The following is a 111,180-nucleotide window of genomic DNA, read 5'->3' on the forward strand; positions in this document are numbered from 1 at the left end:
ACGAATCGGGACGCTGGTCGGAAGGACCATAGGCGGTCGGCTCTCTTTCCTTGCGGTCGCGCAAAAGCGCGGCTAGAGGCGCGCGCATCATATAACACACCAACACAGGAGCTTCCCCCATGGCGGTCACCCGCACCTTTTCGATCATCAAGCCCGACGCCACGCGCCGCAACCTGACCGGTGCGGTCACCAAGATGCTGGAAGACGCCGGCCTTCGCGTTATCGCGTCGAAGCGCATCCACATGACCCGCGAACAGGCTGAGGGCTTTTACGCGGTACACAAGGACCGCCCCTTCTTCGGCGAACTCGTCGAATTCATGACCAGCGGCCCCGTTGTCGTTCAGGTTCTCGAAGGCGAAAACGCCATGCAGCGCAACCGCGACATCATGGGCGCGACCAACCCCAAGGACGCCGCACCGGGCACGATCCGCAAGGAACTGGCCGAAAGCATCGAGGCGAACACCGTCCACGGTTCGGATAGCGACGAAAATGCCGCGATCGAAATCGCCTATTTCTTCAAGCCCGAGGAAATCGTCGGCTGATGATTAGCGTCGCCCCCGCGCAGGCGGGGGCCGCAAGCCGCCTCGCGCTACGCCGCCGGCGGCCCCCGCCTGCGCGAGGGCGACGATATAGAAAGGCCGCCGGAGCGATCCGGCGGTCTTTTTCGTCAGAAATCCTCCGCCACCGCCATCAGCCCCGCCAGCTTTTTCGGCGCGACTGACAGCCAGCTCTTGCGCAGCCATTCGGCGATCGCGTCCCAGTCGGTATCGCCCAGGTCGAGGCGGACGCCGATCCAGCCGTCGCCGAAATAGGGCGGCCGGTAATAGCGGTCGCCGTCCATCTCGATCAGCGCCGCCTGCTCGTCGCCGCCGCTGATCTTGACCAGCACCGCGATCTTGCCGTCGCCGTGATGATCTTCGGTAAAATAGGCGAATTTCTTGCCCTTCACGATCCCGAAGCAGGGCATCCCGTGCGACGTCACCTCGTCGCTTTCGGGCAGCGCCAGCGCCAGTTCGCGCACCCGGTCGCGCAGATAATCGGGCGAGCGTTCGCGCGTGACGAAGGCGGCGAGCGTCGTGGGATAGAGCTGATGCTCGGCAAAGCGCACGCGCGCCGCCAGCGTTTCAGGCGTGTCGCCGGGCACGATCGCGACGGAGGTTTGCGCGAGCACCGGGCCATCGTCGAGCGCGGGGGTCACGACATGGACGCTGCACCCGCCGAAGGCATCGCCCGCGTCGATGGCTTGCTGGTGCGTGTTCAGCCCTTTGTATTTCGGCAGCAGGCTGGGGTGGATGTTCAGCATCCGCCCCGTCCAGCGCGCGACGAAAGCGTCCGACAGGATGCGCATATAGCCGGCGAGCGCGACATAGTCGGCGCCCGCGGCCCGCAGCTGTTCGTCGACCAGCGCATCGAAGACATCGCGCGTCAGGCCCGTGTGCGAATGCGCCCAGGTCGCGACCCCCTCGGCCTCGGCGATCTTCAGCCCCGGCGCGCCGGGGTTGTTGCTCGCGACGAGCACCAGTTCATAGGGGCACGTGTCGGCTTTGGCCGCGTAAAGCAGCGCCGCCATATTGGTTCCAGCGCCGGAAATCAGGACGGCGACACGGGCTTTCGTCATGGCACCACTCTCTCAATCCGTTCGTGCTGAGCTTGTCGAAGCACTGTTCTTTTCTCTTCTGCGGTTGAAAGGAAGAACGACCCTTCGACAAGCTCAGGGCAAACGGTTTTGAGGAATTATCCGTGGTGCGTCGCACTCCACGCTGCGCGCGCGCTCCAGGTTTCGGCGCTGCCGCTCACCGTGCAGCCCTTTTTCCCCGCGGCGATATGGCCGATCCGAAACACTGTTTCGCCCGCTGCTTCGAGCGCCGCGGTCACGTCTACCATATCGGCTTCCGCCACGACTACGGCCATGCCGATCCCGCAGTTGAAGGTGCGGGCCATTTCCTCGGGCTCGATATTGCCCTGCGCCTGCAGGAACGCCATCAGTCGCGGTTGATCCCACGCATCGGCATCCACATGCGCGTGTAGCGTCTTGGGCAGCACGCGCGGAATATTTTCAAGCAAACCGCCGCCGGTGATATGCGCGAGCGCATGAATCTTGCCCGTCTTCACCAGCCGGAGCAGGCTCTTCACATAGATGCGCGTCGGCGCCATCAGCGCGTCGATCAGCAGGACCGTCTGGTCGAACAGCGCCGGGCGGTCGAGCTTCCAGCCCTTGTCGGCCGCGAGGCGCCGCACGAGTGAAAAGCCGTTGGAATGGACGCCCGACGAGGCGAGGCCAAGAATCACGTCGCCCGCCGCAACCTTGTCGGCGGTCAGCACCTCGTCGCGCTCGACCGCGCCCACGCAGAAGCCCGCGAGGTCATAGTCGCCGGCCGAATACATGCCCGGCATCTCGGCGGTCTCGCCGCCGATCAGCGCGCAACCCGCCTGCTTGCACCCTTCGGCGATGCTCGCGACCACGGCGGTGGCGACATCGTTGTCGAGCTTGCCCGTCGCATAATAATCGAGGAAAAACAGCGGTTCGGCACCTTGCACGATCAAATCGTTGGCGCACATCGCGACCAGATCGATGCCGACGCCATCATGGCGCCCCGATTCGATCGCAAGCTTGAGCTTCGTGCCCACGCCATCGTTCGCCGCCACGAGCAACGGATCGCTGAACCCCGCGGCCTTCAGGTCGAAGAAGCCGCCAAAGCCGCCAAGGTCGGCGTCGGCGCCCGGCCGCCGCGTCGCGCGGGCCAGCGGGGCGATGGCACGGACCAGCGCATTGCCGGTCTCGATCGACACTCCGGCGCCGGCATAGGTGTAGGCGGCGGGTTTGTTCTGCTTGGAATCCATGGCCCGCGCGACTAACGCTTCCGGCCGACAAATGCCATGATTTCCTTGTCGGGGCCCGCGCTTTTGGGCAGAGCATAGAGAAGATATGATTTCGGCCGCTTTCCCTCGCTTCGCACCGCGCCTTTCGCTCGGCACCCTGCAAGGCCGCGACTGGCGCTGGGCTGCGCTGCTCGGCCTGTTCGTCGCGATCCTGCTCGCCGGAATCGTCGACGGGCAGATCACGCGCGGCAATCGCGGTATCACGCCGATCAACTCGAGCGGGGATTTTCTCGCAGGCGGTATCCGCGTCGATGTGACCGGCGACAATGCCGACGACGCGCGGACGAAGGGCTGGCGCGAGGCGCAGCGGCAGGGCTGGGCCCAGCTCTATCGCCGCCTTAACGGCACCGACGGCCCGGCGCTCACCGATTCGGTGCTCGACGGCATTGTCACCGCGATCGTCGTCGAGGAGGAACAGATCGGTCCGCGCCGCTACGTCGCCCGGCTTGGCGTGCAGTTCGACCGCGTACGCGCGGGGCAGATTTTGGGCGTCAGCGGGCGCACCCTGCGGTCGGCGCCGCTGCTCGTCATCCCCGTCTATTCGGTTGACGGTATCCAGCAGGTGTTCGAACAGCGCAGCGCATGGCAGCGCGCCTGGGCCGAATATAATACGGGGCAAAGCGCGATCGACTATGTCCGCACCGCCGGCACCGGCGCCGACACGCTGCTGCTCAATACAGGGCAGATCGGCCGCCGCGGCCGGGTGTGGTGGCGGGTGATCCTCGATCAATATGGCGCCGCCGACGTACTGATCCCGATCGCGCGCGTCGAATATGCCTATCCGGGCGGGCCGATCCGCGGCCATTTTACCGCGCGCTTCGGCCCCGACAGCAAGCATATCGCCAGCTTTACCATGACCGGGCCGAGCCCCGCGGCGCTGCCCGACATGATGGAAAAGGCGGTCGCGCGCATGGACCGCATCTATACCGAGGCGCTGGAGGCCGGCGTGCTGCGGACCGACCCCTATCTCGTCCTCGAAAAACCGGTCGAGCGCGAGGATCTGCCCGAAGAAACGACCGCGGACGACGCCGACGCGCTGCCCATCGAAACCGACGGCAGCGTCCCCGTCGCAGGACCGGCGGGCGTCCAAAGCTTCACCGTCCAGTACAGCTCGCCCGACGTCGAATCGGTCACTGCGACCGAGCGCGCCGTTGCCGCCGCGATGGGGGTCCAGTCGGCTTCGACGACCAGTCTCGCACTCGGTGGCACGTCGGTGATGCGCGTGACCTTCCGCGGCGATCTTGCGGCGCTGCGCGCGGCGCTCACGGCGCGTGGCTTTGCCGTACAGGAAGGCGGCGGCCAGCTCCGGATCAGCCGCTGATGGCGGCGCGGGCACCTTCCGGACAGATTGCGCTGCCGCTCGACTGGAGCGCGGGCGGGGCGAACGACGGCCCGCTCGTTGTCGGCACCAGCAATGCCTATGCGGTGCGTTATCTGCGCCATGTCGCGACCTGGCCCGTCCGCACCGCCGTGCTCACCGGCCCGCGCGGATCGGGGCGCAGCCTGATGGGCCGACTTTTCGCGGCAGACACCGGCGGCCGCGTCATCGACACGCACGACAGCGTGAGCGAGGAAGAGTTGTTCCACGCCTGGAACGCGGCGCAGGCGAGCGGGTCGCCGCTGCTCATCATCGCCGACGCGCCGCCCGCCGAATGGAATGTCGCGCTTCCCGACCTCCGCTCGCGCCTCGCCGCGGTACCGGTGCTCGTCATCGGCGAGCCCGACGATTGCCTCGCGCGCGACCTGATCGAGGCGCTCTTCGCGCAGCGCGGCGTTGCGCTTGCGCCCGGCGTCGCCTCCTATATCGTGCCGCGCATGGAGCGCAGCTATGCCATGATCCACCGCGTCGTCGCGGCGCTCGACGCTGCGTCGCTCGAACAGGGGCGGCGCCTCGGGGTGCGTCTCGCTCGTGAAACATTGCTGTCACAAGGGCTGATCGATCCCGATCTCCCCGAAAGGCAGGAAAGATGACGACGGCCGGACAATCGCTGCGCGCAGACAACGATGCCGACACCGCATCCACGCCGCCGGCCTTCGGTCCCGAACGCTTCTTCAATCGCGAATTGTCGTGGCTCGCCTTCAACCGGCGGGTGATGGAGGAAGCGCGCAATCCCGCGCATCCGCTGCTCGAACGCCTGCGCTTCCTGTCGATTTCGGGCAGCAACCTCGACGAATTTTTCATGGTCCGCGTCGCGGGGCTGAAGGGGCAGCAGCTGCAGGGGATCGACGATCCGTCCGCCGACGGCCGCTCGCCGGGACAGCAGCTTGCCGAGATCGAGGCCGAAGTGAACCGCCTCGTCGATCAGCAGCAGAGCGAATGGCAACGGCTCAATCGCCAGCTCGCCGAACAGGGGATCGTCGTTCACGGCACCGGGTCGGACAAGGAGGCGCTGCGCACGAGCCTTCGCCAGTTTTTCATCGACCAGATTTTCCCGATCCTGACGCCGCAGGTGCTCGATCCGGCGCATCCCTTTCCCTTCATCCCCAACCGCGGTCTCGGCGTCATTTTCGACCTTCAGCGCCGGTCCAGCGGCGAAACGGTCCGCGAACTGGTGATGATCCCCGCTTCGCTGCCGCGCTTCGTGCCGGTGCCGGGGGAAAGCAGCGGTTTCGTGCCGATCGAATATCTGATCGAGCTGTTCGGCGACCTGTTGTTCCCCGGTTTCGTGATCCGTTCATTGGGCGTCTTTCGCATCATCCGCGACAGCGACATCGAACTGGAGGAAGAGGCCGAGGATCTCGTCCGCCTGTTCCGCACCGCGATCCGCCGCCGCCGCCGTGGCCGCGTGATCTTGATGGAGATCGAGGCGGACATGCCGGCTGAAATCGCCGCGGTGCTCAATGCCGATATTCAGGGGCACGAGGCGATCGTCGCCAAGATCGGCGGCTTCATCGGGCTTGCGGCGCTCTCCGCGCTCGTCGATGTCGATCGCCCCGACCTTAAATTCCCCGCCTATTCGCCGCGCTTTCCCGAACGCATCCGCGAACATGGCGGCGACTGTTTCGCGGCGATTCGGTCGAAGGACATCGTCGTTCACCACCCCTATGAAAGCTTCGACGTCGTCGTTTCCTTCCTGCGGCAGGCGGCGGCCGATCCCGATGTCGTCGCGATCAAGCAGACGCTCTACCGCGCGGGCAACCAGTCGCCGGTGATTCGCGCGCTGATCGAGGCGGCGGAGGCGGGCAAGTCGGTGACCGCGGTCGTCGAACTCAAGGCGCGTTTCGACGAGGAGCAGAATCTCCTCTGGGCGAACCAGCTCGAACGCGCTGGGGTGCAGGTCGTTTACGGCTTCATCGAATGGAAAACCCACGCCAAGATTTCGATGGTCGTGCGCCGCGAAGGGCAGGGGTATCGCACCTATTGCCACTTCGGCACCGGCAACTACCATCCGGTGACCGCGCGCATCTACACCGATTTGAGCTTCTTCACCGCCGATCCGCGCGCGGGGCGCGACGCGGCGCAGCTGTTCAACTACATCACCGGATATGTCGAACCCGAACGGCTCGAACTCATCACCATGTCGCCGCTCAACATGCGCCAGCATCTCAGCGAGCTGATTGACACCGAAATCGCGGCGGCAAGGGCAGGTCGTCCGTCGGGGGTGTGGGCCAAGATGAACAGCATCGTCGATCCCGACATCATCGACAAGCTGTATGAGGCGAGCGCCGCCGGCGTGCCGATCGAACTGATCGTGCGCGGCATCTGCTGCCTGCGTCCCGGCGTCCCCGGCCTGTCCGACACGATCCGCGTCAAATCGGTCGTCGGTCGCTTTTTGGAACACAGCCGCGTGTGGGCCTTTGCCAATGGCGCGCCGCTGCCCAGCCGCGCCGCGCGGCTTTACATAAGCAGCGCCGACTGGATGCCGCGCAATTTCGACCGCCGCGTCGAATATATGATCCCGATCGAAAATCCGACCGTTCACGACCAGATTCTCGACCAGGTGCTCGTCGCGAACCTGATCGACAATGAACAAAGCTGGATATTGCAGCCCGATGGCACATCGCGGCGGGTGACGCCGGGCGACAAGCCTTTTAACCTGCATCATTATTTCATGAACAACCCCTCGCTGTCGGGCCGCGGCACGGCGCTTCATCAGCGTCAGGATGTCCCGACGCTCGCCTATGGCCTTCGCGAAGATTGAGACCGGACCGCTTGGCTCTGCTGCGCACCTCGAAACCGGCGGTCCATCGCTCGGCAGTCATCGACATCGGTTCCAACTCGGTCCGCCTTGTCGTTTATGAAGGACCGGCGCGCGCGCCGGCGGTGATCTTCAACGAAAAGGTCGCGGCGGGGCTCGGCCGCGGGCTGGCCATCGACGGCCGCATCGCCGACGCCGACGCCGAACGGGGGCTCACCGCGCTCCGCCGTTACGCGTTGCTCGCGCGCCATATGGAAGTGAAGGAGCTGGTTTGCGTCGCCACCGCCGCGGTGCGCGATGCGGCGAACGGCCCCGACTTCATCGCCGCCGCGGCCGAAGCCGGGCTCAAAATACGCCTGCTTTCGGGTGAGGAAGAGGCGCAAGCGGCGGGCTATGGCGTGCTGTCCGCCATCCCCGACGCGCGCGGTATCGCCGTCGACCTGGGCGGTGGCAGTCTCGAACTCGCCGAGGTCGCAAATGGCGAGGTCGGCCGCCGCGCCTCCTTTCCGCTGGGCGTGTTGCGACTGCCGGCGCTGCGGCGGGCGGGGCAGCAACCGTTCGAGCGCGCGGTGCGCAAGATGCTGCGCGATGCGGGCTGGCCGGGGGGCATGGCCGGCCTGCCGCTCTATCTCGTCGGCGGTTCGTGGCGCGCGCTGGCGCGCCTCGACCTCGAACTGACCAACGATCCGCTCGCGGTGCTCGACCAGCATAGCTTCCCGCGCGCGGCGCTCCGCCGCCTCGTCCGCGCGACCAAGCGGCTGAGCTTCGAGGACCTGCGCGCGATTCCCGGCATGGCGTCGAACCGCGCCGCGACCTTGCCCGATGCCGCGGCGCTGCTCGCGGCGCTCGCCAGCATCATCGACGTTCCCGAAATGACCGTTTCGTCCTCGGGACTGCGCGAGGGGTTGCTCTATCAGGCGCTCGACGCATCGACGCGCGCGCAGGATCCGCTGATCGTCGCAGCGGAGTTCGAGGGGCGCCGCCTTGCGCGCTTCGCGCCGCACGGCCGCGCGATCACCGAATGGATCGCGCCGCTCTTTGCCGACGAAGCGCCCGCCGACAGCCGCGTGCGCCTTGCCGCCAGCCTGCTCAGCGATGTCGCCTGGTCTGCCAACCCCGATTTCCGCGCCGAACGCGGCACCGAAATCGGCCTGCACGGCAACTGGCGCGGCATCGACATTCCGGGGCGCATCCTGCTGGCGCGCGCGTTGCACGCCGGGTTTGGCGGCGCCGACGCCGATTTTCCCGCAATGGGCGCGCTGGTCAGCGCCGACCGGCTGGCGCGTGCGCGGCAATGGGGTCTGGCGATCCGGCTCGCGCAGCGGCTGACCGGCGGGATCGAGGCGCCGCTCAAAGCGAGCGGCATCGCGCTGGTCGATGGAAAATTGCAGCTCAGCCTCGATCGCGGCTGGCATCATCTGGCGGGCGAATCGGTCGAACGCCGCCTGCGCGCACTCGCACAGGCGCTGGGCGCGAAGCCCGAACTGATGCTGCTGTAGAAGAGCCCGTCGCCCCCGCGCAGGCGGGGGCCGCTGGCGGTTTATGCTTTCGGTGCTTGGTGAGGCTGCTGGCGGCCCCCGCCTGCGCGGGGGCGACGTTTATATCGTTACCGGCTTATTCTTCGACCGTCGCCGCGTCGATCTCGCTCATCACCAGCTTACCGTTCTTGACGGCAAAACCCATGCGTCCTTCGACCAGGTCGACCGCGGCGTGGCCGAACACTTCGTAACGCCAGCCTTCCATCATCGATATGCCGGTGCGCGCCCCGGCGGCAAGCGCCTCCAGCTCGTCGCTGCGTGCGATCAGCCGCGCCGCGACGTTGAGCTCGCGCGCGCGGATTTTCAGGAGCAGTTTGAGCAGGTCGGCGACCAGCGCGCCTTCCTTGCCCAGCCCCGGACCGCGCGGCGCCCGGTCGGGCATGTCGTCCTTGCCCAGCGGCTTGGCGTGCGTCAGCGCGTCCATCAGGCGGGCGCCGATGTCATTGCTTTTCCACGTCGCCGACAGCCCGCGGACGCGGCCCAGCCCCTCCTGATCCTTCGGCGGGTGCGCGGCAAGATCGGCCAGCGTTTCGTCCTTGACGATGCGGCCGCGCGGCAAATTCTTGTTGCGTGCCTCGCGTTCGCGCCACGCCGCGAGCGCGCGCAGGCGGCCAAGTACCTCGGGCTTGCGCGACGGAATTTTGATCCGCTGCCACGCATTTTCGGGATCGACGCTGTAATTGGCCGGATCGGCCAGCTTTTCCATTTCCTCGTCCAGCCAATGGCCGCGGCCGGTCTTGATCAGCTTGTCGAGCATCATCGGGAAAATCTTGGCCAGATGCGTGACGTCGCCGATCGCATAATCGATCTGCCGCGTGTCGAGCGGGCGGCGGCTCCAGTCGGTGAAGCGCGCGCCCTTGTCGAGTTGAAGCCCTAGCCACGCTTCGACGAGGTTCGAATAGCCGACCTGTTCGGCCTGGCCGAGCGCCATCTGACCAATCTGCGTGTCGAAAATCGGGTGCGGCGTCTTGCCGGTCAGGTTGAAGATGATTTCGACATCCTGCCCGCCGGCGTGAAAGACCTTAAGCATATCCTCATTGCCGACGAGCAGGTCGAGCAGGGGTTGAAGGTCGATCCCCTGCGCCATCGGATCGATCGCCGCCGCATGGTTACGGTCGGCAATCTGGATCAGACAAAGCTCCGGCCAAAAGGTGTTTTCGCGCATGAATTCGGTATCGACGGCGATGAAATCGCTGCCTTTGACAAGGTCGCAGAATTCGATGAGCGCGGCATTGGTATCGATCAACGGATGGACTTGCATAGCGCGCCTATACAGCTAGTTGAAAAGAACGGGCAGGAAAAATTGCGGGGCGCCCGGCCGCCGCTCTTCGGACCGCAAAGCCGAAGCGCCGGCGGGGGAAAGACGAGGGGGATTGGGGCATGATATGGCTCGGTTGGGCGCTGGCCGCGCTTGTTCTTCTGCTGCTTTTCGGACAATATCTCGCCGGTCAGGCGGATGTGTTCGTGTCGATCGCCAACCCCAGGCCGCTCGACGAAGAAATGGTGGTGGTGACGCTGAAAGGCTGGGGGTTCGCAGCGCAGGCCGCAGAGCCGTTCGTGACCCCCGAATCCGACCATGGCCTGTGTGATGTTCGTGTCTTTGCGACGCGGCGCCAGACGCTCGTGTCGATCGCCAGCTTCGGTTTCCTGCGCCCGGTCACTGTCGCGTGGCGCGCCCATGCCGGGATTCAGCCGTTGGGGGATGCGTGATGCCCATCGTCCAGATCGGTACCGAGGGCAGCTGGCGCAACTATCACGGCACCGGCACTTGTCAGGCGGCGACGCGCTTTGCGCTGCGATCGGGCGATGCGGCGCGCGGGCGCGACGAACTTGCGGCAGCGGCGCGCGCGGTTCAGGACTGGCTTGCAGCCGCTGAAGCGGCGGGGCGGCGCGTGCGGCCGCTGGGCGCTGGCTGGTCGCCGTCGAACATCAATATCGCCTCGCAAAGCTGGCTGCTGCATACGCGGCGCTTCAACCGCTGTTTCCGCATCAACGCCGATGATGTTCGCCACGGTGTCGATGCCGGCGCGCTGATGCTCGTCGAGGCGGGGGCGCTTGTCGACGAAGTGTCCGACAAGCTCGAGGCGCAGGGCCGTTCGCTATGGACGAGCGGTGCGGGCAATGGCCAGACCTTCGCGGGCGCCTGTGCGACCGGCACGCATGGCTCGATGGTGGCGCACGGGGGCATCCAGGATCATATCCGCGCGGTGCAGATCGTCACGCCCGCGGGCGTCCACTGGATCGAACCGAAGGCGGGCGCGATGAGCGACGCCTTCATCGCCGCTACCGGGTCGCAGCCGCTGCGCGACGACGATCTTTTCGCAGCCGCACAGATGCCGGTCGGCGCGCTGGGCATCGTCACCGCGCTCGTCGTCGATAGCGTGCCCCGGTTCCTCGTCCGGCCGATCCAGAATCTCCGCAAGGTCGACCGCGCCGCGCTCGATTGGCTCGCGGCGGGCGATTTCCGCCGCTTCTCGGCCGCCTATGCGCTCGACCGCGATCCCGATTTTGTCCAGATGATCGTCAATCCCTACAAGCCGTTCAAACGCCCCGCGATGCTCCGTTTCCTCTACCGCGAACCGTGGCGCGACGATTATCCGCGCGCGACGCCGGGGCAGCTTGGCGCGGGGTATGATGCGCTCACGCTCCTCGGCCGCCTGCTCAATGACTATCCCTGGGCGCGCGGCGCGCTGCTGCAATTTGCGATGAAGCTCGGCTATGCCTCGGGCCCCGACGTCACCGATGCGCCCGTCTATGGCAGCTGGGGGGAGGGGCTCGACACGCACCGTCCGCTCGCCGACCTGTTCAACGCGTCGGTCACCATCGACCGCGCCGACCTCGTGCGCGCGTTCGAGCTGATCTGCGCCGTCTATGCGCGCCACGGCGGGTCTACCGTCGTCACGCTGCGCTTCATGCAGCGCGCCCAGGGTCTGCTGGCGCCCGCGCGCTTTGCGCATAATGCGGTGATCGACTTCGACGGGCCGCGCAGCCCGCGCACCGCCAATGCCTACGCGCGCGTCGTCGAGCGGCTCGATGCCGAGGGGATCGCCTTCACGCGCCACTGGGCGAAAAGCTGCAACCTCGGCGCGGCGCGCGTCGCCGCCGATTATGGCGAGGATTTCCGCCGCTGGTGCAGCGCGCGCGACCGGCTGCTTCCCGATCCCGCGCACCGCGCGCTGTTCCGCAGCGAGGTGCTCGACGGGTTGGGGCTCACCTGCTGATCGGGACAAGCCTTGACAAATCCGGCCCGGCCCTGCCTTAGGCGCGGCCATAAATCACTTTAAACGTGACGTCCCCAAATCTTCGAAAGACCATGAAATGCACGCCTATCGCACCCATCATTGCGGCCAGCTTCGCGCCGAGCATGTCGGCCAGACTGTGCGCCTCTCGGGCTGGGTGCACCGCAAGCGCGACCATGGTGGGCTGCTGTTCGTCGACCTGCGCGACCATTATGGCCTGACGCAGATCGTCGCCGACAGCAGCGATTCTGCCTTTGCGACGCTCGACGGCCTGCGCGCCGAAAGCGTCGTGACGGTGACCGGCGACGTCGTCGCGCGTTCGGCCGAAACGGTAAACGCCAACCTGCCGACCGGCGCGATCGAAGTGCGCGCGCGCGAGGTCGCGGTGCAGTCGGCCGCGGCCGAACTGCCGATGCCGGTCGCGGGCGAACAGGAGTATCCCGAGGACATCCGCCTCAAATATCGCTTCCTCGATCTGCGCCGCGATCGGCTCCATGCGAACATCATGCTGCGCTCGAACGTGATCGCCAGCCTGCGCCGCCGCATGGTCGAACAGGGCTTCACCGAATATCAGACGCCGATCCTCACCGCCTCGTCGCCCGAGGGCGCGCGCGACTATCTGGTGCCGAGCCGCGTCCACCCCGGCAAATTCTATGCGCTGCCGCAGGCACCGCAGATGTTCAAGCAGCTTCTGATGGTCGCGGGCTTCGACCGCTATTTCCAGATCGCGCCCTGCTTCCGCGACGAAGACGCGCGCGCCGACCGCAGCCCGGGCGAATTTTACCAGCTCGATTTCGAAATGAGCTTTGTCACGCAGGACGATGTGTTCAACGCGATCGAGCCCGTGCTCGCGGGCGTGTTCGAGGAGTTTGCGAACGGCAAGTCGGTGACGCCCGCCGGTTCCTTCCCGCGCATCCCGTATCGCGAATCGATGCTGAAATACGGCAATGACAAGCCCGACCTGCGCAACCCGCTGATCATCACCGACGTGTCGTCGCACTTCACCGGCTCGGGCTTCGGCCGCTTCGCTGACATCGTTGCGGCGGGTGACGTCGTGCGCGCGATCCCCGCGCCGGCGACCGCGGAAAAGAGCCGCAAATTCTTCGACGACATGAACAGCTGGGCGCAGGGCGAAGGGTTCGCGGGCCTCGGCTATGCGACGCGCAAGGGCGGCGAATGGGGCGGCCCGATCGCCAAGAACCACGGGCCCGACAAGATGGACGCGCTCGCCGCCGAGCTGGGTCTCGGCCCTGACGACGGACTGTTCTTTGCCGCGGGCAAGGAAGCGCAGGCTGCCAAGCTCGCGGGCCTCGCGCGCACGCGCGTCGCCGAGCAGCTCGACCTTATCGACCCGAACAAGTTCGAAATGTGCTGGATCGTCGATTTCCCGATGTTCGAACTCGACGAGGAAACGGGCAAGATCGACTTCAGCCACAACCCCTTCTCGATGCCGCAGGGCGAACTCGAGGCGCTCGAGACCAAAGACCCGCTCGACATTCTCGCCTGGCAATATGACATCGTCTGCAACGGCGTCGAACTGTCGTCGGGCGCGATCCGTAACCATCGCCCCGACATCATGTACAAGGCGTTCGAGATTGCCGGCTACAGCCAGGCCGAGGTCGATGCCAATTTCGCGGGCATGATCAACGCCTTCAAATATGGCGCGCCGCCGCACGGCGGGTCGGCGCCGGGCGTCGACCGCATCGTCATGCTGCTCGCCGACGAGCCGAACATCCGCGAAGTCGTCGTCTTCCCGATGAACCAGAAGGCCGAAGACCTGATGATGGGCGCCCCGGCGCCGGTCAGCGACAAGCAGCTGAAGGAACTCGGAATCCGGATCATGGATTCCGCAGGCCGTTGATGATACGCGCGCGGAGTAGGATTTAGGGTTATGACGGAGTGGTCCCGCCGCGCGCTTTTGACGTCGGGCGGGAGTTTTGCTGCGCTCGGAGGCTATGCGTCGGCTCGCGCCGATGAAGCCGAGCCGTCGAACAAGCTATATTTCGACGACTTGCAACGTTTTGAAATGCATATAAGTGCCATGCCTCCGCAAGAGGCGGTGGCTGCTTATCTTGCGACACCCTCCGCGGGTCTGACCGCCTATATGCGCACTTACCGGATTACGCCCGACGCCTATTTACAGCGCCTGGCCGAACGGCCTCGCTTTTATCGGTCGATTGTCGGCCTTCGCGAGCGGTTAAGGCCTTACGAAACGGCGATCACTCAGGCGATGGTGCGCGTCCGAGCGTTTTTACCGGGGACACCGGAGGTGCCGGTATTCTTCCTTGTGGGTACCCTCGGGCCCGGAGCCACGCCGCGGGAAGTCCGGCGCGGTGCCGACGCGACCAGCCTCGGAATTCTGATGCCCGCCGAACATCTCGCGATGACGGTCGACACGGACATGTCCGAATTTCCCGAGGGGCGTGCCGGGCGGGCGAACGTCGGAGACGTGACCGGCTTTGTCTCCCACGAATATGGGCATGTGGCCCAGGTCCATCTGCAGGGACTGGCACGATACCGCGAACTCTACACGATTCCCGGAAATGCCACGAATCTTGCCATGGCCATACGCGAAGGCGGCGCGGATTATATTTCATGGCTCGCTACGGGTCAGCGGCGCGAACGTCACCGCTATTTCGATGCTCACGCGCGCACATTGGGCCGCGAGTTCGTAGCGATTGCCCATCTGCCCGCAGCGGATTTTCGGGGCTGGTTCAGCGGAGTCGACTCAAATAATCCCGGTCGTCCCGCTCAGATCGGCTATGCGGTCGGATTCGATATTTGCCGACATTTTATGGATGCGGCTGCGGACCGATCGGCTGCTCTCCTTGCGATCGCCTCGGCGAGCGAGGCAAAGGATTTTCTCGCCATTGCCAGCGCTTATCTTGCTGAACAAGGGAGCGTGAAGTCTTGAGCGACCCGCAGAGGCACCGGCTGGAAACGCCGGACGGCGACATCTGCTGGTTCGAATGGGGCGAGCGCGGTGCAGCCGCATCGCTGTTGCTGCTGCACGCGACCGGCTTTCACGCGCGGCTCTGGGATCGCGTTGTCGCGGCACTGCCCGCGGGAACGCACGTTATCGCGCCCGATCATCGCGGCCATGGGCGGAGCTTCCGCCCTGCGACGCTCGCCGACTGGGCGGCGACTGCCGACGTGCTGCTCCCGCTCATCGACGGCTTCGGCGGACGTCGGCTGGTCGGTTGCGGACACAGTATGGGCGGCTATGTGCTGACCCGGCTCGCCGCGCAGCGGCCGGCGGCTTTTCGCCACCTTGTCCTGATCGATCCCGTGATCATGGAACCAGCGCTTTACGACGGCGAGGACGCCAGGCCGATCCCCGATCCCGCCGATCATCCCATCGCGCGGCGGCGCAACGCCTGGACCGACACCGAAGAGATGCGCACACGTTTCGCCGACCGGCGGCCCTATGCAAAATGGGATCCCCGCGTGTTGGCCGATTATTGCACGCATGGCCTGCGTCCGGCGGCCTCCGGCGAAGGACTCGAACTCGCCTGTCCGCCCGCGCTCGAAGCGTCGGTCTATCAAAATGCGCTGCGCACCAGCCCGTATGAGTGGCTGCACCATCTGGCCGCGCCATCGACCCTCATCCGCGCGCTGGGCGGAGAGCGCGACGGCCCGCTCGATTTTTCGCTCAGCCCGACCTGGGTGGACCTGGGTCCGGCAATCGGCGCCGTTCGCGACGAATTGTGGTCGGATCATAGCCATTTTATCCCGATGGAAGCGCCTGCGCGCGTCGCGGCCTTGCTCGCCGAGCTGCTTTGATCGCCTGACAGTAGGGAAGCCCATGCGCACTGTCCCGGAATATGACAGCAGCGCATCACCCTTGGTAGGACGCACCGGCTTGCGCTAAGGATTGGCCCATGACCCTCTCGCTTTCCGAATATGAAACCGGCGCGAAGTTCGGCGGCGACTATTCCAAGGCGCTGGGCGCGCTCACCGAGCGGCTGGAACGGCTTCAGGCCGCACATATCATTCACCGTCAGCGCAGCGTGATCATGGTCGAGGGCTGGGACGCGGCGGGGAAGGGCGGGATCATCCAGCGGCTCACCGCGTCGCTTGATCCCCGCTATTTCGAGGTGTGGCCGATCGGCGCGCCGACCGACGAGGAAAAGGCGCGCCACTTCCTCTGGCGCTTCTGGAAACGCTTGCCGGGAACGCGCGAAATCTCGATCTTCGACCGCAGCTGGTACGGTCGCGTGCTCGTCGAGCGCGTCGAGGGTTTCGCGACCGAGGCCGAGTGGCGCAAGGCCTATGACGAGATCAACGAGTTCGAGGCGCAGCTGACGGGCAGCGCGACCCACCTCGTCAAACTGTTCGTTCATGTGACGCAGGAAGAGCAGGACAAGCGCTTCGCCGACCGGCTCGACGATCCGTGGAAGCAGTGGAAGACCGGGCCGGAGGATTATCGCAATCGGGCGAAACGCGCGGAATATCTGGCGGCGATGGAGGATATGTTCGCGCAGACGCACACACGCTGGGCGCCGTGGAAAATCATCGACGGCAACAACAAAAAGGCGGCGCGCATCGCCGCGCTGACGCATGTCGTCGAAACGCTTGAGACCGCGGTGCCGATGACTCCGCCCAAACGCGACCCCGCGGTGGTCAAACTTGCGGCCAAGGCCTTCGGCTACAAGCCGAAGGATTAGGATTTTCGGCCTGCTTGGGTAGCAATCGGGCGCCCCAGCCGCTACATGGACCCGATGAGCCGCGCCAAAAGATCCGACGATTGGGGTTTTCCCCGCTGGCGCCCCTATGGCTCGTCGCGCGAGGCGCAGCAGGTGCGGCTCTGCGACCGGCACGGCTGCACCAACCCCGGCAACTGTCCCGCGCCCAAGTCGCCCAACAGCCCCGAACGCTGGTATTTCTGCGAGACGCACGCCGCCGAATATAATCGCGGCTGGGACTATTTCGCCGGGCTCAGCGCCGAGGATGCCGCCGCCCGCGCGGCGGAGGAAGCGCAAGGCGCCCGCAGCTATGCCCGCGCCCAGCATTACGCCTGGGGCGGCGCGGGCGACGGCAGCCGCAGCGCCGACGAAATGCGCGCGCTCGAAATCCTGGGGCTCGATCCCGACGCCGATTTCGACGCGACGAAAAAGGCCTGGCGCACCTATGCCAAGGAATGCCATCCCGACGTCAAGCCCGGCGACGATGACGCGGCGAAGCGCTTTGCCGCAGGGCAGGCAGCGTTCGAGGTGCTGAAACAGGCCGAAGAACGCAAGAGCTGGAAACCGGCCTGAGGGGCGTCTGGAAACGACCGGAAGCGGACATAATATCCTCCCTGTGGCCAAAGGCCATGGGGAGGGGGACCGCGCCCGCAGGGCGTGGTGGAGGGGCCGCGGCGTCGCGTGATTGCCCCTCCGTCAGCGCTTCGCGCTGCCACCTCCCCATCGCTGCGCGACAGGGAGGATCGTTACCGATTGCGGACATAAGGAAAAGCCAGCCCCTCCTCTTCAGGGGAGGGGCTCAGGCGGTCGCAACGGCAACTCCCAACTCCAAAACTGCCCCTCCGCCAGCCAGCCCAAAAATCGCTGTCCTACATCCCCGCCCTATGCCAGCCATTCACTCGGCTCTTTGACATCATCGCTTTTCCAACCTTCTTCTAAAGCGACAAAGGAGACAGTTTCGCCGCGCACATGCGTATCTTTTGTCGCTTTAAGCACGCCGCATACGCAATCGACGGCTGCCCTATCGATAAACGCATCCATCCAGCCCGTCGCGCCGGACCTGGCCGATCCGCGCGGCGATCGTGTTGCCATAGCGGCGCGTAAAGCCCGACGGGCTCACCGCCTCGCGCTTCTTGGGCAGCGGCAGGATGGCGGCGATGCGCGCCGCTTCGCGCGGAGTCAGTTTGGCCGCGCCATGTTTGAAATAACGCTGCGCCCCCGCCTCGACGCCATAGGTACCGATCCCCGTCTCGGCGACGTTGAGGTAAACTTCCATGATCCGGCGCTTGCCCCAGATCGTCTCGATCAGGAAGGTGAACCAGACTTCAGGCACCTTGCGGACATAGCGTGTCCAGCCGCTGCCCTGCCACAGGAACACATTTTTCGCGGTCTGCTGGCTGATCGTCGATCCGCCGCGCAGCCGCTTGCCCTTGGCGTTGCGCTCAATCGCTTCCTCGATCGCTTCGGTGTCGAAACCGCTGTGGCTGCAAAATTTGCCGTCCTCGGCCGCGATCACCGCGCGCACCATGTTGCGGTCGATGTCGGACAAGCTGGTCCAGTCCTTGGTGATGCCGTTACGGTCGGCCAGCATCGTGAACGTCACCGGCGGCGGCACCACGGCATAGACGAGCACCCAAAGTACCGAAAAGGCGATCAACGATAACAGCCATTTGACGGGCCGGAGGATCCAGGAGCGCTTGCGGCGTTTTGCGGATTTGGCGTTCGCGGGCATAGCGGTTCATTAGCCGCTTGGTCGCGCGCGACAAGCGGCTGTTTGCTCGGCGCGGGCTCGAAACGGATCACAGCATAGGGAGCGGGGAGGCCGTCGACCGGCCGTTCGGTTTCAGCGCGCCAGGGCCGTGCCGCGTCGAAATCCGCGCGGCCTGGATAGGCGCCGACGATGCGGCCGGCCTTCAGCCGATACGGCAGGCCTTCGCCGTCGAGCGGCGCGATGCCGTCGGCGACGTGGAAATGCAGGTGCGGCTGGGTGACATGCCCCGTCGATCCGACACGTCCGATGACCTGCCCCTTGCGGACACGCTCGCCTTGCCGGACGGGGATGCCCGGCATCAGATGCTGGTAAAAGGCATAGCGGCCGCCGGGCAGCCGCTGGACGATCATCGTTCCCGTCTCATCCTCGATGCTGGCAAGCGCGCCGGGGGCATCCGGGTCCTTGGCGACCAGGATTTCGCCATCGGCGACCGCCAGCACATCCGCGCCCGACCCGTCGGCGGCCACATCAGTCCCGGCCGATGCGCGATCGAACCCCGCGGCGGGCATCCAGTCGATCGCATGGCGTCCGGGCAGGCGCACGCGCCCCGCGACGGCATAGGGATAGCGGCGATGGCCGTTATCGACCTCGGGCAGCGCGACTGCGGCCCACGGCCCGCCGCGCAGCGGCGCGCCGAGGTCGAGGCCGGGGGCGGGCGCCGGCACGAAGGCGCCGCCTTCGATCGCGACCGGTCGGCCTGAGGCGTCCGCGCCCTTCGGCACCAGGCCGATCCGGTGGATGAGCGGCTCCGCGCCACGGCCGCGCCACGATACCGAGATATAGAAGATCGCGCGCTGCCCGGGCGCAAGATCATATGCGCCGCCCTGTTGCGCGCCGATCCGCCGCATGATCCCGGCCGGAGCGAGGCGCGCGATCGGAGCAGCGTCGCTGGCGGAGCGCAGCTCGACGTCCGTGACCGTCAGCGTTTGCGCGGCAAAATTGGTCGCATGAAGCTCGTAGACGAGCCGGTCCTCGCCGTCGATCCGGGCGATCGGCGGGCTGTACAGGACCGTGAGATGCAGCGACTGATAAGGGCGCACTTCGGCCATCGCAGGCGGAACGTCCGGTGCGGAGAGGAGCAGGAGGAGGAGGCTGAACGGCATGGGGGGTCTCCACGATGAAGGGGAGGCCGCGATGGCGGGGAACGCCCGCTGCGCGCGAGCACCGATCTGTGAGCGGGACTATTCGGCGGGTTCGGCGGGTGCTGATCGCGGATCGAGGAGCGCGGCGAGATTGTCGCGGTAGCGGCGGCTCAGCCGCAGCTGCTCGCCGCCGACCAACCGGACATGCGCGTCGCCGCGCGCAATCGGTTCGATCTCGCGCACCCGGTCGATACGGATCAGCGCGCCGCGGTGGATGCGCGCGAAGTCGGCGGCAGGCAGGCGCTTGCTGAGCGAGGTCAGCGATTCCTCGATCAGCGTCGTGCGGCCCGACGCATGGATTTCGGCATAGTCGCCCGCCGCGCCGATCCAGTCGATGGTATCGAGCGGGATGCGCGTCAGGCGCCCACGGCTGCGGATTTCGATCGCGTCGGTGGGTGCGTTAGCGGCCCGACGTGGGCGCGGCCAGCGCACCCAAAGGATCGTGGCGGCGACCAGCGCAAGGTAGAGCATCGTGTTCGTATCGAAATTGCGAACGAACATGATGTCGGCCATCTCGCCCCGCGTCTCAATGCGGGCGTTGCGATACACCGGCCAATAGACGAGTCCGAACAGCAGGACATGCGCGTAGGCGACGACGGGCCACAGCAGCAGATAGGCGGCAATCCGCCCCCACCATGGCTTGATCCTGCGCTCGATCGCCAGCGCTGCGCCGACGATCGGCCAGCTGAGCAGCGCCCAGATCGAATAGATCGCAGCGACATAGCCCAGAGTCGGCCACCACTCCTGCGCCTGACCGCGCCAGGCCGCGACCAAATAGCCTTGCCCGGCTTGCGCGAGTGTGACGAGCGACCAGGCCGCCAGAATGAGAGCGCTCCACCCTATGCGGCTGGTCGGAGCATGGAGGCGGATCAACGTCGGCCGCCCGCGCTGCGCCGTATCAGCCGCGCCGTCCGTCGTCAGGCGGTCAGGAGGCGCCGGTCGCCGGCGAGCTTCAGCATCGCCTTTTGCAGCTTCTCAAAGGCGCGCACCTCGATCTGGCGAACGCGCTCGCGGCTGACGTCATAAACCTGGCTCAGATCCTCCAGCGTCTTGGGATCGTCGGTCAGGCGGCGTTCGGTCAGGATATGGCGCTCGCGCTCATTCAGCGTCTCGAGCGCTTCGGTCAGCAGGTCGTGCCGCACGTCGCGCTCCTGCGCCTCGGCGACGCGCTCGTCCTGCAGCGGGCCTTCGTCGCCCAGCAGATCCTGCCACTGGCTGTCGCCATCCTCGCCCATCGGGACGTTGAGCGAGGTATCGCCGCCCATCGCCATGCGGCGGTTCATGCTGACGACTTCTTCCTCGGTGACGCCCAGGTCGGTCGCGATCTTGGCGACATGTTCGGGACTGAGATCGCCGTCCTCGAATGCTTCGAGGTTGTTCTTCATCCGACGGAGGTTGAAGAACAGCTTTTTCTGCGCCGCGGTGGTGCCCATTTTGACGAGGCTCCACGAACGCAAGATGAATTCCTGGATCGAGGCGCGGATCCACCACATCGCATAGGTGGCAAGGCGAAAGCCGCGTTCGGGGTCGAACTTCTTCACGCCTTGCATCAGGCCGATATTGCCCTCGCTGATCAGCTCGCTGACCGGCAGACCATAGCCGCGATAGCCCATCGCGATCTTCGCCACGAGGCGAAGGTGGCTGGTGACGAGCTGTGCGGCGGCTTCATTGTCGCCATGCTCCTGAAACCGCTTGGCGAGCATATATTCCTGCTCGGGCGTCAGAAGGGGGAATTTGCGGATTTCGGCCAGATAGCGGTTCAGGCTCGCCTCACCGCCGAGCGCGGGTACCACTGCCGGAACATTGCTTTTGTTAGCCATGGAGAGTGTCTTCCCTAAAACCTGAAATCATCCTGCCGCGGTTGCATCCAGCGGTCAAAATAGATTTTTATTCGAAACCTAAACGCGCAGTTCATCGAGCAGTTCCCGCATGTCCGCTGGGAGTTCGCTGTCGAGCGCGATCCTGTCACCGGTCACCGGATGAATAAAGCCCAAATGGGCCGCGTGCAATGCCTGCCGCACGAAATTCCGTGCTTTCAGCACGTCCGACAGCGGCTTTCGGGCGCGACCATAGACCGGGTCGCCGACCAGCGGGTGGCCGATATGCGCCATATGGACGCGCACCTGATGCGTCCGGCCGGTTTCCAGCCTACATTCGACCAGCGTCGCGCCCCCCAGCGGTTCGATGGTGCGATAATGGGTGATCGCATGTTTGCCGCGACCTGCCGCCACGACCGCCATCTTCTTGCGGTTGGTACTCGACCGTCCAAGCGCCGCGTCGACCGTCCCTTTCGCGGGCATCGGGCGCCCGGTGGTGAGGGCCAAATAACGGCGGTCGATGCTGTGCGCGGCGAATTGCCTCGCTAGTCCCTCGTGCGCCTTGTCATGCTTGGCGGCGACGATCAGCCCGCTCGTATCCTTGTCGATGCGGTGGACGATCCCCGGCCGCGCGACGCCGCCGATGCCCGACAGTTGCCCCGCGCAATGATGGAGCAGCGCGTTGACCATCGTGCCGTCGAGATTGCCCGCGGCGGGATGGACGACCATTCCGGCGGGCTTGTCGACCACGATCAGATGCTCGTCCTCATAAGCGATGACGAGGTTCATATCCTGCGCGGTGTTGTGCGCGGGCAGGGGGGCGGGCAGGCGTATCTCGATCGTAGCGGGCGCGGCAGTTTTGGCAGCGGGATCCCAGAGCGTTTCTCCGCGCCGGTCGAATACGCGGCCGCGCTTGATCAGGCCCTTCAACCGCTCGCGCGACAGGCTTGGAAGCGCCTCGGCAAGCGCCCGGTCGAGCCGCAGCCCGGCCGCCGCGTCATCAAGCGTCACGGTCAGTATCTCGTCGTCCCCCAACATCGAAGGCGATGTGGTGACAGGCCCCGGGATTACAAGTGCGTCGCAAATTTCCAAACCTGCTCGGCCATCCCGGCGCAGGCGGAGATCTCGGCCTGGCATCGTCACGCACCGGCGATATCCCGGCCTGCGCCGGGATGACGATGGGGAAAGAGACGGACGGGGCAGATTTTGGAGGATATGGTATCGCGCTTGCCCTTTCCCCCTCGGCTGCACTAGGAGCGGCGCACGCCGGGTAAATCCGGCGGCTGCGCTGGGGAGCCTTTTTATTCATGTCCGACGACCGCGTCGATTTCGCCTCCATGCTGGCCTCGCGCCTGTGTCACGATCTGCTCAGCCCCGTTGGCGCCTTTGCCAACGGTCTCGAACTGCTCGCCGACGAAAAAGACCCCGAAATGCGGGCGCGTTGCATCGAACTGCTCGAGCAGAGCGCGCGAACATCGGCGAACAAGCTCAAATTCTTTCGCCTTGCTTTCGGATCGGCGGGCGGTTTCGGCGAACTCGTGCCGCCCGAGGAGGCCAAATCGGCGATCGAGGGGATCATCGGCGATCGTGCGATCACGCTAAACTGGATGATCGGCGCCGACCCGCTGCCCAAGCCCGCGGTCAAGATCGTCCTCAACCTCGCGCTGCTGCTCGTCGATGCGCTGGTGCGCGGCGGCCGGCTCGATGTCGGCTGCGAAAAGCAGGGAGAGGGCATCGAAATCGCGCTGCATGTCGAGGCCGAACGAATTTTCCTCGACGCCGATGTCGAGCGCATATTGGCGGAGGGCGAAGGCGCCAGCCCGATGACCTCGCGCACCGCACCTGCCGTTCTGGTGCAGGCGGTCGCCCGGCAGAGCGAGGGGACGGTAATGCTGGCGCGCGAAACGCCGACGTCGCTGCTCGTCGGCGCGGTATTGCGCGGCCGCGGGTAAAGCCACTTTTAACCATTGTCGGCCATGGTGACGCTTCACGTTTCTGGGGCGCGCCGGTACCATAATGGACGATTTGCTGAACGACTTTCTGGCCGAAACGGTCGAAATCCTGTCCGACGCGAGCGGGGCGATCGTGGCGTGGGAGGCCGATCCGGCTGACCGGGCGCAGCTCGACGCGATTTTTCGGTTCGTCCACACGATCAAGGGCAGTTCGGGGTTTCTCTCGCTGCCGCGGGTGACGGCACTTGCCCATGCCGCCGAGGACGCGCTCGATCAGGTGCGCCGCGGCAATCGCACCGCTGATGCCGCGCTGGTTTCGGCCGTTCTGGGCATCGTCGACCGGCTGAATATTCTTTGCGCGGCGCTGGGGCAGGAAGGCATCGAACCCGCCGGCGACGACAGCGATGTGATCGGCGCGCTGTCGGTGCGGGAGCGGCCAGAATCCGCGGGGCCGCCCGCGGCGGTTGCAGGCGTGCCGCTCCGCCGCGAAGAGGATGTGGGCACCGACCTGAACGGCTGGCGGTCGATCCGTGTGCCGCTGCCGCTGCTCGACAGCGTGATGACCGGCGTCACCGACATTGTACTGGCGCGGAACGAATTTGCCCGGATGCTGCGCGAATCGGGTGCCGACAGCGCGACAATCGCTGCGTTTGATCGCTTGTCGGATTCGATCGCGGGGATGCGGCAATCAGTCAGCCAGATGCGGATGCAACGCATCGACAAATTGTTCGCGCCGCTGCCGCGCATCGTTCGCGACCTGGCGCAGGATCTGGGCAAGAAAGTCGCGTTCCAGATGAGCGGCGGCGAGGTTGAACTCGACCGCGAAATGATGGAAAATATCCGCGATCCGCTGATCCACATCGTCCGCAACGCGATCGATCATGGCATTGAGACGCTGGACGACCGGGTCGCGGCGGGCAAGGAGATTACCGCGACGATCTCGGTCGCCGCGCGCCAGTCGGGTAACCAGATCGAAATCGAGGTGCGTGACGATGGGCGCGGCCTGTCGCCCGACGCGCTGGTTGCGAAAGCGATTGCGTCGCGCCTGATGACTGCGGCCGATGCGCGGGCGCTGTCGCCCAAGGAAAAGCTTGAGCTCATATTCCGTCCCGGTTTTTCCACCGCGGCAAAGATTACCTCGGTTTCGGGCCGCGGCGTCGGCATGGACATCGTCAAGGCCAATGTCGAGAAGATCGGCGGCATCGTCGAACTGCGCAACGACGAAGGTCGCGGGCTATCGATCCTGCTCCGCGTGCCGATGACGCTGACGATCATTTCGGGGCTGATGGTGCGCGCCGCGGGGCAATATTTCGCGATCCCGCGCGGCGCGGTGCGCGAAATCCTGCTCGAAAGCGGCGATACGGTGCGCATCGACCGCGTCGGCGGCGGCGAATTGGCGACGGTGCGCGGCGAGCAATTCCCGCTTCTGCGCCTGGAAACCGTCCTTGGCTGCGCGCGTGGTATCGACGACGATGTCGACGACCGTGCGCTGGTCATCGTGCGGCCGGGGCAGGGGCAAAGCTATGCGCTGAGCGTCGCCGCGATCCACGACCATGAAGAACTGGTGATCAAGCCTGCGGCGCCGATGATCATGGCGACGGGGCTTTATGCGGGAACGACGCTGCCCGATAACGGCCGCCCGGTTTTGCTCCTCGACGTGCAGGGCCTGCTCGCGGTGGCCGGGATCGACGCCAGCGAAGCGGGGCGCAACAAGGACGGGCTGGCCGACGCCGAAGCCGATGCGCTCGCGTCGCGCAATGCCACGCAGCTGCTCCTGTTCCGCGACACCGATGGGCGGATGCGCGGCATTCACCTGTCGGTGATCGAGCGCGTCGAGGATGTTCCGACCAATGCGCTGTTCGAAAGCGCAGGGCGCGTGCAGGCACAGATCGGTGAGGAGATTTTCCCGGTTCATGCCGCCAAGCCCCCGGCCGGGGATGGAAACATCAAGCTTTTGCGCCTCCACGATGGCCGCGCGGTGCTTTGTTACCCGATCGCCGAAGTGATCGACATCGTGCGCTTGCCCGACGCGATCCAGCCTTCGGCGGCGCCCGGATTGATCGCCGGCCTCGTCCTTGTCGGGGGCGAACCGGTCGAGCTGATCGATCCTTTCTGGCTGATGGAGCAACACTCGGCCGGAACGCAAGCGCCGGGGCCGCGCGAGCCGCTATGCCACCTGACCGACGATCACGACGGCTGGGGCGCCAATTTCCTGGCGCCGATCCTGCGTAGTGCGGGGTACCGCGTGACGGCCCCGGGCGAGGAGGCGGACGAAATGCCTGACCTGCTCCTCTGCCTGTCCGACGACAGCGGCGCGTGCGACCATTTCGGCGAGGTGCCGGTGATCCGTCTGCGTTCGTCGGTGGCCGCCACCGCGCCCGATGACCACAGCGTCTATCGTTACGACCGCGAGGCGTTGCTCGCCGCGATGCGCCGCCGCGTCGGGGGGACAAGGCCATGATGGATAAACTCTATCTGATCGCGCGCATCGCCGACACCCGCGTTGCCCTGCGCAGCCGGACGATTCATTCGGTCGTAACCGTAGGCGCGCCGGTCGAGGTTCCGGCGGCGCCGCCGCATGTCGCAGGGCTGTTCGCCCTCCGCAGCCGTGTGTTCACGCTGATCGATCCGCATGTCGTCATCGGTCTGCCACCGGTGCCCGTTGCCGCCGGTCAGCGCGTGATCGTGATAGAGGTTGCCGAGCATGGCTACGCGCTGCTTGCCGACGAAATCGAAGATGTCTGCTTCATCGACGCGCCCGAAACGCGCGTTGCCGCAAAATTGCTTCCGGGCTGGGCGCGCGTGGCTCACGCAATGATCGAGCATGACGGCGCTTCGCTGCTCGTCGTCGATCCATCGCATCTCATTCATATGCCAAGCTTAAAGGCAGCATGACTCGTGCCGTTTATTAACGCGCTGGACACGTCTTGTCCGTAACATGGCCGCATCCCGGGGCTCGGAGTTAGTTTGATGTCGAAATCCTGTCTGGTCGTCGATGACAGCAAAGTCATTCGCAAGGTTGCGCGCCATATTCTTGAAAGCATGTCCTTTGCCGTCGAGGAGGCCGCCGATGGACAGGAGGCGTTAACCTATTGCCGCGCGAATCGCCCCGACGTGATCCTGCTCGACTGGAATATGCCGGTAATGAGCGGCATGGAATTTCTGGGGGCATTCAACGATCTGGATTACGGCCACGAAGAGCGTCCGCGCGTCGTTTTCTGCACCACCGAAAACAGCATCGATCATATCCGTGCCGCGATCGAAGCCGGCGCGGACGAATATGTGATGAAGCCGTTCGATCGCGAAACGCTCGAAGGAAAGCTGCAACTCGTCGGCATCGCCTGACGCAAGGGGGCCGGCTCGATGGCGCTTGCGCAAACACTGATCTCCGATCCGGATCCGCCCGCGCGGACGGTGCGGGTGATGCTGGTCGACGACAGCCTCGTCGTCCGCAGCATCCTTGAACGGATCGTCGAGCAGCGCGCCGGCCTTCATGTCTGTGCATCGGTCGCCTCGGCGCAGGATGCGCTCGACTATCTGGCGCGCGAACCCGTCGACGTTGTCGTCCTCGACATCGAAATGCCCGGGATGAACGGTATCGACGCGCTGCCGCACATATTGGAGCGCGCGGCGCGGGCGCGCGTGCTCATCCTGTCGTCGAACTGCATCGAGGGCGGGCCCGCGGCGATCGACGCGCTGGCGCTCGGAGCAAGCGATACTTTGGCAAAGCCCGGGCGCGGCAGCTTTTCCGGCCGTTTTGCCGAGGTGCTGACCGAGCGTATCCTGACTCTGGGCAACCAGCAGGAGTTTCCCGCGCCTGTCCCCGTCGCGCAGCGCCGCGCGCCAGCGCCCGTCTCGATGGTCGTCGATACCGACCAGCCCATCGAATGTATTGCGGTTGCCGCATCGACCGGCGGCATCCCCGCCTTTACCAATTTCCTCGCCAACCTCGACGCACGGGTGACGGCACCGATCCTGCTGACGCAGCATCTGCCCGATGCGTTCATGGAGTTTTACGCGCGGCAGATCGCGATAATGACGACGCGGCGCGTGCATGTCGCGGCCGCCGGCATGGCAGTCGAGCCGGGGCATATCTATCTGGCGCCGGGCGACGCACATCTGCTGGTCATCGCAAATGGCGCGCGCCGCGAAATAGCGCTCGACCGCCGTCCGGTCGACAATGGCTGCTGTCCGTCGGCCGATCCGATGCTCGATTCGGTTGCCGAGACCTATGGCAAGGGCGGTGTTGCCGTGATTTTGAGCGGCATGGGGCGCGATGGCGCTGTGGGGGCGGCGCGGCTCAAATCGGCCGGAGGCACCGTTTTTGCCCAAGCCCCCGAAAGCTGTGTCATCTGGGGAATGCCGGGCGCCGTGGTGAAGTCGGGGATTGCCGCCGCGACGCTGAATCCCGACGCAATCGCGTTGATGCTCAGCAGCTTCCTGCCCGGGCGTACGCAGGGGCGGAGGCGGTCATGATGGGATCGGGCGCCAGCGAATCGGCATATCGCGTGCTGATGGGGGTGCTCGAATCGCGGACCGGCCAGACGCTGTCGCCAAGCCGGATCTGGCGGATCGAAATGTCGCTTAAGCCGGTGATGCAACGGCACGGCATCGCCGATCTCGACGCGCTGGTTGCCGCGCTGGTGACGTCGACGAGCCGCCAACTGCTCGACGATACGGTCGATGCGATGCTCAACAACGAAACTTTTTTCTATCGCGAACATAGTGTGTTCGACGATATTGCTGTGAACGCACTTGAAAAATTGCGGACGATCAACGCCGACCGTCGGCGGCTCACCATCTGGCATTGCGGCGTTTCGACGGGCCAGGAAGCCTATTCGATGGCGATGCTGATTGCCGAACAGGGCGCGAAATGGGCTGGATGGCAAGTGGACATTGTCGGCACCGACGTCAGCCATCAGGCGATCGGCCGTGCGCGCGTCGGCCTCTACAGCCAGTTCGAAATTCAGCGCGGGCTGCCGGTACAGCGGATGGTGCGCTGGTTCGACCAGACCGAGGGCGGCTGGCTCGCCAAGGCGGATCTGCGCCGCCGGATCGATTTTTCGGTGCAGAATATGCTGATCGACCGGCCGCCGCTCGCGTCGCCCGCCGACCTTATCTTCTGCCGCAACCTGCTGCTCTATTTCTCCCTGCCAATGCGGCAAAAGGCGTTTGCGCGGCTGCGCGCGGTGGCGGCGCCGCACAGCTTTCTCGTGCTTGGCGCGGGCGAAACCGTACTGGGCCAGACCGACCAATTCGTCGCCAGCCCGCGGCTCCGTGGCCTCTACGAACCCGCCGACCAGACCGTGCGGCGCATCGACCCGGCGCGACCGATCGCCGCTTGACCTTGCTTTTTGTGCCCCGCTGGCGCAAGCGACGGACGGGCAGCCAGAGGACGGGCCAAAGAAGCGCATGAGCGATTTTATCGAACGCTGGTCTCCCAATTTCGATGAGCGCGCGCTCCCCGTTTCGATGATCGTCCTGCATTACACCGGTATGAAGTCTGGTGCCGAAGCCATTGATCGGCTTGCCGATCCCGCGGCAAAAGTGTCCGCCCACTATGTCGTCGGCGAGGATGGCCAGATCATCCAAATGGTGCCCGAGGACAAGCGCGCGTGGCACGCGGGCCAATCGCACTGGCGCGGCGTCAGCGACATCAACTCGGCGAGTATCGGGATCGAAATCGTCAATCCGGGGCATGAGCATGGTTATGTGCCGTTCCCCGATCCGCAGATCGCCTCGGTCGTGCGGCTCGTCCATCTCGTCAAGGATCGCCATGCGATCACGCGCGGCAATGTCGTCGGCCATTCGGACGTCGCGCCCACGCGCAAGCAGGATCCGGGCGAGTTGTTTCCGTGGGAGGAACTTGCGCGCCGCCGCCTCGCGCTGCCGCGGCCGACCAAGAAGCTGACCGATCCGCTGTGGACCGACGCGGGTTTCCTTCTGGCGCTCGAACGCTTTGGCTATGATGTGACCGACGGTTTTGCGGCGACAGTCGCTTTCCAGCGACGCTTTCGCCCAGAACTGATCGACGGGACGATCGACGGTGAATGCCGGGCGATCCTGCTGGCGCTACTGTTACCGCAGCCCGAGGGGAATTGAGCGGCCTCTACATTCACTCGCCATTCCCCGTCATTCGCGCTATACTCGCCGCTTGCCAGAGGGTCGGGCGATCGCCGCTTTCGCAAGGAAGGGGAGGAAAGTCCGGGCTCCACGGAAACCACGGTGCCGGATAACGTCCGGCGGCGCCCGTAAGGGGGTCAGGGAAAGTGCCACAGAGAGCAGACCGCCAAGGCTTCGGCCCGGCGAAAGGTGAAAGGGTGCGGTAAGAGCGCACCGCGCGAACGGTAACGGACGCGGCACGGCAAACCCCACCGGGAGCAAGGTCGAATAGGGATGGCATGGGGAAACCAGGGCTGGTTCCGGCCCCGCCGTCCGGGTTGACTGCTTGAGCGTTCGGGTAACCGTTCGCCTAGAGGAATGATCGCCCATCCCCGGCAACGGGGTGGACAGAACCCGGCTTACAGACCCTCTGGCATCTCTCCCGACGCCGCACCGCGGGGAACCGCGTGCACGGGACTGCGTTCTGAAGCAAAGCAGAAGGGAGACACGCGATGAAAGTCGTCGACGATCATGTCGAGGTGGACGAAACCGAGGCGAGCGGCGGGGTCAAAGGGCACAACGTCCGCTATGTGCTGGCTTTTTCCTTGATTGCCGTGGTCATCGTGCTGTCGGCGATCTGGATTATCCCGGCGCTATTGCAACCTTGACGCGTCAGAGTTTCCGCTTTCCTACGTTGGTTAGCGCACTTACCATCATCTTGATGTACCGACATCGCGATTATGCGATTTCGGAGCGAAGTTGCGCAGATTTCCGCGATTTCGCGCGGGCGACTGTCGGCGTTTCAGGGGGTGGATATGGTCGATCGGACGCGTTCGAGCGCTATTCTGACGGCGGTGCTTGCGCTTTTGCTTGGCGCGATCCCGGCCTTTGCACAACCTCCCGCCTGTGGCGACGCGCCCTTGCAGGGCGCGCGCGTCGCGCTGCTGATCGGCAACAGCGCCTATAATGACTGGGAGTGGCCGTCGCTCCGCAATGCAGTCAACGACATCGACCTCGTCTGCGAGGCGTTTCAAAAGGCGGGCATCGCATCGCGTGTTGTGCGAAACGCCGACATGCCGACGCTCGACGCCGCGCTGACGCGCTTCACGGCCGAAGCGGCGGGCGCGAAGTCGGTCATCCTCTATTATGCCGGGCATGGTTTCGAATATGGCGGCCGCAACTGGCTGGTCCCGATGGACGCGCCGCCCGCGACGCGCCGCGCCGATGTCGAAAAGCGTTACCTGTCGATCGAGGCGGCGGTCGAGCGCGTCGTTCCCAAGGGCGCGTTCACGCTAGTCTTCGTCGACGCCTGTCGTACCGCCGAACCCGTCGTGCGGATTGCCGACGCCGATACGGCGCACGGCGACGCGGGGTCGGCGCCGCTGGGCCTGCTCGACATTGCGCAGGGTGCCGTTTTCTATTCGACGGCAAAGGGGCGCCCGGCGCTTGATTTCGCACCCGTCGGATCGCCCGTCAGCCCCTTTGCCGCGGCGGTGGTTAAAGAACTCGCGATCCCGGGGCTCGAAATCGGCGATTATTTCAAGGTCGTGTCGCGCGAAGTTTATAAACGGACGCACGGCATGGAGCTGGGGCCGCAGCAGCCTTTTCATTATGGCAGCTGGTTCGACGATTATTATCTGGTCGCCCCGCCCGACATCCCGGCGCGGGCCGTGGGTGTCCCGCCAGCGCGCCCAATGTCGGCGACGCCGCCACCACCGTCAATGGGCAACTCCCGCGGCCCCGCGGCCGATCCGCTCGCCGACATCTCACTCGATCGGCTGGCGATCGAGGATGAACCCGTGCTGATCGCTGACGTGCTGTCGCGCCATCCCGCGGCGAAACTCGTTGCGCTCGCCGATGGTGGCCATCCGCTCGCGCAGCAGCTGGTGGGCTATATGTTCTCGCTCGGAGTCGGGGTGAAAAAGGATGCCGCCCGCGCGCGCGCCTATCTCGAGCGATCGGCGGCGCAGGGGTTCCCGGCGGGGCAGCAGGAGCTTGGTTATCTGCTTCTTGAAAATGATCCTTCGCCCGCCGACATCCAGCGCGCCTATGAATTATATGTCGCGGCGTCGAATGCAGGTTTTTCAAAGGCTAAGACGCACCTTGCCTACCAGTTGACAGTCGGAACCTTTGGTCCGCCCGATTTTACGCGATCGCAGGCGCTTTACGCCGAGGCGGCCGAGAAGGGGCACCCGGCCGCGATCTTTGCCCTGACCTTTTTCCCCGACACGCGCGCCGCCAACCTCGCGCGGCTCCGCACCCTCGCCAACGCGGGCAATCCGGAGGGGCATCACTGGCTGTGCGAGGCGCATTTCGCCGACAAGACGTTGGCTGCTGCAATCGAGGACTGCGGTGTCGCGGCGCGCGCGGGCTTTGCGGGATCGCGGGCGATCCTCGCCCATGCCTATGCGACGGGCGTGGGAGTTGCCGCCGACGCGCGCGAGGCGGCGCATTGGGCGCGGCTGGCGCGCGACTTGCCCGAACTGCGCAAGGATCAGCGCGAGCTGCTCGCGGGCATCGGCGAATGACCGTCAGGGATAACGGATCGCCATCACTTCCCACTCCTTTGGTCCGGCGGGAAGCTGCACCGTCCTGAGATCGCCGACCGCGGCGCCGCGCAGCGCGCGGGCGAGCGGGCTGTTCCAGCCGATGCGGCCTTCGCCCGCCTCGGCCTCGTCGTCGCCGACGAGCGTGACGGTGCGGCGGGCGTCGTCGTCATCGGCGAGCTCGACGGTGGCGCCGAACCAGATGCGGCTCTTGTCGGGCTGCTCGGCGGGATCCACGACGCGTGCTGCCTTCATGCGGCGCGCGAGGAACCCCAGTCGCCGGTCGATTTCGCGAAGCCGCTTGCGGCCGTAGATGTAATCGCCATTTTCGCTGCGGTCGCCATTGCCCGCGGCCCAGCTGATGACCTCGACCAGCTTGGGCCGCTCGTCGCCCAGCAGCGCGGCATATTCGGCGCGCAGGGCGGCAAAGCCCGCGGGACTGATGATGTTTGTCTTGTCCCCCGCCACGCGGACCTTACCCCGGTGTGCGCTTGCCGAGATAGAAGCTCAGCGGCGCCTGGGGCAGCGTCTTGCTGTCGCGCAGCGTGTCGTAGACGACGGCGTTTTCGAGCACGCGCTGGACGTAATTCTTCGTCTCGAAGATCGGGATCGCCTCGATCCAGTCAACAATGTCGATAGCGCCGGTACGCGGGTCGCCATTGGCGCGCAGCCATTTGTTCACATTGCCCGGCCCGGCATTATAGGCCGCGACCGCGAGCGGATAACTGCCACCATAATAGCGCAGCATCTGCTGGAAATAGGTGGAGCCCAGCGTCATATTGTAATTGGTGTCGGTCGTCAGCGCCTCGCGATTGTACGAAAGGCCCAGCTTGCCGGCGACTTCGTTCGCGGTGCCGGGCATCAGCTGCATCATCCCGCGCGCGCCGGCGTGGCTGATCGCGGCGCGGTCGAACTGGCTTTCCTGCCGCGTGATCGCGTGGATGAAGGTCCAGTTGCCCTCATGCCCGGCGGGGACGCGCACCGTCGGAAATCCCGAAACCTCCACTGCGTCAAGACTGTTTGCTTGCGCGCTGCGGCCGATCATCACGCCCAGGTCGGGGCGGCCGATCTGCGACGCGAGTTTACCCGCGAGCACATGGTCGGCGGGCGTACTCGCCTTTTGCGCGAGCGCGCGGAGGAACAGCGATTGTTCGCGCCACGCGCCCATCTCGCCGAGCGCGCGCGCCGCGCGGACCAGCCGGTCGTCCTCGAACGCGCGCTGTTCGTCGGCGCTGACCTGGATCGTCGGATTCGGCGTTGGCTTGGGTTGCGGACGGTTAAGTCGTTCGAGCGCCAGCTGGCCATAAAATTGATCGTAATGCTGCGCCGCATCGGCGAAATGCGCATTCGCCGCGCCGCGATCGCCCGCGGCGAGCGCCGCGCGCCCGGCCCAGTAGAAACCCTTGGTTCGCGTCTGTGCCGAACGTGCTGCTTCGCCATAAGCGCGGTAGAGCTTCACCGCCTCGGCGGGGCGGCCAAGATCCTTGAACGCCAGCTGGCCCGCCAGCCACGCGAGCGAGGTATAATCGTCGCGAACGCCGAGCGGCGTTTCGCGGACCACCGTCCCGGCCGGAAAAGCGTCGTCGAGCTGGCGCGCGATATTATAGGCAGTGAGCTTGTCGCCGCCGCTGTCGGCGAGCCGCGCGTTCGTGAGCAGGGTTTCCAGCCATTCCTCGGCGTCGGTCGGCGCCTTGGCCAGCGACCGCGGTGCGGCGAGCAGCGCGCGCGCCTCGCCGACGCGTCCGGCTCCGCGCAGCCAGGTCGCCTTGTCGGTGATATAGCCGGCATCGGTGCGCACGAGCGACGGATTTGCGCTTTCGACCGCCGATGCCTGGAGCGCCGCGTCGACCGCGCCGCTCCGCATCGCGAGGCGCGCGGCAAAGACCGCTCGCTTTTCAGGCGAGGTATAGGCGAGCTGGCGGCCGGCCGTGGACGTCGCGCCCAGCCAGAGCAGCCTGTCCATGCGCGCGTCATGGTCAGCGAGCGTAAGCGCACCGGCGAACATGCCAAGCGCGCGGCTGCTTTCATAATCGTCGAGCGGCCCGCTGGTCCACGCGCGGCGCACCGCGGCATGGGCCTCCTGCCGCCGGCCCGAGGCATTGAGCGCGATCGCCATGCGCAGATGGCCACTGGCGGTCTGCGGCGGATAGGCGGCGAAATAGGCAAGGGTGCGCGCCGGATCGAAACTGTCGAGCGTGATCGCCTTTTCGGCGCGCAGGCGCAGCTTTTCGGTGTCGGGCCAGCCCTGATTCGCCATTAGGAAGCGCGATAGCTGATCAAAGGAAGCGCCGCTGTTTGCGGTGAGGCGCCGCCATTCCATCACCGCTTCGCCGACTGAATTCGGCGTGGGCGGCGGTCCTGATACCGAGGCCAGGCCCATCTGCGCGCGATACCAGGCCATCTGCTCGGGGGTCAGTTCGCTGGCGGTAGCGGCGGTGGGGACAACAAGCGCCACCGCGAGAGCGAGGCGGGAAATCTTGGACAGTGAAATCATGAACGCCATGGTAATACCAAACTCCTTGCGGGGCGCTGAATAGACGTCCAATAGCGGCGCGCTGGCCGGATTCTATCGGTTCGGCCATGTCCTTGTAAAGGAGCGGAGCATGTTTTCGGGTTCGATTCCCGCCTTGGTGACGCCATTCCGCGACGGGGCGTTCGACGCGTCCGCCTTTGCCCGGCTAGTAGACTGGCAGGTCAAAGAGGGAACGAGCGCGCTGGTGCCGTGCGGGACGACCGGCGAAAGCCCGACGCTGAGCTTCGACGAGCATTACCGCGTGATCGATTGTTGTATCGAGGCGGCGGCCGGGCGCGTCCCGGTCATCGCCGGATGCGGGTCGAACGACACCGCGACCGCGATCCGCCACATGCGCCACGCGCAGGCGTCGGGCGCCGACGCAGCACTGATCGTCGCGCCCTATTACAACCGGCCGAGCCAGGCGGGAATGATTGCCCATTTCAAGGCGCTGGCAGATTCCAGCGACCTGCCGATCGTCGTCTATAATGTTCCGAGCCGCACGTCCTGCGACATCAGCGCCGAAACGATGTGCGAGATCGCCGAAATCCCGACCGTGGTCGCGGTCAAGGATGCAAGCGGCGACATGGCGCGCGTTACGGTCCATCGCGCGGGCGCCGGACATGATTTTTGCCAGCTGTCGGGCAATGACGATTTGTGGCTGCCGCACGCGGTGATGGGCGGCGTGGGGTGCATTTCGGTGACCGCCAATGTCGCGCCGCGGCTTTGCGCCGATTTCGCCGCTGCCTGTGCTGCGGGCGACTGGACGCGAGCTTTGACGCTGCACGATCGGCTGTTCGATTTGCATAAGGCGATGTTCTCCGACACCTCTCCCGGCCCGGTCAAATATGCGCTGTCGCGCGTCCATGACTGGTTTTCGCCCGAAGTGCGCCTACCTATCATCCCGGCGTCCGACGCATCGCGAGCGGTCGTCGATGCCGCGCTGTCGTCGGCAGGAGTCATTTAAGCTTTCGTCATGGCCCGTCCGCAGTCCGCCGCCGAATTCGACAAGAAAAAGGTCGTCGCCGAGAACCGGCGCGCGCGCTTTGACTATGCCATCGAACAGGTGTTCGAGGCGGGGATTGCGCTTCAGGGGACCGAGGTCAAGTCGCTGCGTTTCGGTGAAGGGACGATTGCCGAAAGCTATGCCGAGGTGAACGGCGGCGAAGTGTGGCTCATTAATGCCAACATCCCTGAGTTCAGCCACGGCAACCGCTTCAACCACGAACCCAAAAGACCGCGCAAGCTGCTGCTCAACGGGCGCGAAATCAACAAGCTGCACGCCGGGGTGATGCGGCAAGGCATGACGCTCGTGCCGCTCTCCGTCTATTTCAACAGCCGCGGCCGCGCGAAGGTCGAACTCGCGCTCGCCAAGGGCAAGAAGGCACATGACAAGCGCGAATCGATCAAGGAACGTGACTGGAAACGCGACAAGCAAAGATTGCTGAAGGACCGCGGATGAGCGGGGGGAAACCCCGGGACAAGGCGGCGGTAATGAACTGGATCCGCCGCAACTCGCCGACGCGCGAGGAACTGCTCGCGAGCCGTTTCGTCAAGCCGTTCGCGCACCGGGTGGCGCACAGTCATTTGTGGCGGTTCACGCGCACATCCGTGCCGCGAGGCACCGCGCTGGGCCTGTTCGTCGGCATTTTTTTCCTGATCCCCGGCGTTCAGATATTGGGCGTTGCGCTGCTCGCGCTGCCCGTGCGCGCCAATATCCCGATCGGCGCGGCGATGACCTTCTTGTCGAATCCGGTCACGACGCCGTTCATCATCCTCGCTTCGGTATGGCTCGGCGATTGGCTATTCGGGCTTCAGGCGAACAGCGCAACCTTTTCGGCGATGATCGAGCATGGGGCGTCGGCGGGGGAGTGGGTGCGCTGGACCTTTTCCGATGCGGCGCCGGCGATGCTCGCCGGGCTGCTCGTCATTTCCATCGCGGCGGCGGCGATCGGCTATGTGGTCGCGGCGATCTTCTGGGACAATTGGATCCGCCTGCGCTGGCGGCGCAAACTCGCGCGCGCACGCGACCAACGACTTGAGGCATCGACCAGCGACACGGCGGCCGGTTGAACCCCGAAACCGCAGGCGTATAGCTGATCTATCGCAGGCTGGTGCCGCTTACGTGCGGCGCCGATTGCCGCTCTATATCGATGACTGGGGAATATCATGACTCATCTATCCAAGACGTCGCGCCTGATGGCGACCGCTGCGCTCAGCGCGCTGATGCTGACGGTCGTTCCGGTCAGTGCCACGGAAGAGGGCGTCGCCGCGCCCGCCACGACAAGCTCGGCCAAGCCTGAACTCGGCACCTTCGGCTTCGACCTTTCCGGCATGGACAAGAGCGTCCAGCCCGGCGACGATTTTTATGCCTATGCTAACGGAACCTGGGCGAAAAATACCGAAATCCCGGCCGACAAGTCGAACTACGGCATGTTCACTGCGCTGGGCGACCTGTCGCAGACGCGCACGCAGGAAATCCTGGAGGCGGCGAAAGCCGACCCGAACAGTATGATCGGCCGCGCCTACGCCTCGTTCCTCGATACGGCGACGGTCGAGGCCAAAGGGCTTGCGCCGATTGCGCCGTGGCTGAACCAGGTCCGTTCGGTCGACAAAGCAGGGCTCGCCAAGCTGCTCGCCGAGGCCGATCGCAACGGCGTTCAGCATTTCTTCGGCGGCTATGTCGGCCAGGACGACAAAAATCCCGAAGTGTACATCTACGCGATGTTCCAGGGCGGCATCGGGATGCCCGACCGCGATTTCTACCTCAAGGAGAATGAGCGCAATACGAAGCTGCAAGCCGCCTATCTCGAGCATCTTCAGAATGTTCTGACGCTTGCGGGTGAGAAGGATGCGGCGGCGCGCGCCAAGGCGATCTATGATTTCGAAAAGCAGATCGCGACCGTTCACTGGGACAAGAACGACAGCAGCGACGCGACCAAAGTCTATAACAAGATGACCATCGCCGAACTCGCGGCTTCGGCGCCGGGCTTCGACTGGACGACCTTTCTTCGCGGCGTCGGCGTCAAGGAGGATTCGCTGCTCGTGTCGCAGCCGAGCGCCTTCGCCGGCGAAGCGAAGTTGATCGCCGATGCGCCAATCGGCGTGATCCGCGATATGCTGATCGTGCGCAGTCTGGACGGTTTTTCGGACGTCCTGCCCGACGCGGTCGCGCAGGAGGCTTTCTCTTTCTACGGCACTGCCTTGTCCGGCACGCCGCAGATGCAGGAACGCTGGAAGCGCGCGGTCGACTTTACCACGAACAATATGGGCGAAGCCGTCGGCCAGGATTATGTCGCCAAATATTTCCCCCCCGAAACCAAGGCGGCAATGGACCAGCTCGTCAAGAATGTGCTGGCCGCGATGGGCGACCGCATCGACGGGTTGATCTGGATGCAGCCGCAGACCAAGGTCAAGGCAAAGAAAAAGCTGGCAAATTTTACGACCAAGATCGGCTATCCCGATCGCTGGAAGGATTACAGCAAGTTGGAGATTAAGGCAGGCGATCTGTTCGGCAATGCGCTACGTTCGAACCAGTTCGCCCACGACGACAACATCAGCCGGCTAGGCGGGCCGATCCGGCGCTGGGAATGGGGTATGACCCCGATGACGGTCAACGCCTATGCCAATTTCGGCATGAACGAGATCGTCTTCCCAGCCGCGATCCTGCAGCCGCCCTTCTTCGATCCGCACGCCGACGCGGCGATCAACTATGGCGGCATCGGCGCCGTGATCGGCCACGAAATCAGCCATCATTTCGACGATCAGGGCGCGAAATATGACGAGACGGGCAAGCTGGCCGACTGGTGGACCCCCGCCGACGTCGCGGCGTTCGAGGCGGCCGGCAACGCGCTGATCGCGCAATATGACGCCTACGAAGTGCTGCCGGGCGAAAAGCTCGACGGGACGTTCACCTTGGGCGAGAATATCGGCGATCTGGCGGGCCTTACCGTCGCTTATGAGGCGTACAAAAAGTCTCTCGGCGGCAAGGAAGCGCCCGTTCTTGATGGCCTGACCGGCGACCAGCGTTTCTTCCTTGGCTGGGCGCAGGTGTGGCGGCGCAACTATCGCGATCAGAATCTGTCGCAGCGGATCACGACCGACCCGCATTCGCCGTCGATCCAGCGGACTTGGGTCTCGCGCAACCTTGACCCTTGGTATAAGGCGTTCCAGGTGAAGCCCGGCCAGACGCTGTATCTGACGCCCGAACAGCGTGTCCGCATCTGGTGACGAAGTGATAGAAAGAATGTGATTTGACCGCGCAAAGCCTGCCCTCTGCTGATGGTGACGTCATCAGGGAGGCGGGCGTTGCCGGGACGATCCTGCCGCCCGCGACGTTATCGCGGCTCGACATGGCTTTGCTCGGCACCGCGGCGCTCGTGTCGGCGGCGCTGTTGTTCTGGGCGACGGGCAGCACCATATTAGCGGCGGGCTTTGTTGCCGGCTTGGCGGTGGCGGCGGGTGGTGTATTGCTTACGCGGCGGCTATTCCCTGCCGCCGCAAGCGGCGATGGCGTCGCCCCCGACTGGACGATATTGCGCCACGCTGTGAATCACGACGATGTCGCGATTGCGGTCACCGATCGCGGCGGGCGCATGGTGTGTGCCAACGACCTTTTCGCTACGTGGATGGGCGGGTTCGTCACGCCGCCGGGCTTGCCGCTCGACGGGCGCGGCGCGGAACTTCTGAAAAACGCCGGGCGCGCGGCGTGGCGCGAAGGCGAGGGGCGCGCCGACGAGCTCGCGATCGGCTCGCTGCAATTGCGCGCGCAAGTCACGCGCACAGGACAGGCCGAGGACTATCTCGTTTGGCGTTTTGCTGCGGTGGAGCGGTTCGACCTCGTTGCCGAACTTACCCGGCATCTCGGCGGCCCCGCGGGCCGCACGCTGGGTTACGCCGGGGTCATGGCGGCGCTGGTCAACAATGAAGGCCGGCTTCGCGCCGCGAACGAGGCCTTTTTATTGCGGGCGCTGGGCGAGGATGACGCGCGACATTTCGCCGGCCGCGACGTCGCGCCGATGCTGCGCCTCGACGATGCCGGCGCGCTCTACTTCGCACGCGAGGGCGATCGTACCACGCCGGTGCGGCTGATCCAGATTCCGCTAGCGCCCGCCGACCCCAATTCGCCGATGCTGCTCGCGATGCTTGATGAGGAGATCGGCCCGGCCGACCGCGGCACCGCCCAAACCTATGTCGAAACATTGCTTTCGCTGCTGCCCTTCGGCCTTGCGATGGTCGATCGCGACGGGCGCTTCCTTTACATGAACCGTGCCTTTGTCCGCGCGGCGAACCTGCCTGAAGGCAAGATGCCGCGCTATCCGGGCGACATCGTCGTCGGCGAGGACAAGGGGCCGCTCGCTGACATGATCCGCCGTCACAGCAGCGGGCAGCAGGTGGGCGGCGACCTGTCAATCCGGCTGGCGGGGCAGAGCGGCGATCCGGTGTCGATGCGCATCGTCGGCGTGCGCGGGCTGGGCGAAGCGGCGGTGCTTTTGAGCCTCAAGGATTCGAGCGAGGAATCGCGCCTGAAGCGTCAGGTCGCGCAGGCATCGAAGATGCAGGCGGTGGGCCAGCTCGCGGGGGGCGTCGCGCATGATTTCAACAATATCCTGACCGCGGTGCTCGGCGCGTGCGACCTGATGCTGATGCGGCATACGCCGGGCGACAGCGATTATGACGACATCCAGCAGATTCGAAGCAACGCCAATCGCGCCGCCAGCCTGACGCGGCAATTGCTCGCTTTCTCCCGGCAACAGACGCTGCGGCCGCAGATATTGCAGCTGCCCGACGTGATTTCCGAGGTGTCGCACCTGCTCAAACGTCTGATTGGCGAGACGGTGCAACTGTCGGTCCATCATGGCCGCGGGCTTGGCGCGGTGCGCGCCGACCCCGGCCAGCTCGAACAGGTCATCATCAACCTGGCGGTCAACGCGCGCGACGCAATGCCCGGCGGGGGGACGCTGACGATCGAAACCTATCCGGTATCGGCGGCCGATGTGCGGCAGATGGGCAATGAATTCATGCCGCCCGCCGATTATTGCGCGCTGAAAGTCAGCGATACCGGCACCGGCATTCCCGCCGACATTTTGCCCAAGATTTTCGAACCCTTTTTCACGACCAAGGACGTGGGGAAGGGGACGGGGCTAGGCCTGTCGACAGTTTACGGCATCATCAAGCAATCGGCTGGCTTCATCTTTGCCGACAGCAAGCCGGGGGAGGGAACCAGCTTTTCGATTTACCTGCCCGTGCACCGGGCCGCCGGGGACACCCCCGCCGCGCCGCAGCCGCCCCCAAAGCCCAAGAAGAGCCAGTGGGGCAGCGGAACAATTTTGCTTGTCGAGGATGAGGATATGGTACGCGCGGTCGCGGAACGTGCGCTCGCTCGAGCGGGTTATACAGTCCTCACCGCCGCGCAGGGCGAGGAGGGGCTTGAACGCTTTACCGAGATGGAGAAGGTCGATTTGGTCATCAGCGATGTCGTGATGCCGACGATGGACGGACCCGCGATGGTGCGCGCGATGCGCGCCAAACGCCCCGGCTTGCCGGTGCTTTTCATGTCGGGCTATGCAGAGGAGCAACTACGCCAGTCGATCGACATCGACAATGTTGCTTTTCTGCCCAAACCCTTTTCGGTCGCGCAGCTTGCAGAAGCGACGTCGGCGGCGCTCGACGAGGCGGCGCATCGCGGGGAACAGGATGGCTGAGCGGCGCATCCTGATCGTCGAGGACGATGTGCTGATTGGCATGATGCTGGTCGATATTTTCGACGCGCTCGGCCTGCCCGAGCCCGCGCAGGCGGCGAGTAAGGACGATGCGCTGGCGCTCATCGCATCCGAACCGATTGCCGGCGCGCTCATCGACATCAATCTGGGCGAAGAAAAAGGCTGGCCGGTCGCTGACGCGCTCGCCGCCAAGGGAATACCCTTCGCCTTCACCTCGGGCGGCGGCGATGTCATTCCGCCCGCACATGCGGGGCGCCGCTTGATACCCAAGCCGTTCCGGATCGGCGACATCGAGGCGGCGATTCGGGAGTTCGAGGCTCCATAATCCTTCGTCGGCGCCGAGGGGGTGTCGCCATCGGCCTTACGTCACCCTCCAGCCGCCCCCGCTCTTTCGCAGGGGAGACGCTGATTTGATTTAATTATGTTCTCCTCTTGTTCCGCAAGAACAAATGTGGCACATAGGTCCGGCGTTGCGATGCGTCCGCGGTCGCTCTAGAGCAGGAAAGGACGGCAAATGGCCGGACAATTGTCACTCGTCGAATCGGGGAAATCAGTGAACGGAACGGACAGGCAAAAGGCGCTCGACGCCGCGTTGGCGCAGATCGACCGCGCATTCGGCAAGGGCTCGGTGATGAAGCTGGGGTCGAAGGAAGCGATGCAGGTCGAGGCGATCTCGACCGGGTCGCTCGGCCTCGACATTGCGCTGGGCGTCGGCGGTCTGCCGCGCGGCCGCGTCATCGAAATCTATGGTCCCGAAAGCTCGGGCAAGACCACATTGGCTTTGCACACGCTCGCCGAAGCGCAGAAAGGCGGCGGCACGGTCGCCTTCGTCGATGCTGAACATGCGCTCGACCCCGTTTATGCGCGCAAGCTGGGCGTCAATATCGACGAACTGATCGTCTCGCAGCCCGATACGGGCGAGCAGGCGCTTGAAATCGTCGATACGCTCGTGCGCTCGAATGCGATCGACGTGCTCGTCGTCGACTCGGTCGCGGCGCTCGTTCCGCGCGCCGAAATCGAGGGCGAGATGGGCGACAGCCACGTCGGCCTGCAGGCGCGTCTGATGTCGCAGTCGCTGCGCAAGCTTACCGGATCGATCAGCCGTTCGCGCTGCATGGTGATCTTCATCAACCAGCTGCGCATGAAAATCGGCGTGATGTACGGCAACCCCGAAACGACGACCGGCGGTAACGCGCTTAAATTCTATGCCTCGGTTCGCCTCGATATCCGCCGTACCGGGCAGATCAAGAATGGCGACGAGATCGTCGGCAACACCACGCGCGTGAAGGTGGTGAAGAACAAAGTCGCGCCGCCGTTCAAGCAGGTCGAATTCGACATCATGTACGGACAGGGCATTTCAAAGATCGGCGAGATTCTCGATATTGGCGTCAAGGCCGGACTGGTCGAAAAATCGGGCGCCTGGTTCAGCTATGATTCGATCCGCATCGGGCAGGGCCGCGAAAATGCGAAAAATTTCCTGACCGAGAATCCCGAACTTCGCGAACGCCTCGAAGCCGCGATTCGCGGTCGTACCGACGCGGTCGCCGAAGAGATGATGGCGGGCCCCGACGACGACGCGGGCGACGACGACATTTGACGATCGTCCGACCGATTCGCGCGTTCGCGTGAACCGGTCGGCAAACGGCGGCGGGCCACGCGGCCTCCTTGTTGCCGCGGACACCTGCACGCCCCTCTCCCCGCAGGTGGGCCCGCTTGCCGTTGATCGTGACACTGCCTGAAAACGGCTCGAGATGACGGGGCGGACCGTGTGGGCTTTTGCCGCCTCCCTGCAAGCAAGCAGGGAAGCGGGACACCAGGATCAGATCGCGAACGTGATGTGGCCATTCTCGTCGATGGGCCAGTCGGGATTCCACGCAATTTCCCAAGCATGATCGTCGGGATCGGCGACATACCCTCGAAAGCCTCCATGCGGAGGGACGTCTGCCGGTCTGATGAGACGTCCGCCGGCATTGACCAACTGCTCGATCCCGTCCTCGACATCCGCTCGCCCTGCGACGTTGTGGGCCAGCGAAAATGCGCCGGGAGAGCATAGCCCGGAGCGGCTCATGTCTTTTTCAAGGGCGGATTTTTCGAAAGTCCCAAGTATGAAGCCGTTCATCTGGGAAAAATGATTTCTTCATTCTCGAACACCGGCGTCCAGCCGAACCCCCCGGTATAAAACCGGCGGGAGCGCGGCAGGTCGCTGGTACCAAGCGTGACAACTGAAATCTGATGTTGCATGTCCCAATCCTTCCATTCGATGCCGCACCGTTGCGGCAGCGTTCAAGGTCTTGGGACTCAACGCCGCAGCGAAGGTCAGGGCCCGATTTCGCAGGGATCGGGCTAACCGCACCGACCTATCCTTTTTCGACAGGTAGTTTTTAGCGACACCAGACTTGACCGGCAAGGCCCGCTATCGGTCACTTCCAGCCATTCGTCCTCCCCGACCCTTCGACAAGCTCAAGGCCGGCTCGACGGGGTCTAGGACAACGGCGGTGCTATGGATTCCGGATTGGGTCCGGAAATGACGATGAATAGCGATCCGCATTCGGCGGCCGGCCGTTAACGGTCGCATCGAACCCCCGTGTGACGGCGCGCCTTGCGCGCCCGTCGGCAATGGCTACAGATGGTCTATGCCTGCGATCCGCCTGTTCGGCTTGCCGACCGACATCAACAGCAGTTTTGAGCGCGGCGCGGCGGGTGGATCGGCGGCGATTCGCGCGGCGCTGTGGAGCGACCGCGGGAATAGGGCGAGCGAGCTTGGCGGTGAAATCGGCACTGACATCGCCTTCACCGACGATGGCGATCTGCCGCTCACTGAGCGCACGGCTGAAGACGATGCCGCGATCCGTCGCCATGTCGCTATGCTGGCCGAGGATGGCGAGGTGCCGCTCGGACTTGGCGGTGACCATGCGGTGACCTTTCCACTGGTCGAAGCCGCCGCGACCTATTTTGGGCCGCTCAACATCCTGCACATCGACGCGCATCCCGACCTTTACGCCGATTTCGGGGGTAATCCGCGCAGTCATGCGTCGCCCTTCGCGCGCATCTGCGAGGCGGGTCATGCGGCGCAATTGGTGCAGGTCGGCATTCGCACGCTCAACCGGCACTGCCGCGAGCAGGCCGCGCGCTTCGGAGTCGAGATCATTCCGATAGCGGGCTTCACGCCCGACGCGGTGCCGGTGCTGGACGGCCCGCTCTATATCTCGATCGATCTCGACGGAATCGATCCGTCGGAGGCGCCCGGCGTTGCGCATCCCGAACCCGGCGGGCTGACGGTGCGCGAAGTCCTGGCGGTGCTGCACAAACAGACCGCGCCGATCGTCGGCGCCGACATCGTCGAACATCATCCCGGCCGCGACGTTGGCGGTGTCACCGCGATCCTCGGCGCCAAGCTGGTGCGCGAAGTCGCGGCGCTGATCGACCGCAACGGCCTTTACAGAAACTGATGCGCAGAGGAGAGCGCCATGAGCCTGATCGTCCACCACCTCAACAACAGCCGGTCGCAGCGCATATTGTGGCTGCTCGAGGAAATCGGCGCACCGTATGAGATCAAATTTTACGACCGCGATCCGGTGACCAACCTCGCGCCGCCCGAACTCGTGGCGGTCCATCCGCTCGGCAAGTCGCCGGTCCTTGAAGATGACGGCCGCGTCGTGATCGAATCGGGGGCGATCACCGAATATTTGTGCGAGCGGCACGGTGGTGGCCACCTCGTTCCCGAACGCGGCACCGACGATCATGTCAGTCACCTCGAATGGCTGCATTTTGCCGAAGGATCGGCGATGACGCCGATCCTGCTGCGCATCTATACCGCGCGGCTCGGCGAGGCGGCCGCGCCGCTCGAACCGCGGATCAACCAGCAACTCGACGCGCATTTTTCCTATATGGAAAGCCGCATCGGCACGAACGGTCATTTTATCGGCGACGCGCTGTCAGCGGCCGACATCATGCTGAGCTTCCCTGCCGAGATCGCGATCATGCAGGGCATGGCGCCGCGCTATCCCAGGCTCGCCGAATTTGTGAACGCCTGCCACGCGCGCCCCGCATGGCAGCGCGCGCGGGAAAAGGGCGGCGCCTATTATGGCTACTAAGGACCGCGGCTGGCTGCTGCTGGCCGCACTGACGCTGGGGTCGGGTGCAGCGGCGGCGCAGCTGCCAGCGCTCGGCCCGGAGGTCGAGCGGGTCGCGCCGGAGGCGCCGGGTGTCGCTCCCGCCGACGAACGCGCGGCGATGGAGCGCTTCGCCGCCTATACGATGGCACTGGCAAAGCGCGACTATGCCAGCGCCTATGCGATGCTGCGCCTGTCGTTTCAAGCGGCGAACCCGCGGCTCGAATGGGAGATGAACCTGCGCAAGCGGGCGGTGCTGTGGGCTGACGGGACGCTGCGCGTTTTGCGGCTCAGCTGGTATGCCGATCCCGCCGGACAGCCCGCAGGCCTTTACGCCGCATTCGATTTTCGCGGCGACCGCGCCGACGGGACGATGGATTGCGGCTATGTCGTCGTCCACCGCACGGCGCCCGATGCGGCGTGGAGTGTGGTGCGTACCGACACGTCCGAAGTGCCGCCGGAGCTGATCGAGGAGGGCGTGCCCAAGGCCGATGTGCTGACGCAGCTGCCCTGCTATCTGGGCAAGGGAATTGCGACGGCGTTCTGACCGGCGCGACCGATCGGCGTCATCGCGACGAAGCGGCTTGTCGCACCGCCGCAAAATGCCTAATTCGCGCGCATGACATCGACCAACGACATTCGCCGCTCGTTCCTCGACTATTTCGGGGGCACGGGGCACCATATCGAACCGTCGGCGCCGCTGGTGCCGTATAACGACCCGACGCTGATGTTCGTCAACGCGGGGATGGTGCCGTTCAAGAATGTCTTCACCGGGCTGGAAAAGCGTCCGTACAGCACCGCGGCCTCGTCGCAGAAATGCGTGCGCGCGGGCGGCAAGCACAACGACCTCGACAATGTCGGCTATACCGCGCGGCACCATACTTTCTTTGAAATGCTGGGGAATTTCTCCTTCGGTGACTATTTCAAGGAACAGGCGATTCACCATGCCTGGACGCTGATCACCAAGACCTGGGGGCTGGCGCCCGAGAAGCTGACCGCGACCGTCTATCACACCGATGACGAGGCGTTCGACCTGTGGAAGAAGATCGCCGGCCTGCCCGACGAGCGCGTCATCCGCATTCCGACGAGCGACAATTTCTGGTCGATGGGCGACACCGGACCGTGCGGGCCGTGCAGCGAAATATTTTATGACCATGGCGATCATATCTGGGGCGGCCCGCCGGGATCGCCGGAGGAAGATGGCGACCGCTTCGTCGAAATCTGGAACCTGGTGTTCATGCAATATGAGCAGCTGCCGGGCGGCGAGCGCGTCGACCTGCCGCGGCCCAGCATCGACACCGGCATGGGGCTGGAGCGCGTCGCGGCGGTGCTGCAGGGCGTCCACGACAATTATGATACCGACACGTTCAAGGCGCTGATTGCGGCGTCGGTCGAGCTGACCGGGGTGGCAGCCGAAGGCGCAACGCAGGCGAGCCACCGCGTCATCGCCGATCACCTGCGCGCATCGAGCTTCCTCGTCGCCGACGGGGTGCTGCCGTCGAACGAAGGCCGCGGTTATGTGCTGCGCCGGATCATGCGCCGCGCGATGCGCCACGCGCATCTGCTCGGCGCGAAAGACCCGCTGATGCACCGGCTGCTGCCGTCGCTGACCGCCGAGATGGGTGCCGCCTATCCCGAACTGATCCGCGCCCAGCCGCTGATTTCGGAGACGCTCGAGCGCGAGGAGGTCAAGTTCCGCCAGACGCTCGACAAGGGGCTCAAGCTGCTCGACGAGGCGACGGTCGGCATGGGCAAGGGCGACACGCTGGCGGGCGACGTCGCGTTCAAACTCTACGACACCTATGGCTTCCCCTATGACCTGACCGAAGATGCGCTGCGCGCGCAGGACATAGCGGTCGACCGCGCGGGCTTTGACGCGGCGATGGCGCAGCAGAAGGCGGCGGCGCGCGCGGCGTGGAAGGGCAGCGGCGAAAAAGCGTCGGACGACATCTGGTTCGACATCGCCGAGACAAACGGCAGCACCGAGTTTACCGGCTATACCTCGACGTCGGGCGAGGCGACGGTGATCGGGCTGGTCAAGGACGGCCAGCCGGTCGACGAAGCGAAGGCGGGCGATGAGGTCATCGTGCTGACCAACCAGACGCCCTTTTATGGCGAGAGCGGCGGGCAGATGGGCGACGCGGGGACGATCGCGACGCTGGAGGGCGCGAGGGCGTCGGTGAGCGACACCGGCAAGCCGCTCGGCCGCCTGCACACGCATCAGGCCAAGCTGGAGGCCGGGACGCTGAAGATCGGCGACACGGTGCAGCTGACCGTCGACGCCGAGCGGCGCGACCGGATTCGCGCCAATCACAGCGCGACGCACCTGCTGCACGCGGCGCTCCGCCACCGGCTCGGCGGGCATGTGACACAGAAGGGAAGTCTGGTCGCCGCCGACCGTTTCCGCTTCGACTTTTCGCACCCCAAGGCGCTGACGGCAGAGGAAATCGCCGACATCGAAGCGGGCGTGAACGCGCAGATCCGCGGCAACGAGGCGGTGACGACGCGGCTGATGACCCCCGACGATGCGGTAGCGGCAGGCGCGCTCGCGCTGTTCGGCGAGAAATATGGCGACGAGGTGCGCGTGCTCAGCATGGGTAAGGCGACCGACGCGCATTATTCGGTCGAACTGTGCGGCGGAACGCACGTCCGCGCGCTCGGCGACATCGCGCTGTTCAAGATCGTCGGCGAAAGCGCGGTGTCCTCGGGCGTTCGGCGGATCGAGGCGCTGACCGGCGAAGCGGCGCGGCAATGGCTGAACGGCCGCGACGAGGCGTTGAAGGCGGCAGCGGCGGCGCTCAAATCGTCGCCCGACGAGGTGCCGGCGCGTGTCGCGCAGCTTACCGAGCAGCTCAAGAAGGCCGAACGCGAACTCGCCGATGCCAAGAAAGCGCTCGCGCTTGGCGGTTCTGGCGGCGGCGGTGCAGCGGCCGGTCCGGCGGTTGAGCAGGTCGGCGACGTCGCTTTCCTGGCGCAGGTCGTCGACGGGCTCGATCCCAAGGAACTGCGCGGCACCGTAGACGGGCTGAAGAAGCAGGTTGGCAGCGGCGTTGCGATGCTCGTCGCGGTCAATGACGGGCGCGCTTCGGTCGCGGTCGGGGTGACCGACGACAAGACAGGCAGCCACAGCGCGGTCGATCTGGTCAAGGCCGCGGTTGCTGCGCTCGGCGGGCAGGGCGGCGGCGGGCGGCCCGACATGGCGCAGGGCGGCGGCCCGAACGGCGGCGCGGCGAACGATGCCGTCGCGGCGGTGAAGGCCGCGCTCGCTTGAAGCCCACGAAAAAGACGCGGCGCACCGATCATGCCGAGCGTTTGATCGCGGCGCCGCTGGTCGATGTGTTTGCGGCCTTCACCAGCGCCGACAAGCTGGTCCGCTGGTTGCCGCCCGAGGGGGCGACCGGTGCGTTCGAGCATGTCGATTTGCGGGCCGGGGGCGGTTTCCGGATGCGGCTGACGTTCGACGATGCCGAGGTCGAAACCAAAAGCGATGACAACAGCGATGTCGTTGCGGTCCATATTCCGGTGCTCGATGAGGGGCGGCTGATCGTGTGGGAGGTCGAATTCGAATCCGACGACCCGCGCTTTTCGGGGACGATGGCGATGCACTGGTATCTGTCGCGGCAGGGCGGCGGCACGCTGGTGACGATCGATGCGCACAATGTGCCGCCGGGGATTTCGGCGAAAGATCATATCGAGGGTTTGAACAGCTCGCTGGTGAATTTGGCGACGGTGGTGGAAAACTGACGCGGGTTTTCGTTTGGATTCGCGCAGAGACCGCAGAGGTCGCAGAGGAGTTGTTCACGCGGAGACGCGGAGACGCGGAGACGCGGAGAAAGAAGAGATGGGCGGCTTTGCCGCCATTTTTCTTGTCTCTGCGCGCTCTGCGCGAAAACCATTCTCCTCCGCGTGTCCGCGTCTCCGCGTGAACTCCTAAGGAAACCGTCGTCCCCGCGGAGGCGGGGACCGCCGTCGGTTTACGCAGCGATGCCGGGCAAGTCCTCCAGCGGCCCCCGCCTGCGCGGGGGCGACGGTTTAGCTCAACTCTCCACTCCCTTCGCTTTCCCCCACGCCCGCGCCGCGGTGTATCCCAGATAGCCGGTGCCGAAGAGCGCATAGAGCGGTTCGGGGATACCGGCCAGATAGGCGTTCATGCCCCGCGCAATGCCCTCCGCCATCTCCGGCCGTGCCGCGGCGATCAGGCCCATCGGGATGGCCCAGAGCAAAAGCGCGTACATGACGTAGAGGAAGCTCGGCCGCGCGCGGCTTGTCCACGGGTCGGCGCTGTTCGCTTCGGCGACGATCGCGGTCATGCGTGTGCGGATCGCCTCCATTTCCTGCGTGCCTTCGAGCTTGAGCAGTTCGAGTTTGGCGCGGTCGCGCGCTTCGGGGTCAGGAATGATCTTGTCGATCAGTTTGGCGATGGGGCCGATCAGGCCTTCGATAATGCTCATATGGGTCGTTCCTTTCATCCTTAACTTGTCAAACTTGTCACCTGGAAACGTTGGAAATCAGTGGTTTGCGTCGCCGACGCGGTTGGCGAGCCAGCCGTAGAGAAAGGCCTCCTGGCTTGGGCGACGTTCGGCGAGCGCGATGTAGCGTTCGCCCTGCAACGCCTCCATCGCGCGCAGCAGGACGGTCTCGCCGCCCTTGCCCCGCGCCTTGAGGAAGCCGTCGAGCGCGGCGAGGGTGCGCGGGCCGATCACGCGGTCGACGGCGATGTCGGGATAGTCGCGCGCGGCGCGGTTGAGCGCGTTGAGCGCGCGCTGGAGAAAGCCCGCTGCGGTGGCGGTGCCCATGTTGACGCCGGTGTCGAACAGCTCGCCGGCGATCGCGGGGGCGCGGAGCGCCACACGGTCGAAGCCGGGACGCAGCCAATAAAGGCGGCGATAGATGGCCGCGGCGATGTCGCGCGGGAGTTCGCGCATCGCGCCCGCATAGCCCTCGGCGCGCGCGACCGCCTCTGTGATCCCCCAGCAGGTCGGGCCGCCGCGGTCGGCGGGGTGGTTTACATATCGACCTTCGCGGTCGATGACGGCATCGATCAGCGCGTCGGTGTCGCAGACCGATGGATGGGGTCGTGGCATGATTCGCTCCTGGGGTTCGAGTGAAAGCGGCAACGAACCATATTGGAACAATGTAGGAAAGGGTTTTCGCCATGCGGGCTTTGCAGGTGCGTGAATTGTTGTCCGATCATGCGGGCGTGGTGCTGAGTGAATTGCCCGTGCCCGAAGCAGGACCGGGCGAAGTGCGCGTGCGGGTGCGCGCGGCGGCGGTGAATTTTCCCGACCTGTTGATGACGCGCGGTGCCTATCAGCTCAAACCCGACCTGCCGTTCGTGCCGGGCCTCGAATTTTCGGGCGAGGTCGATGCGGTGGGTGAGGGTGTGGAAGGCTGGTCGGTCGGCGATGCTGTCGTCGGCGGCAATCGTTTCGGGGCGATGGCGGAATTTACCGTCGTGCCCGCGGCGTCGCTGCGGCCCAAACCCGCGGCGCTCGGCTGGGACGCGGCGGCCGCCTATCCGGTGGCCTACCTTACGGCTTATGTCGCGCTAGTGCGGTGCGGGTGCGTCGAGCCGGGCGAATGGGTGCTGGTCCACGGCGCGGCGGGCGGCGTCGGGCTGGCGACGGTCGATCTGGCGAAGGCGCTCGGCGCACGGGTGATCGCGGCGGCGGGCAGCGCGGATAAACGCGCGGCGCTGGAACGTCTTTATGCGCCTGACGCCGTGATCGATGGCGCGCCGGGCTTTCGCGAGGCGGTGAAGGCGCTGACCGGCGGACAAGGCGCCGACGTCATCGTCGACCCGGTGGGCGGCGATATATTCGACGAATCGACGCGCTGTATCGCCTTTGGCGGGCGGCTGCTCGTCGTCGGCTTTGCGTCGGGGCGCATTCCTGAACTGTCCGTCAACATGCCGCTGATCAAGGGATTTTCGGTCGTTGGCGTGCGCGCGGGCGAATATGGCCGCCGCTTTCCGGGCCGCGGTGCGGAGAATGTCGCGGCGATCGATGCGCTCGCCGCCGATGGCCGGATCCGGCCGCATATCCATGCGACGCTCGACCTCGGCGACTGGCGCGAGGGGTTCGCGATGCTCGAACGGCGCGAGGCGGTGGGCAAGGTGGTGCTGCGACCCTGATTTGCTCGAACGCCCAAGCGACAGCCGTCAGACGAGCCGCACCGAGACCCCGCCGTCGGCGAGCATCGCCGATCCGGTCACGAAGCTCGACCGATCGGATAGCAGAAAGCTTGCAACTTCGGCGATTTCGGATGCAGTTGCCATGCGCTTCATTGGATGAAGGTTGGCGACAAAAGCGAGCGTGTCGGCATCGCCTTCGCCGCCCGCTGGCGTAATCGTCCCGCCGGGAAGTAGCGCGTTCACCCGGATTCCGGCCGCGGCATGATCGGAAGCCAGCGACTTGACCAGTCCGACGAGACCCGCCTTCGACGCGGCATAGGCGCCCATGCCTGCCAGTCCGCCGTTGCTGACGCCGACGAAGGACGAGGTGAAGACGATCGAGCCGCGCCCGCGTTCGAGCATCGCGGGAATCTGCGCCTTGGCCGCGAAAAAGGCGCTGGTCAGGTTCGTTGCGATGACCTTGTTCCAGTTCGCGATGGGCATGTCGGGGATGGCAAGCATGTCACCGACGATGCCGGCATTATTGAAGGCGCCGTCAAGGCCCCCATATTCACTGCGGGCCAAATCGACGAGCGCCTCCGCATAGCCATCTTCGGTCACGTCGCCGGGCAGAATGACGACTTTTGCCCCCGTGTTTCGGACATTTGCCGCCGACGCTTCCAGCTCCTGCGCGCGGCGCGCCCCTAGGACGAGATTGGCCCCGGCTCGCGCGAAAACCTGCGCGGCTGCGGCGCCGATCCCGCTGCTCGCCCCCGTGATGATGATGGTTCTGTCCTGAAGATCCATTGCCTGCTCCTTGTTCTGGCAGACAGCGGCTAAGGTGGCCGCGGGCGGATTACGTCCCGGAAATTGCGTTCAAACAGATGTTTAGGGCCCATGCTCCCCTGCAACAGTGGCGGCATTGCCATAATTTTGCGACAAGCGGCGATCATGGCGGTGCGGGGAGTTGTCCCGGCGGCGATGCCGCCTGTTTCGAAAGGAAATGACGTGAAGACATGGATTTGGGCAATTGCAGCGACCGCCCTCGCGATGCCCGCGCTGGCGACGGCGCAGCAGCCGGGCGGCGGCCGGATGTTCGCGATGCTCGACGCCGATGGCAATGGCAAACTCGACAAGGCCGAAGTCACGCGGATGATGACGATGCGTGCTGATCGAAGCGGCGACGCGTCGATGAAGTCGCCCGAAAAGATCGCGGCCTTCATGAAGCGTGCCGACAGCAATGGCGACGGTGCGATCGACCAGGCCGAACTCGCCGCGTTCCGCAAGGCGCAGGCCGCCAAAGCGAATTAAATGGGGTCCGGCGGCGGCACTCTGCCGTCGCCGGCCTCGGCTCCCCGGCAGGGTGAACAGTCGCCGTTTTCAGAAAATTGGTCGGGACGAGAGGATTCGAACCTCCGACCCCCACACCCCCAGTGTGATGCGCTACCAGGCTGCGCTACGTCCCGACCGGCCCGATTGGGCAGGCGAGGCCCCTAGCGCGGCTGGGCAGGCGATGCAAGGCCGAGTTGAGCGAAGGCGGCGTCACGGTGCTTGTCGGGCCGGGATTGGCGCCGCGGACTTGATCCGGGCCGCTTCCTTCCCATTTTCAGCCGACGCCGACCGGGGGAGGCGTGCGCGCGACCGGTTGCGCGCGCGGCCCCTCGTGTGATAGGCGCCGCGCCATCCTTGCGTGCCGGTCCCGGTGGGGCCGTGCGACGCTTTCGAACGAAAGTCTTTCACCCATGTCGACGCAATTGCTTCTGACCCAGGCGGCCGGATCGGGCGGCGGGGCAGCCGGTTTCCTGATGCTGGTGCCCTATATCCTGATCTTTGCCGTTTTCTGGTTCTTTCTGATCCGCCCGCAGCAGGTGCGCGCGAAGGAGCATCGCGCCAAGATCGCGGCGGTCAAGCCGCGCGACCAGGTGGTCACCGGCGGCGGGATCGTCGGCAAGGTGACGCGCGTCGACGATGATTATGCCGACGTCGAAATCGCGCAGGGCGTGAAGATCAAGGTCGTCAAGGCGACGCTGGCCGACGTTCTGCAACCCGGCGGCAAGCCCGCGAACGACTGACGCAGCGGGACCGGCGGTTCCCCGCGGCTCCCCCTTTTTGCAATCGGATCACAGACCATGCTCGATTTCCCGCGCTGGAAAACCATCGGCATCAGCATCATCCTGCTGCTCGGCGTCCTTTTCACCATCCCCAGCTTCCTGCCGGCCAAGACGTTCGAAAGCCTGCCGGGCTTTGCGCAGGTCAAGGTCAATCTGGGACTCGATCTGGCCGGCGGCAGCCATTTGCTGCTCGAAGCCGACATCGACGACCTGCGCAAGACGCAGCTCACCAACATGGAAAAGACGGTGCGCACGGCGATGCGCGGCGATAGCGGCGCGGAGGACGACATCGCGATCGGCGAACTGTCGACGACGGGCGGCCGCATCAGTTTCCTCGTCCGCGATGCCACGAAGCTCGATGAAGCGCGCGAACGGCTGTTCAGCGAGACGCGGGGCGCGGGGCTGACCGGCCAGCGCGACTGGAACATCGATGTCGTCGATTCGACGCGCATCGTGTTGAGCCCGACCAGCGCCGGACAGACGCAGGCGGTGGCGAATGCGATGGATACCGCGCGCGACATCATCGACAAGCGCGTCAACGCGCTGGGCACGCGCGAGCCGACGATCATCCGCGAAGGCGACGACCGCGTTGTGGTGCAGGTTCCGGGGCTTCAGGATCCGGCCGCGCTGAAGGAACTGATCGGCAAGACCGCGCGGCTCGAGTTCCGCATGGTCGACGCCAATGCCGATCCCAATGAAGCCGCCGCAGGCCGCGTGCCGGTGGGCAGCGAAATCGTCCCCTATGCGCCGGGCGAAGGCAATGGCGCGGCGTTCGAGGTGCTGCGCCGCCAGGTGATGATCAGCGGCGAGCAGCTGATCAATGCGCAGCAAAGCTATGACCCGCAGACCAACGAGCCGGTGGTGTCGATCCGCTTCGACTCGGCCGGGTCGAGTGCCTTTGCCAAGGTCACTGCGCAGAATGTCGGTAAAAGATTCGCGATGGTACTCGACGGAAAAGTATTGTCGGCGCCGTCGATCAACGAACCGATCCTGGGCGGTAGCGCGCAGATTTCAGGAAGCTTCAGCGTCGCGAGCGCCAATGCGCTGGCGATCTCGCTGCGATCGGGCGCGCTGCCGGTGAAGATGACGGTCGTCGAGGAACGGACGGTTTCGCCTGAACTGGGTCAGGACTCGATCGAAAAGGGCGTGCTGGCCGGGATCATCGCGACGGTTTCCGTGCTGACCTTGATGCTCGTGGTCTATGGCCGCTTTGGCGTTTATGCGAACCTCGCGCTAATCTTCAACGTCTTCCTGATCATCGCGATCATGGCGGCCTTCAATGCCACGCTGACGCTGCCGGGGATCGCGGGTTTCGTGCTCACCATCGGCGCCGCGGTCGACGCGAACGTGCTGATCAACGAGCGTATCCGCGAGGAATTGAAACGCGGAAGGCGGCCGTTCCAGGCGGTCGAGCTGGGATATACCGAGGCGAGCCGCGCGATTTTCGACGCCAACGTCACCAATGTTATCGCCGCGGGGCTGATGTTCTGGTTCGGGTCGGGGCCGATCAAGGGCTTTGCGGTGGTGCTGACCATCGGCATCGTCACCAGCGTCTTTACCGCCGTTACCGTCACGCGCATGTTCGTCGCCCATTGGCTGCGGACCAATCGCCCGACGACCATCAATATTTAAGGAGGGACCGAACGATGCGCCTGCTCAAACTCGTCCCCGACGACACCAATTTCGACTTTCTGAAGTGGCGGAAACTCGCCTCTTTCATGAGCTTTTTCCTCGTGGTGGTCTCCATCGCGCTGGTGGCGGTGAAGGGCCTGAACCTGGGGATCGACTTTGTCGGCGGCCAGTCGGTGCGCGTCGAATTCACGCAGGGCATGCCGCCGATCGAGGAGATTCGCGAGGCCGTGGGCGAAATCGGCATCGGCGAGGCGACGATCCAGCAGTTCGGAACCGACAACGCCGTGTCGATCCGCACCGCGCTTCCCGACGGCGACAAGGCCGCCGCCGAACGAGCGGGGCAGCAGTTGGTCGCCGGGATCCAGAAGGCGTTCCCGACCGCCCGGACCGGGTCGGTCGAAACCGTGTCGGGCAAGGTGTCCGAAGAATTGCTGCGGACCGGCGCAATCAGCCTTGCGCTCGCGATGCTCGGCATTTCGATCTATATCTGGATCCGCTTCGAATGGCAGTTCGGCGTGGGCGCGCTCGGCCGCCTGTTCCACGAGGTCGCACTGACCTTTGGCTTCTTTGCGGTCACGCAGATCCAGTTCGATCTCAACAGCGTCGCGGCGCTGCTGACGATCGTCGGCTATTCGCTGAACGACACGATCGTCGTGTATGACCGCATTCGCGAAAACCTGAAAAAATACCGCAAGATGGACATTGTCCCGCTGCTCAACCTGAGCATCAACGAAACGCTGTCGCGCACCGTGATGACCAGCGTGTCGATCCTGCTGGCGCTCGGCGTGCTGCTGGTGATGGGCCCCGACGTTATCTTCGGCTTTACCGCCGCGATGCTGTTCGGGGTGTTCGTCGGTACCTATTCGTCGATCCTGATGTCGACGCCGGTCCTCGTCTGGCTGAAGGTCGGGCCGCACAGCTTCGTGCCGCGCACGACCGCGGCAACCGAAGGCGCGGAGCGCGTGGCGGGCAAGAACGACGACGGCGCGGTGGTTTAACGGGGCCGGCGGGCGTCCGGTTTGGGGTGGGGAGCGGACCTTAAATCCTCTCTGTGGCGAAGCCATGGGGAGGGGGACCGCTCGCGCAGCGAGTGGTGGAGGGCAGCAACGGCAGCGCCAAAGCCCCTCCGTCAGCGCTTCGCGCTGCCACCTCCCCATCGCTGCGCGACAGGGAGGATTTTATTGTCCGCTATCGGTCGAAAACCGGCGCTCCGATCAACTGCATATCTTAATAGCCCGCGCAGCGCCGCAGATGGTCGGCCAGTTCGCGGCCGTTGCGGTTCCAGTCGAAGCGGCCATCGAGGCTCGCGGCCACGTCGGTCGGTGATGGCGGGGCGGCGAGTATGTCCTGCACCGCTTCCGCGATCGCCCCGGAGGCGCGGGGCACGATGCGGCCCGCGGCGGGAAGGCGCACGAGTTCGGCCGCGCCGCCCGCATCGCTGATGACGATCGGCGTGCCGCAGGCCAGCGCCTCGACCCACGCATTGGCCAAACCTTCGCTGGCCGAGGGCATCACGACGATGTCGGCGGCGCGGTAAAGCTGCGGCAGGTCGGCGTGGGCGAGGGGGCCCATGAAATGCACGCGCGCTTCGACATCATGCTGGCGTGCGAGCGCGCGGTAGCGGCTTTCCTCCGCGCCCGCGCCAGCGAGCCAGTAATGCACGCCGGGGAGGGCGGGGAGTGCTTCGATGACGAGCGCCTGTCCCTTGCGGGGGATGAGTGCGCCGACCGAGAGGATCGCCGGGGCGTCGTCAAGGCCGAGCGCCGCGCGCGCCGCGGTGCGATCGCCGGGATGAAAGCGCGCGGTGTCGATGCCCGTGTAATGGACTGCGACCTTTGCCGAATCGATGCCGATCGCGGCCATGTCGCGGCGCATTGTGTCGGAGACGGCGAGCAGGCCCGCGGCTTTCGCCGCGGCGCCCAGCAATTGCGTGCGTGTCGCCGGATTATAGCCGAAATGGCTGATGTCGGCGCCGCGCGCCTTGATGGAAAAGGGCAGGCGGAGCGCACGCGCGACGCGCATCGCGGCAGGGCCGTCGGGGTAGAAGAATTGCGCGTCGATCACGTCCAAGGGTCGGTCCGCAACCGCGTCGAGCACGGCGCGCGCGATTGCCGCCGGATTGAGGCGCGCGCCGAGGCGCGGGATCAGCGTAAAGCGGGGGCGCAGGACGGAGAGGCCGTGCCATTGCTCGGCGCGGGGCAAGCTGCGCAGCGCGCGGTACCGTGGGTGGAGCGAAAGCGGGAACGGCGGCAGGCCGACGGGAGCGACGACGGTGAGTTCGATTCCCGGCTGTGCGGCGAGCGCGAGGAGGCTTTTTTCGACGAACAGGCCGAAGTTGGGGCGCGCGGCATCGGGAAAGAGGGTGGCGATCGAGAGGATACGCAGGGGAGTCGTCATCCCCGAACTCTCATCCGTTCGTGCTGAGCTTGTCGAAGCACCGTTCTTCCTTGTGCGCAGAGTGAAAAGGACGGCCCTTCGACAAGCTCAGGGCAAACGGCGTGGGATTAAAGCGAGCGCATCAAGCGCACCGCCACCGCGGCCCACGGCGGGTTGCTGACGACCTGTTGCCGTTGCCCAGTACCGAGCGGAAGCAGGTGGAGCTTTTCGCCGTCGACGTTGAGCAGACGCGCAAAGAAGAAGCGGCCGGCGGGGCGGGGGACGAGCAGGTCGCGGTTGAGCGCGCTGGCCCAGTCGCCCTCGATCCGGCGGCACCAGATCTCGTCACCCGCGCGATAGTCGCCGATCGACGAGGTGACACGCACCGCGACCATATCCTCGCCCGGCCGCGCGGCGAGCGCCTGTTCGGTGCGCGTCGGCGCGTGCGCGCCGTCGGCGCCGAGCAGCGCGGTGATCGTCAGCTGCGCATCCTGCGGCAGGCGCACGAGTTCGGCGGCATCGACGCCGAGCGCCGTGGCGATGCGGTTCATCCAGCCGAGCGAGAGCGTGCGCGTCCCGGTTTCGAGGCGGCCGATCGTCTGCGCGGTGGTCGGCGGATCGCAGCGCTGCGCGACCTCCTCCAGCGTCAGGCCCTTCGCGCGGCGGACGGTTCGGATGCTGTTGATCACGGCCTTTGCCTTCCTATAACCAAATCGGTTTTTTCTTTCCTACATAATCATCCAATGTCAAGCCCTCTGTCTAGATAGAGGAGACCGAGATGACCGCACGCCGCCTGGAAACCCGCATTCACCCCGACGACCGGATCGATCCCGGCAAAACGGGGCCACAGGTCATGCGGCATGTAACCGTCAATGTCGGCGAAAGCCCGATTGACTGGCTGGCCTCGCGCGGGCTGCTGACACCTGCACAGTTGGGGGCGGGCGAGCGGCTGCGCGCCGATTATGAGCGTGCGGGACTGGCAGCGCGGGTGACGATGCGCTGGGACGCGGTGGCGCCGGGGAAGAGTCGCGCCGGTGCGCGTGCGGCCGATGCGTCGCTGGCGCGGATCGATGCTCACCGGCGCTTTCACGGTGCGCTCGATGCGGCGGGGCCGGGGCTGGCCGACATTTGCTGGCGGGTGATCTGCGCGGGCGAGGGGATCGGCGGTGCCGAAAAGGCGCTGGGCTGGCCCGCGCGATCGGGCAAGCTCGTGCTGGGACTGGCGCTCGACCGTCTCGCGCGTTTTTACGGCACGGGGTAGCCCAGGGCGTCATTGCGAGGAGCGAAGCGACGAAGCAATCTCCAGTGGGCATCCGGTCGGTGCGATAGCTGGCGATTGCTTCGCTGCGCTCGCAATGACGCATGCGGGATGAGGACCAAATTTTCTTGGGGAGCGATTGCCAGCCCCGCCGCATCGTCCTATTCCCGTTGCATCCAGAAACTGAAATGCGACGGGAGACGCGCGATGACCGACCTGCCCCAAACCAACCTCACCATGCTGACGCTCGTGAAGCCCGAAGGGCAGCTGGAAGTGTCGCTCGAGCGACGGCCGATGCCCGAACCCAAGCCGCACGAAGTGGTGGTGAAGCTGCTCGCCGCGCCGATCAACCCGTCGGACCTGGGCCTGCTGTTCGGCGGCGCCGACATGAGCACCGCGCGCGCTTCGGAGCGCAATGGGCTGCCCGTGCTGACCGCCGATGTCCCGCCCGCCGGGATGCGTGCGATGGCGGGGCGCGTGGGCGAGGCGATGGCGATCGGCAACGAAGGTTGCGGCACCGTCGTCGCGGCGGGCGCGTCGGCAGAGGCGCAGGCGCTGCTTGGCAAGACCGTCGCGGTGCTGGGCGGCGAGATGTATGCCGAATATCGCTGCCTTCCCGTACAGATGACGATGGCGCTGCCCGACGGCACGGACCCGAAGGACGGCGCCTCCTGCTTCGTCAATCCGCTCACCAGTCTGGCCTTTACCGAAACGATGCGGATGGAGGGGCACAGCGCGATCGTCCACACCGCCGCGGCGTCGAACCTGGGTCAGATGCTCGTCAAGATTTGCGCAAAGGACGGCATCCCGCTGGTCAATATCGTGCGCAGCGACGCGCAGGTCGCGCTGCTGAAAGGCATCGGCGCGCAACATGTCGTCAACAGCAGCGCCGACGATTTCATGGACCGGCTGATCGACGCGATCGCCGAAACGGGGGCGACGATCGGGTTCGACGCGACGGGCGGCGGCAAGCTGGCGGGGCAGATTTTGACCGCGATGGAGGCGGCGGCGGTGCGGCGCATGACGACATACAGCCGTTATGGGTCCGACACGTTCAAGCAGGTCTATATCTATGGCGCGCTCGACCTGTCGCCGACAACCTTCTCGGCGCGCAGTTTCGGGCTGACGTGGGCGCTCGGCGGATTCCTGCTGACGCCGTTCATGGCAAAAGCGGGAATGGAGGTTGTCGGACGGATGCGCCAGCGCGTCGTCGACGAGCTGACGACGACCTTCAAGAGCCATTACAGCCACGAAATCTCGCTGACCGAGGCGCTCGATGTCGAAACCGCGCAGGCCTATAATGCCAAGCGGACGGGCGAGAAATATCTGATCCGGCCGCACGGATAAGGAAAAGGGCCCACCGGCGGTGGCCGGTGAGCCCTTTGATTTCGGGAATCTGGGGCCGGTGAACGGGGTGCCTGAGGCGACCGGCCCGTGGCTGTCCTATGGCGCGAGGATCGCGACGGTCAGGTACAGCAGCAGCGGCAGGCCGAAGCCCAGGAGTGTCAGGGCGGCAAAGGCGACGCGCGTCCACAAGACATCGAAGCCGAAGTGGTCCGCCATCCCGGCGCAGACGCCGAAGAGGATGCCGTTCCGGCGATTCTTGCGAAAACCCTGTTTCATTTCTTTCCTTTCGATCCCGGCCCGAGGGCCGGCGTTCTTTGTGGGAGGTCGTCAGCCGATCAGACGATCAGCTGACCAACCTGCGCACCATTCTGACCGACGATCGCGAACAGCATCGCCGAGGCGTAAAGCGAGGCGAAAGCGGCGAGGGCGTAGCTCTTGACGGCGTTGACGTTGAAATGGGCCATGATTTTATCCTTCCTTAAACCTTCCATCCGGACCATCCGGTGGATGCCAACAGTTATGCATGAGGCGTGCCAATTGCATTCATCCGCGGTTAACCGGGGTTTTGTGGCTCCATCGAAAATTGGATAATGCGAAATTTGCGTCGGATGAGTGAATTTTCCCAACGATGGGGAAATATTGCGCACAGTTGCTGGCGGGTCGATGCGCGTCGGTGCTGGCGTCGCCGCATCGGCTGCGGTAGGCGCGGTCGGGCATGACGCTTGCCCGCCTCTCGCTCACCGATTTTCGCAATCATGCCGGCGCCGAGCTGGCGGCGGGGTCGGGGCTGGTCGCGCTGCACGGCGACAATGGCGCGGGCAAGACGAACATATTGGAGGCGATCTCGCTGCTCGCGCCGGGACGGGGGCTGCGCCGCGCGCCGCTGTCCGACATGGTGCGTGACGGCGCGGGCGGCGGCTTTGCCATCTTTGCCGAGGTGACGGCGGGCGACGAGCTGCCGCCGGTGGCGCTGGGAACCGGGATCGAACCCGCGCAGCCCGGACGGCGCATCGTCCGCATCAATGGCGCGCCCGCCGCCGCGACGGCGCTGGGCGAATGGCTCGCGATATTGTGGCTGACCCCGGCGATGGACCGGCTGTTCGTCGAGACCGCGGGCAACCGTCGGCGTTTTCTCGACCGTCTCGTCCTCGCGCTCGACCCGCGCCACGCGCAGCACGGCAACCGCTATGAAGCGGCGCTGCGCGCGCGCGGCAAGCTGCTCGCCGATTTGTCCGTCGCCGATGCGGCGTGGCTCGCGAGCCTGGAAGCGCAGCTCGCCGAGCATGGCGCGGCGATGGACACGGCGCGGCTCGATACGCTCGCGGCGCTTTCGGCCGAGCTGGCGGGGCAGCCCGATGCGCCCTTTGCGCGGCCGCTGCTCACTCTCGTCGACAGCGAGGGCAAGGAACGCGCCGCCCCGCATAGCGCCGAGGCGCTGCGGGCGCTGTTCGCCGCGCGCCGCCGGATCGACGCCGCTGCGGGCCGCGCGACCGCGGGGCCGCACCGCGACGACCTGGCGGCGGTTCATGCCGTTACGGGCCGTGCCGCCGCACGTTGTTCGACGGGCGAGCAAAAGGCGATGCTGCTGTCGCTCGTCCTCGCGCATGGCGATTGCGTCGCAAGGCTTCGCGGACAGCGGCCGGTGCTGCTGCTCGATGAGGTGGCGGCGCATCTCGACCCGCTGCGCCGCGCGGCGCTTTATGAGCGGCTCGCGGGGCAGGGCGGGCAGGCGTGGCTGACCGGGACCGAAGCTGCGCTGTTCGACGCGATGCCGGGGCCGGTGACGCGCTATCGCATTGCGGGCGGGCGGATCGCCGCGGGTTAGGGTTTTCCGCCGAAGGTGTAGCTGAGCGCGATGCCCACCGACGGCTGACTGCGCGAACCGAGCTGGCGCACGACGGGCGAATCCGCCGCATCACCGACGAGCCGGTCGTAGCGGCCATAGACGCCGATGCCCCAGCGGCGGCTGAGCTGGCGTAGATAGCCCGCGGTCACGCCGACCGACTGGATGCCGCCGCCGGGATCGAAGGCGGGAAGGCCCGACGTTACCGCCGCGTCCGGGGTCACGCCGAAATAGGCGCGGTGGTATTTGGCATCGCCCAGCGTTACGCGCGGACCGATCGAGAACAGCCAGTCGTCGCCCGATCGCGCGACATAGTCGGCGCTGACTTCGCCGACCCAGCCCTTGTGGCCCGAGAAGGCCTTGCGCGCCTCGACGCGCAGGCGGAGCGCGGGGGTCAGGTTCACTTGGGCAAAACCGCCTGCCTCGAACGAGAAACCGACGCTAGGGAGGTCGGCGCCGATGTCCGACGCCTTGCGCTTGCCGATGAAACCGAGCGCGGGGCCAAAGGCGAAATCGCCGGAATGGACGAGCGGCGATCCGAAGCTTTCGTCGGGGGCCTCGAACTCAAAATTCTCACCCGCGCGTGCGCGCGACAAGTCGATATAGGGGCCGACGCTGAATTTATCGGCGCCGGGCGACGACGGTGACAGCTGCGGCCCGAGGATCAGGCGCGTGCGTTTTTCGCTGCTGTTGCCCTCAGTTTGAGCAATCGCCGGGTACGCCACCACCACAAACGCGAGGAGAACGAGAGAGGGAGCCTTGCGTGTCATGCGAAATCCTTGTTGTTCCGCATGAAATTCCCTGCGGAGCGTTTCGTTCCTGTTCGGGCCCCGAGGGGGCCGGAATCGCGGCCTATCGGTAGACGGAGCAGTGGAAGCGCGGCCTTTACGGGAATAATGAAAATTCGCGTCAGATCGGCGACCAGTCGCCGCCCTTTTCGTCTTCATCGGCATCGGGCCCGGGTTCGGGCTGGCCGATAGCTTCGAGCAGCTTGTCGAGTACCGCGTCGATCCCGGCGCCGCTCGCGCCCGAAAGCGCCATCACGGGATGGCCGCTCGCTTCGGCGAGTTCGGCCGACAGCGCGGCGATCAGCTCGTCGTCGAGCGTATCGATCTTGTTCAGCGCGACGATCACCGGCTTGTCGATCAGATCGGCGCCATAGGCTTCGAGTTCGTCGCGCACGATGCGGTAACTCGTCGCGACGTCGGTGTCGTTGGCGTCGACGAGGTGGAGCAGGACGCGGCAGCGTTCGATATGACCGAGGAAACGGTCGCCGACCCCGGCGCCTTCGGCCGCGCCCTCGATCAGCCCTGGAATGTCGGCGATGACGAATTCATGCCCCTTGTGACTGACGACGCCGAGCTGCGGGCGCAGCGTGGTGAAAGCATAGGCGCCGACCTTGGCCTGCGCATTGGTGACGGCGTTGATGAAGGTCGATTTGCCGGCGTTGGGCAGCCCGACGAGGCCCGCGTCGGCGAGCAGCTTGAGGCGCAGCCACACCCACATTTCCTCGCCCGGCCAGCCCGGCCCGTGCTGGCGCGGCGCGCGGTTGGTCGAGGTTTTATAGCTGGCGTTGCCGCGCCCGCCGTCGCCGCCGCGCAGGAAATGGACGCGCTCGCCCTCTTTGGTGAGATCGGCGAGCAGGCTGCGCTCTTCATCGTCGGCGAGGATCTGCGTACCGATCGGCACTTGGATGACAAGATCGGGTCCGCCCGCGCCGGTGCGGTCGCGGCCCGCGCCGGGTGTGCCGCGCTTCGCCTTGAAATGCTGTGTATAACGAAAGTCGATGAGCGTGTTGAGCCCGGCGACCGCTTCGAACACGATGTCGCCGCCTTTGCCGCCGTTGCCGCCGTCGGGGCCGCCATATTCGACATATTTTTCGCGCCGGAAACTGACGGCGCCGGGGCCGCCGTCGCCCGACTTGATGAAGATTTTGGCCTGATCGAGAAAATGCATCGCGGGCCTTTAGTCGGAAAGCGGCGCTTTGGCTAGGTTGCCGCACCGAAACGCCCGGCTTGCGTTGCCGCCCGGCGCGCGTACAAGCGGCGCAGGGCGAAAAGCCATAAACAATCAAAGGGGAGCCACTTTATGTCCGACAGCCTGATGCGCCGCAAATCGATCGTTCAGCATCAACCGGACGGACACGGATTGGCGCGCACATTGGGCTGGCCGCATCTGATTGCGCTCGGCGTCGGCGCGATCGTCGGCACGGGGATTCTGACGTTGATCGGCGTCGGCGCCGACAAGGCCGGACCGGCGGTGATCCTCTCCTTTGCCGTCGCCGGGCTGATCTGCGCCTGCGCGGCGCTCGCCTATGCCGAAATGGCGACGATGATCCCTGCGTCGGGCAGCGCCTACACCTACAGCTATGTCGTGATCGGCGAGATCATCGCGTGGGTCGTCGGGTGGAGCCTGATCCTGGAATATTCGTTGGTGGTCAGCGCGGTCGCGGTCGGCTGGTCGGGTTATGCCGCGCCACTGCTCGAGGCTTGGGCGGGCGTGCCGATGGCGCTCATGCAGGGGCCGGAACTGGGTGGGATAGTCAACCTGCCGGCGATCGCGATCATTGCGGTCGTTGCCGGACTTTTGCTGGTCGGCACGCGCGAAAGTGCGACGCTCAACGCATTTCTGGTGCTGGTGAAAGTGCTGGCGCTGGTGATCTTTGTCGCGGTCGCGCTTCCCGCCTTCAACGCCGCCAATCTGGAACCCTTCAGCCCCTATGGCTTTGCCAAGCATATGGGCCCTGACGGCGTTGAACGCGGGGTGATGGCTGCCGCAGCGATCATCTTCTTTGCATTTTACGGATTCGACGCGATCGCGACCGCGGCGGAAGAGACGCGCAACCCCGACCGCGACCTGAAGATCGGCATTATCGGGTCGATGTTCGCCTGCGTCGCTATCTATATCACTGTTGCCGTCGCTGCGGTGGGCGCAATCGCTTACACGCGCTTCGCCAACAGCCCCGAACCGCTCGCGCTGATCCTGCGCGAACTTGGCAGCCCGCTCGCGGCGCAATATCTCGCCGTTTCGGCGGTCATCGCGTTGCCGACGGTCATCCTTGCCTTCTTCTATGGACAAAGCCGCATCTTCTTCACGATGGCGCGCGACGGGCTGCTCCCCGCGAGCCTCGCCAAGCTGTCATCGCGCGGGACGCCCGTGCGCATCACCATCTTTACGGCGATCGTCGTCGCGATTCTTGCGGGCTTCATACCGCTGGGCGAGCTTGCTGCGCTCGCCAATGCGGGGACGCTCGCCGCCTTTACCGCTGTGTCGATTTGCATGCTCATCATGCGCCGCCGGGCGCCCGACGCGACGCGCACTTTCCGCACGCCCTTGCCGTGGGTGATCGGCGGGATCGCAGTACTCGGCTGTATCTATCTCTTCTTCAGCCTGCCGATGAAGACGCAATTCTGGTTCCTGATCTGGAACATTGCCGGCATCGCAATCTATTTCCTCTATGCGCGCCGCCATGCGGTGGCGGACTGATCGTCGGTTACGCGCGGCGGCGGGGCTGGCTGGGCGATGATCCGTTTCGATCGGTCGCAACAGCGGCTCGCGGCGGGGATCTCGGCGCTCGCCGGCTTTGTGGATGCGATCGGCTTCGTCGAATCGGGCGGCTTTTTTGTGTCCTTCATGACGGGCAATTCGACGCGGCTTGCGGTCGGCGTCGCCGAGTGGACCTACGCGGGGCTGGTTGCCGGCCTTATCATCCTGTTGTTCCTCGTCGGCGTCGTTGCGGGATCGCTCGTTGCCGCGCGGACCGAGGCGCGGCGTAGCGGGGTAATCCTGTTCAGCGTCGCTGCACTGCTGACTGTGGCGGGCGGGCTTCGGATCGCCGATCAGGTGGTTGGCGCGGTGGCGTGCCTGGCGGTGGCGATGGGAATAATCAACGCCGCGGTCGAAGGACGCGACGGCGCCGTGGTCGGCGTCACCTATATGACCGGAACGCTGGTACAAATGGGACAGAAAATGGCCAATGCTCTCAGCGGGGCGGGGGACGGGCGCTGGTTGCCGCATCTGGCGCTGTGGTCGTCACTCGTCGGGGGCGCGATCGTAGGCGCGCGCGTGACGATATGGTCGCCGCTGGCCGCCTATGCGCTGGCGATCACCGGCGCCGCCGCGCTGGGCGGCCGCGCATTATGGGTGGCGCGGCGCGCCTGACGACGCGCCGCATTCCCGTCAGTCGAACAACTCGCTGAGGAAGCTTTTATACTTCTTCTTGTGCGGCTTGCCATAATAGCGGTCGTCATAACCCCGCTCGCGATATTCCCGCTCGCGATATTGCGGCGGCGGCGGTGCGGCCTGCGGACGGGCAGGGGCGGCGGCGGGCGCGCTTGCGGCATCGCTGCGTTCAATGATCTTGTCGAGTTCGCCGCGATCGAGCCAGACGCCGCGGCATTGCGGGCAATAGTCAATCTCGATCCCCTGTCGTTCGGACATGACAAGGTTCACGCGGCAGGTCGGGCAGAGCAGCCCCTGGGCATCGGTCACGCAGACATCCTTTCCTTACATCGTTTCAAGGCGCCGAACGCGTTGGGCGCGTTTTGCGTTCCTCTATTCAGATAGGAGCGGCCAGGCGAACGCCAAGGGGGCCTGCGCGCGCCGCACCGCGATGGCTGCTCCCGACGTCGCGCCTTGACTTTACGGAGATTCGGGCTATGAGCGCCCCCGTGTTGTCCGGGCCTTGGCCCTGGCAATTCCGTCCGAGACAGTTGGTGAGGGGGATTTGCCCTTCTTAATTTCCAGCCGAGACGGGGAACAGTCTTTTATCGGTCGCCCGCTTGGCATGCCAGGTGACGCGGCTTGACCGACCCCTTCGGACATCGTCAGCGCAAGTGCAGGTGAGCCTCGCTCGCGCCTGTGGTTGCGTGTGTTAGCCGCCCGGCGGCTCCCGGCGTTTCGACGCATGGAGCATCCGGACATCAGAGTGGAGTATAGGCATGGATCGTACGGAAAAGGCCGAAGCCGTATCCTCGCTGAACGCTACGCTGGCAAATGCCGCTTCGGTTGTGGTCGTCCGCAACCTCGGCATGACCGTCGCACAGTCGACGGTTCTGCGCCAGCAGATGCGCGATGCAGGAGCCGACTTTCGCGTCACGAAGAACCGTCTTGCCAAAATCGCGCTCGACGGCACGTCCTATGGCGGGATCGGCGAACTGCTGACCGGCCCCACCGCGCTTGCCACCTCGACCGATCCGGTCGCGGCGGCGAAAATCGCGGTGGAATTTGCCAAGACCAACGACAAGCTTGAAATCGTTGGCGGCGGCATGGGCGACGTGGTGCTCGACGTGGATGGCGTCAAAGCGCTGGCTTCGCTTCCCTCGCTCGACGAGCTGCGCGCCAAGATCGTTGGTCTGGTGCAGGCTCCGGCTACCAAGGTTGCGCAGATTGCCGCAGCCCCGGCGGGCCAGCTGGCGCGGGTTTTTGGCGCATATGCCGCCAAAGAAGCAGCGTGATTTCGAACTGAACTGAAACTTGTGCCGGGCTTTCCCGGCTGTGATGGAGAATGAAAATGGCTGATCTTGCAAAGATCGTTGAAGACCTGTCGGCGCTGACCGTTCTGGAAGCTGCCGAGCTTTCGAAGATGCTCGAAGAAAAGTGGGGCGTTTCGGCCGCCGCTGCCGTTGCGGTTGCCGCTCCGGGTGGCGCGGGCGCCGCTGCTCCTGCCGCCGAAGAAAAGGACGAGTTCGACGTCATCCTGACGGGTGACGGCGGCAACAAGATCAACGTGATCAAGGAAGTCCGCGCGATCACCGGCCTGGGTCTTGGCGAAGCCAAGGCGCTCGTCGAAGGCGCGCCGAAGGCCGTCAAGGAAGGCGCCAGCAAGGCCGAAGCGGAAGAGCTGAAGAAGAAGCTCGAAGCGGCCGGCGCGACCGTTGAACTGAAGTAATTCGGTTCAGGTCCGGCGGGGCTTCCCGCCGTGCTGCAAAAAAGGGGCGGTGCCGCAAGGCACCGCCCCTTTTTGTTGGATCAGCGTCTCGCCGTTTACGGGCGCGAGAGGCCGGGGCGAAGCCCGCGATAGCCGCGCGCCGGTTCGGGGCGGCGTACCTCCTGCTGCTGCGCCGCGGCAGGGGCTTCACGCTGCGCGATTTCCCAAGCGCTGACGGGCCTCCGCGTCATATCCTTCTGTGCGCCCAGCGTCGCGGCGTAGGCGAGTCGTTCCTGGCGGTCGAAGAAGCGCGCGCGCTTCAGACGCTTTGACAGGGTCAGGAAAGGATTGTCGGGCGTCGGTCCGGCCATCGCCATCGCTTCGTGACGACCCATGCTGCCGCTTGGCGCGGCGGCGAAGGCCGGGGTCGAGCGAACAGGCGCGGCGGTATAGGCTGGGGTGACCCACGGCTGGTCGGGCGTCCGACCGGCGGGCATCGTCGATGCAAGCGGCGCAGCGGTTTCGACGGCATCAGGTTCGACGCGGCGACGGCGCGCAAACATCAGCCCAGCACCACCGAGAGCGATCAGCGCGGCAGCGCCGCCGACGAGCTCCCACGGAAATTCGGCAGGCGCGGTGGGCTGCGCTTCGGCGGTCACAGGTTCAGCCGGCGCCGCGATGGGCCGGTCAGAAACTGGCGCCGCGACAGCTTCGCCGAGCGGCTCGCTGGGCGCTGGTTCGGCGCCCGACGTTGCGGCGGCGGGGGCGGCGGTCGATGCGACCGGCGCTTGTCGCGCGCTACGCTCGGCGCGGGCGGGCACCGCGGGTTCGGCTTCGGCCGGAGCGGGCTCGGCAGGCGCAATGTCTAGCGGAACGCGGATCACCGGCTGCGACTGGGCAGGTTGCGTCGATTGCACGACGGGGGGAGCGATCGTCGCGGGACCGGTCTCGGGTGCCGTCGGCGTAGTTTTCGGCGCCGGGGTGGCAACCGGAGGCGTCATTGGGATCGTCGGCGCTTCCTGCGCAAACGCAGCCGGGGTGGACAGAACCAGGAACGCGGCAATCGCGCTCGTGGCGGGGCGGGAGAGGGCGATATTTTTCGTCATAGTGACAACGGAACGAGCGCGGCGCGAATAACGCTGCGCAAAGCGGCGATTTTCCACGACGAGTCGTGGCGACGTAACGGCGGGGTGACTTTTTGTCGCGGGTTTCGCAGTGGTTATCCGCCGAACGAGACGAACGTTTTGCGATCCATAGTAGCCCTTGCAGCGCCCCGCAAAGATCAATCCGCGACCCAGTTCCCGTGGAAACCCGGCGGAACGCGGTGCGGCAGATGGACGACGGCTTGCGGCGATCCGGTGAAATCGTCGGCGTTGAGGATGACGAGGTCAGTGGTTTCGTGGTTCATGTCGACGACCAGACCGATCAGCCATCCGTCATCCTCTGGTCCCGCCACGCTGCGCGGGACAAATACGAACTCGCCGGGATGACGGCCGGGACCAAAGTCGTGGATGGCCGTTGTCCCCAGTTCGAGGTCGTGGCGGAATAGCCGCGTTTCGGCGAGCGCCCATTCGACCGATTGGCCGTCGGGGATCGCGACACTGTAGATATAGCGGTAGGGCCGCGTCGTCAGCCGTTCGTCATAGCGCGGAAACTCCTGCGCATGATCGTGGATGACAGTGCGCGTCGTCGTGCGCGCCGCGGGATCGATCGTCCAGCGTTCCATGCGCGACTTTTCGCTGTCGGGGCCGCGTTTCGAGGTCGCGAACATCGTTTCGTGCGCGACGACATCGACGACCACTTCGCCTTCGGCGGTTTCAAAGGCGTTGGCGGGGTGAAAGACATAGCAGGGATCGACCGGCGCCCAGACGACGTCTTCGCCGCGGCCCTTGCGGGGGAGCAGGCCGACGCGCGCCGGGTGGTTTTCGTTCCATGCATAGGGGAAAGGGTAGCCGGCAAGGAGCATCCTCATCGAAAAGGTGACGGGCAGGTCGAAGACGAGCACGTAATTTTCGGTGATCGCACAGTCGTGGATCGAGGGACCGTCGCAGACCGCAATGGCCTCTTCGCGCACCACATGCGCGTGGGCGTCGAGGACGACGTGCCAGACTTTGTTCGGCTCGTCGCCGCGATAGGTGATTGCGTGGGTTTCGCCGGTAAAGGGATCGGCGTGGGGGTGCGCGGTGAAGGCGCCCGCGAGCGTGCCGTCGAAGGGATTATGCGCGATGGTGCCCAGCTCATAATCGAGCTCGACCGGCTTGCCGCCAGCCTCGACGATCGCGAAGGTGCGTCCCGCCATTCCGACGACGTTGGTGTTCGGCGCGTCGTTACGGTCGGCACGTGGGCCGGGCGGCACCTCTTCGTCGAGCGCGGCGCACGCCTCCGCGCCGCGGACCCAGCGGTTGCGGTACCATTCGGCGCGGCCGCCTTCGATGCGGATGCCGTGAACCATGCCGACGCCGGTGAACCAATGATAGCTGGCGGGGTCGGGCGCGGCCGCGGGATTGGGGCCATTGCGCAGATAGCGGCCGCGGAGGGCCGCGGGTATTTTGCCGTCGACGCGCAGCGTCTCGATCGTCAGTTCCTCGGTCATCGGCTTGTGGATGCCGGTGAGGAAGGGGTGGGCGTCGGTGGGGCGGGGGAGGCGGCGGCGGTTGAATTCGGCGACCTTGCCGATGGTTTTGACGACGGCGCCGCGGATCAGGGTTTCGACATTGCTTGCCATGGAGGTCCTCCTTACGGATGTTGGCGAAAGTGCCGCGTGGCGTGGGGTTGTGCGGACGACTCGAAATGTTTACATCGGCAACATATGCACAGCAAAGATAACAGCGTCAACATAAAAGCGCGTAAGCCCAAGACGGCGAGCGCCTATCACCATGGCGACCTGCGCGCGGCGGTGATCGCGGCGGGGCTGAAGCGATTGGCCGAAGGCGATGGCGGCGAGCTGGGCCTGCGCGCGCTGGCACGCGACGTCGGCGTCAGCGCGACCGCGCTGTACCGGCATTTCCCCGACAAGGAGGCGCTGCTCGACGCGCTCGCCGACGAAGGACTGCGGCGGCTGGGCGCGCTTCAGGCGCAGGCGTGGCTGAAAGCGGGGGGCGGGGTCGCCGGCTTCAAGGCGACCGGCATCGCCTATGTCCGCTTCGCGCACGACGAGCCGGCGCTGTTCCGCCTGAGCTTCACGCGGCAGATGATCGAGCGCAATATGGGCGGCGACGGCGGCGAAGTTGCCTATAACCTGCTGCGCGCCGGGGTCGGCGAAGCGCTGCCCGGCGGCGGGGATCCCGACACCGCGGCGCTGCATGCCTGGGCGCTGGTGCATGGGCTGGCGATGCTGATCCTCGACCGCCGCATCGAATGGGACGAGGCCAAGGTCGCCGAAGTTGTCGGACTGACATTTGGCGGCGTAGGACAGGACAAGCCCGCGCGAGAATAATTAGCGGTTTATTTTCCTATTTTCAGCTAACTGGCCTGATGACCCGGTCGCTGCCCAAAAGAGTCGAAGCGGTCTTCTGGTTGCTGCTCACCGCCACGGGATATTTCCTGCTGGCGAGCCTGTCGCTTTATGCCACCAAGGGGGCCGACAATATTGCCGCGGTGTGGCCGGCGAGCGGATACTTCCTTGCCCTGTTGCTCCTGATGCCCCGCCGCGCGCGCCCCGCGGCATTCGGCGGCATGGCGATCGCCAGCGTGGCCGCGAATATATGGACCGGTACTCCGTTCTGGTCGAGCATGGCTTTCACCGTGTCGAACGGTGTCGAGGCGCTGACCGCACTGTGGCTGATCCGCCGCCGCGAGCCCGGCGAGCTGTCGTTCATGGATCCACGCGCGGTCGTAGGTTTTTGCATCGCCGCGGTTGTCGCCAGCGTTGCGAGCGCCGGGCTGGCGACGCTGCTCGCGGGCCAGGCCCCCGACTTTTTCCTGTCGTGGCTGACGACCGTTCTGCTGGGCATGTTGATCGTCACGCCGCCGATCGTGATGCTGGCGCGGATGATGGATTTGAAGGCATTCGAAAAGGTGCCGCGCGCGATGATGACCGAGGCGACGGCGATCCTGGTCATGACCGGCATCGTCACGATCGTCACCTTTTCGCAGTCGCACTTTCCGATGACCTTTCTGCCGTGCATCGCGGTTGTGGCGGCGGCCCACCGGTTGGGCCCATTTGGCGCCGCGGCGGGGATGCTGATCGTCACGATCATCGCGTCGATGCTGTCGGGTCAGGGTTACGGGCCGATGATGGCGATCGAAGGCGACCCCAAAATCAAGGTCCTCTTCCTGCAATTCTACCTGCTGTCGCTGCTGCTCACCACGCTGCCGCTTGCCGCGCTGCTGATCGTGCGGCAACGGCTGGCAAAGCGGCTCGAGCAAAGCAATCGCTGGCTTCTTCAGGCCGAGGCGGCGGCGCTGGTCGGCCATTGGCGCGTCGATCTGGTCGGCTGGACCATCTATTGGTCGGATCAGACCTATCGCATCCACGGGATCGAGCCCGGTACGCCGGTCGATGTCGAATATAGCGTTCAGCAATATCTTGACGAAGACCGGGCGGCGGTGAGCCGGGTGCTTGAAGAAGCGGTGCGGACAGGCGAGCCGTTCGAATTCCAGGGCCGGATCGTCCGCGCCGACGGGCAGGTCCGGCACGTGAAGTCGCACGGATCGATCGAAAGGGGCCGCGGCGGCCGGGCGATCGCGATTTTCGGGACCGCCCAGGACGTAACCGAAACGGTCGAAAATGCGCGGATATTGGAGGCGGCGCGCAATGCCGCCGAGCGCGTTGCGAATACCGATATTATGACCGGTCTGCCAAACCGCCGGCATACGCTGGCATTCCTCGAACGCGCGATGGCGGGCGCGCGCGAGCATGGTGCGCCGCTGGCCGTGGCGATTTTCGATATCGATCATTTCAAGCGGATCAACGATGCGCACGGCCACGCGATCGGCGACCGGGTGATTCAGCGCGTCGCGCAGCGCGCAAAATCGGCGCTGCGCGACGAGGATATGCTGGGCCGGATCGGCGGCGAGGAATTCGTCTGCATTCTCCAGCGATCGAGCGCGCAGGCGGCCGAGATGGTCGCCGAGCGCGTTCGCAAGGCCGTCGAGGTGGGCACTGCGGCCGATGACGCCCTGCCGCGCGCAACGGTCAGCATCGGCCTTGCCGTTTATGACGGCGAACCCGATGTCGAGGAATTGCTGCACCGCGCCGACCAAGCGCTCTATGCCGCCAAGCGCGAAGGCCGCAACCGGATGCGCAGCGCCGCCTGACGGCTAACGCGCCGCCCGCGGTCGGTCGCCATGCCGTCGGCAGCATGGTGTTCGACCTGTATCTCTTTTTTACCGCGCGGTTTTGGCATAGTCGCAAATGATGACCGCGATTTCGATCCTGCCGCCCGCGCCCAGCACCGCACCCGCCGGCCGCCGCAACATGGCGCTGCTGATCCAGCTGCGCTGGCTCGCGGTGGGCGGACAGCTCGCGACGATCGGCATTGTCAGCGGGCCGATGGGTATTTCGCTGGAGCACGCGCCCTTGCTCGGTGCGATCCTTGTGCTCGTCGCGATCAATCTCGCGAGCACCGCGCTGCTCCGCCGCGGCCGCGCGGTGACCAATGCCGAGCTGACCGCGGCGCTGCTTTTCGATGTCGCCGCGCTCGGGTGGCAACTGCACCACAGCGGCGGACTCGCCAATCCCTTCGCATCGCTGTTCCTGCTGCAGGTGGTGATCGGCGCAATCCTGCTCACCCCGCGCTCGTCATGGGCGATCGTCGCTGCGGCGCTGGTGGCGCTCGCGGCGCTTCGCATCGACCCGACACCGCTCGTGCTGCCGCCCGCCTATGCCGCCGATCCGATGGGGATGTATCTCAAGGGAAGCCTTGTCTGCTTCCTGCTGATCGCGGTGCTGCTCGTCGCCTTCGTCACGCGGATCAGCCGCAACCTTCGCGACAGCGACGCGGCGCTTGCCGCAAGCCGCCAGCGCGCGGCGGAGGAGGATCATATCGTGCGAATGGGGCTGCTCGCATCGGGCGCGGCGCACGAGCTGGGCACGCCTTTGTCGACACTGTCGGTGCTGATCGGCGACTGGAAGGCGGCGGCGCGGCTGAAGGACGACCGCGAGCTGCAAGAGGACCTGGCCGACATGGACGCGGCGGTGCAGCGGTGCAAGGCGATCGTCAGCGGCATTTTGATGTCGGCGGGAGAGGCGCGCGGCGAGGCGCCGCAGCTTACCACGATCCGCGCGATGCTCGGCGAGATCGTCGCCTATGCGCGGGCGGCGCGGCGTCCTGAAACGCTGGAATTCCACGACCGTTTCGGCGCCGATGTCGCCGTCGTGTCGGACCCCGCGCTGCGGCAGGTGATCGGCAATGTGCTCGACAATGCCGCCGACGTGTCGCCGGGCTGGACCAGCGTCACTGCGTCGCGCGACGGCGAGATGCTGGTGATCGAGATCGCCGACCGCGGCCCCGGTTTCAGCGACGAGATGCTCGAAGGGTTCGGCCAGCCCTATCGATCGACCAAGGGGCGCCCCGGCGGCGGGCTGGGGCTGTTCCTGCTCGTCAATGTGCTGCGCAAGCTTGGTGGCGGGGCGGCAGTGGCGAACCGCGACGAGGGCGGGGCGCTGGTGCGCCTGTGGCTGCCGATCGCCGCGCTCGCGCGGCCGGGTGGAGAAAAGGCATGAACGCGACGCGCCAATTGCTGATCGTCGAGGATGACGAGGCGTTCGCACGGACGCTGAAGCGCTCGTTCGAACGGCGCGGCTATGACGTGTTCGTCGCCGACAGCCCCGAGGCGATGGAGGCGGTGCTGAAAACGGCGCGGCCGGGCTATGCGGTCGTCGACCTGAAGCTCGGCAACGCGTCGGGGCTGGCCTGTGTGCAGGCGCTGCGCGCCGCCGACCCGGTGATGCGGATCGTCGTGCTGACGGGATTCGCCAGCATCGCGACCGCGGTCGAGGCGATCAAGCTCGGCGCCTCCTATTATCTCGCCAAGCCGTCGAACACCGACGACATCGAGGCGGCGTTCGAGCGCGCCGAGGGCAATCCCGACGCCTCGCTCGACGCGCGCCCTTCGTCGATCAAGACCGTCGAGTGGGAGCATATCCACCAGACGCTCGTCGAAACGGGCTTCAACATCTCCGAAACCGCGCGGCGGCTGGGGATGCACCGGCGGACCCTGGCGCGGAAATTGGAGAAGCGGCAGGTTCGCTGAAGGGGCGCGGGTCGGGACCCGCCTTCACTCTTGAAATCATCATCCCCGCAAAGCCGAAGACGTCAAAAGTGGCGGCCGCAGAACCGGCATCCGCGAGTTCAGGGGGAATCGCACCGAGCAACGTTGTGTCACGAAGATCCATCCCGATTAGCCAACGGCCGTCGAGCGGCCAGAAACTGTGCAGTCGGTCGAACCAAAAAAATGCCTCGAGCAATTCTGTTCTGCACACGCATCAGCTTTTGAGCATTCAGGGCAACCCAGCGCCCGTCAGCTCCTGGGACAGTCTCCACAATCTTTCCGCTTCGCCCGGGTCGGTCGCATAGCGTCGGACACCGACGAACGGTTCCTCCGCCTGCTCAGCGCGGATCGCAACGTCGCAGTCCTCGCAGTACAGGCCGCCAAGTCCTTCAAGCTGCGGCGATGTCGCGGCCCAGACCTGGGTCGCTGCGCCCTGCTCCGGCGTCTTGAACGTCGGATCGGCAGGATTGCCGTTCTCGTCAAGCCACCCTTCCGCCTTCATTTCCGCCTCGGTGAGGTGGCGCTGCAGCGGCGTGAATATCTTGCCCGGGTGGAGGGAGAAAGCGCGGACACCGCGGTCCCGGCCCAAGCGGTCGAGGTGGACGGCGAACAAGGCGTTGGCAGTTTTCGACTGACCATAGGCCAGCCATTTATCGTAACCGTGGGCAAACTGAACATCGTCCCAGCGAATCGGCGAATTGTGATGACCCGCAGAGGATACCGAAACGATCCGCGCGCCGCCTTCCAGCAGCGGCCATAGCCGCATCGTCAGCGCGAAAGGGCCAAGATGGTTCGTGGCGAACTGGGCCTCCCACCCCGGCCCCACCCGCGTTTCGGGGCAGGCCATGATACCGGCATTGTGGATCAATATGTCGATGTGACGATCATAGGCCAGAACGTGCTTCGCGAATATGGCGACGCTGGCGAGGTCAGCGAGGTCGAGAGCGCTGACCATGACGTCGGGAAGGCCTTGCGTCGCCGCTTGCGCGGCATCGACATTACGCGCGCCTACGATCACCTCCGCGCCCGCCTTCGCCAGCGCTCTGGTGGTTTCCAGACCCAGGCCCGAATGACCGCCGGTCACAATCGCGCGCCGCCCGGATAAGTCGATGCCGGCCAGCACGTCCGTCGCGGTCGTCCGCGCGCCGAAACCCGACCCAAGCGGCCTCTGATGGTCTGCCGTCATTGTCTCCTCCGAAGTGATAAGTGCCCGGCAGGGGAAACTGCCGATCTGATGCAGCGAAAACCGCCAAAGGGATGAAATGATCCATCAGATTGCATTGGCAAAGTCATAGACCGACGGAGATCGCGACCTTTTAAGGAGGAGATGACACCCTGCACCCCGGGCCGGACACTTGGAAGGCCGTCAAATACGGCGCACCGGCGAGATCACAGCGTGCGCCGGAATGAGGGTCAAGAGAAGTTGGGCTATTTCTTCTCCACCAGCTCGCGTTGGAGAAAGCCGTGCAGCATCGCCGCGCGCACCGCATCCTCGGCATGGTCGGCGCCGACCGAATGGCCGCCCTCCAGATATTCGTGATAATAGACGCGGTTGCCATTCTCCATCAGCCGCGCGGCATATTTGCGCGCGTGGCCGGGGTGGACGCGGTCGTCCTTGGTCGAAAGATAGAGGAAGATCGGCGGATAGGTCACGCCCTTGCGGATATTGTGATAGGGCGAATATTTCGACAGGAACGCCCAGTCGCCGGGTTCGTCGGGATCGCCATATTCGGCGACCCACGAGGCGCCCGCGAGCATCTTGTCGTACCGCCACATATCCTTGATCGGCGAGCCCGAGATCACCGCGCCATAGAGGTCCGGCCGCTGCGTCATCGCCGCGCCGACGAGGACGCCGCCGTTCGAGCGGCCCGAAATCGCGATCCGGCGCTTGGTGCTGACGCCCGTCTTGACCAGATCCTCGGCGACCGCGTGGAGATCGTCGAAGCTGTTCTGGCGCTTTTCGCGCAGCGCCGCCTGGTGCCAGGCGGGGCCATATTCGCCGCCGCCGCGGATGTTCGCGAGGACGTAGGCGTTGCCGTCCTCGACCCAGAAGAGGCCGAGCGGCCCGGCGCGATAGGGCTGGCCGGTGAGGTATCCCGGCGTCTGCGCGGCGCGGAAACCGCCATAGGCGTGGATGAGGGCTGGAACGGGGCCGCTCGCACCCTTTTTGCGGACGAGGAAATAGGGAATTTTCGTGCCGTCTTTCGAAGTTGCGAACCGCTTTTCGGCGGTCATGCCGGCAGCGTCGAAGGTCGCGGGCAGGCTCTGGACCGCCTGGGCTGCCTTGCCATCGCTCACGGCATAGAGCGTCGGCGGGGTCAGCATCGTCTCCGCGGTGGCGAGCAGCGTATCGCGCTTGCCGGTCGTTCCCGCAATGCCGACCGTGGCATTGGCAGCGAGCGGCACCTCCTTGCGGCTCCACGCGCCCGTCGCGGGGTCGCGGCGCAGTGCGAACAGCTTGCCCTCGACATCGTCGAGCGCCTTGACCCACAGGATATTGTCGGTCGCCGAGACCTCCTCGATAGCCTGCGCCCTGGTCGGGGTCATCGCCGGGACGATCGCGACTTTGCGATCGGCCGACATGTCGGCGAGCGACAGCGAGACGAGCGAACCGGCGGGCTTGTCCGCCCAGTCGCGGTTCAGAAAGACGATGAGCTGGCCATCGATGACATCGCGCACGCTGGCGGTTTCGGGGACGATCGTCGAGATGTAGCGCGAGCGGTCGACGTTCGGCAGCAAGAGGTCGGCGGTGTAGAAGGTCTTGGCGCGGCTGATCATCGGCCAGCGCGTGTCGCCGTCGGTCAGCGCGAAAACCGTCATGCCGACGTCCTCGGGCGCGCCCTCGGCCACGGTGGCCGCGGCCGACAGCGGCGTCCCGCGCTTCCAGCGCTTGACGATGCGCGGATAGCCCGAGGCGGTCATACTGTCCGCACCATAGTCGGTCGCGACGAGCAGCGTGTCGGCATCCTCCCACGTCACGCTGCTTTTCGCCTGCGGCAAAGTGAAGCCGCCGTCGACGAAGCTTTTCGTCGTGCGGTCCCATTCGCGGACGATGTCGGCGTCGGTGCCGCCGGGGCTCAGCGAGACGAGGCAGCGTTTATAGTCGGGCGCGAGGCAATCGGCGCCGTGCCAGACCCAGCTTTGCCCCTCCGCCTTGCCGAGCGCGTCGACGTCGATCAGCGTGCTCCATTCGGGCTTGCCCGCCAGATACGCATCGAGCGGGCTTTGCCGCCACAGGCCGCGCGGGTTGGCGGCGTCGCGCCAGAAATTGGTGATCGTATCGCCCATGACTTCGCCGGGCATCGCGATCTGGCGGTCGTCGTCGAGGATTTCGCGCGCGCGCTTGCGGTCGGCTTCGAACCCGGGGCGCGTGGTGAGCAGCGCGTCGGCCCTGGCATTTTCCTTCTTGACCCAGTCGAGCGCCTTCGGACCCTCAATCTCTTCGAGCCAGAGCCAAGGGTCGGCCTGGGGCGGCGCGGCGGCGACGGCGGCGATCGAACAGCTGAGGGCAAGCGCGGCAAGGGTGGCGCGGATCATGCAGAACATCTCCCCTGGGGTGTAGTGGTGCTGTGCTAGCAGCATTATACACCCGAGGGAAAGGCCGTTGCCGATGTAGCCATCGTCATTGGTCGATGATGATCGTCCCCGGATGATGCCTGTCGAGATGCTTCTTGATGATGCGCAGGTTGCGCGTGTTCGAGCGGAAGAAAAAGTCGAAGGCGTCGCCGACAAGTGGGACCGCACCGAGCGCGGTGTCGACGCCGAGATTGCCGATCATCCGCCAGATTTTCCACTTCGGCATCCCCAGGTTGCGCGCTTCCCAGATGAGGTAAGCGCCCATCGTTGCGGCGATGACGTCGCCGACGACGGGGACCAGCCCGACGATCGCGTCGAGGCCGACCGGGCGGTTAATGCCCGGAATGACGAAGCTGCGTTCGAGCAGGACTTCGAGCATTTCGACGCGCTTGCGCAGCGCCGCGGGGTCGGTGCGGTTCTGGATCAGCGCGTCGAAGATCGCGTCGGGATTGGGCGGCGAAGGGGCCATCGGGGTCCTTTCAAAAGCGCTCCAAGGCAAGCGCCACTGTATTAGTTGGGTATGGCAATCAGATGATTCAATGGATGTTGTGCGCGGCCGTTCGCGCGCAGGCCGGTCAGCCGCTGCGACGCGACCGACCAGCGCAGCGGGGTTGCGAGCGGGATGAAGGGAGCGTAGCGCGCGAGCACTGCCTCGGCCTCGCCGATCTGCCGCGCGCGCTGGCCCGCGTCGATATTGGCCGTTGCCTGATCGATCAGGTTTTGCGCCTCGCGATTGCAGAGCGTGTCGCGGCGACACGACAGGCGGCGGAGCGCCCAGATCGCATCGTCGCTCGGCGCCACCTCGTCGATCAGCCGCAGATCGGCGCTCGACGCCATGTTGACGCGGCGGCTGGGCACGCCGATCGCGGCGAGATCGGCCGCAATATAGGCGTAGAGAATGCGGCCGCCCGGCGAATCGGGGACGGCGATGCGCAGCGGTTCGATCTCGCGTCCGGCGCCGCGCCAGGCATCGACGACGCGCCGCGCCTGCGCCAGCCGCGACGCCTCGTCATAATCGGCCCACGCCGGCTGGAGCGGTGCGGGGCCGCCGTCGCGCGTATAGAGGGCAGGGCGCAACGTGACCTGCGGCTGCCATTCGGCAAGCCCAAAGGCTTCGACCAACCGCTCGCGCCGGATTGCACGCACCAGCGCGTCACGATTGGCGTCGGTCGCAAGAAAACCCTCGGCGCGGACGAAGGCCAGTCCGAACAGGCCGGGCACAGGATCGACCACCAGACGCGACCGGCCGATGTTCGAGGCGACGAAATAGGGCAGGGTGGAAAAGCGCCCGCCGATCACCGCATCGGCATAGCCGTTCTTGAACCGCGCAAGCGCCCCCTGCGGCGTCGTTCCGACGAGCTCGATCGATGCGGCGGGGTCGTTCGCCGCGGCTTCTGCGGCTTTGGGGTCTTCGGCGAGCGGGTCGGGAACGGGCGAGAGCAGCAGCGCCTTTCCGTCCTTGCGCGCGCGCATCGGGCCCCAGCCCATGCCCTTGTTGATTATCGCCATCGAGGGTTGCGCGAGCAGCTCGAGCAGCGCGGGCTGCGGCGTGGAGAGGCGGATTTCGATGACCGTTTCGGTCATCGCGCGGATCGTTTCGATCTCGGGAAAATCATCCTTCAGCACGTGGCGGCTCGCGGGCGCGAGGTAGGAGCGCAGGATGGCGGCGACGGTCGCGGCGGTGACCTTGCTGCCGTTCGTCCATTTCGCTTCGGTGATGCGAAAGATATAGCTGCGCCCGTCGGCGGTGACGGTCCAGCGGTCGGCGAGGCCGGTGTCGATCTGCCCCTCTCCGTCATAGCTGACAAGCCCTTGCGAGGTTGCATCGAGCAATGCGGCATTGGCGGTTGAAAGCTCACCGCGCGCGGGATTCGCCGTCGGGTTGAGTTCGCTCATCGCCGCCACCCGCACTGGTCCGCGTTCGCCGAACAGGTCGCAGCCCGGCAGCGCAAGGATCAGGGCCGTGGCGGCCGCGATTGTCACCCCGCGGCGTGTGTTGCGGCCCTTTGCTGTCATTCCGGCATATCCCTTAAATCGTGCGGGCCAATCATAACCATGCGCCGCCAAAGCTGGCTAGGTCTATCGCAACCTGTGGGCTGGGGATGACGAGCAGCGAAAGCGAAGGCGCCGATTCGCCTCTGATCCAAGCCCGCTGGCAAGGCGCGCATCTGGTGCGGACGGCGGGACTTGAACCCGCATGTCACTAGGACGGCAGATTTTAAGTCTGCTGCGTCTACCGATTTCGCCACGTCCGCACGGTCGCGCCGGTCAAGCCGATGGGCCCATCAAGGTCAAGCAAGTTTCCTGCTTCACGCGATGCGCAGCGTCGGCTAGACCGCCTGCCATGACAGCCGTTCTCCAGCTCTCCGGCCTCGGAAAAACCTATAAAAGCGGTCACATAGCGCTCAGCAATGTCGATCTTGAAATCAACAAGGGCGAAATTTTCGCGCTGCTCGGACCCAATGGCGCGGGCAAGACGACGCTGATCAGCATCGTCTGCGGAATCGTCACCGCGAGCAGCGGAACGGTGATCGTCGGGGGGCACGACCACGCCCGCGATTACCGCGCCGCGCGGTCGATGATCGGGCTGGTGCCGCAGGAATTGCACACCGACGCCTTTGAAACGGTGCTCGCGACGGTCAGCTTTTCGCGGGGCCTGTTCGGCAAGCCGAAGGATCCGGCATTTATCGAACAATTGCTCCGCGACCTGTCGCTGTGGGATAAGCGGAACAGCAAAATCATGGAATTGTCGGGCGGGATGAAGCGCCGCGTGATGATCGCCAAGGCGCTCTCCCACGAACCCGAAATCCTGTTCCTCGACGAACCGACTGCGGGCGTCGACGTCGAGCTGCGCCGCGATATGTGGCAGATGGTCCACGGGCTGCGCGAGCGCGGCGTCACGATCATCCTGACGACGCATTATATCGAGGAGGCCGAGGAAATGGCCGACCGCGTCGGCGTGATCAGCAAGGGGCAGATCATCCTGGTCGAGGAAAAGCACGCGCTGATCAAAAAGCTCGGGCGCAAGACGCTGACGCTTAATCTTGCCGAACCGCTGGACGCGGTGCCCGCCGAACTCGCCGAATGGAAGCTTGAACTGGCGGGCGATGGACACGAGCTGGTCTATGAATTCGATAGCCAGGCCGAGGCGACGGGCGTGCCGTCGCTGCTTCGCCGGATGAGCGACATCGGCGTCAGCTTCAAGGACCTGCACACGAAGCAAAGCTCGCTCGAGGATATTTTCGTCGGGCTGGTGCACGAGGAAAAGGGCGCGAGGGAGCAGGCCGCATGATCTCGAATGTCCGCGGCATCCGTGCCATCTACCTGTTCGAAATGGCGCGGTTCGCGCGCACCTTCTGGACCAGCCTGATGCTGCCCGTGATCACGACGGCGCTCTATTTCGTGGTCTTCGGCTCGGCGATCGGCGGCCGGATGACCGAGGTTGGCGGCGTGCCCTATGGCGCGTTCATCGTCCCGGGCCTGATGATGCTGACGATGTTTACCGAAAGCATCAGCAACGCCTCGTTCGGCATATATATGCCCAAATGGACGGGCACGATCTATGAAATGCTGTCGGCACCGCTGTCGCCGCTCGAAACGGTGATCGCCTATGTCGGCGCCGCGGCGACCAAATCGGTGATCATCGGGTCGATCATTTTTGCAACGGCGCACCTGTTCGTCGATGTGCAGGTCGCCCACCCGCTGCTCATGGCCTTCTTCATGATCCTGATGGCCGTAACCTTTTGCCTGTTCGGCTTCATCATTGGTGTCTGGGCAAAGAGTTTCGAGCAGTTGCAGGTCATTCCGCTGCTGATTGTCTATCCGCTGACCTTCCTCGGCGGTGCCTTTTATTCGCTCGATATGCTGCCCGCCGCGTGGCGGACGGTGACGCTCTTCAACCCGGTCGTCTATCTGATCAGCGGCTTTCGCTGGACCTTCTTCGGGCAGGGCGATGTCGCGATCGAGGTGAGCATGGGGGCGGTGGCGTTCTTCTTCGCGCTGTGTCTGGGCGTCATCTTCTGGGTGTTCCGGACGGGCTACCGGCTGAAGAACTGAGGCGGTAGCCGGTTAACGGCCACTGTCATCCCGGCGAAGGCCGGGATCTCACCCTATCGATATGACGCACCGGCGAGATCCCGGCCTTCGCCGGGATGACGGGAAAGTGTAGCTCGCTCAGCCGTTCAGCCGCTCGCGCATTTCCTTGCCGGGTTTGAAATAGGGTACATTTTTCGCCTTCACCTCGACCGCGGCGCCGGTGCGCGGGTTGCGGCCGGTACGCGAGTCGCGCGAACGGGTGGAGAAGGCACCAAAGCCGCGCAGTTCGACGCGGCCCCCCGCCGCGAGCTGATCGACGATCGAATCAAAGAAGCTGTCGATGATGCGTTCGACCTCTTCGAGCCGCAAATCGCTGTTTTCGTTTGCGATCTTTTGAACCAGTTCTGACCGGATCATGAGCTTCCCCTAATTATATAGCCACGCTTCACCCGCCGAAGCGGATGCACCGGTTGTTGCCGGACGAAATTACGTGAGACCCCTCCCAACGCCCGGAGAAGGTATCACGAATTGCGGTCCGGTCAAAATATATCACGACAAGAAAAAGGCCCGCAGAGGGACGCTCTGCGGGCCTTTTCTGTCGCCGGACGGCGAAAGAAGGATCAGTCCTTCTTGCCGGCCTTCAGCGCTTCGCCAAGGATGTCGCCGAGCGACGCACCCGAGTCCGACGAGCCATATTGCGCGACGGCTTCCTTCTCTTCGGCGATCTGCATTGCCTTGACCGAGAAGTTCGGCTTTTTCGAACGGTCGAAGCCGATGACCATCGCATCGAACTTCTGGCCGACCTGATAGCGCTCGGCGCGTTGCTCGTCGCGGTCGCGGCCAAGGTCGGCGCGCTTGATGAAGCCCGTGGCGCCGTCTTCGCCGGCCTGCACTTCGAGGCCGTTGTCGCGGACTTCGAGGACCGAGACGGTGACGATGTCGTTCTTCTTCAGCGAACCGGCTGCTGCAACGCCGCCGCCAACTGCGGGAGCGCCCTTTTCAAGCTGCTTGATGCCAAGGCTGATGCGTTCCTTCTCGACATCGACGTCGAGAACGACGACCTGCACAGCCTCGCCCTTGCGGTGGAGGTGCAGCGCCTCTTCGCCCGAGATGCCCCATGCGATGTCCGACATGTGAACCATGCCGTCGACGTCGCCCGGCAGGCCGACGAACAGCCCGAATTCGGTCGCGTTCTTGACTTCGCCTTCGACGACCGAGCCGACCGGATGCGCTTCGGCAAAGGCACCCCAGGGGTTCGACTGCGCCTGCTTGAGGCCGAGCGAGATGCGACGCTTGTCGCTATCGACTTCGAGGACGATGACGTCGACTTCTTGGCTGGTCGAAACGATCTTGCCGGGGTGGACGTTCTTCTTGACCCACGACATTTCGCTGACGTGAACCAGGCCTTCGATGCCGGGTTCGAGTTCGACGAACGCACCGTAATCGGTGATGTTCGTGACGGTGCCCGACAGCTTTGCACCGATGGGATATTTGGCGGCGACGCCTTCCCACGGATCGCTTTCGAGCTGCTTCATGCCAAGGCTGATGCGCTGCGTGTCGCGGTTGATGCGGATGATCTGCACCTTGACCGTGTCACCGATGTTGATGACCTCGCTCGGGTGGTTGACGCGCTTGTAGCTCATGTCGGTGACATGGAGCAGGCCGTCGATGCCGCCGAGGTCGACAAACGCACCATAATCGGTGATGTTCTTGACCGCGCCTTCGATAATCTGGCCTTCTTCGAGGTTCTGGATCAGGCCGCTGCGCTGTTCGGCGCGCGTTTCTTCGAGGATCGCGCGGCGCGAGACGACGATGTTGCCGCGGCGGCGATCCATCTTGAGGATCTGGAACGGCTGCGGCAGGTCCATGAGCGGGCCGACGTCGCGCACGGGGCGGATGTCGACCTGGCTGCCCGGAAGGAATGCCACGGCGCCGCCGAGATCGACGGTGAAGCCGCCCTTGACGCGGCCAAAGATGACGCCTTCGACGCGCGCTTCCTTGGTGAATTCTTCTTCGAGGCGGTCCCACGCGGCTTCGCGGCGGGCGCGGTCGCGCGAGAGCATCGTTTCGCCATTGGCGTTTTCGACGCGGTCGACATAGACTTCGACTTCGTCGCCGACCTTGATGTCGGCCTTCTGGCCCGGCATGGCGAATTCGCGAAGCGGCACGCGGCCTTCGCTCTTCAAGCCGATGTCGATCACTGCCAGGTCATTTTCGATCGCGGTGACGGTGCCCTTGACGACGCGGCCTTCAAAGCCGCCATCGGCACCACCCAGCGATTCGTCGAGCATCGCGGCGAAATCGTCGCGCGTCGGAAAAGCCGTAGAGGCCATAGAGTGTCTTCCTTACTTCATTTGTTCCGGCCAAGCGGTTGGTTCCGCTGGTCTTGTGGCCGATCCGTCCTGCCCGCCGGATGCGGTGCAAGACATCCTCCGAACCATCGGCCGGGCGAGGCTTGGGCAAAGCCAAATGGGCGCGGCGGGTGCATCCCGTCACGCCCGGCGCTCCTGTTCGAGCGGCGGCTTGTCCGTGCCTCGACCGGCAGAATGCCCGTCGGACGGCGCGCCTATATGCGCAAAGCGGCGGATTAGCAAGGTGAAAGGCCCATGAGCGTTGCCCCCGCGGAGGCGGGCGGAAAACAGCTGGCTGGGTGCCCTCGATCGCGCCCCGTTGCCCGAGATCAGCCGGGGCGCCGGACCTTTTCCTCGACGAACGCGATCGCCGCCGCGAGCGCGGCGTCCTTGTCGAGCCGTGTGTTATCGAGCAGCAGCGCGTCGGGCGCGCGCAGCAGCGGGGCATCGGCGCGTCCGGTGTCGCGCGCGTCGCGGGCGTGTACATCCGCCAGCACCGCATCGAAGCTCACGTCGACGCCGCGCGCGAGCATTTCGGCATGGCGTCGCCGCGCGCGCTCCTTAGGGGTTGCGGTTACGAAGATTTTCGCGTCGGCGTGCGGGGCGATGACGGTGCCGATGTCGCGCCCGTCGAGCACAGCACCGCCCGGCTGGTTCGCGAAATCGACCTGACGCTGGAACAGCGCGGCGCGAACCTGCGGATGGACCGACACGCGGCTGGCAAGGCCGCCGGTGGATTCGTATCGCAGCGCGGGGTCGCCCAGCAGGCTGCCCGGGAAATCGCACGCGGCGAGCGCGTCTTCTGCGTCGTCGGGGTCGCCGTGGTTGAGCTGCGTCTGATAGCCGACGGCGCGATAGAGGAGGCCGGTATCGAGCACCGGCAGGCCGAAATGATCGCCGAGCTGGCGCGCGAGCGTGCCTTTGCCCGAGGCGGTGGGGCCGTCGACGGCGATGATCATTGCTGCAATCCCGTGAGCAGCGCCTCGAAATTGGGGAAGCTCGTGGCAACGGGGGCCATGTCGTCGATTGTCACCGGCGCCTTGCTGACGAGGCCGGCGATGGCGAAGCTCATGCAGATGCGGTGGTCGAGGTGGCCGGCGATGGTTGCGCCGCCGGGCAGCGCGTCGCCGCCGGTGCCCTCGATGGCGAGGCCGTCCTCGCGTTCCTCGACGCGCACGCCGATTGCCGCAAGGCCCGCGGCCATCACCGCCAGGCGGTCGCTTTCCTTGACGCGCAGCTCGTCGAGGCCGGTCGTTACCGTGCGGCCGTCGGCGAGCGCGGCGGCGACGAACAGGATCGGAAATTCGTCGATCATGCTCGGCGCAACGGCGGGGTCGACGTCGATGCCCTTGAGCGCGCTGTGACGGACGCGCAGGTCGGCGACGGGTTCGCCGCCGACTTCGCGCGCATCGAGCAATTCGATGTCGCCGCCCATCGCCTTCAGTACCTCGATCAATCCGGCGCGTGTGGGGTTGAGCCCGACATTGGCGATTGTGACGTCGGAGCCCGGCACGATGAGGGCCGCGACGATGAAGAAAGCCGCCGAGGAGGGGTCGCCGGGGACCGCGATGACTTGCGGCATCAGCTCGGCCTCGCCGCGGATGCGGATATGCCGCGTGCCGTCGGTATCGGTATCGACGGTCAGATCGGCGCCGAAGCCGCGGAGCATCCGCTCGCTATGGTCGCGCGTCGGCACAGGTTCGACGACTTCGGTGATGCCGGGCGCGTTGAGGCCGGCGAGCAGCACCGCGCTCTTCACCTGCGCCGACGCCATCGGCAGGCGATAGGCGAGGGGGATGGCGGGCGCGAGGCCGCGGACCATGAGGGGGAGGCGGCCTCCGGGCGACGCGGTGATGTCGGCGCCCATCTGGCTCAGCGGATCGATCACGCGCCCCATCGGCCGCCCCGACAGGCTGGCGTCGCCGATGAAGGTTGCGGTGATCGGATGGCTGGCGACGAGGCCCATCAGCAGGCGCGTCGAGGTGCCGCTGTTCCCCATGTCGAGCGCAGCTTTCGGTTGGAGCAACCCGCCGACGCCGACACCGTGGATACGCCACTCGCCGTCGTCGCGGCGCTCGATCGACGCGCCCATTGCGTGCATCGCCGCAGCGGTCGCGAGTACGTCATGCCCTTCGAGAAGGCCGGTAACGCGGCTTTCGCCCAAGGCCAGCGCCGATAGCATCAACGCACGATGCGAGATGCTCTTGTCGCCGGGGATAGCGATTGTTCCGGTCAGCGGAACGGAGGCGGAAAAGCTGCGCGGGGTGGCGGTTTGATCGGTCATGGCGTGCGGCTTTTGACAGCGGCCTTGCAATCTGGCAAGGCGCACCCCGATTTGACGGGCAGCTATTCAGCTTCCGTCGCTCTTCCGATATTTTTATCCTGTTTCCAAAGGATTATGAGGCGTTTATGATCAAGGCTGAATGGGGCACGAAACGCAGCTGCCCGAAATGCGCCACGCGATTCTATGACCTGACCAAGGACGATCCGGTCAGCTGCATCAACTGCGGTTATTCGTGGATTCCGGAATCGGTGCTGAAATCGAAGCAGCCGATGCCGTTCGAAGAGGCCGAAAAGCCGGGCAAGGTCGCCAAGGAGGATGTCGCGGCCGACGAGGATCTGGATCTGGACGTCGATGTCGACGAGGACAGCGATTCGCCCGACAATGACGTCGATCTTGGCGGCGACGACGATCTGGGCGTCGCCACCGGCGACGACGAGGACGACGAAAGCTGAGGCTTTTGGCGAGAGGCAAAAAATCGTTGAAAGGCGATTTGGCCCCTTGCATCACCCGGCGGCGCTGCTAAAGGCGGCGTCCCGGTCGCGACGCCCAGGCGCGCGACGAAATGGCACGGGGCCTTAGCTCAGCTGGGAGAGCGCCTGCATGGCATGCAGGAGGTCAGCGGTTCGATCCCGCTAGGCTCCACCATTTTCAAAGAGGCCCGCGCAAGCGGGCCTTTTTTATTGCTCGCGATGGGGGGGGAATGCGCGGCGGTGAGGGCGGTTTTTGGGGTGGTGAGCTGCCGCTGAATCCTCCCTGTGGCGAAGCCATGGGGAGGTGGCAGCGCGAAGCGCTGACGGAGGGGCTTTGGCGCCGACGCCGCGGCCCCTCCACCACCGCCTGCGGCGGCGGTCCCCCTCCCCATGGCTGCGCCACAGGGAGGAGAAAATGTCCGCTATCGGTCGTTTCCAGCTGTTCGTCATCCCGGACTTGATCCGGGATCCACCACGACGACGCGGCTATGGATCCCGGATCAAGTCCGGGATGACGATGATGGAGAAGGCGGTTTCCGGTCGTTTTCAGACGGCAAAATTGAGGCCGCCTTCGCGCGAACCATCCTCTACCCCGCCAGCTCCTCAAACACCGGTTCCAGTGCAATCGGGTCGGCGAGCGTGATGCGGTCGAGGATCGAGGCGGTGTCGTCGCGTACCTTCAGCATCAGGCTGCGCAGCCGGCATTCGGCTTCGGGCAGGCAATTCTTGCAATGTTCGTGCGCGTTGCGCGATGCGCAGGGGACGAGCGCCAGCGACCCGCGCGTCAGGCGGACGAGATCGCCGTAGCTGATGTCGACCGGCGGCAGGGCGAGCTGGTAGCCGCCGTCGCGGCCGCGCTGCGAAATCAGCAGTCCCTCGCGCGCCATTTCGGACAGGATGACGGTCAGGAATTTCGGCGGAATATTCTGCGCCTCGGCAATATCCGCCAGCTGGACCTGCCCCTTGCCCCAATGGTCGGCAAGATGCTGGAACGCGCGGATGGTATAGCGGGTCTTTTGCGAGAGCATGACGCGTTACTGTGATATAATCGACCTTAATTCAACCTGTCTGGATGAGATTAGTTGCACGGTTGATGAAAATCACAGCGAGTGGCATGGTTCGCCGATAAAGGGATCGCGCAACTGCCCGGTTTCGGGCGCGGAACAGGTATAGAGATCATGCATAAATTCCTGGCGACCCCGGCCGTTCTGGCAACCTGCCTGCTCGCGATCGCGCCCGCCCACGCCCAGTTCGGCGGCCTTCTGCGCAAGGTGACGACGCCCGCGCCGACTCCCAGCGAGGAGGGTAACGGCGGCTGCCCGAAGGGCAAGAAGGGGAGCAGTATCGGCCGCAACATCCTGGGCAATGTCATCAACGATGCCGTCGGCGACGCCGCGAGCAAGGCGGGCGTTTACAGCTATGTGCCGATTTCGGAGGTCAGCGGCACGCTGACCGACGCCATCGCCTGCCGCCTCGATCCCGCCGAGCAGGTTCAGGCCGCCGCCGCGACGGAAGAAGTCACCCGCGGCGAGGAGGTCGGGGCGACCGCGAACTGGACGAGCGAGACACGCGCGAATGTCAGCGGGTCGTCGACCGTGGCCGCCAAGAATGAACTGGCCGACGGCACGCAATGCATGAACATCACTGACATCATCATTGTCGAAGGCGAGGAAACGCGCGTGTCGAAGCGCATGTGCAAGGGGCCGGGCCAGGCGCGCTATGTCCTTGCGGCATAAATTCGTTCGTATTGCCGCGCTTGCGGGCGTCGCCGCCTGCCTGACCGGAGCGGCAAAACCGGCGATCGATCCTGCGAATCCGACCTGTCCGCTGAACCCCGACTGGTCGGCGAACTCCACGATGAAACTGACGCCGGTGGTAAAAAACGGCGCAAAGGTTCTGCTGGCCGAGGGGCGGATCGATACCGGGCTGCCTGACAGGCTCAAGGCCGCACTCGCCGCCAATCCCGACGTCGGCGAAATATGGCTGCGGTCGCCGGGCGGCGATGCGCGCGCCGGCAATGCGGCAGGGCGCGTCATCCGTTCCAATTTCGGGCTCACGACGCGAATCCCGGCGGGCTGGGCGTGCTTCAGTGCGTGCAATTTCGTCTTCATGGGCGGCCAGCCGCGGATCGTCGACCCGGGCGGGCTCTTCATCGTCCATATGTTTACGCGCACCGGCGATCGCCAGTCGATCGACATGAGCGTCGCGATGGGCACCGACGCGACGCGCGAGTTGATCGGCGACATCGAACAGGATGCGGCGTTGCTTGCCAGCGAGGACAATGATTTCCTGATCCGCATGGGCGTGTCGCGCAAGCTGTTGACCGAAGTGATGTACCGGCAAAAGGCGATCGAAAATGCCGAGGACAAATCGACGCGGCGCTGCCTGACGCAGGACGAAGTCAAGGCCTATAACGTTGCAAATAACAACGGATAGGATAGACTGGCGTCAAAATCAGGAGAGGCTGCCATGACCGAGATGACGCATGATCATGCGAGCTTCCGTTCGATGATCGACGGAACGCAGGAAGACTGGGACATCATCGCGCGCGAGCAAAAGCTGTTCGCGCCGCAGAATGGCAAGCGCATCCTCGACCATCTGAAGCTGCTCGGCGGCGATTATGGAGGATTTCCGGTCGACCGGCTCGAACATTGCCTGCAGACGGCTACCAGAGCGCACAGGGATGGCCGCGACGAGGAATATGTCGTGATGGCGCTGCTTCACGACATCGGCGACACGCTCGGCGCATTCAATCACCCCGACGTCGCGGCGGCGATCCTGAAGCCGTTTCTGTCCGAGGAAAATCTGTGGATCGTCCAGCACCACGGCATTTTTCAGGGCCATTATTTCTTTCATTACATTGGCCTGGACCGCGACATGCGCGAGCAGTTCAAGGATCATCCCTATTATGCCGCGTGCGCCGAATTCTGCGAAAAATATGACGCGCCGGCATTCGACCCCGATTACGACAGCGAGCCGCTGGAGTTTTTCGAGCCGATGGTGATGCGGATCTGCTCCTATCCGAAATCCAGCATTTACAAGAAGGTGATGGTGGAGGAAGCAGCGGAGTAGGCAAAAGGCATTAAGTCACACGCCGTTCGCATCGAGCGAAGTCGAGATGCCCCTCGGCTTTGCGCTTGCCTTCGGGGTGTCTCGACTTCGCTCGACACGAACGGAATTTGAGGGTGACTATTTCCCCTTGAACTCGGTCTTGCGCTTCTGCTGGAACGCCATGATGCCTTCCATCGCGTCGGCGGAGTTGCCGGCGATGAACTGGCCCATGGCTTCGGCGTCGAGGGTGTTCGAGAAATCCTGCGACAGCCCTTCGCGCAGTATCTTGCGCATCGTGCCCAGCGCGATCGTCGGGCCGTTCGCAAGATGCGTTGCGAGTGACCTGGCCTCGGTCATCAGCTCGGCATCGTCGACGCATTTATAGATCATGCCCCAGTCGGCGGCCTGATCGGCGCTGATCTTTTCGCCGAGCATCATCATCTGCAACGCGCGCGGCACACCGATCAAGCGTGGCAGCAGCCACGACGAACCGCCGTCGGGGACAAGGCCGATGTTGACGAAGGCCTGAAGGAAATAGGCGCTTTTGCCCGCGATGGTGAAATCGCCCGACAGCGCGAAACTGCATCCCACCCCCGCCGCCGGGCCGTTGACTGCGACGACGACGGGGATGTCGAGGTTGGCGAGCGCGAGCAGCATCGGGTTGTAATGCCCGCGAAGCGCATTGCGGCTCCGCGCGCCGCCGCCGACCGCGCCGCCCGACCGGTCGCCCGCCAGATCGGCGCCCGAACAAAAGCCGCGGCCTTCGCCCGTGATGAGCAGTGCGCGCGCGCCGAGGGCGGGCAGGTGATCGAGCGCGGCGCGGATCTCGTCGGCCATCTCCGGCGGCATCGAATTGAGCCGATCGGGGCGGTTGAGCGTGATCGTCGCGACGGCATCGGCGCAGTCGAGCTTGATCGTGTCGAAAGCGGGCAGGTCGGTCATGGGGAAATATCCTCTCGCTGGGGCTTTACCTTTACGTTCACGTAAAGTTGTGCCGCATTTGCAGGATCAGTGCAAGGGGGCGCGGCGTTGACTTGCCGCGCGCCAAATCCTATATGGCTTTCAACCCCCATCGTCCGAGATAGAGCCTGACTTTGCGCGGCAGGCTGTACGGATAGGGCGGCGGGGATTTCGAGATGCGTCAAGAAGCTGCGGTAAACCGGCAACGGTTGCCTGCGGCCTTTTTGCGTCTCTATCGCGTCCGCGAGTTATTTTATCAAGGCGAGACAATCACTTATGGCGACCAAGGCGAAGTCGGTGGGCCAGGCCCTCGAAGCAACCGCGACCAAGCGAATCCGCAAGCTGTTCGGCAATATCCACGAAGCGGTGGAAATGCCCAACCTCATCGAGGTGCAGCGCGAATCCTATGAGCAGTTCCTGCGTTCGGATCCGTCGATCGGTTATGTTTCGGGTCTTGAAAAGACGCTGCGCAGCGTGTTTCCGATCCGCGATTTCGCCGGCACCGCCGAGCTCGACTTCGTTCACTACGAACTCGAAGCGCCGAAATATGACGTCGAAGAATGCCGTCAGCGCGGCATCACCTATGCGGCGCCGATGAAGGTCACGCTGCGCCTGATCGTCTTTGAAGTCGACAGCGAAACCGACACCCGCTCGGTCCTCGATATCAAGGAGCAGGACGTTTACATGGGCGACATGCCGCTCATGACCGAGAACGGCACCTTCTTCGTCAACGGCACCGAGCGCGTTATCGTGTCGCAGATGCACCGTTCGCCGGGTGTGCTCTTCGACCATGACCGCGGCAAGACCCACTCGTCGGGCAAGTTCCTGTTCGCCGCGCGCGTGATCCCCTATCGCGGCTCGTGGCTCGATTTCGAATTCGACGCCAAGGACATCGTCAACGTCCGCATCGATCGCAAGCGCAAGCTGCCGGTCACCAGCCTGCTGTACGCGCTGGGCATGACGGGCGAGGAGATCCTCAACCATTTCTATGACCGCCTGGTGTTCGAGCGTGCCGAAAATGGCTGGAAAGTCCCGTTCGTCGTCGAAAACTGGCGCGGGTCGAAGCCCGCGTTCGACGTGGTCGACGCCAAGACCGGCGAAGTCGTCTTTGCCGCGGGTCACAAGATCAGCCCGCGCCTTGCCAACAAGGCGGCGAAGGACGGTCTCGACACGCTGCTGATCCCGACCGAGGAAATCTTCGGCCGTTACTCGGCCTATGACCTCATCAACGAGTCGACCGGCGAGATCTACATCGAAGCGGGCGACGAAGTGTCGGCCGAGAATCTCGAAAAGCTCGACGCGGCGGGCATCGACAAGCTGGTCCTGCTCGACATCGACCACAACAACACCGGTCCCTGGATCCGCAACACGCTGAAGGCCGACAAGGCCGAGGATCGCGACCAGGCGCTGAGCGACATCTACCGCGTCATGCGCCCCGGCGAGCCGCCGACGCGCGAAACCGCCGAAGCCTTGTTCGGCGGCCTGTTCTTCGACCCCGAGCGGTACGACCTGTCGGCGGTCGGCCGCGTCAAGCTCAACATGCGCCTGGGCCTTGATGCCGAGGACACGGTCACCACGCTGCGCAGCGAGGACATCCTCGCCGTCGTCAAGGAACTGGTAAACCTGAAGGACGGCAAGGGCGAAATCGACGACATCGACAACCTTGGCAACCGCCGCGTCCGTTCGGTCGGCGAATTGCTTGAAAACCAGTATCGCGTCGGCCTGCTCCGCATGGAGCGCGCCGTGAAGGAGCGCATGAGCTCGGTCGATGTGTCGACGGTGATGCCGAACGACCTGATCAACGCGAAGCCTGCGGTCGCCGCGGTGCGCGAATTCTTCGGCTCGTCGCAGCTCTCGCAGTTCATGGACCAGACCAACCCGCTGTCCGAAGTGACGCACAAGCGTCGCGTTTCGGCGCTCGGGCCCGGCGGTCTGACCCGCGAACGCGCTGGCTTCGAAGTGCGCGACGTCCACCCGACGCACTATGGCCGTATCTGTCCGATCGAAACGCCCGAAGGCCCGAATATCGGTCTGATCAACAGCCTCGCCACCTTCGCGCGCGTGAACAAATATGGCTTTATCGAAACGCCGTATCGCAAGATCGTCGACGGCAAGGTGACCAACGAAGTCGTCTACCTTTCGGCGATGGAAGAGCAGAAGCACACCGTTGCGCAGGCGAACGCCGACCTCAACCCCGACGGCAGCTTCATCGACGAGCTGATCTCGGCGCGCGAAGCGGGCGAGTTCCTGATGGCGCCCCGTGAGCAGATCACGCTGATGGACGTGTCGCCGAAGCAGCTGGTTTCGGTTGCGGCATCGCTGATCCCGTTCCTGGAAAACGATGACGCAAACCGCGCGCTGATGGGTTCGAACATGCAGCGTCAGGCGGTTCCGTTGCTGCGGGCCGAAGCGCCTGTGGTCGGCACCGGCATGGAAGAGACGGTTGCCCGCGATTCGGGCGCGGCCATCGCCGCGCGCCGCGGCGGCGTGATCGACCAGGTCGATGCGACGCGTATCGTTATTCGTGCGACCGACATGGTTGAACCCGGCAAGTCGGGCGTCGACATCTATCGCCTGCAGAAGTTCCAGCGGTCGAACCAGAACACCTGCATCAACCAGCGTCCGCTGGTGAAGGTGGGCGATGTGGTCCGCGCCGGCGACATCATCGCCGACGGTCCGTCGACCGAACTTGGCGAACTGGCACTCGGCAAGAATGTGCTCGTCGCGTTCATGCCGTGGAACGGCTATAACTATGAGGACTCGATCCTCATCAGCGAACGCATCGTGAAGGACGACGTCTTCACCTCGATCCACATCGAGGAATTTGAAGTCACCGCGCGCGACACGCGCCTTGGCCCCGAAGACATCACGCGCGACATCCCGAACGTCGGCGAGGAAGCGCTGCGCAACCTCGACGAAGCGGGCATCGTCTATATCGGCGCCGAAGTCGGCCCGGGCGACATTCTGGCCGGCAAGATCACCCCCAAGGGTGAATCGCCGATGACGCCGGAAGAAAAGCTGCTGCGCGCGATCTTCGGCGAAAAGGCCAGCGACGTGCGCGACACCTCGCTCCGCCTGCCACCCGGCGTGTCGGGCACCGTCGTCGAGGTCCGCGTGTTCAACCGCCACGGTATCGACAAGGACGAGCGCGCGATCGCGATCGAACGCGAGGAGATCGAGCGGCTGAAGCAGGACGCCGACGACGAGCGCGCGATCCTCAACCGCGCGACCTTCTCCAGCCTGAAAGACCTGCTGATCGGTCAGACGACCAGCGCGGTGCCGAAGGGCCTGAAGAAGGGCGACGTCGTCACCGAAGAGATGCTGGTCGAACTCGACCGCGCCGACTGGTGGAAGCTCGCGGTGGTCGAGGACAATGCCCAGACGGCGTTGGAAGCGATCAAGGCGCAGTATGACGACGCGATCAAGCGGATCAACGCGAAGTATGAAGACCGCGTCGAAAAGCTGCAGCGCGGCGACGAACTGGCGCCGGGCGTGCTCAAGATGGTCAAGGTCTTCGTCGCAGTGAAGCGCAAGCTGCAGCCGGGCGACAAGATGGCCGGCCGTCACGGCAACAAGGGCGTCATCAGCCGTATCCTGCCGAACGAGGACATGCCGTTCCTCGAAGACGGGACGCCGGTCGACATCGTGCTCAACCCGCTGGGCGTGCCATCGCGCATGAACGTCGGACAGATCCTGGAAACGCACCTTGGCTGGGCTTCGCGCGGCCTGGGGCGGCAGGTCACGCAGGCGCTGGAGGATTGGCGCGACGCCAACCCCGACGCGACCGGCGGACAGATGCCCGAAGCGGTCAGGGAACAGCTCGAGCATGTCTATGGCGCCGAATATCTGGACGACATCCGCGCGCGCGATGCCGAAAGCATCGTCGAGCTGGCGTCGAACCTGAAGGTCGGCGTGCCGTTCGCCACGCCGGTGTTCGACGGCGCGAAGGAAGCCGATGTGTCGAACATGCTGGCGCTGGCGGGGCTCGATGAATCGGGCCAGTCGGACCTGTATGACGGCCGCACCGGCGACAAGTTCGACCGCAAGGTGACCGTGGGCTACATCTATATGCTGAAGCTCCATCACCTTGTTGACGACAAGATCCACGCGCGTTCGATCGGGCCGTACTCGCTTGTTACCCAGCAGCCGCTGGGCGGTAAGGCGCAGTTCGGCGGCCAGCGCTTCGGTGAAATGGAGGTCTGGGCGCTCCAGGCCTATGGCGCAGCGTACACGCTCCAGGAAATGCTGACGGTGAAGTCCGACGACGTGATCGGCCGCACCAAGGTTTACGAAGCGATCGTCAAGGGCGACGACACTTTCGAGGCCGGCATTCCCGAAAGCTTCAACGTGCTCGTCAAGGAAATGCGCTCGCTGGGCCTCAACGTCGAGCTTTCGTCCTATGCGGACGAAGATGACGAAGGTCCGGAAGCCCTTCCCGAAGCCGCCGAATAAGATTTTTCCTCACCCCTCCCGCCGCCGCGCGGGAGGGGAAGATGGAGCAGATATATGAACCAGCTTACCAACTTCATGAACCCGGTCGCGAAGCCCGAAACCTTCGACATGATCAAGATCGGCATCGCGAGCCCGGAACGCATCCGCTCGTGGTCGTTCGGCGAGATCAAGAAGCCCGAAACGATCAACTATCGCACGTTCAAGCCCGAGCGTGACGGCCTGTTCTGCGCGCGCATCTTCGGTCCGATCAAGGATTATGAATGCCTGTGCGGCAAGTACAAGCGCATGAAATACAAGGGCATCGTCTGCGAGAAATGCGGTGTCGAAGTCACGGTGACCAAGGTCCGCCGCGAGCGCATGGGCCATATCGAGCTCGCCGCGCCCGTCGCACACATCTGGTTCCTGAAGTCGCTGCCCTCGCGCATCGGCCTGCTGCTCGACATGCAGCTGAAGCAGCTCGAGCGCGTGCTGTATTTCGAAGCCTATATCGTCCTTGAGCCGGGCCTGACCCCGCTCGAGAAGTTCCAGTTGCTGACCGAAGACGAACTGCTCGACGCGCAGGACGAATATGGCGAAGACGCCTTCTCGGCCGGCATCGGCGCCGAGGCGATCCGCGTTCTGCTCGAAAATCTCGATCTGGAGCAGGAACGCGTCGACCTGATGGAAGAGCTTGCGACCACCAAGTCGGAGCTCAAGCCCAAGAAGATCATCAAGCGCCTGAAGGTCGTCGAGAGCTTCATCGATTCGGGCAACCGTCCCGAGTGGATGATCCTGGAAGTCGTCCCCGTGATCCCGCCCGAACTGCGCCCGCTGGTGCCGCTCGACGGCGGCCGCTTCGCGACCTCGGATCTCAACGACCTCTATCGCCGCGTGATCAACCGCAACAATCGTCTGAAAAGGCTGATGGAACTGCGCGCGCCGGACATCATCGTCCGCAACGAAAAGCGCATGTTGCAGGAAGCGGTCGACGCGCTGTTCGATAACGGCCGCCGCGGCCGCACGATCACCGGCGCCAACAAGCGTCCGCTGAAGTCGCTGTCCGACATGCTGAAGGGCAAGCAGGGCCGCTTCCGTCAGAACCTGCTCGGCAAGCGCGTCGACTATTCGGGTCGTTCGGTCATCGTGACCGGCCCTGAACTCAAGCTGCACCAGTGCGGCCTGCCGAAGAAGATGGCGCTCGAGCTGTTCAAGCCATTCATCTATGCGCGCCTCGACGCCAAGGGTCTGTCGATGACCCTGAAGCAGGCGAAGAAGTGGGTCGAAAAGGAACGCAAGGAAGTCTGGGACATCCTCGACGAAGTCATTCGCGAGCACCCGGTCCTGCTGAACCGCGCGCCGACGCTCCACCGCCTGGGCATTCAGGCGTTCGAGCCCGTGCTGATCGAAGGCAAGGCGATCCAGCTGCACCCGCTGGTCTGCGCCGCGTTCAACGCCGACTTCGACGGTGACCAGATGGCGGTTCACGTGCCGCTGTCGCTGGAAGCGCAGCTCGAAGCGCGCGTGCTGATGATGTCGACCAACAACATCCTCAGCCCCGCGAACGGCAAGCCGATTATCGTGCCGTCGCAGGACATGGTGCTTGGTCTCTATTATCTGTCGCTGGAGCGCGAAGGCGAGCCGGGCGAAGGCATGTTGCTCGCCGACATGGCCGAAGTCCATCAGGCGCTGCACATCGGGGCGGTCACGCTGCACTCGAAGGTCATCAGCCGCGTCCCGCAGACCGACGAGCAGGGCAATGAGTATCTGAAGCGGTTCGAAACCACGCCGGGCCGTATGCTGATCGGCGAATGCCTGCCGAAGTCGCACACGGTGCCCTTCGACGTTGTCAACCGCCTTCTGACCAAGAAGGAAATCGGCGACGTGATCGACCAGGTCTATCGCCACACCGGCCAGAAGGAGACGGTGCTGTTCGCCGACGCCATCATGGCGCTGGGCTTCCGCAACGCGTTCAAGGCGGGCATCTCGTTCGGCAAGGATGACATGATCATTCCGGCCTCGAAGGAAGGGATGGTCGACGAAACCCGCGCGCTGGTGAAGGATTTCGAGCAGCAGTATCAGGACGGCCTGATCACGCAGCAGGAAAAGTACAACAAGGCGATCGATGCCTGGTCGCAGTGCGGTGACAAGGTCGCGAACGCGATGATGGACGAAATCCGCGCAACGCCGAAGCTGCCCGACGGCCGTCTGGCTCCGATCAACTCCATCTATATGATGGCGCATTCGGGTGCCCGTGGCAGCCAAGCGCAGATGAAGCAGCTCGCGGGTATGCGCGGTCTGATGGCCAAGCCGTCGGGCGAGATCATCGAAACGCCGATCATCTCGAACTTCAAGGAAGGCCTGACCGTTCTCGAGTATTTCAACTCGACGCACGGTGCGCGCAAGGGCCTTGCTGATACGGCGCTCAAGACGGCGAACTCGGGGTATCTGACCCGCCGTCTGGTCGACGTGTCGCAGGATTGCGTCGTGATCGAGGAAGATTGCGGCACGACCCGCGGCATGGAAATGCGCGCGATCATCCAGGGCGGTTCGACGATCGCCTCGCTGGGCGAGCGCATCCTTGGCCGCACGACGCTCGAAGATGTCGTCGACAAGGACGGCAATGTCATCGCGCCTGTGGGCACGCTGCTCGACGAGCCGACGACGCAGCGGATCGAGGACGCCGAAGTCCAGTCGGTCAAGATCCGGTCGCCGCTGGTCTGCGAAGCGACGCTGGGTGTCTGCGGCAAATGCTATGGCCGCGACCTTGCACGCGGTACGCCGGTGAACATTGGTGAAGCTGTCGGCGTTATCGCCGCGCAGTCGATCGGTGAACCCGGCACGCAGCTGACGATGCGGACCTTCCACATCGGTGGTGCGGCGCAGGTCAACGAGCAGTCGAACGCCGAAGCGATTTCGGACGGCACGATCGAATATCGCGATATGGCGACGATCGTCGACCAGCGCGGCCGCCGTCTGGCGCTGTCGCGTTCGGGCGAAATCGCGATCATCGACAGCGAAGGCCGCGAACGCGCTTCACACAAGCTGCCCTATGGTGCGCAGATCATGCACAAGGACGGTGAGAAGGTGAAGAAGGGCGACCGGATTGCCGAATGGGATCCGTTCACCATGCCGCTCATCACCGAAAAGCAGGGCGTCGTGAAATATCAGGACTTGCTGGATGGCAAGACGCTGGTCGAACAGGTCGACGAAGCGACGGGCATCGCCCAGCGCGTCGTGATCGAATATCGTTCGGCGGGCCGCGCCAAGAAGGAAGACCTGCAGCCGCGCCTGACCTTGCTCGACGATCAGTCGGGCGAAGCCGCGCGCTATCTGCTCGCGGTGGGCACGATGCTGTCGGTCGAGGACGGTCAGACGGTGCAGGCGGGCGACGTGCTGGCGCGCGTCAGCCGCGAAGCGTCGAAGACGCGCGACATCACCGGCGGTCTGCCGCGTGTTGCCGAGCTGTTCGAAGCGCGCATTCCGAAGGACAACAGCGTTATCGCGAAGATCAGCGGCCGCATTGAATTCGTCAAGGATTACAAGGCGAAGCGCAAGATCGCGATCGTTCCGGAAGAAGGCGATCCGATCGAATATCTGATCCCCAAGTCGAAGGTGCTGGAAGTGCAGGAAGGCGACATGGTCAAGCGCGGCGATGCGCTGATTTCGGGCTCGCCGAACCCGCACGACATTCTCGATGTCATGGGCGTCGAGGCGCTGGCCGAATATCTGGTCGCGGAAATCCAGGAAGTCTATCGACTCCAGGGCGTGAAGATCAACGACAAGCACATCGAGGTGATCGTTCGCCAGATGCTGCAGAAGGTCGAGATCACCGACGGCGGCGACACCACGCTGCTGCCGGGCGAGCAGCTCGATTATCTGGAGATGATGGAATATAACGCCAAGCTGCCGAAGAATGGCAAGCCGGCCGAAGGCCGTCCGGTCCTCCTCGGCATCACCAAGGCGAGCCTGCAAACGCGCAGCTTCGTTTCGGCAGCGTCCTTCCAGGAAACGACCCGCGTCCTCACCGAAGCGTCGGTGCAGGGCAAGATCGACTCGCTGCAGGGCCTCAAGGAAAATGTCATCGTCGGCCGCCTCATCCCGGCGGGTACCGGCGCGGCCATGAACCGTGTTCGCGTCACCGCCTCGTCGAAGGATGCCGCGCTGCGCGCCGCGATGCGCGCCGCGAACCAGGAGCATCTGATCGCTCCGGCGACCGCTGCCGAGGAACATGCGGCCGAACTGGCGCAGGGCCCCGAAGCGGCTATCGGCGACGATCCGCTGGGCAAGGTGCAGGGCGAAGACTTCACGACCGACGATGTGATGGTCGAGGAACGTCCCGAAGGCGACAGCGAGGCCTGATCGCCTCGCGGCCGTGGGCCACAGAAAAGCCCCGCCGGAGCGATCCGGCGGGGCTTTTTCTTTGGCGTGGGTGCTGAGCGGTCAGATCGCGACGCGGCGGCTCGATCGGAGCGCGATATAGCCGAACGCGATGGCGGCCAGCAGCAGCGCGGCCTGCGCCGCTACGAACGGCGGTTCGGTGCCGTTGGGCGCGAGCGCATTGAGCGCCGGGACCTTCAGGAACGATTGAACCACCAACACGAACAGGTTGAGATAGAGCGCGGCGGTGGCGCTGATCGCGTAGACCGCCGCCGCACGGCCGACGAGCTTGCGGCCGTAATAAGCCGCGAAGCTGGCGACGAGGATCAGCGTCGAGAGGATGCCCACGCCGAGTGCCGGAGTAAAAGCGACGATGGGAAAGAGGAAGCCGGTCAGGCTGGTCAGCAGCGTCGCCCACAGGAAGATGTCGGTGGTCCGGCGGAACAGGCGCCCGCGCGCGAAGGCGGGGAGGGCGATCAGCCCCGCGACGATGCCGATCAGGCTGATCGCGACATGGAGCGCGGTGAACTGCGCAATGGTGAGGCCGAGGATCATCGCACGCCTCCTTCAAAGATAACGCGGCGCGGGCTGCGCCAGCGAGAGGTTGGGACGGAGCGCCGCGCGAGCCGCGATATAAGCGTCATAATCGTCCATGTCGGGGAGCGCGGGGATGGTGACGACTTCGCCCGCGTCGAAACCGGCGAGCGCCGCATCGACCATGTCGTCCACGTCCATCACGATTCCGGCAGGAAGACCCGCCAGTTGCTCCTCGGTCCAGATCGGGGTGCGGGTCGCCCCCGGCAGCACCGCCTGGATCCGCACGCCTTTGGCGCCGAGTTCGGCTTGCAAGGCTTCGCTGAACGCCAGCACATAGGCCTTGCTGGCCGGATAGGCGGCGGTGAAGCCATCGGGGATCAGGGCGGTTACCGAGCTGATGTTGATGATCGCCCCGCTGCCCTTCGCAGCAAGCCGGGGCGCTATGGCTGCGGCGAGCCGCGTCACGGTCAGGATGTTGAGGTTGATCAGCGCGGTCAGCTGCGCGGGGTCGGCTTCGACGAAGCTGGTCTCCCCGGCAATCCCCGCGTTGTTGATCAGGCCGGTGATCGCATCATCGGTCCGCAGGCGGGTTTCGACGCGCGAGAGGTCGTCGGCGTTGGAGAGGTCGGCGGCGATGACGTCGACGGATACGCCGGTCTCGCCGCGCAGCCGGTGGGCCAGCTCGGCAAGCTTGTCGGCACGGCGGGCGACGAGGATCAGATTATGGCCGCGGCGCGCAAGGCGATTGGCATAGACGGCGCCGATGCCGTCCGACGCGCCGGTGATGAGGAAGGTTTGCTGGGTCATGATGCGTCTCCTTGATGCAGGAGGGGCGCGATCCGGCTGGACCGCGCCCCATCGTATCAGCTGTTGATGAAATCCAGAAGGTCGGCGTTGAACCGGTCCTGATGGGTGACGGTCAGGCCATGGTCGGCGCCTTCGTAGATTTTGAGCACCGCCTGCTTGACGATCTTCACCGTGGCGCGGGCCGAGGCATCGACGGGCACGATCTGATCGTCGTCGCCGTGAAGGACGAGCGTCGGCTTGTCGAACTTCTTCAGATCCTCGTTGAAGTCGCTTTCCGAAAAGGCGCGGATGCTGTCGAGCTGGCCCTTGAGCCCGCCCATCATGCCCTGCCGCACAAATTCGTCGCGGACCGCTTCGCTGACCACCGCGCCGTCGCGGTTATAGCCGTAGAAGGGAATCGTCAGATCCTTGAAGAATTGCGGGCGGTTATCGAAGGTGGCCTTGCGGATGCCGTCGAAAACGTCGAGCGGCAGGCCGCCGGGATTGGCTTCGGTCTTGAGCATCAGCGGTGGAACCGCGCCGATCAGCGCGATCCTGGCGACGCGGCCCGTGCCATGCCGGCCGATGTAACGGGTGACCTCGCCGCCGCCGGTCGAGTGGCCGACGAGGATGACGTCTCTCAGGTCGAGCTGTTCGATCAGTTCGGCGAGGTCGTCGGCGTATCGATCCATATTATTGTTGTCCCACACCTGATCCGAACGGCCGTGGCTGCGGCGGTCGTGGGCGATGGTGCGGAAACCCTGATTGGCGAAGAACACCATCTGGGCGTCCCAGGCGTCGGCGCTGAGCGGCCAGCCGTGCGAGAAGATGATCGGCTGCCCATCCCGCGGACCCCAGTCCTTGAAGAAGATGTTGGTGCCGTCCTTGGTCGTGATGCTGGTCATGTCGTAGTTCCTTTCAGTCTGGAGGGGCGGCGTGTCCGTCCCGATGCGATGGAAATAGGACGGACCGCGCTTGCGCGGGATTGGCGGACACGACATTATCCGGGCTGATTCCGACAAAGGAGCCGATATGCCCAAGCTGACGCTGCCCGACGCGGCCATTGTGCCGATGATCGAGGTCGGATTGATGATCTATCCCGACTGCCAGATGGGGATGATCCACGGCATCACCGATCTTTTCGACGTCGCGGGCCGCTTTGCCGTCGAGCATGGGCGGCGTCCGGTGCGCGTCAGCCACTGGCGATTGCAGGAGGCGGGGGGCTTTGCGCGGTGCCGCGACAGCCATCCTGACGAAGCGGCCGACAATTCGCCGGCGGTGCTAATCGTGCCGGGCAGCCTGCACAAGCTGCTCGAGCCGGGCGAGGTCGAGCCCTATGCGCACTGGCTGCTCGACCGGCACGCGCACGGCGCGGTGCTTGCGTCGAACTGCGGTGGCGCCTTTGCCCTCGCCGCGACGGGGTTGCTCGCGGGGCGCCCAGCGACGACGCACTGGTTTTTTGCCGAGGAGTTCCGGCGCCGCTTTCCTGATGTGCGGATGGAGGCCGACCGGATGGTCGTCGATGACGGCGACATCGTCACCGCGGGCGGGCTGATGGCGTGGACCGACCTGGGTCTGCGTATCGTCGAGCGCCTGCTCGGCCCGACGGTGATGATCGAAACAGCGCGCTTCCTGCTGATCGATCCGTCGGGACGCGAGCAGAAAAATTACGCGAGCTTCGCACCGGCGATGACCCACGGCGACGAACCGATCCTGAAGGTCCAGCATTGGTTGCAGGCGCGCGGCGCCGGTCCCGTCGCGGTCGCCGAGATGGCGGGCGAGGCAGGGATGGAGGAGCGGACCTTTCAGCGGCGCTTCAAGGCGGCGACGGGCATGACCCCGGTCGAATATGTCCAGCATCTGCGCGTCGGCAAGGCGCGCGAGCTGCTGGAGTTTACGCGGCGCACGGTCGATCAGATTGCGTGGAGCGTGGGGTATGAGGATGCCGCGGCGTTCCGCAAGCTGTTCCACCGCCTGATCGGCTTGTCACCGCATGAATATCGCCAGCGCTTTTCGACGCCGGGATCGCTGATCAAGGCCGCATGATAGGCAGCGGCGATCCCGCAGGTCGCGGCAGCGCCTATGGTCGGCGATACCGTCAGTTGCGCGCCGAATATTTTTTTGCCCATTTGTCGATTCTGGCCGGGTTCGTTCGTCGTCAGCATAGGAGGCCGCTGTTGGCCCCGCCAATGAGGAGAAGATCAATGCGCGTGATGGTATTCGTCAAGGCGACCGAGGACAGCGAAAAGGGCTTGGGTCCGGTCGAAGAAATGCAGGAAATGTTCGATGCGATGGGCAAGTTCAACGAGGAACTGGTCAACGCCGGCGTGATGGTCGCGGGCGACGGGCTGAAGCCGTCGTCGCACGGCAAGCGGATCCACTTCGACGGCGCCAGCCGCACGGTGATCGACGGTCCGTTTGCGGAGGCACGTGAACTGGTCGCGGGTTATTGGATCTGGGAAGTCAAGGACATGGACGAGGCGGTTGCCTGGGCCAAGCGTTGCCCCAATCCGATGCCGGGGCCGAGCGATCTGGAAATCCGTCCCTTCTATGAAATGGAGGATTTCAGCGAGGTGCTTACCCCCGAAGCCACCGAGCGATATGAGCGGATCACCGAGAAGATGGCGGGCGAATAAGGCCGCCGTTTCGTTGCCATGCTTGCCTCGCCGGCGCATTTCGCGGACAAGGCGGGCATGGCAGCGGACGACACCCATCGGGCAATCGAGGCGGTCTATCGGATCGAACGCGCCAGGCTGATTGCCGGACTGGCGCGCATCGTTCGCGATGTCGATCGTGCCGAGGAGCTGGCACAGGATGCTTTGCTCGTCGCGCTGACCGAATGGCCCAAAAGCGGCGTGCCGGCCAATCCCGGCGCCTGGCTCATGGCGGCAGCAAAGCGACGTGCGATCGACGGTATCCGGCACACGACGATGCAAGGCCGCAAGCACGCCGAAATTGCCCGCGAACTTGACGAGGAGCAGGGCATGAGCGCGGAGGCCATGGAGGTGGCGCTGGACGATCCGCTGGGCGACGAACTGCTCGGATTGATCTTTGCCGCGTGCCACCCGGTGATCGGCGCCGAAGGGCGCGCCGCGCTGACGCTGCGGCTGGTCGGCGGGCTGACGGTCGAAGAAATTGCCCGGGCCTTTCTGTCGAACGAAGCGGCGATTGCGGCACGGATCACCCGGGCCAAGAAGGCGATCGCCAGGGCAGGATTGGCGTTCGAGGTGCCGCGGGGCGCCGAGCTGGCAGCGCGGCTGCCCTCGGTGCTGGAGGTCGTCTATCTGATCTTCAACGAAGGTTATGCCGCAACCGCCGGGCCGTCGCTGGTGCGGCCGCCGCTGTGCGCCGAGGCGCAGCGGCTGGGGCGCATCCTGGCCGGGCTGATGCCCGAGCAGCCCGAAGTGCTCGGCCTGCTGGCGCTGATGGAGATTCAGGCGTCGCGGCTGGCGGCGCGCGCCGGGCCGGACGGCAGGTTCGTGCCGCTGACCGAGCAGAACCGGGCGCGCTGGGACCAGTTGCTGATCCACCGCGGGCTGAAAGCACTGGCGCAGGCGGAGGCGCTGGGCGGCGCCGACGGACCCTATGCGTTGCAGGCGGCGCTCGCGGCGTGCCATGCCCGGGCGCGGCGCGCCGAGGACACCGACTGGCGGCGCATCGCCGCGCTTTACGACCGGCTGGGGCAGGTGATGCCGTCGCCGGTGGTCGAACTCAACCGCGCGGTCGCGCACGGCATGGCGTTCGGCCCCGAAGCGGGACTGGCGCTGGTCGATGCGATCGCCGACGAAGCGGCGCTGCGCAACTATGTCCCGCTGCCCGCGGCACGCGGAGACTTCCTGCTGCGCGCCGGGCGCAAGGCCGAAGCCAAGGGCGCATTCGAAGCGGCTGCCGCCTTGTCGGCCAACGATCGCGAACGCGACTGGCTGCTCGCCCGCGCCGCCTCCTGCGGCGCCGACTAGGCCGTCAGGTCACCGGGCCGCCTGGGCCGCCTGCGCCGCGAGGCGGTCCTTTTCGGCGCGCAATTGTTCGGTGTGAAGCAGCTTGTCGGCCATCGCCTGCCACGCCGCAGCGGCGCGCAAATTGCGTTCGCGCACCTGCGCCAGCGCCGAGGCGTCGGCATCGGCGGTGCATTTTTCGGCTTGGGCGAGGTAGAATTCGGTGGTGGCCGACACGGGCTGCGCTCCTGAAAAAAAGGGGGTTCGGATCAGTCGACCATATCGGCGATCAGGCGCCGGAGTTCGCGCCGCGACAGCGTCGGGCGGCGGCGGCGCGGCGACTTCGCCGTTAGCGCCGTTCCAGCCAGCGACAGCGCGGGCAGCGCGGGGAAAATCGAATGGCCGTTCTTATGTGTAATCATCATTTTTATCTTTATCTTTGAAATTAAAAGAAATTGCTTGAGTTGAAGGTTGAGAGAGCGCCCCGGACGGGCGCGGCGAATGCGCCGCGGCAGACGGGTGCAGCAAAGCCGCATCCGCCCGCCGCGGAGGATCAGGATCAGGCCTGCTGGAGGTTGATCGCCGAAACCTTGCCGTTGCGGCCGGTTTCGAGGTCGTAGGAGACGCGCTGCTCCTTGTTCAGCGTCGTCATGCCCGCGGCCTGAACCGCGGTGATGTGGACGAAGCTGTCGCCCGAGCCGTCTTCATTTTCGATGAAGCCGTAGCCCTTGTCATTGTTGAAGAATTTTACGGTGCCGATGGCCATGAGAGTGTTTCCTTTCACGAAAACGGGAAATCCCCCGGCAAAAGCACCGGCGGAGCTGGTAGCATGTGAAGGGAAAAGTCTGCCCAGAAGGCCGTCAAATTCCGTCGCAGGCGACGTTAGCGAGACCCATATGGAGGATTTCTCCCGAAAAGTCAAGGTGCGGCCAAAAATTGCGGCGGGTGGATGCGGAATCGTCGTGGCGATTTTTTCTGTGCACGCGGCGACGAAATAAATGTGGGCGCCGAGAATTATTTGGCGCGAATGCAGCGATAAATACCGATTATTTATAGGATCGAGTGGACTTTGCACCGAACGGCGCGGGTGATGGCGGCGAAAGCAAGCCATCCTGCTGCTCCCACACCGTCCCCGGCGTCCTGTTAGGCACTTTTTTACCACGATTGCGCAAAGGATGATCGCTGGACCAAGGGACTTTTGATGCACAATCATTCTAGCAGCGCTGCGGCGTGGGACGCGATATGCCGGTCGCAGGCGGTGATAGAATTCGATCCGCACGGGCATGTCTTGTGGGCAAATCCGCTTTTTCTCGATACCATGGGTTACCGGCTCGACGAGATCGCCGGACGCCACCATCGCATATTTTGCGACCCCGCCGATGCCGCTTCGCCCGATTATGCGCAATTCTGGCGCAAGCTGGGCGCCGGGGCGTTCGATAGCGGGCAATATCGCCGCATCGCCCGCGACGGACGCGATGTGTGGTTGCAGGCCACCTATAATCCGGTGGTCGGCGACGATGGCCAGATGATCAAGATCTTCAAACTGGCCAGCGATATCACGCATCAGATCGAACTGGAGCGCGCGGTCAAACAGCAGCTTTGCGAAAGCGAGCGGCTGCACGGCGAACTGGGTATCATCGTCGAATCGATCCGCGACATCGCGGCGCAGACGAACCTGCTTGCGCTCAACGCCGCGATCGAGGCGGCCCGCGCGGGCGAGACGGGGCGGGGCTTTGCCGTGGTCGCCAACGAGGTCAAGAAACTCGCCACCGACACGCGCAACGCGACCTTGCGCGCTGCCGCCATGATCGAGCACCAGCGCGCAGCATAGGGTCAGCATCCAAGGATCCTGACCCCGGTCGCGCACCGCGGGCCGCGGACCAGCCAAATTCACCCGCGCGCGCTTTTTCGGGCCGTTTGTCCTCCAGGTGCCGGATCATTCGCAGGCTGCGGCAGGCCGAAAAAGGCGCGGCGGGCGATTTCGCCGGCCTTGCGCAGCGGGGCGACGTCGGCCTGGCGCACTGCCTGCCACGCTTCCTCCTCGTCGGGACCCAGCGTGCGTTCATAATCCTCGTCGCCGAACGCGCCTTCTTCTATGCCGGTGAAATCGTCGGGCGGCGGGAAGTTGGTGCGCAGCTCGCCGGTTACATCGTCGGCCCAAACGGTCATCGCCGCGGCTTCCTCCTCGGGGGTCGGTTCGGCGTCGAGGTCGCTTTCGGAATCGGCGGAAAACTGCGCAACTTCATTTGCGATCGCCGTATCGCGCCACAGCGCGGCGAGCGGGTTGGCGCGATTGTCGCGCGCAGCGAGCCAGAGCGCGAGCGCGGCGCCGAGGCCGTCCGGGGCGTCGGCGGGTGCCTCGGCGGCATCCTTCGCGTTATCGCGCGCCGCCGCGGCGGCGTCGAAGAGCGACAGAAAGCCCGGCCAGTCGCCCGCGATGACCTGCGCCAGCATCTCCTCGCCGGCCTTCGCGCGCACCTCGACCATGCGGTCGAGCCGCGCGAGCATTGCGAGGCCGAGGCGGCTGTCGATGCGGCGGCGCTTGACGAAGCTGCGGTCCTCTTCGCGCATCACCGTGCTCGTCTCGTCATGCCCCCAGATCGCGCGGTCGAGCAGCTCGTCGACGAGCCGCCCGCGCGCGATCAGCACCGCCGCCGCGCAGCCGAGCCTGAACGCCGCGCCATGCGGTCGCTGCTTGAGCTGATAGACGGCGGACGGCGACATGCCGACCTTTGCCGCCGAAATCTTCACCGATCCGTTGGTGGCAAAGGCTTCGAGAAAGTCGCGCTGGAGCCGCGGCGTCCAGTGATAGCTGACGGGGGCGGGGGTGGCGGCGGGATCAAGAGCGGTATCGTCCATGGGTGCGTCCTTCGGGTTGGGTGAAACCGTCAGAATGAACCATATAGGTGAAAGGTAGGAAAGGGGAATTTGATTGTAGATGAGTTTCAGCCCGGATGGCTGTCCCAAGGCGGGCGTTAGTGGCAACCGACTGTAGTATTATTCGATAATCAGAGGTAATTGGGCGTTCGAATCATAGGGGACAGGTAATGGTCTGGTCTGCACAGGGATTGCAGTTTGCACTCTTCACGGCGCTGAAACCGGGTCAGCCAGATGCCCTTCAGCCTTGGATGAAGCTTTTCCAATCGTCGCCTCAAAATTTCCAAGGGGCTGCGCCCGGTACCCCGCAGTCTTCTGCCTCTGGCGTAATCGGAGACTTTCAGGTGTCGGTTAGCGCGATGCCCGGACGATTTGATTTGACGGTGTCTGCTCAACAGGGGGCCCCGCCCTCAGTGACCGGTAGCGGGCCGCCCATGATTGGCGACGTCGGCGCAGCGCTTAAGATATTGGTTCAGTATGCTAAGCAGCTACTTGAGTTTCAGCCGGCGCAGCGGCTCGCAATTGTCGCAAATCTAGCGGAGGTGGTTCAGGGGCCGGAGGATGCGTTAGCTCTAGCCGCAGATTTGGTGGGAGGCATGAGCATCCGAGCTGGCGCATCTGATTTCGCTTTTCAGCTCAATGTGCCAAAAGCAGATGCGGCGACGGGTCAACCGATAAACCGGGTATGTAGGTGGCAGACGCAAGTCGCGCAAATTATCACGATGGGTATTGGACCAGGTGGGCCAAGCGCACCTGCTGTCCAGTCAACCCATGTTGTTGGCCTTACGCTCGACATAAATACGGTTCCTGGGCATGTGGATTTTGAGAAGGACAAAGCAGTTGCGATAGTCGATGCTCTTGCAACAGAGGTCGAGCAGATTATCTCTGGTGGCTACGCATATGTTATACAGTAGCTCAAACACTCTGGAGTTTGCTCCACCGGCGAGCGCCGTCGATGCGCTTGATGCCAAAGCGCATGCAGTAGAGGCTGTAGCGACTGGCTTTGACCTCAAGCAGCCAATCACGCGACTTTGTGATCGTCGTCGAGTTGCCATACCTCTTTTCTTCGCGTCGCTTGTGTCGGGTACGAGCGTGGCTGCGGCCCCGCCGTCAGCTGATTTGCCGTTTGTTAACAGCTCTAATGTAGATCGGTTCGCCAGTAGTATTGACCTGCACAGGTTAGAAATAGTTGGAACTAGCTCGTCGAACGATATGAGCGGTGTATTGAACTGGATTGCGGCTTGGGCCTCCGGGGCGTCATCAGATGCAAACGCCTCCGCGTATTTTACGGAAATTATTGATAGTCTAGAAACACTAGAAGACGGCTGGAACGGTGTTTCCTCAGTCGCTCCGAGCGAGTATGTCAAAAGCGATCTGCGAATTCTTGCAGCATATATGCGGTACTCGCGGCAGCCTGAAGTCGAAGTTGACAATGATGGCTCGATCGCACTTCGGTGGGAGGACGATGAGAGGACGTTAGCGCTTACATTAAATGGCAACGGTCGCTTGATCGGCACGATGTATCCTCGCACCGAAAATTTCCCGCTTGAGTTTGGCGTTGGCGATAGCTCGAAGATAGCTGAACTTTTTTCGATCAGTGAAGTGCGAAGCACGCTGCTGTGACTGCATGCAGCACGGGCTGTCCGCGCGAATTGGTGCAGCAAGACCCCATTTCTTTCGGAACAATCGACGATCAAGAAATAATCGTTAGGGCCGCATTTGATCCACGTAGCGGAAACGCTAAGACTGGAAATATCAAGGCAGCAATTATTCCAAAGGAAGATTTGCTTTCAGGAAGTTTTTCAGTGTGGCGACTGGAGCCGCTGGGGATCAGCTGTTCGGAACTGATTGAACGCTTGGATGTCGTTCCGAATCAACTCCTGTTCGCCTTATGCGGACTTCCAGCAAGTGAAATTCGAGCGGTTAAGGCTGGAACGGCTCGAGCGCTAAGCGTGGTCGATGAGTGCGAATGCGACGCACAAGGGAACAAGCACCCCGCACATGCTCATGTTGCAATATGCAAATCGCTGACAAAACAAGGTCTACACAAGGATCACCCTGATTTCGAGCAGGCTCGTACGGAGTTGCACGCCAAATTTAAGAGAAGCCCGATTTGGGTAGCTTGGCAGTCGAAACCGGCGCCGTGAATTGCAATGTCTAGCCGTTTAAGCACTTTAAAGAGTGAGCACCTAGACTAAGTCCCATTCGCGGCGCTGAGAATCGCGCGGACGCTGGCGGTCGCGACGTCGGTGTCGAGGCCGCAGCCGAACAGGCTCTTGCCGTCGGCGGTGCGGCATTCGACGTAAGCCGCGGCCTGAACATTGCTGCCCTGGCCGATCGCATGTTCGCTGTAGTCGACGATGTCCATGATCGGGCCGCCCGATTCTGCGAGCGCGGCGATGACGCTGCTCATCAGGCCGTTGCCGCGGCCGCTGACGCTGCGCGTGGCGCCGTCGATGGTGAGTTTTCCGGCGAAGATGCGGTCGGTTCCGGCATGGCTCTCGGACCAGTCGACGAGCTGGAAGCGTTTGGCGTCGGTGGTCAGATACTGGCGCTCGAACGCGTGCCAGATGTCCTCGGCGCCGAGCTC

At 64.8% G+C, this 111,180-nt stretch carries 106 protein-coding genes, 3 tRNA genes, 1 other RNA gene and 1 pseudogene (2 of these 111 cut by a window edge); 67 read left to right on the forward strand and 44 right to left on the reverse strand.

What is annotated here, in order from left to right; genetic code table 11:
- Both VSX77_RS13095 and ndk read left to right on the forward strand, forming a co-directional pair.
- Positions 1-32 carry the 3' portion of a DNA polymerase III subunit chi gene (locus VSX77_RS13095; protein ID WP_338425052.1) on the forward strand. 418 nt of this gene lie to the left of the window's left edge, so only the last 32 of its 450 coding nucleotides appear in the window; its start codon lies off the left edge, out of view; its stop codon occupies positions 30-32.
- An 87-nt stretch (positions 33-119) separates the two neighbouring features.
- Entirely contained in the window at positions 120-542 is a 423-nt protein-coding gene (gene ndk, locus VSX77_RS13100; protein ID WP_338425053.1) for a nucleoside-diphosphate kinase, read from the forward strand.
- Between the two features lie 125 nt (positions 543-667).
- Here ndk and purN read toward each other — a convergent pair whose 3' ends face one another.
- The gene (gene purN / locus VSX77_RS13105) at positions 668-1,618 is read right to left on the reverse strand and encodes a phosphoribosylglycinamide formyltransferase (protein WP_338425054.1); all 951 of its coding nucleotides are present in this window, start codon (positions 1,616-1,618) and stop codon (positions 668-670) included.
- Between the two features lie 116 nt (positions 1,619-1,734).
- The gene (gene purM, locus VSX77_RS13110; protein ID WP_338425055.1) at positions 1,735-2,841 is read right to left on the reverse strand and encodes a phosphoribosylformylglycinamidine cyclo-ligase; all 1,107 of its coding nucleotides are present in this window, start codon (positions 2,839-2,841) and stop codon (positions 1,735-1,737) included.
- An 85-nt stretch (positions 2,842-2,926) separates the two neighbouring features.
- On the opposite strand from purM, the gene VSX77_RS13115 reads away from it, so the two are divergent.
- The 4 genes from VSX77_RS13115 to VSX77_RS13130 are packed head-to-tail and all read left to right on the forward strand — an operon-like array spanning position 2,927 to position 8,518.
- Entirely contained in the window at positions 2,927-4,201 is a 1,275-nt protein-coding gene (locus VSX77_RS13115) for a heavy-metal-associated domain-containing protein (protein WP_338425056.1), read from the forward strand.
- Positions 4,201-4,851, forward strand: coding sequence for an HdaA/DnaA family protein (locus VSX77_RS13120; protein WP_338425057.1), 651 nt, complete (start codon positions 4,201-4,203; stop codon positions 4,849-4,851). The genes VSX77_RS13115 and VSX77_RS13120 overlap by 1 nt, the downstream gene beginning before the upstream one ends.
- Positions 4,848-7,022, forward strand: a complete 2,175-nt coding sequence (locus VSX77_RS13125) for an RNA degradosome polyphosphate kinase (protein ID WP_338425058.1) — start codon at positions 4,848-4,850, stop codon at positions 7,020-7,022. The genes VSX77_RS13120 and VSX77_RS13125 overlap by 4 nt, the downstream gene beginning before the upstream one ends.
- 11 nt (positions 7,023-7,033) lie before the next feature.
- Positions 7,034-8,518: a Ppx/GppA family phosphatase gene (locus VSX77_RS13130; protein WP_338425059.1), complete on the forward strand. Its 1,485-nt coding sequence runs from the start codon at positions 7,034-7,036 to the stop codon at positions 8,516-8,518.
- Positions 8,519-8,633: 115 nt separating this feature from the next.
- Here the strand turns inward: VSX77_RS13130 and rnd are convergent, their stop codons facing one another.
- The gene (gene rnd, locus VSX77_RS13135) at positions 8,634-9,818 is read right to left on the reverse strand and encodes a ribonuclease D (RefSeq protein WP_338425060.1); all 1,185 of its coding nucleotides are present in this window, start codon (positions 9,816-9,818) and stop codon (positions 8,634-8,636) included.
- Between the two features lie 119 nt (positions 9,819-9,937).
- On the opposite strand from rnd, the gene VSX77_RS13140 reads away from it, so the two are divergent.
- The 7 genes from VSX77_RS13140 (at position 9,938) to VSX77_RS13170 (ending at position 17,054) form a co-directional block, all read left to right on the forward strand.
- Positions 9,938-10,267 (forward strand): hypothetical protein, encoded by a 330-nt coding sequence (locus VSX77_RS13140; RefSeq protein WP_338425061.1) that lies wholly within the window; start codon positions 9,938-9,940, stop codon positions 10,265-10,267.
- The gene (locus tag VSX77_RS13145; protein ID WP_338425062.1) at positions 10,267-11,778 is read left to right on the forward strand and encodes an FAD-binding protein; all 1,512 of its coding nucleotides are present in this window, start codon (positions 10,267-10,269) and stop codon (positions 11,776-11,778) included. Before VSX77_RS13140 ends, VSX77_RS13145 begins: the two co-directional genes overlap by 1 nt.
- A gap of 97 nt (positions 11,779-11,875) precedes the next feature.
- Positions 11,876-13,657: an aspartate--tRNA ligase gene (gene aspS, locus VSX77_RS13150; RefSeq protein ID WP_338425063.1), complete on the forward strand. Its 1,782-nt coding sequence runs from the start codon at positions 11,876-11,878 to the stop codon at positions 13,655-13,657.
- Positions 13,658-13,687: 30 nt separating this feature from the next.
- Positions 13,688-14,710, forward strand: a complete 1,023-nt coding sequence (locus VSX77_RS13155) for a hypothetical protein (protein ID WP_338425064.1) — start codon at positions 13,688-13,690, stop codon at positions 14,708-14,710.
- Entirely contained in the window at positions 14,707-15,579 is an 873-nt protein-coding gene (locus tag VSX77_RS13160; RefSeq protein ID WP_338425065.1) for an alpha/beta fold hydrolase, read from the forward strand. Before VSX77_RS13155 ends, VSX77_RS13160 begins: the two co-directional genes overlap by 4 nt.
- A 98-nt stretch (positions 15,580-15,677) precedes the next feature.
- Complete coding sequence (locus VSX77_RS13165; RefSeq protein ID WP_338425066.1) at positions 15,678-16,463, forward strand: polyphosphate kinase 2 family protein; 786 nt, start codon at positions 15,678-15,680, stop codon at positions 16,461-16,463.
- A 45-nt stretch (positions 16,464-16,508) separates the two neighbouring features.
- The gene (locus VSX77_RS13170) at positions 16,509-17,054 is read left to right on the forward strand and encodes a J domain-containing protein (RefSeq protein WP_422397229.1); all 546 of its coding nucleotides are present in this window, start codon (positions 16,509-16,511) and stop codon (positions 17,052-17,054) included.
- Between the two features lie 448 nt (positions 17,055-17,502).
- Here VSX77_RS13170 and mtgA read toward each other — a convergent pair whose 3' ends face one another.
- From mtgA to VSX77_RS13195, 5 genes are all read right to left on the reverse strand, one after another.
- Positions 17,503-18,213: a monofunctional biosynthetic peptidoglycan transglycosylase gene (mtgA, locus tag VSX77_RS13175; protein ID WP_338425068.1), complete on the reverse strand. Its 711-nt coding sequence runs from the start codon at positions 18,211-18,213 to the stop codon at positions 17,503-17,505.
- Positions 18,135-19,355: a M23 family metallopeptidase gene (locus VSX77_RS13180; RefSeq protein WP_338425069.1), complete on the reverse strand. Its 1,221-nt coding sequence runs from the start codon at positions 19,353-19,355 to the stop codon at positions 18,135-18,137. The genes mtgA and VSX77_RS13180 overlap by 79 nt, the downstream gene beginning before the upstream one ends.
- 78 nt (positions 19,356-19,433) lie before the next feature.
- Positions 19,434-20,267 (reverse strand): LytTR family DNA-binding domain-containing protein, encoded by an 834-nt coding sequence (locus tag VSX77_RS13185; RefSeq protein WP_338425070.1) that lies wholly within the window; start codon positions 20,265-20,267, stop codon positions 19,434-19,436.
- Between the two features lie 44 nt (positions 20,268-20,311).
- Complete coding sequence (gene rpoH / locus VSX77_RS13190) at positions 20,312-21,214, reverse strand: RNA polymerase sigma factor RpoH (RefSeq protein ID WP_338425071.1); 903 nt, start codon at positions 21,212-21,214, stop codon at positions 20,312-20,314.
- Between the two features lie 78 nt (positions 21,215-21,292).
- Positions 21,293-22,249 carry an RluA family pseudouridine synthase gene (locus VSX77_RS13195; protein ID WP_338425072.1) on the reverse strand — a complete coding sequence of 319 codons (957 nt, stop codon included), beginning with the start codon at positions 22,247-22,249 and terminating at the stop codon, positions 21,293-21,295.
- A 269-nt stretch (positions 22,250-22,518) separates the two neighbouring features.
- On the opposite strand from VSX77_RS13195, the gene VSX77_RS13200 reads away from it, so the two are divergent.
- The 10 genes from VSX77_RS13200 to VSX77_RS13245 all read left to right on the forward strand — a co-directional run bounded on the left by VSX77_RS13200 (position 22,519) and on the right by VSX77_RS13245 (position 31,793).
- A complete protein-coding gene (locus tag VSX77_RS13200; RefSeq protein WP_338425073.1) occupies positions 22,519-23,163 on the forward strand; it encodes a histidine phosphotransferase family protein in 645 nt (214 codons plus the stop codon).
- Between the two features lie 64 nt (positions 23,164-23,227).
- Positions 23,228-25,624 carry a chemotaxis protein CheA gene (locus tag VSX77_RS13205; protein WP_338425074.1) on the forward strand — a complete coding sequence of 799 codons (2,397 nt, stop codon included), beginning with the start codon at positions 23,228-23,230 and terminating at the stop codon, positions 25,622-25,624.
- Positions 25,621-26,058, forward strand: coding sequence for a chemotaxis protein CheW (locus VSX77_RS13210; RefSeq protein ID WP_338425075.1), 438 nt, complete (start codon positions 25,621-25,623; stop codon positions 26,056-26,058). The genes VSX77_RS13205 and VSX77_RS13210 overlap by 4 nt, the downstream gene beginning before the upstream one ends.
- 75 nt (positions 26,059-26,133) lie before the next feature.
- Positions 26,134-26,508 carry a response regulator gene (locus VSX77_RS13215; protein WP_338425076.1) on the forward strand — a complete coding sequence of 125 codons (375 nt, stop codon included), beginning with the start codon at positions 26,134-26,136 and terminating at the stop codon, positions 26,506-26,508.
- Positions 26,509-26,526: 18 nt separating this feature from the next.
- Positions 26,527-27,639, forward strand: a complete 1,113-nt coding sequence (cheB, locus tag VSX77_RS13220) for a chemotaxis-specific protein-glutamate methyltransferase CheB (protein WP_338425077.1) — start codon at positions 26,527-26,529, stop codon at positions 27,637-27,639.
- Complete coding sequence (locus tag VSX77_RS13225; RefSeq protein WP_338425078.1) at positions 27,636-28,508, forward strand: CheR family methyltransferase; 873 nt, start codon at positions 27,636-27,638, stop codon at positions 28,506-28,508. Before cheB ends, VSX77_RS13225 begins: the two co-directional genes overlap by 4 nt.
- A gap of 67 nt (positions 28,509-28,575) precedes the next feature.
- The gene (locus tag VSX77_RS13230) at positions 28,576-29,265 is read left to right on the forward strand and encodes an N-acetylmuramoyl-L-alanine amidase (protein ID WP_338425079.1); all 690 of its coding nucleotides are present in this window, start codon (positions 28,576-28,578) and stop codon (positions 29,263-29,265) included.
- A gap of 55 nt (positions 29,266-29,320) precedes the next feature.
- An RNA gene (gene rnpB, locus VSX77_RS13235) (RNase P RNA component class A) lies at positions 29,321-29,703 on the forward strand.
- 74 nt (positions 29,704-29,777) lie between these two features.
- Positions 29,778-29,933: a hypothetical protein gene (locus tag VSX77_RS13240; RefSeq protein WP_338425080.1), complete on the forward strand. Its 156-nt coding sequence runs from the start codon at positions 29,778-29,780 to the stop codon at positions 29,931-29,933.
- A gap of 147 nt (positions 29,934-30,080) precedes the next feature.
- Entirely contained in the window at positions 30,081-31,793 is a 1,713-nt protein-coding gene (locus tag VSX77_RS13245) for a caspase family protein (RefSeq protein ID WP_338425081.1), read from the forward strand.
- A gap of 3 nt (positions 31,794-31,796) precedes the next feature.
- Here VSX77_RS13245 and greB read toward each other — a convergent pair whose 3' ends face one another.
- Together greB and VSX77_RS13255 are read right to left on the reverse strand one after the other, a co-directional pair.
- A complete protein-coding gene (gene greB, locus VSX77_RS13250) occupies positions 31,797-32,279 on the reverse strand; it encodes a transcription elongation factor GreB (RefSeq protein WP_338425082.1) in 483 nt (160 codons plus the stop codon).
- A 7-nt stretch (positions 32,280-32,286) separates the two neighbouring features.
- Positions 32,287-34,314 (reverse strand): lytic transglycosylase domain-containing protein, encoded by a 2,028-nt coding sequence (locus VSX77_RS13255; protein WP_338425083.1) that lies wholly within the window; start codon positions 34,312-34,314, stop codon positions 32,287-32,289.
- Positions 34,315-34,414: 100 nt separating this feature from the next.
- Here VSX77_RS13255 and dapA point away from each other — a divergent pair, with 100 nt between their 5' ends.
- The 7 genes from dapA to recA all read left to right on the forward strand — a co-directional run bounded on the left by dapA (position 34,415) and on the right by recA (position 42,642).
- A complete protein-coding gene (gene dapA / locus VSX77_RS13260; protein ID WP_338425084.1) occupies positions 34,415-35,290 on the forward strand; it encodes a 4-hydroxy-tetrahydrodipicolinate synthase in 876 nt (291 codons plus the stop codon).
- A 9-nt stretch (positions 35,291-35,299) separates the two neighbouring features.
- Entirely contained in the window at positions 35,300-35,785 is a 486-nt protein-coding gene (smpB, locus tag VSX77_RS13265; RefSeq protein ID WP_338425085.1) for an SsrA-binding protein SmpB, read from the forward strand.
- Between the two features lie 32 nt (positions 35,786-35,817).
- Positions 35,818-36,396: a DUF2062 domain-containing protein gene (locus VSX77_RS13270; RefSeq protein WP_338425086.1), complete on the forward strand. Its 579-nt coding sequence runs from the start codon at positions 35,818-35,820 to the stop codon at positions 36,394-36,396.
- A 96-nt stretch (positions 36,397-36,492) separates the two neighbouring features.
- Positions 36,493-38,553 carry a M13 family metallopeptidase gene (locus VSX77_RS13275; RefSeq protein WP_338425087.1) on the forward strand — a complete coding sequence of 687 codons (2,061 nt, stop codon included), beginning with the start codon at positions 36,493-36,495 and terminating at the stop codon, positions 38,551-38,553.
- 122 nt (positions 38,554-38,675) lie between these two features.
- The gene (locus tag VSX77_RS13280; protein ID WP_338427272.1) at positions 38,676-41,027 is read left to right on the forward strand and encodes a hybrid sensor histidine kinase/response regulator; all 2,352 of its coding nucleotides are present in this window, start codon (positions 38,676-38,678) and stop codon (positions 41,025-41,027) included.
- Complete coding sequence (locus tag VSX77_RS13285) at positions 41,020-41,370, forward strand: response regulator (protein WP_338425088.1); 351 nt, start codon at positions 41,020-41,022, stop codon at positions 41,368-41,370. The genes VSX77_RS13280 and VSX77_RS13285 overlap by 8 nt, the downstream gene beginning before the upstream one ends.
- Before the next feature lie 189 nt (positions 41,371-41,559).
- A complete protein-coding gene (gene recA, locus VSX77_RS13290; protein ID WP_338425089.1) occupies positions 41,560-42,642 on the forward strand; it encodes a recombinase RecA in 1,083 nt (360 codons plus the stop codon).
- A 222-nt stretch (positions 42,643-42,864) separates the two neighbouring features.
- On the opposite strand, the gene VSX77_RS13295 is transcribed toward recA, so the two are convergent.
- The gene (locus tag VSX77_RS13295; RefSeq protein ID WP_338425090.1) at positions 42,865-43,164 is read right to left on the reverse strand and encodes a VOC family protein; all 300 of its coding nucleotides are present in this window, start codon (positions 43,162-43,164) and stop codon (positions 42,865-42,867) included.
- Positions 43,161-43,286 (reverse strand): hypothetical protein, encoded by a 126-nt coding sequence (locus VSX77_RS13300; RefSeq protein ID WP_338425091.1) that lies wholly within the window; start codon positions 43,284-43,286, stop codon positions 43,161-43,163. Before VSX77_RS13300 ends, VSX77_RS13295 begins: the two co-directional genes overlap by 4 nt.
- 392 nt (positions 43,287-43,678) lie before the next feature.
- Here VSX77_RS13300 and VSX77_RS13305 point away from each other — a divergent pair, with 392 nt between their 5' ends.
- From VSX77_RS13305 to VSX77_RS13325, 5 genes are all read left to right on the forward strand, one after another.
- On the forward strand, positions 43,679-44,494 hold the full coding sequence (locus VSX77_RS13305; protein ID WP_338425092.1) for an agmatinase family protein: 816 nt from the start codon (positions 43,679-43,681) through the stop codon (positions 44,492-44,494).
- A gap of 18 nt (positions 44,495-44,512) precedes the next feature.
- A complete protein-coding gene (locus VSX77_RS13310) occupies positions 44,513-45,139 on the forward strand; it encodes a glutathione S-transferase family protein (protein ID WP_338425093.1) in 627 nt (208 codons plus the stop codon).
- Entirely contained in the window at positions 45,129-45,704 is a 576-nt protein-coding gene (locus VSX77_RS13315; RefSeq protein WP_338425094.1) for a hypothetical protein, read from the forward strand. Before VSX77_RS13310 ends, VSX77_RS13315 begins: the two co-directional genes overlap by 11 nt.
- A 72-nt stretch (positions 45,705-45,776) precedes the next feature.
- On the forward strand, positions 45,777-48,428 hold the full coding sequence (gene alaS, locus VSX77_RS13320) for an alanine--tRNA ligase (RefSeq protein WP_338425095.1): 2,652 nt from the start codon (positions 45,777-45,779) through the stop codon (positions 48,426-48,428).
- Positions 48,425-48,901: an SRPBCC family protein gene (locus VSX77_RS13325; protein ID WP_338425096.1), complete on the forward strand. Its 477-nt coding sequence runs from the start codon at positions 48,425-48,427 to the stop codon at positions 48,899-48,901. Before alaS ends, VSX77_RS13325 begins: the two co-directional genes overlap by 4 nt.
- A gap of 293 nt (positions 48,902-49,194) precedes the next feature.
- Here VSX77_RS13325 and VSX77_RS13330 read toward each other — a convergent pair whose 3' ends face one another.
- Both VSX77_RS13330 and VSX77_RS13335 read right to left on the reverse strand, forming a co-directional pair.
- The gene (locus VSX77_RS13330) at positions 49,195-49,608 is read right to left on the reverse strand and encodes a holin family protein (protein WP_338425097.1); all 414 of its coding nucleotides are present in this window, start codon (positions 49,606-49,608) and stop codon (positions 49,195-49,197) included.
- Between the two features lie 57 nt (positions 49,609-49,665).
- Positions 49,666-50,241: a glycoside hydrolase family 108 protein gene (locus tag VSX77_RS13335; protein ID WP_338425098.1), complete on the reverse strand. Its 576-nt coding sequence runs from the start codon at positions 50,239-50,241 to the stop codon at positions 49,666-49,668.
- 71 nt (positions 50,242-50,312) lie between these two features.
- Between VSX77_RS13335 and VSX77_RS13340 the strand changes: the two genes are divergently transcribed.
- Entirely contained in the window at positions 50,313-51,290 is a 978-nt protein-coding gene (locus VSX77_RS13340) for an NADPH:quinone oxidoreductase family protein (protein WP_338425099.1), read from the forward strand.
- Between the two features lie 27 nt (positions 51,291-51,317).
- On the opposite strand, the gene VSX77_RS13345 is transcribed toward VSX77_RS13340, so the two are convergent.
- Positions 51,318-52,076: an SDR family oxidoreductase gene (locus tag VSX77_RS13345; protein WP_338425100.1), complete on the reverse strand. Its 759-nt coding sequence runs from the start codon at positions 52,074-52,076 to the stop codon at positions 51,318-51,320.
- A 201-nt stretch (positions 52,077-52,277) separates the two neighbouring features.
- Here VSX77_RS13345 and VSX77_RS13350 point away from each other — a divergent pair, with 201 nt between their 5' ends.
- The gene (locus VSX77_RS13350) at positions 52,278-52,580 is read left to right on the forward strand and encodes an EF-hand domain-containing protein (protein WP_338425101.1); all 303 of its coding nucleotides are present in this window, start codon (positions 52,278-52,280) and stop codon (positions 52,578-52,580) included.
- A gap of 78 nt (positions 52,581-52,658) precedes the next feature.
- On the opposite strand, the gene VSX77_RS13355 is transcribed toward VSX77_RS13350, so the two are convergent.
- A tRNA-Pro gene (locus VSX77_RS13355) sits at positions 52,659-52,735 on the reverse strand.
- Between the two features lie 276 nt (positions 52,736-53,011).
- Between VSX77_RS13355 and yajC the strand changes: the two genes are divergently transcribed.
- The 3 genes from yajC to secF are packed head-to-tail and all read left to right on the forward strand — an operon-like array spanning position 53,012 to position 56,010.
- Positions 53,012-53,341, forward strand: a complete 330-nt coding sequence (gene yajC, locus VSX77_RS13360; RefSeq protein WP_338425102.1) for a preprotein translocase subunit YajC — start codon at positions 53,012-53,014, stop codon at positions 53,339-53,341.
- Positions 53,342-53,398: 57 nt separating this feature from the next.
- Entirely contained in the window at positions 53,399-55,012 is a 1,614-nt protein-coding gene (gene secD, locus VSX77_RS13365; protein WP_338425103.1) for a protein translocase subunit SecD, read from the forward strand.
- A gap of 14 nt (positions 55,013-55,026) precedes the next feature.
- Positions 55,027-56,010 carry a protein translocase subunit SecF gene (gene secF / locus VSX77_RS13370; protein ID WP_338425104.1) on the forward strand — a complete coding sequence of 328 codons (984 nt, stop codon included), beginning with the start codon at positions 55,027-55,029 and terminating at the stop codon, positions 56,008-56,010.
- 229 nt (positions 56,011-56,239) lie between these two features.
- Here secF and VSX77_RS13375 read toward each other — a convergent pair whose 3' ends face one another.
- On the reverse strand, positions 56,240-57,409 hold the full coding sequence (locus VSX77_RS13375) for a glycosyltransferase (protein WP_338425105.1): 1,170 nt from the start codon (positions 57,407-57,409) through the stop codon (positions 56,240-56,242).
- A gap of 107 nt (positions 57,410-57,516) precedes the next feature.
- Positions 57,517-58,077, reverse strand: coding sequence for a helix-turn-helix domain-containing protein (locus VSX77_RS13380; RefSeq protein ID WP_338425106.1), 561 nt, complete (start codon positions 58,075-58,077; stop codon positions 57,517-57,519).
- Between the two features lie 89 nt (positions 58,078-58,166).
- On the opposite strand from VSX77_RS13380, the gene VSX77_RS13385 reads away from it, so the two are divergent.
- Together VSX77_RS13385 and VSX77_RS13390 are read left to right on the forward strand one after the other, a co-directional pair.
- Entirely contained in the window at positions 58,167-58,649 is a 483-nt protein-coding gene (locus VSX77_RS13385; RefSeq protein ID WP_422397230.1) for a DUF6456 domain-containing protein, read from the forward strand.
- 204 nt (positions 58,650-58,853) lie between these two features.
- The gene (locus tag VSX77_RS13390; RefSeq protein WP_338425107.1) at positions 58,854-59,993 is read left to right on the forward strand and encodes a zinc-binding dehydrogenase; all 1,140 of its coding nucleotides are present in this window, start codon (positions 58,854-58,856) and stop codon (positions 59,991-59,993) included.
- Positions 59,994-60,089: 96 nt separating this feature from the next.
- Here the strand turns inward: VSX77_RS13390 and VSX77_RS13395 are convergent, their stop codons facing one another.
- Together VSX77_RS13395 and VSX77_RS13400 are read right to left on the reverse strand one after the other, a co-directional pair.
- Positions 60,090-60,269 (reverse strand): PspC domain-containing protein, encoded by a 180-nt coding sequence (locus VSX77_RS13395; RefSeq protein ID WP_338425108.1) that lies wholly within the window; start codon positions 60,267-60,269, stop codon positions 60,090-60,092.
- A 59-nt stretch (positions 60,270-60,328) separates the two neighbouring features.
- Positions 60,329-60,457, reverse strand: a complete 129-nt coding sequence (locus VSX77_RS13400; RefSeq protein WP_338425109.1) for a hypothetical protein — start codon at positions 60,455-60,457, stop codon at positions 60,329-60,331.
- 251 nt (positions 60,458-60,708) lie between these two features.
- Here VSX77_RS13400 and recF point away from each other — a divergent pair, with 251 nt between their 5' ends.
- On the forward strand, positions 60,709-61,818 hold the full coding sequence (gene recF, locus VSX77_RS13405) for a DNA replication/repair protein RecF (RefSeq protein WP_338425110.1): 1,110 nt from the start codon (positions 60,709-60,711) through the stop codon (positions 61,816-61,818).
- On the opposite strand, the gene VSX77_RS13410 is transcribed toward recF, so the two are convergent.
- A complete protein-coding gene (locus VSX77_RS13410) occupies positions 61,815-62,606 on the reverse strand; it encodes a MipA/OmpV family protein (RefSeq protein ID WP_338425111.1) in 792 nt (263 codons plus the stop codon). The genes recF and VSX77_RS13410 overlap by 4 nt on opposite strands.
- A 139-nt stretch (positions 62,607-62,745) precedes the next feature.
- The gene (obgE, locus tag VSX77_RS13415; protein ID WP_338425112.1) at positions 62,746-63,792 is read right to left on the reverse strand and encodes a GTPase ObgE; all 1,047 of its coding nucleotides are present in this window, start codon (positions 63,790-63,792) and stop codon (positions 62,746-62,748) included.
- Between the two features lie 132 nt (positions 63,793-63,924).
- On the opposite strand from obgE, the gene VSX77_RS13420 reads away from it, so the two are divergent.
- A complete protein-coding gene (locus VSX77_RS13420) occupies positions 63,925-65,322 on the forward strand; it encodes an amino acid permease (protein ID WP_338425113.1) in 1,398 nt (465 codons plus the stop codon).
- A 36-nt stretch (positions 65,323-65,358) separates the two neighbouring features.
- Complete coding sequence (locus VSX77_RS13425) at positions 65,359-65,997, forward strand: YoaK family protein (protein ID WP_338425114.1); 639 nt, start codon at positions 65,359-65,361, stop codon at positions 65,995-65,997.
- An 18-nt stretch (positions 65,998-66,015) separates the two neighbouring features.
- Here VSX77_RS13425 and VSX77_RS13430 read toward each other — a convergent pair whose 3' ends face one another.
- A complete protein-coding gene (locus VSX77_RS13430; RefSeq protein ID WP_338427274.1) occupies positions 66,016-66,276 on the reverse strand; it encodes a zf-TFIIB domain-containing protein in 261 nt (86 codons plus the stop codon).
- Positions 66,277-66,776: 500 nt separating this feature from the next.
- Between VSX77_RS13430 and rplJ the strand changes: the two genes are divergently transcribed.
- Together rplJ and rplL are read left to right on the forward strand one after the other, a co-directional pair.
- Positions 66,777-67,292 (forward strand): 50S ribosomal protein L10, encoded by a 516-nt coding sequence (gene rplJ / locus VSX77_RS13435; protein WP_338425115.1) that lies wholly within the window; start codon positions 66,777-66,779, stop codon positions 67,290-67,292.
- 56 nt (positions 67,293-67,348) lie between these two features.
- Positions 67,349-67,726 (forward strand): 50S ribosomal protein L7/L12, encoded by a 378-nt coding sequence (rplL, locus tag VSX77_RS13440; protein WP_188237745.1) that lies wholly within the window; start codon positions 67,349-67,351, stop codon positions 67,724-67,726.
- A gap of 95 nt (positions 67,727-67,821) precedes the next feature.
- Here rplL and VSX77_RS13445 read toward each other — a convergent pair whose 3' ends face one another.
- Complete coding sequence (locus VSX77_RS13445; protein WP_338425116.1) at positions 67,822-68,706, reverse strand: hypothetical protein; 885 nt, start codon at positions 68,704-68,706, stop codon at positions 67,822-67,824.
- A gap of 281 nt (positions 68,707-68,987) precedes the next feature.
- Positions 68,988-70,430 carry a carotenoid oxygenase family protein gene (locus VSX77_RS13450; protein ID WP_338425117.1) on the reverse strand — a complete coding sequence of 481 codons (1,443 nt, stop codon included), beginning with the start codon at positions 70,428-70,430 and terminating at the stop codon, positions 68,988-68,990.
- Positions 70,431-70,514: 84 nt separating this feature from the next.
- On the opposite strand from VSX77_RS13450, the gene VSX77_RS13455 reads away from it, so the two are divergent.
- The 4 genes from VSX77_RS13455 (at position 70,515) to VSX77_RS13470 (ending at position 74,902) form a co-directional block, all read left to right on the forward strand.
- Positions 70,515-71,141, forward strand: a complete 627-nt coding sequence (locus VSX77_RS13455; protein WP_338425118.1) for a TetR/AcrR family transcriptional regulator — start codon at positions 70,515-70,517, stop codon at positions 71,139-71,141.
- Positions 71,142-71,179: 38 nt separating this feature from the next.
- On the forward strand, positions 71,180-72,964 hold the full coding sequence (locus VSX77_RS13460; RefSeq protein ID WP_338425119.1) for a sensor domain-containing diguanylate cyclase: 1,785 nt from the start codon (positions 71,180-71,182) through the stop codon (positions 72,962-72,964).
- Positions 72,965-73,064: 100 nt separating this feature from the next.
- Complete coding sequence (locus VSX77_RS13465) at positions 73,065-74,372, forward strand: ATP-binding protein (protein WP_338425120.1); 1,308 nt, start codon at positions 73,065-73,067, stop codon at positions 74,370-74,372.
- Positions 74,369-74,902 (forward strand): response regulator transcription factor, encoded by a 534-nt coding sequence (locus VSX77_RS13470; protein ID WP_338425121.1) that lies wholly within the window; start codon positions 74,369-74,371, stop codon positions 74,900-74,902. The genes VSX77_RS13465 and VSX77_RS13470 overlap by 4 nt, the downstream gene beginning before the upstream one ends.
- 247 nt (positions 74,903-75,149) lie before the next feature.
- Here the strand turns inward: VSX77_RS13470 and VSX77_RS13475 are convergent, their stop codons facing one another.
- From VSX77_RS13475 to VSX77_RS13495, 5 genes are all read right to left on the reverse strand, one after another.
- Positions 75,150-76,106, reverse strand: coding sequence for an SDR family NAD(P)-dependent oxidoreductase (locus VSX77_RS13475; protein ID WP_338425122.1), 957 nt, complete (start codon positions 76,104-76,106; stop codon positions 75,150-75,152).
- A gap of 242 nt (positions 76,107-76,348) precedes the next feature.
- Positions 76,349-78,457 (reverse strand): prolyl oligopeptidase family serine peptidase, encoded by a 2,109-nt coding sequence (locus tag VSX77_RS13480; RefSeq protein ID WP_338425123.1) that lies wholly within the window; start codon positions 78,455-78,457, stop codon positions 76,349-76,351.
- 85 nt (positions 78,458-78,542) lie between these two features.
- Complete coding sequence (locus VSX77_RS13485) at positions 78,543-78,965, reverse strand: DUF4112 domain-containing protein (RefSeq protein WP_338425124.1); 423 nt, start codon at positions 78,963-78,965, stop codon at positions 78,543-78,545.
- A gap of 41 nt (positions 78,966-79,006) precedes the next feature.
- A complete protein-coding gene (locus tag VSX77_RS13490; protein ID WP_338425125.1) occupies positions 79,007-80,512 on the reverse strand; it encodes an ABC transporter substrate-binding protein in 1,506 nt (501 codons plus the stop codon).
- Positions 80,513-80,665: 153 nt separating this feature from the next.
- A tRNA-Leu gene (locus VSX77_RS13495) sits at positions 80,666-80,751 on the reverse strand.
- 89 nt (positions 80,752-80,840) lie between these two features.
- Between VSX77_RS13495 and VSX77_RS13500 the strand changes: the two genes are divergently transcribed.
- Positions 80,841-81,788: an ABC transporter ATP-binding protein gene (locus tag VSX77_RS13500; RefSeq protein WP_338425126.1), complete on the forward strand. Its 948-nt coding sequence runs from the start codon at positions 80,841-80,843 to the stop codon at positions 81,786-81,788.
- Positions 81,785-82,552, forward strand: coding sequence for an ABC transporter permease (locus tag VSX77_RS13505; protein WP_338425127.1), 768 nt, complete (start codon positions 81,785-81,787; stop codon positions 82,550-82,552). Before VSX77_RS13500 ends, VSX77_RS13505 begins: the two co-directional genes overlap by 4 nt.
- 117 nt (positions 82,553-82,669) lie before the next feature.
- Here VSX77_RS13505 and VSX77_RS13510 read toward each other — a convergent pair whose 3' ends face one another.
- The 4 genes from VSX77_RS13510 to aroA all read right to left on the reverse strand — a co-directional run bounded on the left by VSX77_RS13510 (position 82,670) and on the right by aroA (position 87,166).
- Positions 82,670-82,948 carry an integration host factor subunit beta gene (locus tag VSX77_RS13510; RefSeq protein ID WP_338425128.1) on the reverse strand — a complete coding sequence of 93 codons (279 nt, stop codon included), beginning with the start codon at positions 82,946-82,948 and terminating at the stop codon, positions 82,670-82,672.
- 203 nt (positions 82,949-83,151) lie between these two features.
- Positions 83,152-84,864 carry a 30S ribosomal protein S1 gene (gene rpsA, locus VSX77_RS13515; RefSeq protein ID WP_338425129.1) on the reverse strand — a complete coding sequence of 571 codons (1,713 nt, stop codon included), beginning with the start codon at positions 84,862-84,864 and terminating at the stop codon, positions 83,152-83,154.
- A 347-nt stretch (positions 84,865-85,211) separates the two neighbouring features.
- Positions 85,212-85,841 (reverse strand): (d)CMP kinase, encoded by a 630-nt coding sequence (locus VSX77_RS13520; RefSeq protein WP_338425130.1) that lies wholly within the window; start codon positions 85,839-85,841, stop codon positions 85,212-85,214.
- Positions 85,838-87,166 (reverse strand): 3-phosphoshikimate 1-carboxyvinyltransferase, encoded by a 1,329-nt coding sequence (gene aroA / locus VSX77_RS13525; protein ID WP_338425131.1) that lies wholly within the window; start codon positions 87,164-87,166, stop codon positions 85,838-85,840. Before aroA ends, VSX77_RS13520 begins: the two co-directional genes overlap by 4 nt.
- A 125-nt stretch (positions 87,167-87,291) precedes the next feature.
- Between aroA and VSX77_RS13530 the strand changes: the two genes are divergently transcribed.
- Both VSX77_RS13530 and VSX77_RS13535 read left to right on the forward strand, forming a co-directional pair.
- Positions 87,292-87,618: a TIGR02300 family protein gene (locus VSX77_RS13530; protein ID WP_338425132.1), complete on the forward strand. Its 327-nt coding sequence runs from the start codon at positions 87,292-87,294 to the stop codon at positions 87,616-87,618.
- 117 nt (positions 87,619-87,735) lie between these two features.
- Positions 87,736-87,811 (forward strand) — tRNA-Ala (locus VSX77_RS13535).
- Positions 87,812-88,223: 412 nt separating this feature from the next.
- On the opposite strand, the gene VSX77_RS13540 is transcribed toward VSX77_RS13535, so the two are convergent.
- Positions 88,224-88,664: an RrF2 family transcriptional regulator gene (locus tag VSX77_RS13540; protein ID WP_338425133.1), complete on the reverse strand. Its 441-nt coding sequence runs from the start codon at positions 88,662-88,664 to the stop codon at positions 88,224-88,226.
- A 150-nt stretch (positions 88,665-88,814) separates the two neighbouring features.
- Here VSX77_RS13540 and VSX77_RS13545 point away from each other — a divergent pair, with 150 nt between their 5' ends.
- From VSX77_RS13545 to VSX77_RS13555, 3 genes are read left to right on the forward strand one after another with little or no spacing between them, the layout of a single operon-like run.
- A complete protein-coding gene (locus VSX77_RS13545) occupies positions 88,815-89,372 on the forward strand; it encodes a hypothetical protein (protein WP_338425134.1) in 558 nt (185 codons plus the stop codon).
- The gene (locus VSX77_RS13550) at positions 89,356-90,072 is read left to right on the forward strand and encodes a hypothetical protein (protein WP_338425135.1); all 717 of its coding nucleotides are present in this window, start codon (positions 89,356-89,358) and stop codon (positions 90,070-90,072) included. The genes VSX77_RS13545 and VSX77_RS13550 overlap by 17 nt, the downstream gene beginning before the upstream one ends.
- 33 nt (positions 90,073-90,105) lie before the next feature.
- On the forward strand, positions 90,106-90,708 hold the full coding sequence (locus VSX77_RS13555) for an HD domain-containing protein (RefSeq protein WP_338425136.1): 603 nt from the start codon (positions 90,106-90,108) through the stop codon (positions 90,706-90,708).
- Between the two features lie 117 nt (positions 90,709-90,825).
- Here VSX77_RS13555 and VSX77_RS13560 read toward each other — a convergent pair whose 3' ends face one another.
- Positions 90,826-91,629 (reverse strand): enoyl-CoA hydratase-related protein, encoded by an 804-nt coding sequence (locus VSX77_RS13560; RefSeq protein WP_338425137.1) that lies wholly within the window; start codon positions 91,627-91,629, stop codon positions 90,826-90,828.
- Between the two features lie 294 nt (positions 91,630-91,923).
- Between VSX77_RS13560 and rpoB the strand changes: the two genes are divergently transcribed.
- Together rpoB and rpoC are read left to right on the forward strand one after the other, a co-directional pair.
- The gene (gene rpoB / locus VSX77_RS13565; RefSeq protein ID WP_338425138.1) at positions 91,924-96,099 is read left to right on the forward strand and encodes a DNA-directed RNA polymerase subunit beta; all 4,176 of its coding nucleotides are present in this window, start codon (positions 91,924-91,926) and stop codon (positions 96,097-96,099) included.
- Positions 96,100-96,153: 54 nt separating this feature from the next.
- A complete protein-coding gene (rpoC, locus tag VSX77_RS13570; RefSeq protein WP_338425139.1) occupies positions 96,154-100,437 on the forward strand; it encodes a DNA-directed RNA polymerase subunit beta' in 4,284 nt (1,427 codons plus the stop codon).
- Between the two features lie 81 nt (positions 100,438-100,518).
- Here rpoC and VSX77_RS13575 read toward each other — a convergent pair whose 3' ends face one another.
- From VSX77_RS13575 to VSX77_RS13585, 3 genes are read right to left on the reverse strand one after another with little or no spacing between them, the layout of a single operon-like run.
- Positions 100,519-101,010: a hypothetical protein gene (locus tag VSX77_RS13575; protein WP_338425140.1), complete on the reverse strand. Its 492-nt coding sequence runs from the start codon at positions 101,008-101,010 to the stop codon at positions 100,519-100,521.
- Positions 101,011-101,022: 12 nt separating this feature from the next.
- The gene (locus tag VSX77_RS13580) at positions 101,023-101,799 is read right to left on the reverse strand and encodes an SDR family NAD(P)-dependent oxidoreductase (RefSeq protein WP_338425141.1); all 777 of its coding nucleotides are present in this window, start codon (positions 101,797-101,799) and stop codon (positions 101,023-101,025) included.
- A gap of 56 nt (positions 101,800-101,855) precedes the next feature.
- Complete coding sequence (locus tag VSX77_RS13585; RefSeq protein WP_338425142.1) at positions 101,856-102,683, reverse strand: alpha/beta fold hydrolase; 828 nt, start codon at positions 102,681-102,683, stop codon at positions 101,856-101,858.
- A gap of 127 nt (positions 102,684-102,810) precedes the next feature.
- Between VSX77_RS13585 and VSX77_RS13590 the strand changes: the two genes are divergently transcribed.
- From VSX77_RS13590 to VSX77_RS13600, 3 genes and pseudogenes are all read left to right on the forward strand, one after another.
- Positions 102,811-103,824, forward strand: a complete 1,014-nt coding sequence (locus tag VSX77_RS13590) for a GlxA family transcriptional regulator (protein WP_338425143.1) — start codon at positions 102,811-102,813, stop codon at positions 103,822-103,824.
- A 158-nt stretch (positions 103,825-103,982) separates the two neighbouring features.
- Positions 103,983-104,333, forward strand: a pseudogene (locus tag VSX77_RS13595) (YciI family protein); the annotation flags it as partial.
- Positions 104,334-104,471: 138 nt separating this feature from the next.
- On the forward strand, positions 104,472-105,737 hold the full coding sequence (locus VSX77_RS13600; RefSeq protein ID WP_338425144.1) for an RNA polymerase sigma factor: 1,266 nt from the start codon (positions 104,472-104,474) through the stop codon (positions 105,735-105,737).
- A gap of 9 nt (positions 105,738-105,746) precedes the next feature.
- Here the strand turns inward: VSX77_RS13600 and VSX77_RS13605 are convergent, their stop codons facing one another.
- From VSX77_RS13605 to VSX77_RS13615, 3 genes are all read right to left on the reverse strand, one after another.
- The gene (locus tag VSX77_RS13605; protein ID WP_338425145.1) at positions 105,747-105,950 is read right to left on the reverse strand and encodes a hypothetical protein; all 204 of its coding nucleotides are present in this window, start codon (positions 105,948-105,950) and stop codon (positions 105,747-105,749) included.
- Between the two features lie 32 nt (positions 105,951-105,982).
- On the reverse strand, positions 105,983-106,135 hold the full coding sequence (locus VSX77_RS13610; RefSeq protein WP_338425146.1) for a hypothetical protein: 153 nt from the start codon (positions 106,133-106,135) through the stop codon (positions 105,983-105,985).
- A 137-nt stretch (positions 106,136-106,272) separates the two neighbouring features.
- On the reverse strand, positions 106,273-106,479 hold the full coding sequence (locus VSX77_RS13615) for a cold-shock protein (protein WP_338425147.1): 207 nt from the start codon (positions 106,477-106,479) through the stop codon (positions 106,273-106,275).
- A gap of 435 nt (positions 106,480-106,914) precedes the next feature.
- On the opposite strand from VSX77_RS13615, the gene VSX77_RS13620 reads away from it, so the two are divergent.
- Entirely contained in the window at positions 106,915-107,544 is a 630-nt protein-coding gene (locus VSX77_RS13620; protein ID WP_338425148.1) for a methyl-accepting chemotaxis protein, read from the forward strand.
- A gap of 59 nt (positions 107,545-107,603) precedes the next feature.
- On the opposite strand, the gene VSX77_RS13625 is transcribed toward VSX77_RS13620, so the two are convergent.
- Complete coding sequence (locus VSX77_RS13625) at positions 107,604-108,572, reverse strand: hypothetical protein (RefSeq protein ID WP_338425149.1); 969 nt, start codon at positions 108,570-108,572, stop codon at positions 107,604-107,606.
- Between the two features lie 452 nt (positions 108,573-109,024).
- On the opposite strand from VSX77_RS13625, the gene VSX77_RS13630 reads away from it, so the two are divergent.
- The 3 genes from VSX77_RS13630 to VSX77_RS13640 are packed head-to-tail and all read left to right on the forward strand — an operon-like array spanning position 109,025 to position 110,737.
- A complete protein-coding gene (locus VSX77_RS13630; RefSeq protein ID WP_338425150.1) occupies positions 109,025-109,504 on the forward strand; it encodes a hypothetical protein in 480 nt (159 codons plus the stop codon).
- Positions 109,491-110,213: a hypothetical protein gene (locus VSX77_RS13635; RefSeq protein ID WP_338425151.1), complete on the forward strand. Its 723-nt coding sequence runs from the start codon at positions 109,491-109,493 to the stop codon at positions 110,211-110,213. The genes VSX77_RS13630 and VSX77_RS13635 overlap by 14 nt, the downstream gene beginning before the upstream one ends.
- A 32-nt stretch (positions 110,214-110,245) precedes the next feature.
- Positions 110,246-110,737 (forward strand): hypothetical protein, encoded by a 492-nt coding sequence (locus VSX77_RS13640; protein WP_338425152.1) that lies wholly within the window; start codon positions 110,246-110,248, stop codon positions 110,735-110,737.
- 47 nt (positions 110,738-110,784) lie between these two features.
- Here the strand turns inward: VSX77_RS13640 and leuA are convergent, their stop codons facing one another.
- Positions 110,785-111,180 carry the 3' end of a 2-isopropylmalate synthase gene (leuA, locus tag VSX77_RS13645; RefSeq protein ID WP_338425153.1) on the reverse strand. It continues 1,269 nt past the right edge of the window, so 396 of the gene's 1,665 nt are visible here — the last part of the coding sequence; its start codon lies beyond the right edge, outside the window; its stop codon occupies positions 110,785-110,787.

This window comes from Sphingopyxis sp. TUF1, from assembly GCF_036687315.1.
Taxonomy (GTDB): Bacteria; Pseudomonadota; Alphaproteobacteria; order Sphingomonadales; family Sphingomonadaceae; genus Sphingopyxis; species Sphingopyxis kveilinensis.

Excerpts from the sequence above, each read along its gene's own strand:
- VSX77_RS13505 (WP_338425127.1), top strand. The coding sequence starts at position 81,785 with ATGATCTCGAATGTCCGCGGCATCCGTGCCATCTACCTGTTCGAAATG.
- rnd (WP_338425060.1), bottom strand. The coding sequence starts at position 9,818 with ATGCAAGTCCATCCGTTGATCGATACCAATGCCGCGCTCATCGAATTC.
- VSX77_RS13120 (WP_338425057.1), top strand. The coding sequence starts at position 4,201 with ATGGCGGCGCGGGCACCTTCCGGACAGATTGCGCTGCCGCTCGACTGG.
- VSX77_RS13485 (WP_338425124.1), bottom strand. The coding sequence starts at position 78,965 with ATGGCCCCTTCGCCGCCCAATCCCGACGCGATCTTCGACGCGCTGATC.
- VSX77_RS13240 (WP_338425080.1), top strand. The coding sequence starts at position 29,778 with ATGAAAGTCGTCGACGATCATGTCGAGGTGGACGAAACCGAGGCGAGC.
- VSX77_RS13530 (WP_338425132.1), top strand. The coding sequence starts at position 87,292 with ATGATCAAGGCTGAATGGGGCACGAAACGCAGCTGCCCGAAATGCGCC.
- rpsA (WP_338425129.1), bottom strand. The coding sequence starts at position 84,864 with ATGGCCTCTACGGCTTTTCCGACGCGCGACGATTTCGCCGCGATGCTC.
- VSX77_RS13480 (WP_338425123.1), bottom strand. The coding sequence starts at position 78,457 with ATGATCCGCGCCACCCTTGCCGCGCTTGCCCTCAGCTGTTCGATCGCC.
- VSX77_RS13585 (WP_338425142.1), bottom strand. The coding sequence starts at position 102,683 with ATGACCAGCATCACGACCAAGGACGGCACCAACATCTTCTTCAAGGAC.
- VSX77_RS13475 (WP_338425122.1), bottom strand. The coding sequence starts at position 76,106 with ATGACGGCAGACCATCAGAGGCCGCTTGGGTCGGGTTTCGGCGCGCGG.
- VSX77_RS13245 (WP_338425081.1), top strand. The coding sequence starts at position 30,081 with ATGGTCGATCGGACGCGTTCGAGCGCTATTCTGACGGCGGTGCTTGCG.
- VSX77_RS13490 (WP_338425125.1), bottom strand. The coding sequence starts at position 80,512 with ATGACAGCAAAGGGCCGCAACACACGCCGCGGGGTGACAATCGCGGCC.
- obgE (WP_338425112.1), bottom strand. The coding sequence starts at position 63,792 with ATGCATTTTCTCGATCAGGCCAAAATCTTCATCAAGTCGGGCGACGGC.
- VSX77_RS13620 (WP_338425148.1), top strand. The coding sequence starts at position 106,915 with ATGCACAATCATTCTAGCAGCGCTGCGGCGTGGGACGCGATATGCCGG.
- VSX77_RS13460 (WP_338425119.1), top strand. The coding sequence starts at position 71,180 with ATGACCCGGTCGCTGCCCAAAAGAGTCGAAGCGGTCTTCTGGTTGCTG.
- VSX77_RS13115 (WP_338425056.1), top strand. The coding sequence starts at position 2,927 with ATGATTTCGGCCGCTTTCCCTCGCTTCGCACCGCGCCTTTCGCTCGGC.
- VSX77_RS13500 (WP_338425126.1), top strand. The coding sequence starts at position 80,841 with ATGACAGCCGTTCTCCAGCTCTCCGGCCTCGGAAAAACCTATAAAAGC.
- mtgA (WP_338425068.1), bottom strand. The coding sequence starts at position 18,213 with ATGCCCGCGAACGCCAAATCCGCAAAACGCCGCAAGCGCTCCTGGATC.
- VSX77_RS13295 (WP_338425090.1), bottom strand. The coding sequence starts at position 43,164 with ATGAACGGCTTCATACTTGGGACTTTCGAAAAATCCGCCCTTGAAAAA.
- VSX77_RS13545 (WP_338425134.1), top strand. The coding sequence starts at position 88,815 with ATGCATAAATTCCTGGCGACCCCGGCCGTTCTGGCAACCTGCCTGCTC.
- smpB (WP_338425085.1), top strand. The coding sequence starts at position 35,300 with ATGGCCCGTCCGCAGTCCGCCGCCGAATTCGACAAGAAAAAGGTCGTC.
- VSX77_RS13470 (WP_338425121.1), top strand. The coding sequence starts at position 74,369 with ATGAACGCGACGCGCCAATTGCTGATCGTCGAGGATGACGAGGCGTTC.
- VSX77_RS13375 (WP_338425105.1), bottom strand. The coding sequence starts at position 57,409 with ATGACGACTCCCCTGCGTATCCTCTCGATCGCCACCCTCTTTCCCGAT.
- VSX77_RS13280 (WP_338427272.1), top strand. The coding sequence starts at position 38,676 with ATGGCTTTGCTCGGCACCGCGGCGCTCGTGTCGGCGGCGCTGTTGTTC.
- rpoB (WP_338425138.1), top strand. The coding sequence starts at position 91,924 with ATGGCGACCAAGGCGAAGTCGGTGGGCCAGGCCCTCGAAGCAACCGCG.
- VSX77_RS13610 (WP_338425146.1), bottom strand. The coding sequence starts at position 106,135 with ATGATTACACATAAGAACGGCCATTCGATTTTCCCCGCGCTGCCCGCG.
- VSX77_RS13420 (WP_338425113.1), top strand. The coding sequence starts at position 63,925 with ATGTCCGACAGCCTGATGCGCCGCAAATCGATCGTTCAGCATCAACCG.
- secD (WP_338425103.1), top strand. The coding sequence starts at position 53,399 with ATGCTCGATTTCCCGCGCTGGAAAACCATCGGCATCAGCATCATCCTG.
- VSX77_RS13330 (WP_338425097.1), bottom strand. The coding sequence starts at position 49,608 with ATGAGCATTATCGAAGGCCTGATCGGCCCCATCGCCAAACTGATCGAC.
- VSX77_RS13125 (WP_338425058.1), top strand. The coding sequence starts at position 4,848 with ATGACGACGGCCGGACAATCGCTGCGCGCAGACAACGATGCCGACACC.
- VSX77_RS13465 (WP_338425120.1), top strand. The coding sequence starts at position 73,065 with ATGACCGCGATTTCGATCCTGCCGCCCGCGCCCAGCACCGCACCCGCC.
- VSX77_RS13225 (WP_338425078.1), top strand. The coding sequence starts at position 27,636 with ATGATGGGATCGGGCGCCAGCGAATCGGCATATCGCGTGCTGATGGGG.
- VSX77_RS13200 (WP_338425073.1), top strand. The coding sequence starts at position 22,519 with ATGTCCGACGACCGCGTCGATTTCGCCTCCATGCTGGCCTCGCGCCTG.
- VSX77_RS13140 (WP_338425061.1), top strand. The coding sequence starts at position 9,938 with ATGATATGGCTCGGTTGGGCGCTGGCCGCGCTTGTTCTTCTGCTGCTT.
- VSX77_RS13315 (WP_338425094.1), top strand. The coding sequence starts at position 45,129 with ATGGCTACTAAGGACCGCGGCTGGCTGCTGCTGGCCGCACTGACGCTG.
- VSX77_RS13615 (WP_338425147.1), bottom strand. The coding sequence starts at position 106,479 with ATGGCCATCGGCACCGTAAAATTCTTCAACAATGACAAGGGCTACGGC.
- recF (WP_338425110.1), top strand. The coding sequence starts at position 60,709 with ATGACGCTTGCCCGCCTCTCGCTCACCGATTTTCGCAATCATGCCGGC.
- VSX77_RS13275 (WP_338425087.1), top strand. The coding sequence starts at position 36,493 with ATGACTCATCTATCCAAGACGTCGCGCCTGATGGCGACCGCTGCGCTC.
- VSX77_RS13425 (WP_338425114.1), top strand. The coding sequence starts at position 65,359 with ATGATCCGTTTCGATCGGTCGCAACAGCGGCTCGCGGCGGGGATCTCG.
- purM (WP_338425055.1), bottom strand. The coding sequence starts at position 2,841 with ATGGATTCCAAGCAGAACAAACCCGCCGCCTACACCTATGCCGGCGCC.
- VSX77_RS13580 (WP_338425141.1), bottom strand. The coding sequence starts at position 101,799 with ATGACCCAGCAAACCTTCCTCATCACCGGCGCGTCGGACGGCATCGGC.
- VSX77_RS13145 (WP_338425062.1), top strand. The coding sequence starts at position 10,267 with ATGCCCATCGTCCAGATCGGTACCGAGGGCAGCTGGCGCAACTATCAC.
- VSX77_RS13625 (WP_338425149.1), bottom strand. The coding sequence starts at position 108,572 with ATGGACGATACCGCTCTTGATCCCGCCGCCACCCCCGCCCCCGTCAGC.
- alaS (WP_338425095.1), top strand. The coding sequence starts at position 45,777 with ATGACATCGACCAACGACATTCGCCGCTCGTTCCTCGACTATTTCGGG.
- VSX77_RS13395 (WP_338425108.1), bottom strand. The coding sequence starts at position 60,269 with ATGAAACAGGGTTTTCGCAAGAATCGCCGGAACGGCATCCTCTTCGGC.
- VSX77_RS13155 (WP_338425064.1), top strand. The coding sequence starts at position 13,688 with ATGACGGAGTGGTCCCGCCGCGCGCTTTTGACGTCGGGCGGGAGTTTT.
- VSX77_RS13345 (WP_338425100.1), bottom strand. The coding sequence starts at position 52,076 with ATGGATCTTCAGGACAGAACCATCATCATCACGGGGGCGAGCAGCGGG.
- purN (WP_338425054.1), bottom strand. The coding sequence starts at position 1,618 with ATGACGAAAGCCCGTGTCGCCGTCCTGATTTCCGGCGCTGGAACCAAT.
- VSX77_RS13455 (WP_338425118.1), top strand. The coding sequence starts at position 70,515 with ATGCACAGCAAAGATAACAGCGTCAACATAAAAGCGCGTAAGCCCAAG.
- rplJ (WP_338425115.1), top strand. The coding sequence starts at position 66,777 with ATGGATCGTACGGAAAAGGCCGAAGCCGTATCCTCGCTGAACGCTACG.
- aroA (WP_338425131.1), bottom strand. The coding sequence starts at position 87,166 with ATGACCGATCAAACCGCCACCCCGCGCAGCTTTTCCGCCTCCGTTCCG.
- VSX77_RS13165 (WP_338425066.1), top strand. The coding sequence starts at position 15,678 with ATGACCCTCTCGCTTTCCGAATATGAAACCGGCGCGAAGTTCGGCGGC.
- VSX77_RS13180 (WP_338425069.1), bottom strand. The coding sequence starts at position 19,355 with ATGCCGTTCAGCCTCCTCCTCCTGCTCCTCTCCGCACCGGACGTTCCG.
- VSX77_RS13600 (WP_338425144.1), top strand. The coding sequence starts at position 104,472 with ATGGCAGCGGACGACACCCATCGGGCAATCGAGGCGGTCTATCGGATC.
- VSX77_RS13285 (WP_338425088.1), top strand. The coding sequence starts at position 41,020 with ATGGCTGAGCGGCGCATCCTGATCGTCGAGGACGATGTGCTGATTGGC.
- VSX77_RS13230 (WP_338425079.1), top strand. The coding sequence starts at position 28,576 with ATGAGCGATTTTATCGAACGCTGGTCTCCCAATTTCGATGAGCGCGCG.
- VSX77_RS13385 (WP_422397230.1), top strand. The coding sequence starts at position 58,167 with ATGACCGCACGCCGCCTGGAAACCCGCATTCACCCCGACGACCGGATC.
- VSX77_RS13255 (WP_338425083.1), bottom strand. The coding sequence starts at position 34,314 with ATGGCGTTCATGATTTCACTGTCCAAGATTTCCCGCCTCGCTCTCGCG.
- VSX77_RS13305 (WP_338425092.1), top strand. The coding sequence starts at position 43,679 with ATGCCTGCGATCCGCCTGTTCGGCTTGCCGACCGACATCAACAGCAGT.
- VSX77_RS13410 (WP_338425111.1), bottom strand. The coding sequence starts at position 62,606 with ATGACACGCAAGGCTCCCTCTCTCGTTCTCCTCGCGTTTGTGGTGGTG.
- yajC (WP_338425102.1), top strand. The coding sequence starts at position 53,012 with ATGTCGACGCAATTGCTTCTGACCCAGGCGGCCGGATCGGGCGGCGGG.
- VSX77_RS13510 (WP_338425128.1), bottom strand. The coding sequence starts at position 82,948 with ATGATCCGGTCAGAACTGGTTCAAAAGATCGCAAACGAAAACAGCGAT.
- VSX77_RS13635 (WP_338425151.1), top strand. The coding sequence starts at position 109,491 with ATGTTATACAGTAGCTCAAACACTCTGGAGTTTGCTCCACCGGCGAGC.
- secF (WP_338425104.1), top strand. The coding sequence starts at position 55,027 with ATGCGCCTGCTCAAACTCGTCCCCGACGACACCAATTTCGACTTTCTG.
- VSX77_RS13550 (WP_338425135.1), top strand. The coding sequence starts at position 89,356 with ATGTCCTTGCGGCATAAATTCGTTCGTATTGCCGCGCTTGCGGGCGTC.
- VSX77_RS13555 (WP_338425136.1), top strand. The coding sequence starts at position 90,106 with ATGACCGAGATGACGCATGATCATGCGAGCTTCCGTTCGATGATCGAC.
- rpoC (WP_338425139.1), top strand. The coding sequence starts at position 96,154 with ATGAACCAGCTTACCAACTTCATGAACCCGGTCGCGAAGCCCGAAACC.
- ndk (WP_338425053.1), top strand. The coding sequence starts at position 120 with ATGGCGGTCACCCGCACCTTTTCGATCATCAAGCCCGACGCCACGCGC.
- recA (WP_338425089.1), top strand. The coding sequence starts at position 41,560 with ATGGCCGGACAATTGTCACTCGTCGAATCGGGGAAATCAGTGAACGGA.
- VSX77_RS13450 (WP_338425117.1), bottom strand. The coding sequence starts at position 70,430 with ATGGCAAGCAATGTCGAAACCCTGATCCGCGGCGCCGTCGTCAAAACC.
- VSX77_RS13310 (WP_338425093.1), top strand. The coding sequence starts at position 44,513 with ATGAGCCTGATCGTCCACCACCTCAACAACAGCCGGTCGCAGCGCATA.
- VSX77_RS13390 (WP_338425107.1), top strand. The coding sequence starts at position 58,854 with ATGACCGACCTGCCCCAAACCAACCTCACCATGCTGACGCTCGTGAAG.
- VSX77_RS13205 (WP_338425074.1), top strand. The coding sequence starts at position 23,228 with ATGGACGATTTGCTGAACGACTTTCTGGCCGAAACGGTCGAAATCCTG.
- VSX77_RS13300 (WP_338425091.1), bottom strand. The coding sequence starts at position 43,286 with ATGCAACATCAGATTTCAGTTGTCACGCTTGGTACCAGCGACCTGCCG.
- VSX77_RS13540 (WP_338425133.1), bottom strand. The coding sequence starts at position 88,664 with ATGCTCTCGCAAAAGACCCGCTATACCATCCGCGCGTTCCAGCATCTT.
- dapA (WP_338425084.1), top strand. The coding sequence starts at position 34,415 with ATGTTTTCGGGTTCGATTCCCGCCTTGGTGACGCCATTCCGCGACGGG.
- VSX77_RS13335 (WP_338425098.1), bottom strand. The coding sequence starts at position 50,241 with ATGCCACGACCCCATCCATCGGTCTGCGACACCGACGCGCTGATCGAT.
- VSX77_RS13170 (WP_422397229.1), top strand. The coding sequence starts at position 16,509 with ATGGACCCGATGAGCCGCGCCAAAAGATCCGACGATTGGGGTTTTCCC.
- VSX77_RS13630 (WP_338425150.1), top strand. The coding sequence starts at position 109,025 with ATGATTGGCGACGTCGGCGCAGCGCTTAAGATATTGGTTCAGTATGCT.
- VSX77_RS13590 (WP_338425143.1), top strand. The coding sequence starts at position 102,811 with ATGCCCAAGCTGACGCTGCCCGACGCGGCCATTGTGCCGATGATCGAG.
- VSX77_RS13195 (WP_338425072.1), bottom strand. The coding sequence starts at position 22,249 with ATGTTGGGGGACGACGAGATACTGACCGTGACGCTTGATGACGCGGCG.
- VSX77_RS13210 (WP_338425075.1), top strand. The coding sequence starts at position 25,621 with ATGATGGATAAACTCTATCTGATCGCGCGCATCGCCGACACCCGCGTT.
- VSX77_RS13430 (WP_338427274.1), bottom strand. The coding sequence starts at position 66,276 with ATGTCCGAACGACAGGGGATCGAGATTGACTATTGCCCGCAATGCCGC.
- aspS (WP_338425063.1), top strand. The coding sequence starts at position 11,876 with ATGCACGCCTATCGCACCCATCATTGCGGCCAGCTTCGCGCCGAGCAT.
- VSX77_RS13340 (WP_338425099.1), top strand. The coding sequence starts at position 50,313 with ATGCGGGCTTTGCAGGTGCGTGAATTGTTGTCCGATCATGCGGGCGTG.
- VSX77_RS13270 (WP_338425086.1), top strand. The coding sequence starts at position 35,818 with ATGAACTGGATCCGCCGCAACTCGCCGACGCGCGAGGAACTGCTCGCG.
- VSX77_RS13520 (WP_338425130.1), bottom strand. The coding sequence starts at position 85,841 with ATGATCATCGCCGTCGACGGCCCCACCGCCTCGGGCAAAGGCACGCTC.
- VSX77_RS13575 (WP_338425140.1), bottom strand. The coding sequence starts at position 101,010 with ATGATCCTCGGCCTCACCATTGCGCAGTTCACCGCGCTCCATGTCGCG.
- VSX77_RS13400 (WP_338425109.1), bottom strand. The coding sequence starts at position 60,457 with ATGGCCCATTTCAACGTCAACGCCGTCAAGAGCTACGCCCTCGCCGCT.
- VSX77_RS13445 (WP_338425116.1), bottom strand. The coding sequence starts at position 68,706 with ATGACGCCTCCGGTTGCCACCCCGGCGCCGAAAACTACGCCGACGGCA.
- VSX77_RS13560 (WP_338425137.1), bottom strand. The coding sequence starts at position 91,629 with ATGACCGACCTGCCCGCTTTCGACACGATCAAGCTCGACTGCGCCGAT.
- cheB (WP_338425077.1), top strand. The coding sequence starts at position 26,527 with ATGGCGCTTGCGCAAACACTGATCTCCGATCCGGATCCGCCCGCGCGG.
- VSX77_RS13215 (WP_338425076.1), top strand. The coding sequence starts at position 26,134 with ATGTCGAAATCCTGTCTGGTCGTCGATGACAGCAAAGTCATTCGCAAG.
- rpoH (WP_338425071.1), bottom strand. The coding sequence starts at position 21,214 with ATGGCTAACAAAAGCAATGTTCCGGCAGTGGTACCCGCGCTCGGCGGT.
- rplL (WP_188237745.1), top strand. The coding sequence starts at position 67,349 with ATGGCTGATCTTGCAAAGATCGTTGAAGACCTGTCGGCGCTGACCGTT.